The organism is Sphaerotilus mobilis, assembly GCF_004216565.1.
Taxonomy (GTDB): Bacteria; Pseudomonadota; Gammaproteobacteria; order Burkholderiales; family Burkholderiaceae_C; genus Sphaerotilus; species Sphaerotilus mobilis.
On record NZ_SGWV01000011.1, the window covers coordinates 112030 to 225832 of the forward strand.

Annotated in this window: 100 protein-coding genes and 3 tRNA genes (1 of these 103 cut by a window edge); 57 read left to right on the forward strand and 46 right to left on the reverse strand. The window is 69.1% G+C overall.

Translation table 11 applies throughout. The annotated features are described in order from the left end of the window. Positions 1-8 precede the first annotated feature (8 nt). Complete coding sequence (locus EV685_RS15755; RefSeq protein WP_130483008.1) at positions 9-725, reverse strand: pirin family protein; 717 nt, start codon at positions 723-725, stop codon at positions 9-11. A 189-nt stretch (positions 726-914) separates the two neighbouring features. Between EV685_RS15755 and EV685_RS15760 the strand changes: the two genes are divergently transcribed. The 4 genes from EV685_RS15760 to katG all read left to right on the forward strand — a co-directional run bounded on the left by EV685_RS15760 (position 915) and on the right by katG (position 5697). Next, positions 915-1892: a LysR family transcriptional regulator gene (locus EV685_RS15760; protein ID WP_242615650.1), complete on the forward strand. Its 978-nt coding sequence runs from the start codon at positions 915-917 to the stop codon at positions 1890-1892. 2 nt (positions 1893-1894) lie between these two features. Beyond that, positions 1895-2803 carry a tRNA glutamyl-Q(34) synthetase GluQRS gene (gene gluQRS, locus EV685_RS15765; protein WP_130483370.1) on the forward strand — a complete coding sequence of 303 codons (909 nt, stop codon included), beginning with the start codon at positions 1895-1897 and terminating at the stop codon, positions 2801-2803. Positions 2804-2894: 91 nt separating this feature from the next. Next, complete coding sequence (locus tag EV685_RS15770; RefSeq protein ID WP_130483010.1) at positions 2895-3251, forward strand: FKBP-type peptidyl-prolyl cis-trans isomerase; 357 nt, start codon at positions 2895-2897, stop codon at positions 3249-3251. 229 nt (positions 3252-3480) lie between these two features. Beyond that, positions 3481-5697 (forward strand): catalase/peroxidase HPI, encoded by a 2217-nt coding sequence (gene katG, locus EV685_RS15775; protein WP_130483011.1) that lies wholly within the window; start codon positions 3481-3483, stop codon positions 5695-5697. Between the two features lie 133 nt (positions 5698-5830). Here the strand turns inward: katG and EV685_RS15780 are convergent. From EV685_RS15780 to EV685_RS15795, 4 genes are all read right to left on the reverse strand, one after another. Further along, positions 5831-5921, reverse strand: a tRNA-Ser gene (locus tag EV685_RS15780). Positions 5922-6049: 128 nt separating this feature from the next. Beyond that, positions 6050-7348, reverse strand: a complete 1299-nt coding sequence (serS, locus tag EV685_RS15785; protein WP_130483012.1) for a serine--tRNA ligase — start codon at positions 7346-7348, stop codon at positions 6050-6052. 112 nt (positions 7349-7460) lie between these two features. Continuing rightward, on the reverse strand, positions 7461-8465 hold the full coding sequence (gene ispH / locus EV685_RS15790) for a 4-hydroxy-3-methylbut-2-enyl diphosphate reductase (protein ID WP_130483013.1): 1005 nt from the start codon (positions 8463-8465) through the stop codon (positions 7461-7463). Beyond that, a complete protein-coding gene (locus EV685_RS15795) occupies positions 8465-8917 on the reverse strand; it encodes an FKBP-type peptidyl-prolyl cis-trans isomerase (protein ID WP_130483014.1) in 453 nt (150 codons plus the stop codon). The genes ispH and EV685_RS15795 overlap by 1 nt, the downstream gene beginning before the upstream one ends. A 74-nt stretch (positions 8918-8991) precedes the next feature. Here EV685_RS15795 and radC point away from each other — a divergent pair, with 74 nt between their 5' ends. Together radC and EV685_RS15805 are read left to right on the forward strand one after the other, a co-directional pair. Beyond that, positions 8992-9660 carry a RadC family protein gene (radC, locus tag EV685_RS15800; protein ID WP_130483015.1) on the forward strand — a complete coding sequence of 223 codons (669 nt, stop codon included), beginning with the start codon at positions 8992-8994 and terminating at the stop codon, positions 9658-9660. Between the two features lie 50 nt (positions 9661-9710). Then, positions 9711-10388: a Smr/MutS family protein gene (locus EV685_RS15805; RefSeq protein ID WP_130483016.1), complete on the forward strand. Its 678-nt coding sequence runs from the start codon at positions 9711-9713 to the stop codon at positions 10386-10388. A gap of 59 nt (positions 10389-10447) precedes the next feature. On the opposite strand, the gene EV685_RS15810 is transcribed toward EV685_RS15805, so the two are convergent. From EV685_RS15810 to EV685_RS15820, 3 genes are read right to left on the reverse strand one after another with little or no spacing between them, the layout of a single operon-like run. Continuing rightward, positions 10448-10909: a group II truncated hemoglobin gene (locus EV685_RS15810; RefSeq protein ID WP_130483017.1), complete on the reverse strand. Its 462-nt coding sequence runs from the start codon at positions 10907-10909 to the stop codon at positions 10448-10450. 12 nt (positions 10910-10921) lie between these two features. Further along, positions 10922-11764, reverse strand: coding sequence for a MinD/ParA family protein (locus tag EV685_RS15815; protein WP_130483018.1), 843 nt, complete (start codon positions 11762-11764; stop codon positions 10922-10924). Beyond that, a complete protein-coding gene (locus EV685_RS15820; protein WP_242615625.1) occupies positions 11761-12639 on the reverse strand; it encodes a GGDEF domain-containing protein in 879 nt (292 codons plus the stop codon). Before EV685_RS15820 ends, EV685_RS15815 begins: the two co-directional genes overlap by 4 nt. A 282-nt stretch (positions 12640-12921) precedes the next feature. Between EV685_RS15820 and EV685_RS15825 the strand changes: the two genes are divergently transcribed. The 3 genes from EV685_RS15825 to EV685_RS15835 all read left to right on the forward strand — a co-directional run bounded on the left by EV685_RS15825 (position 12922) and on the right by EV685_RS15835 (position 15692). Then, complete coding sequence (locus tag EV685_RS15825) at positions 12922-13797, forward strand: CheR family methyltransferase (RefSeq protein ID WP_130483019.1); 876 nt, start codon at positions 12922-12924, stop codon at positions 13795-13797. A gap of 68 nt (positions 13798-13865) precedes the next feature. Further along, the gene (gene cheD, locus EV685_RS15830; protein WP_207224848.1) at positions 13866-14528 is read left to right on the forward strand and encodes a chemoreceptor glutamine deamidase CheD; all 663 of its coding nucleotides are present in this window, start codon (positions 13866-13868) and stop codon (positions 14526-14528) included. Between the two features lie 45 nt (positions 14529-14573). Beyond that, entirely contained in the window at positions 14574-15692 is a 1119-nt protein-coding gene (locus EV685_RS15835; protein ID WP_130483021.1) for a protein-glutamate methylesterase/protein-glutamine glutaminase, read from the forward strand. Positions 15693-15716: 24 nt separating this feature from the next. On the opposite strand, the gene hemW is transcribed toward EV685_RS15835, so the two are convergent. From hemW to EV685_RS15860, 5 genes are all read right to left on the reverse strand, one after another. Then, positions 15717-17006: a radical SAM family heme chaperone HemW gene (hemW, locus tag EV685_RS15840; protein ID WP_130483022.1), complete on the reverse strand. Its 1290-nt coding sequence runs from the start codon at positions 17004-17006 to the stop codon at positions 15717-15719. A gap of 2 nt (positions 17007-17008) precedes the next feature. Further along, positions 17009-17680, reverse strand: a complete 672-nt coding sequence (gene rdgB / locus EV685_RS15845) for an RdgB/HAM1 family non-canonical purine NTP pyrophosphatase (RefSeq protein WP_130483372.1) — start codon at positions 17678-17680, stop codon at positions 17009-17011. 5 nt (positions 17681-17685) lie between these two features. Further along, the gene (rph, locus tag EV685_RS15850) at positions 17686-18411 is read right to left on the reverse strand and encodes a ribonuclease PH (RefSeq protein WP_130483023.1); all 726 of its coding nucleotides are present in this window, start codon (positions 18409-18411) and stop codon (positions 17686-17688) included. A 61-nt stretch (positions 18412-18472) separates the two neighbouring features. Next, positions 18473-19387, reverse strand: coding sequence for a PP2C family protein-serine/threonine phosphatase (locus EV685_RS15855; RefSeq protein ID WP_130483024.1), 915 nt, complete (start codon positions 19385-19387; stop codon positions 18473-18475). A 55-nt stretch (positions 19388-19442) separates the two neighbouring features. Beyond that, on the reverse strand, positions 19443-20411 hold the full coding sequence (locus EV685_RS15860) for a serine/threonine protein kinase (protein ID WP_130483025.1): 969 nt from the start codon (positions 20409-20411) through the stop codon (positions 19443-19445). A 28-nt stretch (positions 20412-20439) separates the two neighbouring features. Between EV685_RS15860 and EV685_RS15865 the strand changes: the two genes are divergently transcribed. The 4 genes from EV685_RS15865 (at position 20440) to EV685_RS15880 (ending at position 24750) form a co-directional block, all read left to right on the forward strand. Further along, complete coding sequence (locus EV685_RS15865) at positions 20440-21363, forward strand: YicC/YloC family endoribonuclease (RefSeq protein ID WP_130483026.1); 924 nt, start codon at positions 20440-20442, stop codon at positions 21361-21363. A gap of 14 nt (positions 21364-21377) precedes the next feature. Continuing rightward, on the forward strand, positions 21378-21998 hold the full coding sequence (gene gmk, locus EV685_RS15870; RefSeq protein ID WP_130483373.1) for a guanylate kinase: 621 nt from the start codon (positions 21378-21380) through the stop codon (positions 21996-21998). A 58-nt stretch (positions 21999-22056) separates the two neighbouring features. Then, positions 22057-22260: a DNA-directed RNA polymerase subunit omega gene (rpoZ, locus tag EV685_RS15875; RefSeq protein ID WP_130483027.1), complete on the forward strand. Its 204-nt coding sequence runs from the start codon at positions 22057-22059 to the stop codon at positions 22258-22260. Between the two features lie 153 nt (positions 22261-22413). Continuing rightward, a complete protein-coding gene (locus EV685_RS15880) occupies positions 22414-24750 on the forward strand; it encodes a RelA/SpoT family protein (protein WP_130483028.1) in 2337 nt (778 codons plus the stop codon). Here the strand turns inward: EV685_RS15880 and greB are convergent. Continuing rightward, entirely contained in the window at positions 24740-25318 is a 579-nt protein-coding gene (greB, locus tag EV685_RS15885; RefSeq protein ID WP_130483029.1) for a transcription elongation factor GreB, read from the reverse strand. The two genes, EV685_RS15880 and greB, sit on opposite strands and share 11 nt — an antisense overlap. Positions 25319-25569: 251 nt before the next feature. On the opposite strand from greB, the gene EV685_RS15890 reads away from it, so the two are divergent. Together EV685_RS15890 and EV685_RS15895 are read left to right on the forward strand one after the other, a co-directional pair. Continuing rightward, positions 25570-26217, forward strand: a complete 648-nt coding sequence (locus EV685_RS15890; RefSeq protein WP_130483030.1) for an excisionase family DNA-binding protein — start codon at positions 25570-25572, stop codon at positions 26215-26217. A gap of 145 nt (positions 26218-26362) precedes the next feature. Beyond that, positions 26363-26746: a response regulator transcription factor gene (locus EV685_RS15895; protein ID WP_130483031.1), complete on the forward strand. Its 384-nt coding sequence runs from the start codon at positions 26363-26365 to the stop codon at positions 26744-26746. A 33-nt stretch (positions 26747-26779) separates the two neighbouring features. Here EV685_RS15895 and EV685_RS15900 read toward each other — a convergent pair whose 3' ends face one another. After that, the gene (locus EV685_RS15900) at positions 26780-27241 is read right to left on the reverse strand and encodes a DUF3717 domain-containing protein (RefSeq protein ID WP_130483032.1); all 462 of its coding nucleotides are present in this window, start codon (positions 27239-27241) and stop codon (positions 26780-26782) included. Positions 27242-27278: 37 nt separating this feature from the next. Continuing rightward, complete coding sequence (locus tag EV685_RS15905; RefSeq protein ID WP_130483374.1) at positions 27279-28628, reverse strand: tryptophan--tRNA ligase; 1350 nt, start codon at positions 28626-28628, stop codon at positions 27279-27281. Between the two features lie 172 nt (positions 28629-28800). Between EV685_RS15905 and purN the strand changes: the two genes are divergently transcribed. The 3 genes from purN (at position 28801) to EV685_RS15920 (ending at position 32142) form a co-directional block, all read left to right on the forward strand. Beyond that, positions 28801-29457 (forward strand): phosphoribosylglycinamide formyltransferase, encoded by a 657-nt coding sequence (gene purN, locus EV685_RS15910; RefSeq protein WP_130483033.1) that lies wholly within the window; start codon positions 28801-28803, stop codon positions 29455-29457. Continuing rightward, complete coding sequence (locus EV685_RS15915; RefSeq protein ID WP_130483034.1) at positions 29454-30710, forward strand: RsmB/NOP family class I SAM-dependent RNA methyltransferase; 1257 nt, start codon at positions 29454-29456, stop codon at positions 30708-30710. The genes purN and EV685_RS15915 overlap by 4 nt, the downstream gene beginning before the upstream one ends. 208 nt (positions 30711-30918) lie before the next feature. Next, positions 30919-32142: a DesA family fatty acid desaturase gene (locus EV685_RS15920; protein WP_130483035.1), complete on the forward strand. Its 1224-nt coding sequence runs from the start codon at positions 30919-30921 to the stop codon at positions 32140-32142. A 123-nt stretch (positions 32143-32265) separates the two neighbouring features. Here the strand turns inward: EV685_RS15920 and EV685_RS15925 are convergent, their stop codons facing one another. Next, positions 32266-32595 carry a hypothetical protein gene (locus tag EV685_RS15925; protein WP_130483036.1) on the reverse strand — a complete coding sequence of 110 codons (330 nt, stop codon included), beginning with the start codon at positions 32593-32595 and terminating at the stop codon, positions 32266-32268. 18 nt (positions 32596-32613) lie between these two features. Between EV685_RS15925 and EV685_RS15930 the strand changes: the two genes are divergently transcribed. The 3 genes from EV685_RS15930 (at position 32614) to argJ (ending at position 37858) form a co-directional block, all read left to right on the forward strand. Beyond that, positions 32614-33633 carry a M23 family metallopeptidase gene (locus EV685_RS15930; RefSeq protein ID WP_130483037.1) on the forward strand — a complete coding sequence of 340 codons (1020 nt, stop codon included), beginning with the start codon at positions 32614-32616 and terminating at the stop codon, positions 33631-33633. 193 nt (positions 33634-33826) lie between these two features. Then, positions 33827-36580, forward strand: coding sequence for a preprotein translocase subunit SecA (gene secA, locus EV685_RS15935; protein WP_130483038.1), 2754 nt, complete (start codon positions 33827-33829; stop codon positions 36578-36580). A gap of 48 nt (positions 36581-36628) precedes the next feature. Then, the gene (gene argJ, locus EV685_RS15940; RefSeq protein WP_130483039.1) at positions 36629-37858 is read left to right on the forward strand and encodes a bifunctional glutamate N-acetyltransferase/amino-acid acetyltransferase ArgJ; all 1230 of its coding nucleotides are present in this window, start codon (positions 36629-36631) and stop codon (positions 37856-37858) included. A 51-nt stretch (positions 37859-37909) separates the two neighbouring features. Here argJ and EV685_RS15945 read toward each other — a convergent pair whose 3' ends face one another. From EV685_RS15945 to ugpB, 6 genes are all read right to left on the reverse strand, one after another. Then, positions 37910-38959: a CaiB/BaiF CoA transferase family protein gene (locus EV685_RS15945; RefSeq protein ID WP_130483040.1), complete on the reverse strand. Its 1050-nt coding sequence runs from the start codon at positions 38957-38959 to the stop codon at positions 37910-37912. Next, positions 38956-39750: a glycerophosphodiester phosphodiesterase gene (ugpQ, locus tag EV685_RS15950; protein WP_130483041.1), complete on the reverse strand. Its 795-nt coding sequence runs from the start codon at positions 39748-39750 to the stop codon at positions 38956-38958. Before ugpQ ends, EV685_RS15945 begins: the two co-directional genes overlap by 4 nt. Positions 39751-39813: 63 nt before the next feature. Next, the gene (ugpC, locus tag EV685_RS15955; RefSeq protein WP_130483042.1) at positions 39814-40941 is read right to left on the reverse strand and encodes a sn-glycerol-3-phosphate ABC transporter ATP-binding protein UgpC; all 1128 of its coding nucleotides are present in this window, start codon (positions 40939-40941) and stop codon (positions 39814-39816) included. A gap of 19 nt (positions 40942-40960) precedes the next feature. Continuing rightward, positions 40961-41812: a sn-glycerol-3-phosphate ABC transporter permease UgpE gene (ugpE, locus tag EV685_RS15960; protein ID WP_130483043.1), complete on the reverse strand. Its 852-nt coding sequence runs from the start codon at positions 41810-41812 to the stop codon at positions 40961-40963. A 28-nt stretch (positions 41813-41840) separates the two neighbouring features. Next, positions 41841-42728 carry a sn-glycerol-3-phosphate ABC transporter permease UgpA gene (gene ugpA / locus EV685_RS15965; RefSeq protein ID WP_130483044.1) on the reverse strand — a complete coding sequence of 296 codons (888 nt, stop codon included), beginning with the start codon at positions 42726-42728 and terminating at the stop codon, positions 41841-41843. Between the two features lie 33 nt (positions 42729-42761). After that, on the reverse strand, positions 42762-44072 hold the full coding sequence (ugpB, locus tag EV685_RS15970; RefSeq protein WP_130483045.1) for a sn-glycerol-3-phosphate ABC transporter substrate-binding protein UgpB: 1311 nt from the start codon (positions 44070-44072) through the stop codon (positions 42762-42764). 357 nt (positions 44073-44429) lie between these two features. Here ugpB and EV685_RS15975 point away from each other — a divergent pair, with 357 nt between their 5' ends. Further along, entirely contained in the window at positions 44430-48374 is a 3945-nt protein-coding gene (locus EV685_RS15975) for a DUF3683 domain-containing protein (protein ID WP_130483046.1), read from the forward strand. On the opposite strand, the gene EV685_RS15980 is transcribed toward EV685_RS15975, so the two are convergent. The 4 genes from EV685_RS15980 to trxB form a co-directional block, all read right to left on the reverse strand. After that, on the reverse strand, positions 48326-49870 hold the full coding sequence (locus tag EV685_RS15980) for a hypothetical protein (RefSeq protein ID WP_130483047.1): 1545 nt from the start codon (positions 49868-49870) through the stop codon (positions 48326-48328). The two genes, EV685_RS15975 and EV685_RS15980, sit on opposite strands and share 49 nt — an antisense overlap. A 217-nt stretch (positions 49871-50087) precedes the next feature. Then, positions 50088-50258: a 50S ribosomal protein L33 gene (gene rpmG / locus EV685_RS15985; protein WP_130483048.1), complete on the reverse strand. Its 171-nt coding sequence runs from the start codon at positions 50256-50258 to the stop codon at positions 50088-50090. A gap of 18 nt (positions 50259-50276) precedes the next feature. After that, a complete protein-coding gene (gene rpmB / locus EV685_RS15990) occupies positions 50277-50510 on the reverse strand; it encodes a 50S ribosomal protein L28 (RefSeq protein ID WP_130483049.1) in 234 nt (77 codons plus the stop codon). A gap of 245 nt (positions 50511-50755) precedes the next feature. Then, a complete protein-coding gene (trxB, locus tag EV685_RS15995) occupies positions 50756-51718 on the reverse strand; it encodes a thioredoxin-disulfide reductase (RefSeq protein WP_130483050.1) in 963 nt (320 codons plus the stop codon). Positions 51719-52000: 282 nt separating this feature from the next. Between trxB and EV685_RS16000 the strand changes: the two genes are divergently transcribed. The 8 genes from EV685_RS16000 (at position 52001) to EV685_RS16035 (ending at position 60984) form a co-directional block, all read left to right on the forward strand. After that, entirely contained in the window at positions 52001-52669 is a 669-nt protein-coding gene (locus EV685_RS16000) for a Crp/Fnr family transcriptional regulator (RefSeq protein WP_130483051.1), read from the forward strand. A gap of 73 nt (positions 52670-52742) precedes the next feature. Beyond that, complete coding sequence (locus tag EV685_RS16005; RefSeq protein ID WP_130483052.1) at positions 52743-55103, forward strand: DNA translocase FtsK; 2361 nt, start codon at positions 52743-52745, stop codon at positions 55101-55103. 37 nt (positions 55104-55140) lie between these two features. After that, on the forward strand, positions 55141-55785 hold the full coding sequence (gene lolA / locus EV685_RS16010; RefSeq protein ID WP_420820835.1) for an outer membrane lipoprotein periplasmic chaperone LolA: 645 nt from the start codon (positions 55141-55143) through the stop codon (positions 55783-55785). Between the two features lie 76 nt (positions 55786-55861). Then, entirely contained in the window at positions 55862-57175 is a 1314-nt protein-coding gene (locus EV685_RS16015) for a replication-associated recombination protein A (protein ID WP_420820837.1), read from the forward strand. 238 nt (positions 57176-57413) lie between these two features. Continuing rightward, the gene (locus EV685_RS16020; protein ID WP_130483053.1) at positions 57414-58349 is read left to right on the forward strand and encodes a branched-chain amino acid ABC transporter permease; all 936 of its coding nucleotides are present in this window, start codon (positions 57414-57416) and stop codon (positions 58347-58349) included. A gap of 16 nt (positions 58350-58365) precedes the next feature. Then, positions 58366-59451 (forward strand): ABC transporter permease subunit, encoded by a 1086-nt coding sequence (locus EV685_RS16025; protein ID WP_130483054.1) that lies wholly within the window; start codon positions 58366-58368, stop codon positions 59449-59451. 11 nt (positions 59452-59462) lie between these two features. Continuing rightward, the gene (locus EV685_RS16030; RefSeq protein WP_130483055.1) at positions 59463-60239 is read left to right on the forward strand and encodes an ABC transporter ATP-binding protein; all 777 of its coding nucleotides are present in this window, start codon (positions 59463-59465) and stop codon (positions 60237-60239) included. Between the two features lie 19 nt (positions 60240-60258). Beyond that, entirely contained in the window at positions 60259-60984 is a 726-nt protein-coding gene (locus tag EV685_RS16035; RefSeq protein ID WP_130483056.1) for an ABC transporter ATP-binding protein, read from the forward strand. Between the two features lie 100 nt (positions 60985-61084). On the opposite strand, the gene ppc is transcribed toward EV685_RS16035, so the two are convergent. Next, positions 61085-63973, reverse strand: a complete 2889-nt coding sequence (ppc, locus tag EV685_RS16040) for a phosphoenolpyruvate carboxylase (protein ID WP_130483057.1) — start codon at positions 63971-63973, stop codon at positions 61085-61087. A gap of 174 nt (positions 63974-64147) precedes the next feature. On the opposite strand from ppc, the gene hemC reads away from it, so the two are divergent. The 5 genes from hemC to EV685_RS16065 all read left to right on the forward strand — a co-directional run bounded on the left by hemC (position 64148) and on the right by EV685_RS16065 (position 68662). After that, positions 64148-65110, forward strand: a complete 963-nt coding sequence (gene hemC / locus EV685_RS16045; RefSeq protein ID WP_207224849.1) for a hydroxymethylbilane synthase — start codon at positions 64148-64150, stop codon at positions 65108-65110. Between the two features lie 20 nt (positions 65111-65130). Further along, complete coding sequence (locus EV685_RS16050) at positions 65131-65949, forward strand: uroporphyrinogen-III synthase (protein WP_130483058.1); 819 nt, start codon at positions 65131-65133, stop codon at positions 65947-65949. Positions 65950-66017: 68 nt separating this feature from the next. Beyond that, positions 66018-67271 carry a uroporphyrinogen-III C-methyltransferase gene (locus tag EV685_RS16055; protein ID WP_242615626.1) on the forward strand — a complete coding sequence of 418 codons (1254 nt, stop codon included), beginning with the start codon at positions 66018-66020 and terminating at the stop codon, positions 67269-67271. 12 nt (positions 67272-67283) lie between these two features. Continuing rightward, positions 67284-68531: a heme biosynthesis HemY N-terminal domain-containing protein gene (locus EV685_RS16060; protein ID WP_130483060.1), complete on the forward strand. Its 1248-nt coding sequence runs from the start codon at positions 67284-67286 to the stop codon at positions 68529-68531. Between the two features lie 54 nt (positions 68532-68585). Beyond that, positions 68586-68662: transfer RNA gene (locus EV685_RS16065), tRNA-Arg, on the forward strand. A gap of 149 nt (positions 68663-68811) precedes the next feature. On the opposite strand, the gene EV685_RS16070 is transcribed toward EV685_RS16065, so the two are convergent. Continuing rightward, on the reverse strand, positions 68812-70008 hold the full coding sequence (locus EV685_RS16070) for an amino acid aminotransferase (protein WP_130483061.1): 1197 nt from the start codon (positions 70006-70008) through the stop codon (positions 68812-68814). 91 nt (positions 70009-70099) lie between these two features. Between EV685_RS16070 and uvrB the strand changes: the two genes are divergently transcribed. The 12 genes from uvrB (at position 70100) to EV685_RS16130 (ending at position 80677) form a co-directional block, all read left to right on the forward strand. Beyond that, a complete protein-coding gene (gene uvrB, locus EV685_RS16075; RefSeq protein ID WP_130483062.1) occupies positions 70100-72289 on the forward strand; it encodes an excinuclease ABC subunit UvrB in 2190 nt (729 codons plus the stop codon). Positions 72290-72366: 77 nt separating this feature from the next. Further along, a complete protein-coding gene (locus EV685_RS16080) occupies positions 72367-72843 on the forward strand; it encodes a low molecular weight protein-tyrosine-phosphatase (protein WP_130483378.1) in 477 nt (158 codons plus the stop codon). A 184-nt stretch (positions 72844-73027) separates the two neighbouring features. Then, positions 73028-73561, forward strand: a complete 534-nt coding sequence (locus EV685_RS16085; protein WP_130483063.1) for an Rrf2 family transcriptional regulator — start codon at positions 73028-73030, stop codon at positions 73559-73561. A gap of 104 nt (positions 73562-73665) precedes the next feature. Then, positions 73666-74886 carry an IscS subfamily cysteine desulfurase gene (locus EV685_RS16090; RefSeq protein WP_130483064.1) on the forward strand — a complete coding sequence of 407 codons (1221 nt, stop codon included), beginning with the start codon at positions 73666-73668 and terminating at the stop codon, positions 74884-74886. A 107-nt stretch (positions 74887-74993) separates the two neighbouring features. Continuing rightward, positions 74994-75386: a Fe-S cluster assembly scaffold IscU gene (gene iscU, locus EV685_RS16095; RefSeq protein WP_130483065.1), complete on the forward strand. Its 393-nt coding sequence runs from the start codon at positions 74994-74996 to the stop codon at positions 75384-75386. 28 nt (positions 75387-75414) lie between these two features. Continuing rightward, the gene (iscA, locus tag EV685_RS16100) at positions 75415-75738 is read left to right on the forward strand and encodes an iron-sulfur cluster assembly protein IscA (RefSeq protein WP_130483066.1); all 324 of its coding nucleotides are present in this window, start codon (positions 75415-75417) and stop codon (positions 75736-75738) included. 73 nt (positions 75739-75811) lie between these two features. Then, on the forward strand, positions 75812-76330 hold the full coding sequence (gene hscB, locus EV685_RS16105) for a Fe-S protein assembly co-chaperone HscB (protein ID WP_130483067.1): 519 nt from the start codon (positions 75812-75814) through the stop codon (positions 76328-76330). Positions 76331-76396: 66 nt separating this feature from the next. Continuing rightward, complete coding sequence (gene hscA, locus EV685_RS16110; RefSeq protein WP_130483068.1) at positions 76397-78268, forward strand: Fe-S protein assembly chaperone HscA; 1872 nt, start codon at positions 76397-76399, stop codon at positions 78266-78268. Between the two features lie 10 nt (positions 78269-78278). Next, the gene (fdx, locus tag EV685_RS16115; RefSeq protein WP_130483069.1) at positions 78279-78617 is read left to right on the forward strand and encodes an ISC system 2Fe-2S type ferredoxin; all 339 of its coding nucleotides are present in this window, start codon (positions 78279-78281) and stop codon (positions 78615-78617) included. 23 nt (positions 78618-78640) lie between these two features. Continuing rightward, positions 78641-79402, forward strand: a complete 762-nt coding sequence (gene dnaQ, locus EV685_RS16120) for a DNA polymerase III subunit epsilon (protein ID WP_130483070.1) — start codon at positions 78641-78643, stop codon at positions 79400-79402. A gap of 125 nt (positions 79403-79527) precedes the next feature. Then, positions 79528-79602 (forward strand) — tRNA-Val (locus EV685_RS16125). Positions 79603-79909: 307 nt separating this feature from the next. Continuing rightward, the gene (locus tag EV685_RS16130; RefSeq protein WP_130483071.1) at positions 79910-80677 is read left to right on the forward strand and encodes a ParA family protein; all 768 of its coding nucleotides are present in this window, start codon (positions 79910-79912) and stop codon (positions 80675-80677) included. A gap of 27 nt (positions 80678-80704) precedes the next feature. Here the strand turns inward: EV685_RS16130 and EV685_RS16135 are convergent, their stop codons facing one another. The 4 genes from EV685_RS16135 to polA are packed head-to-tail and all read right to left on the reverse strand — an operon-like array spanning position 80705 to position 86148. Further along, complete coding sequence (locus EV685_RS16135) at positions 80705-81661, reverse strand: NAD-dependent epimerase/dehydratase family protein (RefSeq protein ID WP_130483072.1); 957 nt, start codon at positions 81659-81661, stop codon at positions 80705-80707. Positions 81662-81695: 34 nt separating this feature from the next. Further along, on the reverse strand, positions 81696-82694 hold the full coding sequence (locus EV685_RS16140; RefSeq protein WP_130483073.1) for a Gfo/Idh/MocA family protein: 999 nt from the start codon (positions 82692-82694) through the stop codon (positions 81696-81698). A 38-nt stretch (positions 82695-82732) separates the two neighbouring features. Further along, positions 82733-83275, reverse strand: coding sequence for a pyridoxamine 5'-phosphate oxidase family protein (locus EV685_RS16145; RefSeq protein ID WP_130483074.1), 543 nt, complete (start codon positions 83273-83275; stop codon positions 82733-82735). Positions 83276-83304: 29 nt separating this feature from the next. Continuing rightward, the gene (gene polA, locus EV685_RS16150) at positions 83305-86148 is read right to left on the reverse strand and encodes a DNA polymerase I (protein ID WP_130483075.1); all 2844 of its coding nucleotides are present in this window, start codon (positions 86146-86148) and stop codon (positions 83305-83307) included. 81 nt (positions 86149-86229) lie between these two features. Between polA and EV685_RS16155 the strand changes: the two genes are divergently transcribed. From EV685_RS16155 to EV685_RS16165, 3 genes are read left to right on the forward strand one after another with little or no spacing between them, the layout of a single operon-like run. Continuing rightward, on the forward strand, positions 86230-86568 hold the full coding sequence (locus EV685_RS16155) for a hypothetical protein (RefSeq protein WP_130483076.1): 339 nt from the start codon (positions 86230-86232) through the stop codon (positions 86566-86568). A 7-nt stretch (positions 86569-86575) separates the two neighbouring features. Further along, positions 86576-87580 carry a homoserine kinase gene (locus tag EV685_RS16160; RefSeq protein ID WP_130483077.1) on the forward strand — a complete coding sequence of 335 codons (1005 nt, stop codon included), beginning with the start codon at positions 86576-86578 and terminating at the stop codon, positions 87578-87580. 29 nt (positions 87581-87609) lie between these two features. Further along, positions 87610-88410 (forward strand): BPSS1780 family membrane protein, encoded by an 801-nt coding sequence (locus tag EV685_RS16165; protein WP_130483078.1) that lies wholly within the window; start codon positions 87610-87612, stop codon positions 88408-88410. A 10-nt stretch (positions 88411-88420) separates the two neighbouring features. On the opposite strand, the gene rpiA is transcribed toward EV685_RS16165, so the two are convergent. Next, positions 88421-89083: a ribose-5-phosphate isomerase RpiA gene (rpiA, locus tag EV685_RS16170; protein WP_207224864.1), complete on the reverse strand. Its 663-nt coding sequence runs from the start codon at positions 89081-89083 to the stop codon at positions 88421-88423. A gap of 85 nt (positions 89084-89168) precedes the next feature. Between rpiA and EV685_RS16175 the strand changes: the two genes are divergently transcribed. The 5 genes from EV685_RS16175 to EV685_RS16195 all read left to right on the forward strand — a co-directional run bounded on the left by EV685_RS16175 (position 89169) and on the right by EV685_RS16195 (position 97329). Further along, positions 89169-90206: a quinone-dependent dihydroorotate dehydrogenase gene (locus tag EV685_RS16175; RefSeq protein WP_130483080.1), complete on the forward strand. Its 1038-nt coding sequence runs from the start codon at positions 89169-89171 to the stop codon at positions 90204-90206. Positions 90207-90324: 118 nt separating this feature from the next. Further along, positions 90325-92082: an HDOD domain-containing protein gene (locus EV685_RS16180; RefSeq protein WP_130483081.1), complete on the forward strand. Its 1758-nt coding sequence runs from the start codon at positions 90325-90327 to the stop codon at positions 92080-92082. A 111-nt stretch (positions 92083-92193) separates the two neighbouring features. Continuing rightward, entirely contained in the window at positions 92194-92505 is a 312-nt protein-coding gene (locus tag EV685_RS16185; protein WP_130483082.1) for a hypothetical protein, read from the forward strand. A 124-nt stretch (positions 92506-92629) separates the two neighbouring features. Beyond that, positions 92630-93619 carry an acrylyl-CoA reductase (NADPH) gene (gene acuI, locus EV685_RS16190; protein WP_130483083.1) on the forward strand — a complete coding sequence of 330 codons (990 nt, stop codon included), beginning with the start codon at positions 92630-92632 and terminating at the stop codon, positions 93617-93619. Further along, positions 93616-97329, forward strand: coding sequence for a hydantoinase B/oxoprolinase family protein (locus EV685_RS16195; protein ID WP_130483084.1), 3714 nt, complete (start codon positions 93616-93618; stop codon positions 97327-97329). Before acuI ends, EV685_RS16195 begins: the two co-directional genes overlap by 4 nt. Here the strand turns inward: EV685_RS16195 and EV685_RS16200 are convergent. After that, positions 97304-100114 carry a S8 family serine peptidase gene (locus EV685_RS16200; protein ID WP_165396827.1) on the reverse strand — a complete coding sequence of 937 codons (2811 nt, stop codon included), beginning with the start codon at positions 100112-100114 and terminating at the stop codon, positions 97304-97306. The genes EV685_RS16195 and EV685_RS16200 overlap by 26 nt on opposite strands. A gap of 262 nt (positions 100115-100376) precedes the next feature. Between EV685_RS16200 and EV685_RS16205 the strand changes: the two genes are divergently transcribed. Beyond that, on the forward strand, positions 100377-101183 hold the full coding sequence (locus EV685_RS16205; protein ID WP_130483086.1) for an alpha/beta fold hydrolase: 807 nt from the start codon (positions 100377-100379) through the stop codon (positions 101181-101183). Then, positions 101176-104034 carry an EAL domain-containing protein gene (locus EV685_RS16210; protein ID WP_130483087.1) on the forward strand — a complete coding sequence of 953 codons (2859 nt, stop codon included), beginning with the start codon at positions 101176-101178 and terminating at the stop codon, positions 104032-104034. The genes EV685_RS16205 and EV685_RS16210 overlap by 8 nt, the downstream gene beginning before the upstream one ends. A gap of 95 nt (positions 104035-104129) precedes the next feature. Here EV685_RS16210 and EV685_RS16215 read toward each other — a convergent pair whose 3' ends face one another. From EV685_RS16215 to EV685_RS16260, 11 genes are all read right to left on the reverse strand, one after another. Continuing rightward, complete coding sequence (locus EV685_RS16215; protein WP_130483088.1) at positions 104130-105389, reverse strand: MFS transporter; 1260 nt, start codon at positions 105387-105389, stop codon at positions 104130-104132. Beyond that, positions 105386-106168: an urease accessory protein UreF gene (locus EV685_RS16220; protein ID WP_130483089.1), complete on the reverse strand. Its 783-nt coding sequence runs from the start codon at positions 106166-106168 to the stop codon at positions 105386-105388. Before EV685_RS16220 ends, EV685_RS16215 begins: the two co-directional genes overlap by 4 nt. Continuing rightward, positions 106165-106917 (reverse strand): urease accessory protein UreE, encoded by a 753-nt coding sequence (ureE, locus tag EV685_RS16225; protein ID WP_130483090.1) that lies wholly within the window; start codon positions 106915-106917, stop codon positions 106165-106167. Before ureE ends, EV685_RS16220 begins: the two co-directional genes overlap by 4 nt. An 81-nt stretch (positions 106918-106998) precedes the next feature. Next, a complete protein-coding gene (locus EV685_RS16230) occupies positions 106999-107520 on the reverse strand; it encodes a TPM domain-containing protein (protein ID WP_130483091.1) in 522 nt (173 codons plus the stop codon). Continuing rightward, positions 107520-108455 carry a TPM domain-containing protein gene (locus EV685_RS16235; protein WP_242615627.1) on the reverse strand — a complete coding sequence of 312 codons (936 nt, stop codon included), beginning with the start codon at positions 108453-108455 and terminating at the stop codon, positions 107520-107522. Before EV685_RS16235 ends, EV685_RS16230 begins: the two co-directional genes overlap by 1 nt. Then, positions 108452-109063 (reverse strand): LemA family protein, encoded by a 612-nt coding sequence (locus EV685_RS16240; protein WP_130483092.1) that lies wholly within the window; start codon positions 109061-109063, stop codon positions 108452-108454. The genes EV685_RS16235 and EV685_RS16240 overlap by 4 nt, the downstream gene beginning before the upstream one ends. 1131 nt (positions 109064-110194) lie before the next feature. Further along, the gene (ureC, locus tag EV685_RS16245) at positions 110195-111922 is read right to left on the reverse strand and encodes an urease subunit alpha (RefSeq protein ID WP_130483093.1); all 1728 of its coding nucleotides are present in this window, start codon (positions 111920-111922) and stop codon (positions 110195-110197) included. Between the two features lie 52 nt (positions 111923-111974). Beyond that, on the reverse strand, positions 111975-112283 hold the full coding sequence (locus EV685_RS16250) for an urease subunit beta (protein WP_130483094.1): 309 nt from the start codon (positions 112281-112283) through the stop codon (positions 111975-111977). 22 nt (positions 112284-112305) lie between these two features. Continuing rightward, positions 112306-112482, reverse strand: coding sequence for a hypothetical protein (locus EV685_RS20660; RefSeq protein WP_165396828.1), 177 nt, complete (start codon positions 112480-112482; stop codon positions 112306-112308). A 105-nt stretch (positions 112483-112587) separates the two neighbouring features. Then, positions 112588-112890 (reverse strand): urease subunit gamma, encoded by a 303-nt coding sequence (gene ureA, locus EV685_RS16255; RefSeq protein ID WP_130483095.1) that lies wholly within the window; start codon positions 112888-112890, stop codon positions 112588-112590. Between the two features lie 90 nt (positions 112891-112980). After that, positions 112981-113803 carry the 3' portion of a hypothetical protein gene (locus EV685_RS16260; RefSeq protein WP_130483096.1) on the reverse strand. 275 nt of this gene lie beyond the right edge of the window, so the window shows 823 of its 1098 coding nt (coding positions 276-1098); its start codon lies beyond the right edge, outside the window — the gene reads right to left on this strand; its stop codon occupies positions 112981-112983.

The window sequence follows — 113803 nt, forward strand, 5'->3', positions numbered from 1 at the left end:
TGTCGCGCTCAGGGCGCGAGGTCGAACACGAGCACTTCCGCGTCATGGCCGCCGGAGAGTTGCAGCGCGGTTTCACCATCGATCGCCAGCGCATCGCCCGCGCGCAGCGAGTGGCCGCTCACCTCGATCTCGCCGCGTGCCAGGAAGACGTAGCCCTTGCGGGCCGGATCGAGCGCAAGTTCGGCCGTCTCGTCACCGTCGAACAGGCCGATCCACAGCCGCGCATCGGCGTGCAGGCTGATGACGCCGTCGCCGGCCGCGTCGGCACTGTCAGCCGGCGCGGCAGCCAGGCGCAGGTGGCCGCGTCGCTGCTCGACTGGGAAGTCGCGTTGCTCGTAGCCCGGCGCATGGTTGGGCCGGTCCGGCAGCAGCCAGATCTGCAGGAAGTGCGTGCACGCCTGATGCGCGTGGTTGAACTCGCTGTGGCGCACTCCCGTGCCAGCGGTCATGCGCTGGACCTCGCCCGGGCGGATCGAGGCGCCGTTGCCCATGCTGTCCTTGTGCGCCAGCTCGCCCGACAGCACGTAGCTGACGATCTCCATGTCCCGGTGGCCGTGGGTGCCGAAGCCGGTGCCCGGGGCGATGCGGTCCTCGTTGATGACGCGCAGGTTGCCCCAGCCCATGCGGGCCGGGTCGAAGTAGTCGGCAAACGAGAAGCTGTGCTGGCTGCGCAGCCAGCCGTGGTCGGCCAGGCCACGTTGTTCGGATCGATGCAGGGCGAACATGGGGCTCTCCAGTGAGGCGTCGATCATGACAAGGCGGGCCGCGCTCAGGTCTGAACGGGCGTGATGGCATCATTCAAGCGGCTTGAAGGGAGCCCCTTCAGCACCCGTCCTTCCGCCCGACCAGACCCCAACGCCATCACCGTGACCGCGCCCCAACGCCGCTTGGCCCTGACGCCCGAAGCCCTCGAGATGATGGACACCATCGCGCGCACCGGCAGCTTTGCCGCCGCCGCCCGGGAACTCGGCAAGGTGCCGTCGGCACTGACCTACAGCGTGCGCCAGCTCGAAGAAGCGCTCGACGCGCTGCTGTTCGATCGCCGCTCGCGCCAGGCCCAGCTCACCCCCGCCGGCCACGAGCTGCTGCGCGAAGGCCGCCGCCTGCTGCAGCAGATCGACGCGGTCGCCAACCGGGTTCAGCGCGTGGCCACCGGCTGGGAGGCCGAGCTGGCCATCGCGGTCGACAACATCATCGCGCCGGCCGCACTGTTCGACCTGATCGACGCCTTCTACGCCCAGACCATCGAGCCGATCCGCGATGCCGTGCCCGAACGTGTGGGCACGCAGGCCGGCGCCGGCGCCTCGCCGCTGTCGACCTGTCCACCCACCCGCATGAAGCTGCGCAGCGAGGTGCTGGCCGGGACCTGGGAGGCGCTGGTGACCGGCCAGGTCGACCTCGCCATCGGCGTCGCGCCCAAGGCCACGGCGCTGGACGACATCCAGACCGCCTCGCTCGGGGATCTGCACATGGTGCTGGCCGTCGCGCCGCATCACCCGCTGGCGCGCGAGACGCAGCCGATCAGCTCCGAAACCATCGCCCGCCACCGCATCGTCGCCATCGCCGACACCGCCCAGCGCTTCGAGCCGGTCACCGTCGGTGTGCAGGCCGGGCAGGACGTGCTGACCGTGCCTTCGCTGGCCGCCAAGGTCGAGGCCCAGCTGCGCGGCCTGGGTTGTGGCCGCCTGCCCGAGAACCTCGTGCGCCGCCATGCCGAGGCCGGCCGGCTGGTCGTGCTGCAGACCGAGGAGAGCACCCGCGAGATCCAGCTGCACTACGCCTGGCGGCGCAGCGCCGCCCAGGGCCGCGGCCTGTCCTGGTGGCTGGCCCAGCTCGAACGACCGGCGACGCGCAAGGCGCTGCTCGAACAGCACGCCGGCCTGGTCCTGTGAGCCTGGCGGGTCAGGTGCGCGGCCGTTTTGCGCCGTCGCCGACCGGGCCCCTGCACGCCGGCTCGCTGGTCGCCGCGCTGGCTTCCTGGTTGGACGTTCGCACTCGCGGCGGCGTCTGGCTGGTCCGCATCGAGGACGTCGACCTGCCACGCTGCAGCCCCGCAGCGGCCGACGAGATCCTGCGCCAGCTGGCCAGCTGTGGCCTGGTCAGCGACGAGCCGCCCTGGTGGCAATCGCGGCGCGACCTGGCCTATGCAGCAGCCCTGGAGCGCCTCGTCGACAACGGTCTTGCCTATCCCTGCGCCTGCACCCGCAAGGACATCGAACAGGCGGCTGCGCAGGCCGGCTGGGTTCATGCTCGACACGGCGATCGTCCCTATCCCGGCACCTGCCGGCCGGAACGCGGCGGTCTGGCGGGGCGTCCGGAGCGAGCCTGGCGTCTGCACACCGGCCGGGCCGCTGGCGCCGAGGCGGTCGACTGGACCGACCGCCGGCTCGGCCCGCAACGGCAGGATGTCCAGGCCACCGTGGGCGACGTCGTGCTGCGCCGTGCCGACGGGCTGTGGGCCTACCAGCTGGCGGTCGTGGTCGACGACGCCGAGCAGGGCATCACCGACGTCGTGCGGGGCGAGGATCTGGCCGACAACACCGCCCGCCAGATCCTGCTGCAGCGTGCGTTGGGCCTGGCCACGCCGCGCTACCTGCACACGCCGCTGGTGCTGGCGGCCGACGGCGCCAAGCTGTCCAAGCAGAACGGCGCGGCCGCGCTGGATCTTGCCGACCCTGCGCAGGCATTGCGCGCTGCGGCGGGCGTGCTGGGCCTTCAACTGGACCTCGCGCCATCGGCGAGCCTGGGCGACACGCTCGCCGCTGCGTGCGCGGCTTGGCGTGCCCGGCGCTGGCCCGACTGAAACTTGCGCATCCGATGTCGTCCGGCGGCGAGTTACAGCCGGGCACGGTGGCATCATCGCGCCCTCTTTTTTCAGCGATGAAGGGCGCCCCATGATCACCACCGCCAGTGGCCTGCAGTACGAAGACACCGTCGTCGGCAGCGGCAGCACCGCGACCGCCGGTCAGCAAGTGACCGTGCACTACACCGGCTGGCTGCACGACCCGACCAAGGCCGACGGCCGTGGCCGCAAGTTCGACTCCAGCAAGGACCGCGGCCAGCCCTTCCGCTTCAACCTCGGCGCCGGCATGGTGATCCGTGGCTGGGACGAAGGCGTCGCCGGCATGCAGGTGGGCGGCACCCGTGTGCTGCAGATCCCCGCCGAGCTGGGCTATGGCGCCCGTGGCGCCGGTGGCGTGATCCCGCCGAACGCCACGCTGGTGTTCGAGGTCGAGTACCTGGGCGGCTGATCGCTGCGGGCTGCGGCCCGCCAGCCGGGTCGGCCCCTGATCCCGACCCGCCGCATGTTTGAAGGCCCGATGGCGACACCGCCATCGGGCCTTTTTGTTGGCGGCACGCTGAGCGGTGGTCGGCGGCAAAGGCGTCGCTTCTATAGTCTCGATCAATTATGAGAATGACTTGATAGCCGAGATCGAACTAAGCTGGTCGCCTGATGTCACCACCGCCCAGGAGTTCGCCATGACCGACGCTTCCAAATGCCCCTTTGCCGCCGCGCACGGCGCCCGCACCAGCGCCGGTGCCCAGTCCAATCGCGATTGGTGGCCGCAAGGCCTGAACCTGAGGATCCTGCGCCAGCACCCGACCTCGGCCAATCCAATGGACGCCGGCTTCGACTACGCCGCAGCCTTCCGCACGCTCGACCTCGCCGCCGTCAAGCGTGACCTGACCGCCCTGATGACCGACTCGCAGGACTGGTGGCCGGCCGACTGGGGCCACTACGGCGGCCTGTTCATCCGCATGGCCTGGCACAGCGCCGGCACCTACCGCATCAGCGACGGCCGTGGCGGCGCCGGCAATGGCAGCCAGCGCTTCGCGCCGCTCAACAGCTGGCCCGACAACGGCAACCTCGACAAGGCACGCCGGCTGCTCTGGCCGATCAAGCAGAAGTACGGCAACAAGCTCTCCTGGGCCGACCTGATGATCTTGGCCGGCAACGTCGCGCTCGAATCGATGGGTTTCAAGACCTTCGGCTTCGCCGGTGGCCGGCCCGACATCTGGGCGCCCGAGGAAGACATCTACTGGGGCCGCGAGGCCGAATGGATGGGCGACCAGCGCCACAGCGGCGAGCGCCAGCTCGAAAACCCGTTGGGCGCCGTCCAGATGGGCCTGATCTACGTGAACCCGGAAGGCCCGAACGGCCGGCCTGACCCGCTCGCATCCGGCCGCGATGTGCGCGAGACCTTCGCCCGCATGGCGATGAACGACGAAGAAACCGTTGCGCTGGTGGCCGGCGGCCACACCTTTGGCAAGGCCCACGGCGCGGGCGACGCCAAGCTGGTCGGCCCTGAGCCCGAAGGCGCGCCGATCGAGGAAATGGGCCTCGGCTGGAGGAACGCCTACGGCACCGGCAAGGGCCTGCACACCACCACCAGCGGCATCGAGGGCGCCTGGAAGCCCAACCCGACGCGCTGGGATTCGGGTTATTTCGACATGCTGTTCGGCTATGAGTGGGAACTGGTGAAGAGCCCCGCCGGCGCCTGGCAATGGCTGGCCAAGGACGTGCGCGAGGAACACCTGATCCGCGATGCCCATGACCCCTCGCTCCGGCACCGTCCGATGATGACCACGGCCGACCTGTCGCTGCGCTTCGACCCGGTCTACGAGCCGATCTCGCGCCGCTTCCACCAGGACCCGCAGGCCTTCGCCGATGCTTTCGCCCGCGCCTGGTTCAAGCTCACCCACCGCGACATGGGCCCGCGCGCCCGCTACCTCGGCCCGGACGTGCCGGCCGAGGTGCTGATCTGGCAGGACCCGGTGCCGCCGGTCGACCATGCACAGGTCGATGCCGCCGACGTCGAGGCCCTCAAGCGCGACATCCTGGCGACCGGCCTGGGCGTGTCGGCGCTGGTGCGCGCGGCGTGGGCCAGTGCCTCGACCTTCCGCGGATCGGACAAGCGCGGCGGGGCGAACGGCGCGCGCATCCGGCTGGCGCCGCAGAAGGACTGGGCCGTCAACGACCCGGTTGAACTCGCGCAGGTGCTGACGCACCTTGGCCAGGTCAAGGCCACGTTCGACGGCGCTGCGAGCGGCGGCAAGCGGGTCTCTCTGGCCGATCTGATCGTGCTGGGCGGCGCCGCAGCCATCGAGGACGCCGCACGCCGCGCCGGTCACGCCGTGACGGTTCCCTTCACGCCGGGCCGCACCGACGCCACGCCCGAGCAGACCGACGCCGCCTCCTTCGCCGTGCTGGAACCGCAGGCCGACGGCTTCCGCAACCACGCCAGTGCCGACCTCGCCGCCGTCGCCGAACACCACCTGCTCGACCGCGCCCAGCTGCTGACGCTGAGCGCACCCGAGATGACCGTGCTGGTCGGCGGCCTGCGTGCGCTCGACGCCAACACCGGCGCCTCCCGCCACGGCGTGCTGACGACCCGGCCGGGCACCTTGACCAACGACTTCTTCGTCCACCTGCTCGACCCCGCCACCGCCTGGCGCCCGACGGCCGAGGTCGGCCTCTACGAAGGCGTGGACCGCAGCAGCGGCACCCCGCGCTGGACGGCGACCCGCGTCGACCTGGTCTTCGGCTCGAATTCGGAGCTGCGCGCCCTGGCCGAGGTCTACGCCAGTGACGACAACCACACCAAGTTCGTCAGCGACTTCGTGGCGGCCTGGGGGAAGGTCATGGCGCTGGATCGGTTTGATCTGGGGTTAGGGCAAGGGTCTGCCGTTGATTGAACGGCCACCCGCAGCGTCGACCAGGGAACGGTGACCGCCGGACCCGGCACGGCCGTGCCAGCCAGCTGGAGGAGTGCCCAAGAACAACGCCCAAGAAAAAAGCCCAAGTGAATCAATCACTTGGGCTTCATCTTGGCGGAGAAGGAGGGATTCGAACCCTCGATACGGGGGTACCGTATACCGGATTTCGAGTCCGGCGCATTCGACCACTCTGCCACCTCTCCTGGTGTCTGCGCCGATCGTTGTCCTGCGGGGCAGGGCTTCGATCGTCCCCTTGCGGCGGGTCTCTACCGCAAAGAGGCCGGAGTATAGACGACGAATTCGGCGTCGATCAACCGCTCCGGCGCCGGGTTCAGGCGGCGGCGAGGCGCTCCAGGCCGCCGAGGTAGGGGCGCAGGGCGGCCGGGATGGTGATGCTGCCGTCGGCGTTCTGGTGGTTCTCCAGCACGGCCACGAGGGCGCGGCCGACCGCCAGGCCCGAGCCATTGAGGGTGTGCACGAACTCGTTCTTGCCCTGCGCGTTCTTGTAGCGGGTCTGCATGCGGCGGGCCTGGAAGGCCTCGCAGTTGCTGCACGAACTGATCTCGCGGTAGGTGTCCTGGGCCGGCAGCCAGACCTCGAGGTCGTAGGTGCGGGCCGCGCCGAAGCCCATGTCGCCGGTCGACAGCAGCATGACGCGGTAGGGCAGCTCCAGCGCCTGCAGGATGGCCTCGGCGTGGCCGACCATCTCTTCGAGCGCGGCGTCGCTCTGTTCGGCGGTGGTGATCTGGACCATCTCGACCTTGTCGAACTGGTGCTGGCGGATCATGCCGCGGGTGTCGCGGCCGGCCGAGCCGGCTTCCGAGCGGAAGCAGGGGCTGTGGGCGGTCAGCTTGATCGGCAACATGTCGGCCGCCAGGACCTGCTCGCGCACGCTGTTGGTCAGCGAGATCTCCGAGGTCGAGATCAGGTACTGCTCGGGCTGGCTTTCGTCACCGCCGCGCGAGACCCAGAACATGTCTTCCTTGAACTTGGGCAGCTGGCCGGTGCCTTCGAGCACCTCGCGGTTGACGATGTAGGGCGTGTAGCACTCGGTGTAGCCGTGTCGGCCCGATTGCACGTCCAGCATGAACTGCGCGAGCGCGCGGTGCAGCCGCGCGACCGGGCCTTTGAGGAACGAGAAGCGCGAGCCGGCCAGCTTGGTGCCGGTCTCGAAGTCCAGGCCCAGTGGCGCGCCCAGGTCGACGTGGTCCTTGACCGCGAAGTCGAAGGCGCGCGGCGTGCCGATGCGTCGAACCTCCTGGTTGGCGGCCTCGTCATGACCGATCGGCACGCCGGCTTGCGGCAGGTTGGGCACGTGCATCAGCATGTCCGACAGCTCGGCCTGGATCTGGTCAAGCCGCTCGGCGCCGGTCTTGAGCTCGTCGGCCAGGCCGCCGACCTCGGCCATCAGCGCGCTGGCGTCGCCGCCCTTGCCCTTGAGGGCACCGATCTGCTTGCTCAGCGCGTTGCGGCGGGCCTGTAGCTCCTCGGTGCGGGTCTGGATGGTCTTGCGTTCGCCCTCGAGCGCGCGGAAGCGCTCGGCGTCTAGGAAAGGTTGCGGGTTCTTGCGCGTGGCCAGGCGTTCGAGCACGGCGTCGAGGTCGCGGCGCAGCAGGGTGATGTCGAGCATGGGAGGTCTTTCTGGATCGGCACGGCACGCGCGCCGTCGTGGCGTCGCGTGCCGTCGTGTCGGGGATCGGCCGTTGCGGCCGCAGGCGAGGACAGGCGGGTGCGGTGCAGCGTCAGGATCGGGACGATGCGGCAGCGGCGGCCTCGGCCATCGACCGGTCGCCCAGGCCCAGCGGCAGCGGGAACTCGATCGTCTCCTCGACGCCGGGCATGGTGCGCACGCTGGTGGCACCGAGCGCGCGCAGGCGCTCGATCACCTGCTGCACCAGCAGCTCGGGCGCCGAGGCACCGGCGGTCAGGCCGACGCGCTGGCGGCCCTCGAACCATTCAGCCTTGAGCTCGCTGGCGTTGTCGACCATGTAGGCGGCGGTCTCGCGCCGCTCGGCGACCTCGCGCAGGCGGTTGCTGTTCGAACTGGTCGGGCTGCCGACGACGATCAGCACGTCGACCTCGGAGGTCATCAGCTTGACCGCGTCCTGCCGGTTCTGGGTGGCGTAGCAGATGTCCTGCTTCTTGGGCTCGCGCACCAGCGGGAAGCGGGCCTTGACGGCGGCCAGGATGCTGGAGGCGTCGTCCACGCTCAGCGTGGTTTGTGTCACCACCGCCAGCCGTTCGGGCTGTCGCACCTGGACACGCGCGACGTCCTCGACGTCCTCGACCAGGTAGATGCCGTCGTCGAGCTGGCCCATCGTGCCTTCGACCTCGGGGTGGCCCTTGTGGCCGATCATGATGAATTCGTAGCCCTCGCGGCGCAGCTTGGCGACCTCGACGTGGACTTTGGTCACCAGCGGGCAGGTGGCGTCGAAGATCTGGAAGCCGCGTTGCGCCGCTTCCTGCCGCACGGCCTGGCTGACGCCATGGGCGCTGAAGACCAGCGTGGCGCCGGCCGGCACATCGGCCAGATCCTCGATGAAGATGGCGCCCTTGGCCTTCAGGTCGGCGACGACGTAGGTGTTGTGCACGATCTCGTGGCGCACGTAGATCGGCGCGCCGAAGCGGGTCAGGGCGCGCTCGACGATCTCGATGGCACGGTCGACGCCGGCACAGAAGCCGCGCGGCTGCGCCAGCACGACCTCCTGCAGCGCGACGGTCTGGACGGGCGAGGCCGGCGCGGTCATCACAGCACCCCGATCAGCCGGACCTCGAAGGTCACGGCCTGGCCGGCCAGCGGATGGTTGAAGTCGAACAGGGCCCAGTCGTCCTCGGGCGGGCTGACCTCGCGCACCACGCCGGCGTAACTGCCTTGACCATCCGGCGTGGGGAACTGGACGACGTCGCCGACGTGGTACTCGGCGTCCGGGTCACCCAGCTCGCGCAGCATGGCCAGCTTGACCCGCTGCAGCAGCTCGGGGTTGCGCTGGCCGAAGGCGATGCCCGGGGCCAGCGTCAGCGTGGTGTGGGTGCCTTCTTCCAGACCGAGGAGCTGGGCCTCGATGGCGGGCGCCAGCTCGCCGGTGCCGAGCGACAGCGTCGCGGGCTTTTCGTCGAAGGTGTTGACGATGTCGGCGCCGTCGGGGCCGGCCAGACGGTAATGCAGGGTCAGGAAAGAACCCGGTTGGACCTGAGGCACGCGTGTGTTCCTGTGTTCGGTAGACTGACCGTGATTTTAGGTGCGCCGCCCGCGCCGACGGACTGGAAGCCCCGATGAAAGACCTGCCCGCCGCGCTGCGACCGCGCGAAAAGCTCCTGGCCTTCGGCCCCGCTGCTCTGGGCGACACGGAGTTGCTGGCCCTGCTGCTGCGCACCGGCCTGCCGGGCAAGGGCGTGCTGGAGTGGTCCCACGAGCTGATGACACGGTTCGGCGGACTGGCCGGCCTGCTGGGCACCGACAGCGTGGCGCTCAAGGGCGTCAAGGGCCTGGGCCCGGCCAAGCGGGCGGAGCTGCAGGCGGTGCTGGAGCTTGCGCGTCGGGCCATGCGTGCCGACCTGGTCAGCGAACCGGTGTTCGACAGTCCTGACAAGGTCCGTGACTTCCTGCGCCTGCATCTGGGCCACCTCGACCATGAGGTCTTCGGCGTGATGTTCCTCGACATCGGCCATCGCCTGCTGGCCTATGAGCCGATGTTCCGCGGCAGCGTCTCGCAGGCCAGCGTCTATCCGCGCGAGGTGGCCCGGCGCTCGCTCGCACTGAACGCGTCGGCGGTGATCCTGGCGCACAACCACCCGTCCGGTCGCTGCGAGCCCTCGACGGCCGACGAGGTGCTGACGCGCCGTCTGATCGATGCGCTGGCGCTGGTCGACGTGCGCGTGCTGGACCACCTGATCGTCGGTGGCCGACAGGTCACGAGCTTCGCCGAGCGGGGCTTGCTGTGAGCCGTCAGGGGGGCCGGGGCTGGTGCGATCTGGCCGACCTGAAGGCCCTGATGAAAGAGGCCCAGGCGCGCCGCGAGGCCGAAGAGCGCGCCGCCGAACTCGCCCGCCAGCAAGAGGAAGCCCGCCGCCGCGAGCAGGCGCTGTTCCTGCACACGCTGCGCGAGACGCTGGGCACGGTCACACCCATGCCGCCGACCGGGCTGGCGGACCTGGCGCGGCCGCGCCCGGCACCCGAGCCACTGCAGCGCGAGCGCGACGACCGGCTGGTGCTGAAGGCCTCGCTGTCCGACGAGTTCGACCCCGAGACGCTGATGGAGACCGACGACCAGCTGTCGTTCCGACGTCTGGAGCTCGGGCCGGACGTGCTCAAGAAGCTGCGGCTGGGCCGCTGGACGGTGCAGGGCCAGATCGACCTGCATGGCCTGACGCGCGACCACGCCCGCGAGGCGCTGGCGCAGTTCCTGGCCGACGCCGGCAAGCGCGGCTGGCGCTGCGTTCGCGTGGTCCATGGCAAGGGACTGGGCTCACCGGGGCGCGAGCCGGTGCTCAAGGGCAAGGTGCGCAGCTGGCTGGTGCAGCGCCAGGAGGTGCTGGCCTTCACGCAGGCCCGTGGACCGGACGGCGGGGCCGGCGCGTTGATCGTGCTGCTGGCCGGATCGCTGGGGCGCGCCCAGCGCCAGCAGCGGCGGCGGGCCGAGGCGGCGCGGGGTGAGCGGGCGTCCGGTTGACGCGGCGGCAGGCGTTCTCTTCCCAGGCGCCCTCTTCCCAGGCGTCCACGTCCCCGGCTTCAGCCGCCCTTGTTCCGCATCCAGTCCGCCGTGTTGAAGAAGCTCTCGTCCAGCCGGGCGATCAGGGTCGGGTCCAGGGCCGTCTCGGTCATCGCCTGGTGCATGCAGGCCAGCCACTGGTCGCGTTCACGGATGCCGATGGGGAAGGGCAGGTGGCGGGCCCGCAGGCGCGGGTGGCCGTAACGTTCGACGTAGTGTTGCGGGCCACCCAGCCAGCCGCACAGGAACATGAACAGCTTGTCGCGCGCGACGTCCAGCGTGCTGCCGTGCACCGCGCGCAGTTCGCGGTAGCCGGGCTCCAGGTCCATCAGGTCGTAGAAGCGGTCGACCAGGGCGCGAACCTGGGCCTCGCCGCCGACCCATTCGAAGGCGGTGGCGGGCTTGGACTTGTCGGTGCTCGTGTCCGTCGTGTCCGTGTTGGTGTTGGGGTTGGGGTTGGGGTTCGTGTCGTCGTCGTTCATCGGTGCGGAGGTTCAGCGCGTCGCGAGGGCCGGCAGTTTGCCCGCAAGCTGGGCGATCGCGAGCGCCGCCGGGCAACCCGGGTAGTTCATGACCATCAGCTGGCGGCGCTGGACCGACTGGCGCACCGAGTTGTCCGACGGGATCTCGCCGACGTAGTTCAGCCGCACCGCATGGCCCTCGGGCCGCTGCACGAAGCGGTCGATCACGCTCTGCAGCTGCTGGGCGACGTTGCGGCCTTCGCCCAGGCGCTGGGTCTGGTTGACGACCAGCTGGATCGCCTCGCGCCCCTGCTGGATCGCCAGCACCTTGATCGTGGCGTAGGCATCGGCCATCGCGGTCGGCTCGGGGGTGGCGATGACCAGCACCTCGTCGGCCAGCGAGACCGCGAACAGCACCACGTCCGAGATGCCCGCGCCGGTGTCGAGCAGGACCCGGTCGTAGCGCGGCCTGACCTTGGCCAGCACAGCCACCAGCTGCTCGCGCACCTCCGGCGTCAGGTGTGAATATTCGACCAGGCCGGAGCCGGCCAGCAGCACATGGAAGCCGCCGGGCGCCTCGACCAGCGCGGCTTCGAGCGCGACCTTGCCGGTGAAGACATCGTGCAGCGTCGCGCGCGGTTGCAGGTTGAGCACCACGTCCAGGTTGGCCAGGCCCAGGTCGGCGTCGATGACGAGCACCCGTTCGCCACGGCGTGCCAGGGCGGCGGCCAGGTTGGCCGAGACCATCGTCTTGCCGACGCCGCCCTTGCCGCTGGTGACGGCGGTGATGCGCGCCTGCGTGCGGCTGGCGGCGTTGGCGGAGGCGGCTGCGGCGGCCAGCGGCGAGGGTGTCGAGGTCGGGATCGGGGCGGTCATGGCGCGGAAGTCTCGGATTCGGGCGGGTAGGTTGACGGCGACGCGCCCAGCAACATGCCGCGTTCGGCTGCGCTCACATCGGTCTGCATGGGGGTTTCCAGACAGGTCCGGTTGCGGCCCTCGTCCTTGGCCCGGTAGAGCTGCTGGTCGGCCCGTTCGAGCCAGATCGTGCGCGACGAGCGCACCCATTGCGGTGCGTAGGCACCTCCCACGCTGACGGTGACCTGCACGTGACGGCCCTGGCCGATCGGGATGGCCATGGCCTCGATGTTGCGGCGCACCCGCTCGGCGACCATGTGGCCGAAGGCCGGCGGGCAGTTGGGCAGCACGGCGCCGAATTCCTCGCCGCCGAGCCGGGCCACGCTGTCCATCGGCCGCACGCTGTCCTGCAGGCCATGCGCGATGGCCTGGATCACCAGGTCGCCCACGGCATGGCCCCAGGTGTCGTTGATGCGCTTGAAGTGGTCGATGTCGAACAGCAGCAGCACGGCAGGCTCGCCGGAACGGGCGACGCGGTCGACCTGCTGCTCCAGCGCGGACTCGAACTCGCGCCGGTTGGGCAGGCCGGTCAGCGGGTCGCGGCTGGAGAGGTTGCACAGCCCGTCGACCAGGCTCTGCATCCAGGTTGGCGAACCCACCTTCGCGTCGACTGGGAAGCGATGACCGCTGCGTTCGAGCAGGCGCAGCGCGAGGTCGAGCTGCAGCGTGCCGCTCGCCACCGCGATCGGCGGCGTGGACAGCGGGCTGGTGTGGGCGTCGAAGTCGCCGTAGCCGGTCGGGTAGTCGAAGGCGCCGACGACGCTGTCGCCGCCGCCGCCTTCGAAGGCGGGGCCTCGGCTGTCGAGGTATCCGGGGGACGTGTTCTTGGCGTTCACGTGGACGTCGGCTGGAGGGCGGGTGATGCGTGGCGGGCGGCTGTTGGGGTCCTGCCTCGCACCTGCATTGCTTGGGTTCAGTCTACGACAGGCCCATTTCGCACCCGAACTGGAAATGGGCACGTTTCACGCCTCAACTCCGGCCGTGGTGCGCCGGTCACGGCCGACACACTGGTTGCGTGGCGATGCGGCCATGGCGCCAGCTGCCGCTGCCCGTCTGCCGTTTGTCGCCTGCCGTATGCCGTCTGCCTTCCTCCACGCCTGCCAGCCCGCCCGCCGTCCATGTCCATCTCCGATCTGACCGCCGCTCCGGACCTGTCGCTCGACGCCCAGGCGCGTGAGTTCACCTTTGACAGCCGGGATTTCCAGCGCGTGCGCGAACTGATCCACCAGCGCGCCGGCATCAGCCTGCACGAGCACAAGCAGGCGATGGTCTACAGCCGCCTGTCGCGCCGCTTGCGCGAGACCGGCCACCGCAGCTTCTCGTCCTACCTGCAATGGCTCGAAGCTGCGGCGGGCGACAGCGGTGACCGCGAATGGCAGCAGTTCGTCAACTGCCTGACCACCAACCTGACGTCCTTCTTCCGCGAGGAACACCATTTCCCGGTGCTGACCGAGGTGCTGCGCAACCTGGCTGGCCCGGGCGGGCGCACGCCGATCCGCATCTGGTGCAGTGCGGCCTCGACCGGCGAGGAGCCCTATTCGATCGCGATGTGCGTGCTGGAGGCGCTGGGCAACAACCCGGCGGTCAGCATCATGGCCAGCGACATCGACACCCAGGTGCTGACGACGGCGCAGCGTGGCGTCTACGCCCACGACGCACGTGGCCTGAGTCCGGAGCGCCTCAAGCGCCACTTCATGCGCGGCACCGGCAACAACGCCGGCTACATCCGCGTGCGACCCGAGTTGAACAAGCTGATCGACTTCCGCCCCTTCAACCTGATGAGCCCGAACTGGGCGCTGGGCGAGCCCTACGACATCGTGTTCTGCCGCAACGTGATGATCTATTTCGACGCCCCGACCCAGCGCCGCGTGCTTGAACGCATGCATGCGGTGATGAAGCCACGCGGCCACCTGTTTGTCGGCCATTCCGAGAACTTCACCGACTCGCGCGACCTGTTCCAGCTGCGCGGCAAGACGGTCTATCAGAGGGCCTGAGCACCATGGCTTCACTCGCCGGCGCCTCGTTCGCCACACCCCATCCTCCTTTTGTCGCAGGGCCTTCGATGAGCAACTTTTCCGCCCCGGCTCGCCCCTCGCCGCCCCGCAGCAGCCGCATCGAGCAGCTGCGCCACCAGTCTCGCAAGCCAGGCGAGGCGTCGTTCTTCTTCTACGACGCCTTCTTCAAGGCTGACGCGGTCAAGGTCTTGCCGGGCGAATACTTCGTGCACGACGAGGACCTGCTGATCCTGACCACGCTCGGCTCGTGCATCGCCGCCTGCCTGTGGGACCGCAACGCGCGGGTCGGTGGCATGAACCACTTCATGCTGCCCGATGCCGGCCAGGGCGCGACCGACGGCGGGCGCTACGGCTCCTATGCGATGGAACTGCTGATCAACGAACTGCTCAAGCGCGGTGCCACGCGCGGCACGCTGGAGGCCAAGGTGTTCGGTGGCGGCGCGGTGATGAGCGGCATGACCAGCCTCAACGTTGGCGAGCGCAACACCGCCTTCGTGCTCGACTATCTGGCCACCGAGCGCATCCCGGTGGTCTCCAAGGACGTCCTCGACATCTACCCGCGCAAGGTCTGCTTCTTTCCGGCCAGCGGCAAGGCGATGGTCAAGCGGCTGGCGCCGACCAGCGTCGACGCCGTCGTGGCGACCGAACGCGACGCGGCCCAGAAGGCCCGCTCGGCGACCACGGTGGGCGGCAGCGTGGACCTGTTCTGAACCGGCCCGACGACCCCTCGAACAACGAACGACAAAGGAGTGGCCATGCCCAAGACGCGCGTGGTGGTGGTCGACGATTCGGCCCTGGTCCGCAGCATCCTGACGGAGATCATCAACCGCCAGCCCGACATGAGCTGTGTCGGTGCCGCTGCCGACCCCTATGCGGCGCGCGAGATGATCCGCAACCTGGATCCGGACGTGATCACGCTGGACATCGAGATGCCCCGCATGGACGGCCTGGACTTCCTCTCCAAGCTGATGCGACTGCGGCCCATGCCGGTGGTGATGGTCTCGACCCTGACCGAGCGCGGCGCCGAGGTCACGCTGCGGGCGCTGGAACTCGGTGCGGTCGACTTCGTCGCCAAGCCCAAGATCGGCATCAGTGACGGCATACGCCAGCTGGCCCAGGAGATCACCGACAAGATCCGCATCGCCGCCAAGGCCCGTGTGGCGCGCCACCTCAGCGCGCCGCCCAGCGCCTTGCCGAACCCCGATGGCAACGCGACAAACGCCAGCGAAGGCTTTGCGACGCCACCTGCCCCGGTGAGCGCGCTGGGGCGCTTGTCGACCGAAAAACTGATCTTCATCGGCGCCTCCACCGGCGGCACCGAGGCCACCCGCGAGGTGCTGATGGCCATGCCGGCCGACGCGCCGGCGGTGCTGATCACCCAGCACATGCCGCCGGGCTTCACCAAGAGCTATGCGGCCCGGCTGGACAGCCTGTGCCGCATCGCGGTCAAGGAAGCGGTCGACGGCGAACGGGTCTTGCCCGGCCACGCCTACCTCGCGCCGGGCGGCTTTCACCTGTCCATCGAGCGTTCGGGCGCGAACTACATCGCCCGCGTCACCAGCGAGGAGCCGGTCAACCGCCACCGGCCCAGCGTCGAGGTGCTGTTCCTGTCGGCCGCCCGTGTGGCTGGGCGCAACGCCATCGGCGTCATGTTGACCGGCATGGGGGCGGACGGCGCCCGCGCGATGAAGGTCATGCGCGATGCCGGCGCCTACAACGTCGCCCAGGACGAGGCCAGCTGCGTCGTCTTCGGCATGCCGCGCGAGGCCATCGCGGCCGGCGCCTGCCACGAGGTGCTGCCGCTCAAGCGCATCGGCACCCACCTGATCGAGCACCTGCGCTCGACCTCGGGCGTGGCGCTGTCGCGGGTCTGAGGCCCAGGCGGCGGGCCACCGCGATCAGGCCAGGAACATCTCCTGCAGATCGCTCAGGAAGTCGAAGCCGCGGGCGGTCGGCGTGACGCTTGACCAGTCCCGCGTGATCAGGCCGTGCTGCTCGGCCTTGGCCAGGCCGGCTTCGATCGCCGACATCGGCAAGCCCGTGCGTTCGGCCAGCAGCGACAGTGGGAAGCCGTCGCGCAGGCGCAGCACGTTGAGCATGAACTCGAAGGGCAGGTCGGCGCGTGCGACCTCGTGCTCGTTGGACGTCGCCGTGCCGCGCAGCGCCTCGTCCATGTAGCGGGCGGGCTCGCGCCATTTCACCTGTCGCAGCACCCGGTGCGGGAAGCTCAGCTTGCCGTGCGCGCCCGCGCCGATGCCCAGGTAGTCGCCGAAGGACCAGTAGTTCAGGTTGTGGGCGCAGCGGTGACCGGCCTTCGCATAGGCCGAGACCTCGTAGCGCTGCAGCCCGGCTGCGCCGGTCATCGCGGCGATCTGGTCGAGCATCTCGGCGGCCAGGTCGTCGTCGGGCACGCTCGGAGGCGCGATCGCGAAGCGCGTGTTCGGCTCGATCGTCAGGTGATAGACCGACAGGTGCGGCGGCTGCAACGCCAGCGCGGTCGCCAGGTCCTCGGCCTGCTCGGCCAGCGTCTGACCGGGCAGGGCATACATCAGGTCGAGGTTGAAGGTCTCGAAGGAAGCAGCGGCTTCTTCGGCCGCCGCCAGCGCCTGGGCCCGGTCATGGACCCGGCCCAGCGCCTGCAGGTGGCGGTCATTGAAGCTCTGCACGCCGATCGACAGCCGGGTCACGCCGGCGGCCCGGTAGGCGCGGAAGCGTTCGCGCTCGAAGGTGCCGGGGTTGGCCTCCAGCGTGATCTCGGCATCCGGGATCAGCGGCAGGCGGGCGCGGATGTCGCTGACCAGTCGGCCCACGGCGTCGGGCGAGAACAGACTGGGCGTGCCCCCGCCAATGAAGACCGAGACGACCGGCCGGCCCCAGACCAGTGGCAGCGCGGCCTCCAGGTCGGCCACCAGCGCGTCGAGGTAGCGCTGTTCGGGCAGGCCGGCGCCAGCGGCCAGCTCATGCGAGTTGAAGTCGCAGTAGGGGCACTTCTGCAGGCACCAGGGCAGGTGCACATAGAGCGCCAGGGGCGGCTGCGCCGTCAAGTTGAGCGTGCCCGCGCGCAGGAAGTGGTCGGCGACGGCGGCATTCAGGGCGGCCGGACCGGTGGACCCGGTGGACCCGGTGATGTCCTGCGGCGCGGCAACCAGCGGCGGCAAGGCCGCGCGCGGGCGGTCGGGATCGGCCATGGTCAGCCCCGTGGATGCAGCAGGTGGGACCAGGCCGCATCGAGCTGACGCAGCATCTCGGCGGCGGCCAGCGCGCGGTGGCTGTGGGCGTTCTTGACGGCGCTGTCGAGTTCGGCCGCACTGGCACCGAGCGCCGGGATCCACATCAGCGGGTCGTAGCCAAAGCCCCCCGCGCCGCGCGCACCGGTCAGGATCTGGCCGGGCCAGCGGCCGAAGGCGACCAGCGGCTCCGGGTCGTCGGCGCTGCGGACCGCGACCAGCGTGCAGACAAAACGGGCGCTGCGCGCGGCGGGCTCGTGGCGGTCCGCCAGCGCGGTCAGCAGCTTGGCGTTGTTGGCGGCGTCCTGACGGGCGCGCAGGGCTTCGCGATCGTCGACGGCGACGACGTTCGCCAGGTCGGCCGCCAGTTCTGCGTAGTGCGCCGAATAGACGCCGGGCGCGCCGCCCAGCGCGTCCACGCACAGCCCCGAGTCGTCGGCCAACGCCGGCAGGCCGCTGGCGGCGGCCGCGTGACGGGCCTTGGCCAGGGCGTTTTCCAGGAAGGTGTGGTGCGGCTCTTCGGCCTCGGCGATGCCCAGCGAGCCCTGCGTCACCAGTTCGACGCCGGCCGGCGCCAGCAGCGCGCCCAGTTCCTTGAGCTTCTTGGCGTTGTTGGACGCCAGCACGACCTTCAGCCTCATCAGAGCCCCAGCGCGCGCTTCTGCGCCTGCACCAGGTCGACGATGCCTTGGCGCGCCAGCTCGACCAGCGTGTCCATCTGCTCGCGGGTGAAGGGCGCCCCTTCGGCGGTGCCCTGCAGCTCGACGAAGCCGCCGGCCCCGGTCATCACGACGTTCATGTCGGTGTCGCAGGCCGAGTCCTCGACGTATTCCAGGTCCAGCAGCGCGACGCCGTCCAGCAGGCCCACCGAGATCGCCGCGACGTGTTCGCGGATGGGGCTGGCGCTCAGCTTGCCGGCGGCCAGCAGGCTCTCGACCGCATCGTGCGCCGCAACGAAGGCGCCGGTGATGGCTGCCGTGCGCGTGCCGCCGTCGGCCTGCAGCACGTCGCAGTCCAGCGTGATCGTGCGTTCGCCCAGGGCGGCGAGGTCGAACACCGCGCGCAGCGAGCGACCGATCAGGCGCTGGATCTCCTGCGTGCGGCCGGTCTGCTTGCCCTTGGCCGCCTCGCGCTGGCTGCGGGTGTGGGTGGCGCGCGGCAACATGCCGTATTCGGCTGTGACCCAGCCTTCGCCGCTGCCCTTCTTGTGCGGCGGCACCCGCTCCTCGACGCTGGCGGTGCACAGCACGCGGGTGTCGCCGAACTCGATCAGCACCGAGCCCTCGGCGTGTTTCGTGTAGCCACGGGTGATGCGCACCGGGCGTAGCGCGTCGGCCGCGCGGCCGTTCGGACGGGTGGAGGTCATGTCGTGATTCTCGGGAGTGAGCAGCCCAGCGGCCGCTGAAGGGAACAGCGCGCCGCTGCGGTCAACCGCGTTTCTGGGCGCTGCGCTTGATGGCTTCGTTGATCTCGCGGATCGAGCGCTCGATCTCGGCCTCGTCCAGCAGATCGTCCGGGTTGCCAGGTCCGACGCTGGCCTGGATGGTCGACGCAAAGACGTCGCTGCCGAGGTCGTCGGTCTCGATGCCAGAGGGCGTTTCTTCGTCTTCGGCCGACTCCCACTCGACCGCGATCACGGTGACGTTGTCGCTCTTCTCGCCGGCCACCCGCAACGCCAGCTCGACCAGGTCGGGCACGGCATCGGTGATCGGGCTGCGGGTCAGGTGGTCGGTGATGGTGTCGTCGTCGATGGCGCCCCACAGGCCGTCCGAGCACAGCAGGATCTTGTCGCCCGGCTGCAGCGTCAGCGGGCCGATCAGGTCGATCACCGGCTTGCCCGGGCTGCCCAGGCAGGTGAACAGCACGTTGCGGTTGACCCGCTCGCCGATCGGCACGACGCCGGCCAGCGTCTCCTGCAATTCGGAGTAGGAATGGTCACGGGTGCGGGCCTGCAGCTTGCCGCCGCGCACCAGGTAGAGCCGCGAATCGCCGCAGTGGGCCCAATAGGCCTCGCGGCCCTGCAGGATGGCCGCGACGATGGTCGTGCGCGGGGTGTCCAGCAGCGCACGCTCGGTCGCATAGCGGATCAGCTGGTGGTGGCCAGCCAGGATGCCTTCGGTCAGGAAGCGGCGCGGGTCCTTCAGGGTCGGCTTGGCATCGCGCTGGAACATCACCGCCAGCGTCTGCAGCGACAGCTGCGAGGCGACCTCGCCCTCGGGATGCCCCCCCATGCCGTCAGCCAGGGCGAACAGGCCCGACTCGCGGGTGTAGCAATAGCCCATGCGGTCTTCGTTCTTCTCGCGGCCGCCGCGGCGGCTGATCTGGTAAACCGAGAAACGCATGGGGAGAGGGCAGCGGGGCGCTGAAGGAAGTGGAAGGCCGTGACGGACGGGCGGGTCAGGCCTTGGCGCCGCTCTTGATGTTCTCGAGCTGGAGCTTCAGGCGCTCGCTGAAGCTCAGCTTGGTGTAGCGCCGCTCGGTCTCGCGCGCCAGTTCCTTCTGCAGCGCGAACACGCTCTGCGGCCGCGCCAGCGGGTCCAGCGACATGCACCACTCGGTCACCTCGATGAGGTTGTCCGAGTAGACATTGCGCAGCCGCGACAGGGACAGGCTGAGGCGGTCCTTCTCGATGCGCTGCGGCGCGTCGTTGGGCGGATAGCCCTGCATGCAGGCGTAGATGCAGGCACCGATCGCGTAGATGTCCGTCCAGGGGCCCAGCGTGCCGTCGCGCCGGTACATCTCCGGCGCAGCGAAGCCGGGCGTGTACATCGGGCGGATGAAGTTGCCTTCCTTGGACAGCACCTCGCGGGCCGCGCCGAAATCGAGCATCACCGCCTTGTTGTCGTTGGTGATGAAGATGTTGGCTGGCTTGATGTCCAGGTGCAGCATCTTGTGCTGATGCACGATGCGCAAGCCACGCAGGATCTCGTCGAACAGCGATCGGATCGTGCTCTCGCGGAACACCTTGTCGCGCTTGAGGTCTCGCGCGGTGACGATGAAGTCCTGCAGCGTGTCGCCCTGCAGGTAGTTCATCACCATGTAGACGGTCTCGTTCTCGCGGAAAAAATTCAGCACTGAGACGACGCTCGGGTGCGAAATCTGGGCGAGTGAGCGGCCTTCCTCGAAAAAACTCTTGAGGCCGAGCCGGTAGAGCGGTTGCTTCTCGGCCTTGACGATCGGGATCAGCTCGCCGACGGCCCGTTCGGCCAGCGACGAAGGCAGGTATTCCTTGAGGGCCACCAATCGTCGCTCGGCGTCTTCCGCGAGGTAAACCACGCCGAAACCCCCTGCCGCCAGTTTGCGAACGATTTGATAGCCGCCTACCACTGTGCCAGCGGGCAACGGGGCAGGTTTTAGCTTTGACATAATCGTGTTTTGGTTAGCGGTATCCGCCATGGCAGTTTACAGCATGACCGGCTTTGCAAGCGTTGCAGCCGGCCTGTCGGCACAGGCGCCACAGTCGGGGGGGCAGACGGCCGGAACGTCCGTATCCATCGGGGTGGAGCTGCGTTCGGTGAACAGCCGCTTCCTCGATCTGGCGCTGCGTCTGCCCGACGAATGGCGCGGCCTTGAACCTCAGTTGCGCGAACGTGTCGGGGCCGCCTTCAAGCGCGGCAAGATCGAGTTGCGCTTGAGCAGCGAGCGTCAGTCCGAAGGCATCGCGCCGATGCCCAGGCGCGAGCAACTCGAGCAACTGGCCCAGGTCGACCGCTTCGTTCGTGACCAGTTGCCGCAGGCCGCTGCGCTGTCGGTGCAAGAGGTCCTGCACTGGTGTCGTGGCCAAGTCGATGCGGCGCCCGACGACGCCGAGGTACTGGCGGCGGCCCAGACCTGCATCGAACTCTTGCGCGAGGCCCGTGCCCGTGAAGGCGAGCGGCTGGTCAAGATCATGGCCGAGCGCATCGACACATTGCGCCGTCTGGCGACCCAGGCCGTGCCGCTGGTGCCGCAGGTCGTGGCGCGACAGCAGCAGCGCTTCATCGACCGCTGGAACGAAGCCTTGCAAGCCGCCGGCACGGCCGCCAACTTGCCGACCCAGACGCTGGCCGAGCGGGCGCTGGCCGAAGCCACCGCCTACGCGCTTCGCATCGACGTCGCCGAGGAGCTCTCGCGCCTGGGCGCTCATCTCGATGAGATCGAACGCCTGCTCAAGGCAGGTGGCGAGGTCGGTAAGCGGCTCGACTTCCTGATCCAGGAACTGCACCGCGAGGCCAACACACTGGGCTCAAAGTCGGCGGCGCTGGAGCTGACCCAGATCTCGGTGGAGATGAAGGTCGCGATCGAGCAACTGCGCGAGCAGGTGCAGAACGTGGAGTGAGCGTGAACATGGAAATGGACTACCCCGGCAACCTCTACGTCGTCGCCGCTCCCTCAGGTGCCGGCAAGTCCAGCCTGGTCAAGGCGCTGCTGGAGCTGGACTCGCGGCTGATGGTGTCGGTCTCCCACACCACCCGCGCACCGCGTGGCCAGGAGCGACACGGGCGCGAGTACTGGTTCATCGGCCAGGACGAGTTCCGCGCCATGATCGATCGCGGCGACTTCTTCGAGTGGGCCGAGGTGCACGGCAACCTCTATGGCACCTCGCGGGCAGCGATGGAGGCCCGGCTGAGCCAGGGCGAGGACGTTGTGCTGGAGATCGACTACCAGGGCGCGCTGCAGATCAAGCAGATCTTCCCGACGGCGGTGCTCATCTTCATCCTGCCGCCGTCTTGGGACGAACTGCGCCAGCGCCTGCTGCGTCGCGGCGAGGATGCCGGCGAGGTGATCGAGCAGCGCATGGTCAACGCCCGTCACGAGGTCGCGCAGGCGCGGCACTTCGACTACGTGGTGGTCAATGCCCTGTTCGAGACCGCCCTCTTCGACCTCAAGGCGATCGTCCACGCACAGCGGCTAAAATGGGCGGCTCAGCGTCGCAGCCGGTCGGCTGTGTTTGACGCCCTTCAACTGAACTGACGCCGCCACAGGAGGCAGCCTACCCGGGCTGGCTCCTCATGCCGCTGGATGGAAACACATGGCCCGCATCACCGTCGAAGACTGCCTGAACAAGATCCCGAACCGCTTCCAGCTGGTGCTTGCCGCGACCTACCGCGCCCGCATGCTGAGCCAGGGTCATGCGCCCAAGGTCGAGACCAAGAACAAGCCCGGCGTGACCGCGCTGCGCGAGATCGCCGCCGGTGAAGTCGGCCTCGAGATGCTGCGCAAGGTGCCTGGCTGATCGGCTCCTTCCCTCCGATCCCCTGAAAGATCCGGCCTCGCGCCGGATTTTTCGTTGGCGGCGTCGCCGATGCGCCGCATGCACACGCACCCAGGCGGTGCAGGCAAGCCCGACTGCCTGCCAGTTTCCGGACAAGCAGGGTAGAGTGACAGCATGGTGTCTCGTGCTGCCGATGTCCTGCGACGTGTGTTCTTCACCCCCTGGGTCGGACGTGGGGCGGCGCGGCTTGCGCCCGACGACGGCGGCGACACCGCCTTGGCCGCTCCTGTGCGCGGGCCGACGCCCGGCGCGCATGGGGTCAGTGCCTCGTCGTTTGCGACCCTGACCGAGAAGCTCGACTACCTCGACGCTGCCGACCTCAAGCGCGTTCGCGAGGCCTACCGCTTTGCCGACGAAGCCCACCTTGGCCAGTTTCGCGCCAGCGGCGAGCCCTACATCACGCACCCCATCGCGGTGGCCGGCCTGTGTGCCGACTGGCGTCTCGATGCGCAGGCCATCATGGCCGCGCTCATGCACGATGCGATGGAGGACTGTGGCATCACCAAGACCGAGCTGGTCGAGCGCTTCGGCGCCCAGACCGCCGAATTGGTCGATGGTCTGACCAAGCTCGACAAGCTGCAGTTCTCGACCCGCGAGGAGTCGCAGGCCGAGTCCTTCCGCAAGATGCTGCTGGCGATGGCGCGTGACCTGCGCGTCATCCTCATCAAGCTCGCCGACCGCTTGCACAACATGCGGACGATGGACTCCATGGCCTCGTCCAAGCGTGGCCGCATCGCCCGCGAGACCCTTGAGATCTACGCCCCCATCGCCCATCGTCTGGGTCTGAACCAGACCTACCGCGAGTTGCAGGAACTGTCCTTCCAGTACCTGCGGCCGTGGCGTCACGGCGTGCTGTCCAAGGCGGTGGGCAAGGCCCGCGGCAACCGACGCGATGTGGTCGACCGGGTGCGCCAGGAGGTCGAGGACGCGATGGCGCAGGCGACCGTGCCGGCGCAGGTCTATGGGCGCGAGAAGACGATCCACTCGATCTACTCGAAGATGCAGGAGAAGCACCTGAGCTTCGCCCAGGTCAGCGACATCTTCGGCTTCCGCATCGTCGTGGCGACCCTGCCCGAGTGCTACCTTGCGCTGGGTGTGCTGCACCAGCTCTACAAGCCGGTGCCAGGTCGCTTCAAGGACTACATCGCCATCCCCAAGGCGAACGGCTACAAGAGCCTGCACACGACGGTGGTCAGCCCGGTCGGTACGGCGGTCGAGTTCCAGATCCGCACCGAAACCATGCACGCCGTGGCCGAGGCCGGCGTCGCGGCGCACTGGATCTACAAGGTCAAGTCGGGCACCGACATGCCCGAGGCGGAGAACCTCGGCACGATGTGGCTGCAGTCGCTGATCGACATCCAGAGCGAGACGCGCGACTCGGCCGAGTTCCTCGAACACGTCAAGATCGACCTCTTCCCCGAGTCGGTCTACATCTTCACGCCCAAGAGCAAGATCCTGGCGCTGCCGCGTGGCGCGACCGCGATCGACTTCGCCTACGCGATCCATTCCCGGGTGGGCGACCACTGCGTCGCGGCCAAGGTCAACGGTGAGGCGGTGGCCTTGCGCACCGAGCTGCGGTCGGGCGACGTGGTCGAGATCGTCACCGCCGCATCGGCGCGGCCCAACCCGGCCTGGCTGAACTTCGTGCGCACCGGCAAGGCGCGCTCGAAGATCCGGCATTTCCTGAAGAACATGGAGGCGGACGAGTCCTACGAGCTCGGCCACAAGCTGCTGGCCCAGGCGCTGCGCGCCGAAGGCCTGCAGATGCCCGCCCATGGCGACGACGCGGCCGAGGCCGATGGCGCGCTGTGGCAGTCGCTGGTGCGCTGGAGCGGCAACCGGCACCGCCGCGAGCTGCTGGTCGACATCGGTCTGGGCCGCAAGATCGCCACCATCGTCGCCAAGCGGCTGGCCAGCCAGATGGCCGAGGCCGGTCGCCGGCCCGATGCCGTCACGCTCAGCCTGGGTCGCTATTCGAGCGACAGCGACGCGCCCTCGCAGGGCACCGTCGTGATCGACGGCAGCGAGAACGCCACGGTGCAGCTGGGCGCCTGCTGTCACCCGATCCCTGGCGACGACATCGTCGGCTACCTGGGCCGCGGGGAGGGCCTGACGGTGCACACGGCCGACTGCGCCGTGGGCCGCAAGCTGTTCGAGCGCGACCCGGAGCGCTGGCTCGCGGTCGAGTGGTCCGAGCAGCCCAAACGCCTGTTCCAGAGCGCGGTGGCCGTGCTGGTCAACAACGGCAAGGGCGTGCTGGCCGAAGTGGCGCAGGCGGTCAGCCGGGCCGAGGCCGACATCGCCCACATCGAGATGGACCCGGCCCAGTCGGGCGAGACTTCCGAACTGCGCCTGCTGCTCGCGGTGCGCGATCGCCAGCACCTGGCCGACGTGCTGCGCGTCGTGCGGCGCGCGCCGGCGGTCGAGCGGGTCGCCCGCATCAAGGGCTGAGCGGCTCCTCGCCCGGTGCGGGGTAGCGCACCTCCAACACGTCCAGCTTCGTCAGGCCGCCCGGGGTCATCAACGTGACCTCGTCGCCCTCGCGTGACTTGATCAGCGCGCGGGCGATGGGCGAGACCCAGCTGACGTCGCCGGCCAGGTTGTCGGCTTCGTCGACGCCCTTGATCGTGATCGTGCGTTCGCTGCCATCTGCGGCGGCGTAGGTCACGGTCGCGCCGAAGTAGACCTGGTCGCTGCCGTGGTGGGCCGACGGGTCGACCACCTCGGCGATGTCCAGCCGCTTGGTCAGGAAGCGGATGCGGCGGTCGATCTCGCGCAGCCGCTTTTTCCCGTAGAGGTAGTCGCCGTTCTCCGAGCGATCGCCGTTCTTCGCCGCCCATGACACGACCTCGACGACCCGCGGTCGCTCGACATCGATCAGGCCCAACAGTTCATCGCGCAGGCGTCGATATCCCTGCGGTGTCAGGTAGTTGCGTGTCCCCGCTGGCAACGGCGGCAGACCACCGGCCTGCTCCTCATCGTCGGCATCGTCGTTCTCTTTCGTGAAGGCCTTGCTCATCGGGTTGTTCCGTCAGCAGTCAGCGGTCAGCCTGCAGCAGGCCGGCACCGTTGGAGGAGAGGCGGTAACCGGGCGCTGAACTGCAGATTTCGTGCTCAGGTTGTGGCGAATGTCACATTTTGTAAACTCGGCACTTCAGTTCCGGGACCAGGCGGCCGAAGACACAAGAACCCGCACTTCTGATCAAGCACCGGAGTCACGCGATCTTGAACGTCCTGAGCTTGCCCGCCACCTCTTTGAGGACCCCCGCCATGTCCCGTCCGCATTTTGCGCCCGACCCCCTCGACCCCTTGCTGACGACCCGTGAGGCGGCCATGCGCCTGGGCGTGTCCCTGCGCACTGTCCAGCTCTGGGTCGAAGCCGGAACCCTGCCAGCCGGGCGTACGCCCGGCGGCCACCGCCGCATCCGCCTGTCGGCCGTCGAGGCCCTGGCACAGCGCAGCGGCCTGCGCGCCGCCGTCCAGACCACGCAGATGTTGCAGCCGGCGATGACGCCGCTGGACGTCCTGCTGGTGGCCGCCAGCGTCGACCAACTGCAGGTCTGGCAGGAGGCGCTGCAGCCGCTCTACGGCAGCATCACGCTGCGCGGGGCTAACAATGGTTACACCGGGTTACTTCAGCTCGGACGAAAAACGCCAGACCTGCTGATCACCGACCTGTCGATGCCCGACATCGACGGCTACGCGATGCTGCTGACGCTGGCCGGCCTGCACGACTACGCCAGCCTGCGCGTGCTCGCCATCACGGCCCAGACGCCGCAGCAGATCGCCGAGCGCGGCGGCCTGCCTGACCGGGTTCGCGTGATGCACCAGCCGGTGCCGGGCATGGCCGTGCGCACCTGGGCCGAGAGCGAGCTGGCTCGCCTGGGTCGGTCGCCCCACCGGGACCTGCAGGCCTGAGTGGACCTTGGTCGGGCATTGCTCGCGGCGGATGACCGGCAAGCCGGCTGCCGTTACAGTGCCTCCAGGCATATCCCAAGCGTCACCCCGCGTGACACCCGCGTGTCGATGCGCCGCGCCCCTACCCGAACAGGTCAGACTCGCCATGACCCACCGCATCCTCATCGTTGAAGACCAGGCGGACATCCGCAAGCTGATCCGCATGACGCTGGAATTCAGCGACTTCGAGCTGCATGAAGCCGCCGACGGCGAGACCGGCCTTGAGCAGGCCCGCACGGTGCGTCCGCACCTGATGCTGCTCGACGTCATGATGCCGGGCCGTCTGGACGGCTTCCAGGTCTGCCGGTCCATCAAGGCCGATCCCGACATGCGCTCGACGCTGGTGGTCATGCTGACCGCCCGCGGCCAGAGCAGCGATGTCAGCGCGGGCGAACAGTCCGGCGCCGACGCCTACCTCGTCAAGCCCTTCAGCCCGCTGGAGCTGATCGACCGGGTTGAGGCCATGGTCGCCCAGATTCCGTCCGACTGAGCTCAGCCAGCGGCGCTGGACGCCGCGTCCGATTCAGGCCGCCGCCGGTTCGTCCGGGGCGGCCTTGTTGTTGCCCGATCCGAAACCGCTGCTGCCCCGCGCACGCTCGGCATAGCGGTTGAAGCGCCAAGCCGTTCCTTCTGCGGTGATGCGGTGCCAGACCTCGCGCTTGGCGGCGGGGCTCATCTCCGGCCAGTGCCGCACCTCGGCCCAGGTCCGGCCGCAGCCCTTGCACACCGCGTCACCTTGTGTGGTCGAGCAGATCGCGATGCAAGGAGCGTCCGGCGTGGTGGCGTACCAGGCCAGCCAGGCCTCGCGGGCGGCGGCGGGCAGGGTGGCCTCGTCGCAGAGCCGCTCGCGGTGGTAGACCATCAATGCATAGACCTCGGCCAGCGCGGTCAGCTCGGCGCACAGCGGTTCGCCGTCGGGCGTCGGCCGGCGTTCACGCCACCAGTTGATGGCGGCTTCGAGGTCGATCAGGTGCAGCGCGGGCACGGTCGATGGTGTCGTTTGGATGGTGTCGAGTGGCTGGTCAGCCCTTGCTGGAGGCTTCAGCGGCCTGTGCCGCAGCCTGTTCGGCGATGGCTTGGATCGCTGCCAGCGCGGCGGCGCGGTCATAGCCCGAAGCGGCGCCGCGTTCGATCGGCGCGGCGTCCAGCGCGGTGGCGTCACCGGCCTTGAGCTGCTGGACCCAGCGGCCGGCCTCGCGGCCTTCGGCCAGGCCGGCACTCTGGATCAGCACCTGACCATCGGCGCCGACGAGCTTGAAGTGGAAACGGCCATCGGCTTCGCGGTACTGCTTGAACTGGGCCAGCGCGGCGCTCGTCTTGGCACCGGCCTTGACCTCGACGGCGGCGACCGGATGGGCCTGCATGCGGCGCAGGCCGACGGCATGGCGCAGTTCATCGAGCAGCGGTCGAGCGATCGCGCGGGCCTTGGCGGCGCCGGCCTGCAAGGTGGCTTCGATGCGATCGGGGTGGGCGATCAGCGCCTCATAGCGCTCGCGCATCGGTGCGACGCTGCGTTCGATCTGCTCGACCAGGCGCTGCTTGGCCTCGCCCCAGCCCAGGCCGTTGACCAGCGCGGTGCGGAAGGCGGCCCGCTCGGTGGCATCGGCGAAGGCGTCGAAGATCGTCACCAGCGCCGTGCCTTCTGGCTCCTTGGGCTCGCCGGGCAGACGCGAGTCGGTGACGATGCGGGCGACTGCCTCGCGCAGCGCCTTGGCGCCGCCGTCGAACAGCGGGATGGTGTTGTCGTAGCTCTTGGACATCTTGCGGCCGTCCAGGCCCGGCAAGGTGGCGACGTCTTCCTCGACCTCGGCCTGCGGCAGCACGAACAGCTCGCGGCCGGCGCCGAACAGGTGGTTGAAGCGCTGCGCGACGTCGCGCGCCATCTCGATGTGCTGGATCTGGTCGCGGCCGACCGGCACGCGGTGGGCGTTGAACATCAGGATGTCGGCGGCCATCAGGATGGGGTAGCTGTACAGGCCCATCGTGATGCCGGCGTCCACATCCTCGCCGGCCGCGACATTGGCGTCGGCCGCGGCCTTGTAGGCGTGCGCCCGGTTCATCTGGCCCTTGGCGGTGACGCAGGTGAGCAGCCAGGTCAGCTCGGGGATTTCGGGCACGTCGCTCTGGCGATAGAAGGTGACACGTTCGACGTCCAGCCCGGCGGCCAGCCAGGCGGCGGCGATCTCCAGGCGCGAGCGCTCGATGCGGGCCGGGTCGTCGCACTTGATCAACGCGTGATAGTCGGCCAGGAAAAAGAAGCTCTCGACGCCGGTTTCGCGGCTGGCGGCGATGGCCGGCCGGATCGCGCCGACGTAGTTGCCCAGGTGCGGGGTGCCGGTGGTGGTGATGCCGGTGAGGACGCGGGTGGACAGATGGGCCATGGTGGCGGGGTCGTTTCCAGGGAGGGTGTCGGGGCGGCGGCGGACGCTGCGTGCGGGCCACGAGGCCCGTGCTGATCGGGCCTGTCGCGAAGAGGGCAGATTGTAGGCAGCCGACCTGTGGCAGCCAGTCGCCGGGGTGGCCCTCGCTACACTCGCCCCCCTCATGAAACGCATCGTCGTCCTGATTTCCGGCACCGGCTCCAACCTGCAGGCGATCCACCACGCCTGCCAGGCTGAAGGCTGGCCGGCCCGGATCGTCGCGGTGCTGAGCAACAAGCCCGACGCGGACGGTCTGGACTGGGCCCGTGCGCAAGGCATCGAGGCGGTCGGCCTGGATCACCGCGTCCATGCCGACCGGGCGGCCTTCGACGCCGCCTTGTCCGCCGAGATCGACCGCCAGCAGCCCGACCTGGTCGTGCTGGCGGGCTTCATGCGCATCCTCACGCCGGCCTTCGTGGCGCGCTACGAGGGCCGCATGATCAACATCCACCCGTCGCTGCTGCCGGCCTTCTCCGGCCTGCACACGCACCAGCGCGCGATCAACGCGGGCTGTCGCGTGGCCGGCGCGACGGTCCACTTCGTCACTGCCGAACTCGACCACGGACCGATCGTCGCCCAGGCGGTCGTGCCGGTGCTCGACAGCGATGACGCGCCGACCCTGGCCCGCCGCGTGCTCGCCCAGGAGCACCGGCTCTACCCGATGGCGGTGCGCTGGTTCGTGTTCGACGAACTGGCGCTCGACGGCCTGCGCGTGCGCCACACCGGCGCCGCCGCTCAACACCTGCTGGCCGATGCGGCTGGCAGCAAGGACACGACATGAATCCCAAAGCCCTGTTTGCCCTCTGCGACGAACTGCTGCACGAGGTGCTGCGCTTCAGCCAGCCGGCCGACTCGGTCGTCTCGTCCTTCTTCCGGCGCGAGAAGTCGCTCGGCATGCGTGAACGCCATGCGCTGGCCGAGACGGTCTATGCGGTGCTGCGCGACAAGATCCGCCTGCAGTACCTGGCCAAGTCGGGCAAGGGCTCGCTCGAACGCCGCCTGAGCCTGCTGGCCTGGCAGGGCACCGAGGCCTTCTTGCGCGCGGCTGCGACGCCCGAGGAGCTCAAGTGGCTGACGACGGCGCGCCTGCTGAGCCTGGACAAGCAGCCCGACAACCTGCGCCACAACCTGCCGGAGTGGCTGGCCGAGCCGCTCAAGGCCCAGGTGGGCGACGGCTTCTGGCCGCTGGTCGAGAGCCTGCGCCAGCCCGCCGGTCTGGACCTGCGCGTCAACCTGCTGAAGTCCAAGCGCGAACTCGCCCAGGCTGCGCTGGCCGAAGAAAACATCCACACCACGCCGACGCCCTGGTCGCCCTGGGGCCTGCGCGCGCTGGGCAAGCCGCCGCTGAACCGCAGCAATGCCTTCCTGCGCGGCGACATGGAGGTGCAGGACGAGGGCAGCCAGCTGCTCGCCCTGCTGACCGAGTCCAAGCGTGGCGAGATGGTGGTCGACTTCTGCGCCGGCGCCGGCGGCAAGACGCTGGCGCTCGGCGCCATGATGCGCAACACCGGCCGGCTCTATGCCTTCGACGTCTCGGCCCACCGGCTGGCCGCGCTCAAGCCGCGCCTGGCGCGCAGTGGTCTGTCCAACGTCTACCCGGCTGGCATCGCCCATGAGCGTGATGAGCGCGTCAAGCGTCTGGCCGGCAAGATCGACCGGGTGCTGGTCGACGCGCCGTGTTCGGGTCTCGGCACGCTGCGCCGCAACCCCGACCTGAAGTGGCGCCAAGGCCCCGAGGCCATCGCCGAGATGACCGTCAAGCAGGGCGCGATCCTGGCCAGCGCGTCGCGGCTGGTGAAGTCTGGCGGCCGGCTGGTCTATGCCACCTGCAGCCTGCTGCGGGCCGAGAACGAGGAGATCGCCGACGCCTTCAGCGCCGCGCACCCGGACTTCGTCCAGGTCGACGTGACCGAGGTGCTGGCCCGCCAGGGCGTGGCCAACGCGGCCGAGCTGGTCGACGCCGGCAACCTGCGCCTGTGGCCCTACCGGCACGGCACCGATGGTTTCTTCGCGGCGGTCTGGCAGCGACGCTGAAGGTTCATCGCCGCGCGCTGGCTTGATCTGGCGCAGTCAGGCGAGGCAAAGGCGTCGTGTTGGCTTCGGGGTATCCCTTGAATGGGGATGGCCCGGGAACGGCCAAGCGAGGGGCGACTCATACAATCTCCCGCTGCCCGAGCGTCATGCCCGGGCCCGCCTGTCGCCGGGCCAGCGTCCTTGCCGCTGGCGACCCTGAAGGATCCCGATGTTTGATGTTTCCCTGTTGCCGAGCGCCTTGCTCGACCTCTTTTCCGATGGCCTGCTGGACGCCAGTGGTTGGCAGATCCTGGCGTTCACGCTGATCGCCACCCACATCACGATCGCCGCCGTCACGATCTTCTTGCACCGCAGCCAGGCGCACCGGTCGCTCGACCTGCACGCGATTCCTTCGCACTTTTTCCGTTTCTGGCTCTGGATGACCACTGGCATGGTCACCAAGGAATGGGTCGCCATCCACCGCAAGCACCACGCCAAGTGCGAGACGGTCGACGACCCGCACAGCCCGGTCACCCGCGGCATCCGCACCGTGCTGCTGACCGGCTCGGAGCTGTACCGCAGCGAAGCCAAGAACCTCGACACGGTGCGCAAGTACGGCCACAACACGCCGGACGACTGGATCGAGCGCCACATCTACACCCGTCACAGCGCGCTGGGCGTCAGTCTGATGCTGGTGATCGACCTGCTGCTGTTCGGCGCCATCGGCGCGACGGTCTGGGCGGTCCAGATGTTGTGGATCCCGATCACCGCCGCCGGCATCATCAACGGCATCGGCCACTGGTGGGGCTACCGAAATTTCGAGGCGGTCGACGCGTCAACCAATGTGTCGCCGTGGGGCATCCTGATCGGCGGCGAAGAGCTGCACAACAACCACCACACCTACCCCACGTCGGCCAAGCTGTCGGTCAAGCCTTACGAGTTCGACATCGCCTGGGGCTACATCCGCGCGATGGAGCTGGTCGGTCTGGCCAAGGTCCGCAAAACGCCGCCGCAACTCAAGCTCGGCACCGTCAAGCCGGTGGCCGACAACCAGACGCTTGAAGCGCTGATCGCCAACCGCTACGAGGTCATGGCGCGCTACGCCGGGGGCCTGCGCAGCGTGGTCGCCGAAGAGCTGGACCGCCTGCGTGCCCAGGGCAAGCAGGGCACCGAGGCCTGGAAACGCATGCGACTGGCCTCTCGCTGGCTGCATCGCGACGCCGACAAGATCCCGGCCGAGCTGGCGGGCGACGTCGCGCTGGCCTGTCGCGAAAGTGCCGCACTGGCCAAGCTGGTGGCCATGCGAGAGGAACTGCGCGCACTCTGGACCCGCACCAACGTCTCGGCCGACCAGCTCGTCGGCGAGCTGCAAGCCTGGTGTCGCCGAGCCGAAGAAAGCGGCATCGCCGCCCTGCAGGACGTCGCGCGCACCTTGCGGGCCGCGAAAGCCTGACTACACCTGTTCACACCTGGATCGGGGCTCGCGTGGTCGAAGTCACGATCGGTGAAACAGGCCTGAATCGCAGCTGTCCGGAGGCCTCGCGCAGGCCCCTGCGGGCAGGGGATGGCCCCTCGTTCAAGCCCTGCGGGTCGATTGAACGCGTATGCGGATTGGGCTAGCCTGCAGGCCTCGATCTTGCAAAGCCGCCTCGAAGCGCGGCAGCAACTGCCGCAACTTGGCCGCCACACCAGGATTGGCGGCCAGCAGGGTCCAACCCGAGCCGTCGGCTTCGGACGGGCCCGACGACACGGACACCCACATACCGGAGGGGAGCAGGGGACGGATGACCTTCATGCGCGCATCGGCTTCGGCCAGGCGGCGCTGAAGGTTCAACAGGGGCTCGCAGCGCGCGAGCGCCTGGCCCATGACCAGTGCGTCGGGAACGGCGGGCGGGTTGTGTTTCACATCTGGAGTTTAGTGACGATGGACATTCTGATCACCCACGGCGGCCTGGCTCGCACGCGCTCGTTTCACGTGAGCCCCGCTACTCTGGTGACCGCCATCGTCGCCCTGCTGTTGGCGCTGATGCTGCTGTCGGGCGCGATCTACCACCTGGTGGTGCTCAAGGCGGTTCGTGCGGGCTGGCCCATCCTGGGTGACATCGCCGGGCTGGTCGTGCCCGAGGACACCGAGCAGCGAGACCGTTTCCTGCGCGAGAACCTCGACGCCATGGCGCAGAAGGTCGGGGAGATGCAGGCCAAGGTCGTGCGCCTGGAAGCCATGGGCGAGCGCATCGCCGGTCTGGCGGGCATCAAGCCCGAGGAGATCCGCGCCGCCGAAGCTGCCGACACCCGCCATCTGCCGGTGCCCAAGGGGGCGGCCGGTGGTCCCTACATCCCGATGTCCGCATCGGGCGAAACGCCTTCGCTGGCCCATCTCAATGAGCTGGTCGACACGCTGGACGATCAGGCCGCCCGCAGCGGCGACGTCTTCACGCTGATCGAGTCGCGCCTGCTGGAGCGCCGTCTGGAAATGCTGATGGTGCCAAGCGCGCCGCCGGTGCTGGGGCCGGTCGGATCGGGCTTCGGCTTCCGCATCGATCCCTTCACCAGCCGACCGGCCTTGCACACGGGGCTTGATTTCGCTGGGCCGTCGGGCACGCCAATCCGTTCGGCCGCCGGTGGCGTGGTGCTGAGCGCGGAAGGCGCAGGTGCCTACGGCCAGATGGTCGAGGTCGACCATGGCAACGGCCTGGTCACGCGCTACGCCCACACCTCGCGCATGCTGGTCCGTCCGGGTGAACTGGTGCGGCGTGGACAGGTCATCGCGCACATGGGCAGCACCGGCCGCTCGACCGGTTCGCACCTGCACTTCGAGGTGTTGCTCAATGGCGTGCCGCAGAACCCGGCACGTTTTCTCGCCCGCGGCGAAAGCCTGTCCCTGAAGGCCGATCGGCAAGAGGCCAGGGCTGGCGTCGAGCCCGGAGCCCGCAGGGCCCGGTGATAGACTCACGCGATTTTTCTGCGTCGACCCGCACCGTCGGCGGCACGGGGTAAGGTCTCTGCGAAGGCTCTTGCAAGCACGCCTTCCGGCCTGATCTGCACACATCCCCGTCGCCCGACACGTCGACGACGAAGCCCATCACACCGGCCCTGGCGGGTGCCCTCGCGCCAGGGCCGTCACGTTTGTCCCGTCCATGTTGCCCAAGCTCCTCACGTCCATTTTTGGCAGTCGCAACGAGCGCCTGCTCAAGCAATACCGACGCGTGGTCGAGCGCATCAATGCGCTTGAGCCTCAGTTCGAGAAGCTCACCGACGACGAGCTGCGCGGCAAGACCGCCGAGTTCCGCCAGCGACTGGCTCAGGGAACGAGCCTCGACGACCTGCTGCCCGAAGCCTTCGCCACCGTGCGCGAGGGCAGCAAGCGGGTGCTGAAGATGCGCCACTTCGACGTCCAGCTGATCGGCGGGATGGTCCTGCACGACGGCAAGATCGCCGAGATGCGCACCGGCGAAGGCAAGACGCTGATGGCGACCTTGCCGGTCTACCTCAATGCACTGCCGGGCAAGGGCGTGCACGTCGTGACGGTCAACGACTACCTCGCCCGCCGCGACGCCGAGTGGATGGGGCGGCTCTACGCCTTCCTCGGGATGCAGACCGGCATCAACCTGCCCAACATGCCGCGCGAGCAGAAGCAAGCCGCCTACGCCGCCGACATCACCTACGGCACCAACAACGAATACGGCTTCGACTACCTGCGCGACAACATGGTCTACGAGGTGGTCGACCGCGTGCAACGGCCGCTGCAGTACGCCATCGTCGACGAGGTCGACTCGATCCTGATCGACGAGGCCCGCACGCCGCTGATCATCAGCGGTCAGGCCGAGGACCAGACCTCGATGTACCTGGCGATCAATGCCGTGGTGCCGCACATGAAGAAGCAGATCGGCGAGGCCGATCCGCGCACCGGCGAAGGCGTCATCGAGCCGGGGGACTTCACCGCCGACGAGAAGTCGCACCAGGTCTTCCTGACCGAGGACGGCCATGAGAAGGCCGAGGCGCTGCTGGCCCAGGCCGGCTTGCTGGCCGAGGGCGCGTCGCTCTACGACGCCGCCAACATCACCTTGGTCCACCACCTCTACGCCTCGCTGCGCGCGCACCACCTGTTTCACCGCGACCAGCATTACGTGGTGCAGAACGGCGAGGTCACGATCGTTGACGAGTTCACCGGCCGCCTGATGACCGGCCGGCGTTGGAGCGACGGCCTGCACCAGGCCGTCGAGGCCAAGGAAGGCGTGCAGATCCAGGCCGAGAACCAGACGCTCGCCTCGATCACCTTCCAGAACTACTTCCGGATGTACGGCAAGCTCGGCGGCATGACCGGCACGGCCGACACCGAGGCCTACGAGTTCCAGGAGATCTACGGCCTCGAGACCGTGGTGATCCCGCCGAACCGGCCGACCATTCGCAAGGACGAGCTGGATCTGGTCTACAAGACCGACCGCGAGAAGTACGACGCGGTGGTCGCCGACATCCGCGAGTGCCACGAGCGTGGTCAGCCGGTGCTGGTGGGCACGACCTCGATCGAGAACTCCGAGCGTGTCTCGCAGCTGCTGGAGGTCGCCGGCCTGCCACACCAGGTGCTCAACGCCAAGCAGCATGCCCGCGAGGCCGAGATCATTGCCCAGGCCGGTCGGCCCGGGATGGTCACCATCGCCACCAACATGGCCGGTCGTGGCACCGACATCGTGCTGGGTGGCAACGTCGAGAAGCAGGTCCAGTTCGTCGAGGCCGACGAATCGCTGGCCGAGGACGAGAAGGCCCGCCGCATCGCCCAGCTCAAGGGCGAATGGCAGGGCCTGCATGAGCAGGTCAAGTCGCTGGGCGGCTTGCGCATCATCGCCACCGAGCGCCACGAGAGCCGTCGCATCGACAACCAGCTGCGCGGCCGTGCCGGTCGCCAGGGCGACCCGGGCAGCTCGCGTTTCTATCTGTCGCTGGAAGACTCGCTGATGCGCATCTTCGCGGGCGACCGCGTCAAGGCGATCATGGAGCGCCTGAAGATGCCCGATGGCGAGGCCATCGAAGCGGGGATCGTCACCCGCAGCATCGAGAGTGCGCAGCGCAAGGTCGAGGCCCGCAACTTCGACATGCGCAAGCAGCTGCTGGAGTACGACGACGTCTCCAACGACCAGCGCAAGGTCATCTACGCGCAGCGCAACGAGCTGCTCGAACAGACCGACATCCACGCCCAGATCGCCCACCTGCGCCGCGGCGCGATGACCGACATCGCCCGCCTGCACGTGCCGCCCGAGACGGTCGAGGAGCAGTGGGAGCTGGCCGCGCTCGAACAGGTCCTGAAGGACGAATGGCACATCGACGTGGCGCTGCGCGCGATGGTCGAGAAGAGCGATGCGGTCACCGACGAGGAGATCGTCGAGGCCGTCGTCCAGGCCGCCGACGCGGCCTTTGATGCCAAGGTCGAGCAAGTCGGCCGTGAGCAGTTCGCCGGCTTCGAGCGCATGGTGCTGCTGCAGCACATCGACTCGCACTGGCGCGAGCACCTGGCCGCGCTGGACTACCTGCGCCAGGGCATCCACCTGCGCGGCTACGCGCAGAAGAACCCGAAGCAGGAGTACAAGCGCGAGGCCTTCGAGCTGTTCAGCCAGCTGCTGGACCGCACCAAGCTGGAGGTCACGCGTGTGCTGATGACCGTGCGCATCCAGACCCGCGAGGAGGCCGAGCAGGCCGCCGAGGCGATCGAGGCGCGCGCCGAGCACATCGAGAACGTCACTTACACGCACCCGAACGAGGATGGCAGCGTCTCGCAGGACGCTGCGCCGGCCGGCGACGGCCAGCCGCTCGCGATGGCCATGCGTGCTGGCCGCAACGACCCGTGCCCGTGTGGCAGCGGCAAGAAGTTCAAGCAGTGCCACGGCAAGCTGAGCTGAGCAGCGCCCGTTCCCCACACACCGACCGATCCGCCGAGAGCCCTTGCCATGCCCGTGAACCTGCGTGCCCCTCTGCCCGAAGAACTCCATCCGGTCGCCGGCGTCGAGCTGGGCGTGGCCATGGCCGGTGTTCGCAAGGCCAACCGACGTGACCTGACCGTCGTCACGCTGGTGCCGGGCAGCAGCGTGGCCGGGGTCTTCACCAGCAACCGCTTCTGTGCCGCGCCGGTGCAGATCTGCCGCGAGCACCTGGCCTGCGGTCCGGCGCGTCGCGCCATCGTGATCAACACCGGCAACGCCAACGCCGGCACTGGCGCCGACGGCCTGGTGCGGGCCCGTGCGGTCTGCATCGCGCTGGCCCAGGCGCTGGATCTGGCGCCCGAGGACATCCTGCCGTTCTCGACCGGCGTGATCATGGAGACACTGCCCAACGACCGCATCCAGGCCGGTCTGCCGGCGGCGCTGGCCGACCGCAAGGCCGACAACTGGGCGGCGGCGGCCGAGGCCATCATGACCACCGACACGCTGCCCAAGGCCGCCTCGCGGCAGGTGCAGATCGGCGGGCGCACGGTGACGGTCACCGGCATCAGCAAGGGCGCCGGCATGATCCGCCCCAACATGGCGACGATGCTGGGCTTCGTGGCGACCGATGCGGTCATCGCGCCGCACCTGATGCAGGAACTGGTGCGCGAGGCCGCCGACCGCAGTTTCAACCGCATCACGATCGATGGCGACACCTCGACCAACGACAGCTTCCTGCTGATCGCCACGCATCAGGCCGGCCACGCCCAGATCACGCAGCTGGAATCGCCCGACGGCGCGGTGCTGCGCCAGGCGGTGATCGAGGTCTCGCAGCAATTGGCCCAGGCCATCGTGCGTGACGGCGAAGGCGCGACCAAGTTCATCACGGTGCGCGTTGACGGCGGCCAGACGAAGGAAGAGTGCCGCCAGGTGGCCTATGCCATCGCGCACTCACCGTTGGTCAAGACGGCCTTCTTCGCCAGCGACCCCAACCTCGGCCGCATCTTGGCGGCGGTGGGCTATGCCGGCATTGCCGACCTGGATCAGTCGCTGATCGACCTGCACCTTGACGATGTGCACGTCGCTCGCCAGGGCGGCCGCCATCCCGACTACCGTGAGGAAGACGGAGCCAGGGTCATGAAGCAGGCCGAAATCACCGTGAGGGTGGACCTGAACCGTGGCAACAGCCACGCCACCGTCTGGACCTGCGACCTGTCCTACGACTACGTGAAGATCAACGCCGACTACCGCTCCTGATCGACCCCTTGCCTCGCGCCACAACGCCCCGTCCAGCGGGGCGTTGTCACGTCAGAGCGGCGCAAACCGGGGCGCGACGGCCGCGTGGATCTGGCCGGTGGCCACATCAACCCGCAGCGTGCCGCGCGCAGTGTTGTGGGGGTGGGCGGCGGCTTCGGCCAGCGACAGCACCGGCGCGTAGCAGGCGTCGCTGCCTTCGAGCAGGGCGTCCCAGTGCGCACGTGGCTGGCTGGCGAACAGGCCGGCGAGGCGGGCCTTCAGCGCGGGCCAGGTTCGCACGTCGTATTGGCTGTCGGGGGCGATGTCATCCAGCCCGAGCCGCTGCAGTGCAAGCGCCCAGAAGGCGGGTTCGAGCGCACCCAGGCTGAGGCAGCCGCCGTCGGCGCAGCGGTAGACCTCGTAGAAGGGCGAGTCGTGGAAGGGGCTGTCCGCGCGCGGCCCGGCCAGTTGGCCGCCGCCGTGGATCCAAAGGGCCAGCGTGCCGAGCATGGCGACCACGTCAACGATGGCCGCATCGACCACGCAGCCGCGCCCACCCGGCTGGCGCGCCGCCAGCACGCCGCTGACAAGGCCCAGCGCCAGCGCCAGCGCACCGCCGGCATCGCCCAGCACGGTCGGCGGCACGATCGGTGGCTCGCCGCCGCGCCGCGCGCCCAAGGACAACATGCCGCTCAAGGCGACGTAGTTCAGGTCATGCCCGGCGGCCTGCGCCAGGGGGCCGGTCTGGCCCCAGCCGGTCATGCGGCCGTAGACCAGCTTCGAGTTCAGCGTCGCCACGTCGTTCGGGCCCAGGCCCAGCCGTTCCATCACGCCCGGCCGGTTGCCCTCGATCAGCGCATCGTGCGTGGCGATCAGCTCGCGCGCGTCTGCCAGGCCGGCCTTGCTTTTGAGGTCCAGCACGACATGGGCCTTGCCGTCGACCAGGCGCGTGCCGTGTGGCCCGCCCAACTGCTCGGCCATCGGGTTGCCGCCCGGGCGACGCACCAGCGTGACCTGGGCGCCCAGCCCGGCCAGCATCCAGCCGGCCAGCGGACCAGGCCCCAGGCCTTCGAACTCGACGATCTTCAGCGTCGCCAGCGGGCCCTGCGCCGCCGCCGTCATCCCTTGATCTCCGCCAGCGGGCCGACCGCCTCGCGGATGCCGTCGACCGCATCGCTGATGACGCCGTCCAGCCCCCAATCGAACAGCTGGCGCGCACGTGCCGGGTCGTTGACGGTGTAGACCAGCACCCGCAAGCCGTTGGCCTGACGTTGTGCGATCAGCTCGGGGCCGTCGATCAGGCGGTGGTCCAGCACGACGGCGACGCAGTCCAGCTCATCGGCGCGTTGCCAGCTGTCGGCCTTCAGGGATGCGAGCAGCAGCGCCCGCGGCAGCTCGGGCGCCGCGACCCGGGCGGCGGCCAGCGCGTCGGGCTGGAAGCTGCTCAGCAGGGGCCAGGGACTGCGACCAGCCTCGACCGCGTCGCGCCAGAGTTCGTGCGCCGCCCGTGCCACCGCGCGGCCGGTCGGCGCGTCGGTGCCGGTCGTCGGCTTGATCTCGATGTTGAGCGTGTGGCCGTGTGCCAGGCAGTGGCGGGCGATGGCTTCCAGGCGAGGCAGCGGCTCGCCGGCCCAGGCGCTGCCGAGCCAGCTGCCGGCGTCCAGCCGCGACAAGGCCGGCCAGTCCTGCAACCCGGCCACGCCGTGGCCGTTGCTGGTGCGCTGCAGGGTGTCGTCGTGCAGCAGGAACAACTCGCCGTCGGCACTCAGCTTGACGTCGCACTCATAGCTGGTCCAGCCCAGCGCGGCGCCGTGGCGGAAGGCGGCGAGCGTGTTTTCGGGCGCGCGCTTGCCGGCGCCACGGTGCGCGATCCAGCGCGGGTAGGGCCAGGGGCTCAGGCGGGGAGCGGTCATCGGGGTTCCGGGTGGTTCGGTGGGGGGCAGGCCGCACGGCCATGCTCAGGGGTGCACCGATTTTCAGGCCCGGGGCAGACGCTTCTGGGTCGTCGGGTCGTAGCCGTGCAGCTGCTCGGCAGTACTTTGCAGCGTCAGCCGGGCGCCGATGGCCGGCGCCGGCAGGCTGGCATCGATGCGGGCGGTCAGCAGGGGCGAGGCCGGCGGCCCGGGCGCCGCCAGGCGGGCGTGCACCAGCCGTTCGGCGCCCAGCATCTCGACCATCTCGACGACGGCCGGCCAGCCGCTGTTGGCGTCGGCCGGACCCAGGCTCAGGTGTTCTGGCCGCACACCCAGCAGCAGCGGCGCGCCGGGTTCGGGACAGGCGAAGGGCAGATCACCCGGCAGGGCCAGCGCCAGGCCGGCACAGCGCGCGAGACGACCGGCTTCGACGCGGGTGTCGACGAGGTTCATCGGCGGCGAGCCGATGAAGGTGGCGACAAAGGGCGTGGCCGGCTCGGCATAGACCGCCTCGGGCGTGCCGATCTGCTCGATGCGACCGGCGTTCATCACGACCATGCGCTGGGCCAGCGTCATCGCCTCGACCTGGTCGTGCGTGACAAACAGCGAAGTGATGCCCAGCTCGGCATGCAGCCGGCGGATCTCCAGCCGGGTCTGCGCCCGCAGCTTGGCATCGAGGTTGGACAGCGGCTCGTCGAACAGGAAGACCTGTGGCTGGCGCACGATGGCCCGGCCCATCGCAACCCGCTGGCGCTGGCCGCCGGACAGCTGGCGCGGCCGGCGCTCCAGCAGCGTGCCGAGTTCGAGGATGGCGGCGGCCTTGTCGACCCGGCGGCGGATCTCGGCCTTGTCCAGACCGGCGATCTTCAGGCCGTAGGCCATGTTGTCGAACACGCTCATGTGCGGGTAGAGCGCGTAGTTCTGGAAGACCATCGCGATGTCGCGCTCGGCTGGTTCGAGGTTGTTGACGATGCGTTCGCCCGACGCGTTGCGGAAGGCGATCTGGCCGGCGCTGATCTCCTCCAGCCCCGCGACCATGCGCAGCAGCGTGCTCTTGCCGCAGCCCGAAGGGCCGACGATGACGATGAACTCGCCGTCCGCGATCTCGGCATCGACGCCGTGCACGACCTGCTGCGCGAACTTGCCGTGGCCATATCGCTTGACCACGCCGCGCAAGGAGAGAGCTGCCACGTTGGGTGTGTCCTCGAACTTATTTTTCGGTGTCGACCAGGCCCTTGACGAACCACTTCTGCATCGCGATCACGACCAGCGCGGGCGGCAACATCGCCAGGATCGCGGTGGCCATGACGATGTTCCATTCGTTCTGCGCGTCGCCGCCGGCGATCATCCGCTTGATGCCGATGACGACGGGGTACATGCGCTCGTCGGTGGTCACCAGCAGCGGCCAGAGGTACTGGTTCCAGCCGTAGATGAACTGGATGACGAAGAGCGCGGCGATGCTGGTGGCCGACAGCGGCAGCAGCACGTCCTTGAAGAAGCGCATCGGCCCGGCACCGTCGATGCGGGCGGCTTCGGCGAGTTCGTCGGGCACGCTCAGGAAGAACTGCCGGAACAGGAAGGTCGCGGTGGCCGAGGCGATCAGCGGGATGGTCAGACCGGCATAGCTGTTGAGCATGCCGAGGTCGGCGACCACCTTGTAGGTCGGCGCGATGCGGACCTCCACCGGCAGCATCAGCGTGACGAAGATCGCCCAGAAGCACAGCCGGCGCAGCGGGAAGCGGAAGTAGACGATGGCAAAGGCCGACAGCAGCGAGATCGCGATCTTGCCCAGCGCGATGCCCAGCGCCATCACGAGGCTGACCAGCATCATGTGGCCGACAGCGGCCTTGGAGCCGTTGCCCTCGCGGGTGCCCATCAAGGCGGTCAGGTAGTTGTCGACCAGGTGGGCGCCGGGCAGCAGCGGCATCGGTGCCTGCACGATGTCCTGCGCGGTGTGGGTCGATGCCACGAAGGTCACATAGACCGGGAAGGCCACCACCAGCACACCCAGCAGCAGCACGGCATGGGCCAGCAGGTCCAGCCAGGGGCGGCGTTCGACCATCACGGCGCGGGCCTGTTCGTCATCGACATCAGTAGGTCACCTTCTTCTCGACGAAGCGGAACTGCAGCACCGTCAGGCCGACCACGATCACCATCAGCACGACCGACTGCGCGGCCGAGCCGCCCAGGTCCAGGGCCTTGAAGCCGTCGTGGTAGACCTTGTAGACCAGGATCGAGGTGTCCTTGCCGGGTCCGCCCTGCGTGGCCGCGTCGACGATGGCGAAGGTGTCGAAGAAGGCGTAGACGATGTTGACGACCAGCAGGAAAAAGGTCGTCGGCGACAGCAGCGGCAACTGGATCGTCCAGAAGCGCCGCCAGGGCCGCGCACCGTCGATCGCGGCGGCCTCGATCAGCGAGGCCGGGATGGACTGCAGCCCGGCGACGAAGAACAGCACGTTGTAGGAGATCTGCTTCCAGACCGCCGCGATGACGATCAGCGTCATCGCGTGGTCACCGCGCAGCAGGTGGTTCCAGTTGACGCCCAGGGCCTGCAGCGCATGCGAGACCACCCCCATGCCGGGCGAGAACAGGAAGAGCCACAGCACGCCGGCGATGGCCGGCGCCACGGCATAGGGCCAGATCAGCAAGGTGCGGTAGAAGGTCGCGCCGCGCACGACCCGGTCGGCGAACACGGCCAGCAGCAGCGACAGGCCGATGCCCAGCCCCGCCACCAGCACCGAGAACACCGCCGTGGTCTGGAAGGACGCCAGGTAGAGCGGGTCGCCCCAGAGGTTGCGGAAGTTCTCCAGCCCGACCCACTCGACCGAGGTGCCGAAGGCATCGCTTTGCTGCAGCGACTGCAACAGCGCCTGCGCCGCCGGCCAGAAAAAGAACGCCCCGATCACCGCCAGCTGCGGCGCCAGCAGCAGCCAGGGCAGCCAGCGGGATCGGAAGACGACGCGCTTGTCGGCGGACACGTGACGGATCGGGCGTGTGGCGTCAGGCGGGGCTCAGCGGTTGGCCTTCTCGAAGCGTTCGAGCAGCTCGTTGCCGCGCTGCACGGCGCTGTCCAGCGCTTCCTTGGCGGTCTTCTTGCCGGCCCAGACCTGTTCGAGTTCCTCGTCCTCAATGGTGCGGATCTGCAGGTAGTTGCCCAGACGGATGCCGCGCGACTTGTCGGTCACCTTGCGGATCATCTGGTTGACGGCGATGTCGGTGCCCGGGTTCTGCTTGTAGAAGCCCGACTGGTCGGTCAGCTTGAAGGACTCCAGCGTGATCGGCAGGTAGCCGGTGCGCTGGTGGCTGGCCGCCTGCACCTTGGCATCGGACAGGAAGTTGAAGAAGGCCGCGACGCCCTTGTACTCGGCGGCCTTCTTGCCCGACATGACCCACAGGCTGGCGCCGCCGATGACGGTGTTCTGCGGCGCGCCGGCCACGTCGTTGTAGTGCGGCAGGGGGGCCATGCCAAAGGCGAACTTGGCGTTCTTCTTGACGTTGCCGTAGAAGGCCGAGGAGGTCGGCATCATGGCGCACTCACCCGAGATGAACGAGGCTTCCGGCACGTTGCCGCGGCCCTTGTAGACGAAGGTGCCGTCCTTGGCCATCTTGGCCAGGTTGTCGATGTGGCGCACGTGCAGCGGCGAGTTGAAGGTCAGCCGCGCGTCCAGGCCACCGAAACCGTTGCCCTTGCTGGCGAACTCCGTGTTGTGCCAGGCCGAGAAGCTCTCGAGCTGGGTCCAACCTTGCCAGGCCGTCGACAGCGGGCACTTGTGACCAGCGGCCTTGAGCTTGTTCGCGGCATTGGCGACGTCGGCCCAGGTCGTCGGCAGCTTCTCGGGGTCGAGGCCGGCGGCCTTGAAGGCGTCCTTGTTGACGTAGAAGACCGTCGTCGAGCTGTTGAACGGGAAGCTCAGCATCTGGCCGCTCGGAGCGGTGTAGTAGCCCGCCACTGCCGGCACGTAGACGCCCGGGTCGAACTTGTAGCCCGCATCGGTCATGACCTGACCGACCGGCACGATGGCGCCCTTGCTGGCCATCATCGTCGCGGTCCCGACCTCGAAGACCTGCAGCACGTGCGGCGCGTTGCCAGCACGGAAGGCGGCGATCGCGGCGGTCATCGACTCGTCGTAGCTGCCCTTGTAGGTCGGGATGATCTTGAACTCGGACTGGCTGGCGTTGAACTGCGTGGCCAGGTCGCTGACCCACTCGCCGTTGACGGCGGTCATCGAGTGCCACCACTGGATCTCGGTCTGAGCGTGGCTGGCGAAGCTGGCGGCGAGGCTGGCCAGGGCCAGGCTCAGGCGGACGACGGACGGTTTCATCGGGTGGGCTCTCCGGGTGATCAGGGGATGGGCCGCCAGCTTCGGTCAGGCGTGTGACCGCTTCATGGCACCGTGACGGACGTCATGGTTTTGTCACGAAGCCCGGGCTCGGGCAATCGGGCAAGTCTGCTTGCGGGCGGAGCCGGTCAGTGACACCGCGCGGGCGCCGTCGTGCGGTCGTTCGGCAGCGCGTCCCCCGTGGTCCGGCAAGGGCCTGCCCCCCAGGGAAAATACGCCCCTGCGCTACCATCTGCGATCGCGCTTGAGCCTGCCCGCCCGGGCCTCTCAGGCCCCGTTTCCAGCGGCGGGAAACCCGCCTGCCGCGCCTTCCTCGCGCGCTGCCTGCGCCGCGGCCTCATGAACGCTCCGCTCCCCCTGACGCCCGTCGACCTGCCGGCCGGCGATGACCTGTCGGCCGATGCCCATGTGTCCGGCGACACCCCGCGCCTGCGCGAGATTCCCTACAACTACACCTCGCTGTCCGACCGCGAGATCGTCCAGCGCCTGCTGGGTCAGCATGCCTGGAGCCTGCTCGAACGCCTGCGCGCCGAACGCCGCACCGGCCGCTCCGCGCGGATGCTCTACGAGGTCCTCGGCGACATCTGGGTGGTTCAGCGCAATCCCTATCTCGAAGACGATCTGATCGACAACCCGAAGCGGCGCCAGCTGCTGGTCGATGCCTTGAACCATCGCCTGCACGAGATCGAGAAGCGTCGTCGCCCGTCCGAGGACGGCGAGCGCGACGCGGCGGTCGGCGAGCTGCTGGCGGCGGCGCGCGTGGCGGTCGAGCAGTTCTCCGCCCGCTTCCGCACCGTTCACGACCTGCGCGCACGGACCCGCAAGGTGCTGGGTCGCCACACCGAGCGCGACAACATCAAGTTCGACGGCTTGTCGCGGGTCTCGCACGTCACCGACGCGACCGACTGGCGGGTCGAGTACCCCTTCGTTGTGCTGACCCCCGACACCGAGGCCGAGATGGCCGCGCTGGTGGCCGGTTGCGTCGAACTGGGCCTGACCATCATCCCGCGCGGCGGCGGCACCGGCTACACCGGCGGCGCCGTGCCGCTGACCTGGCGCAGTGCGGTCATCAACACCGAGAAGCTCGAACAGATGACCGAGGTCGAGCACGTCTCCTTGCCCGGCCTGTCCTCGCCGGTGGCGACGATCTGGACCGGAGCCGGCGTGGTCACGCAGCGCGTGGCCGATGCGGCCGAGCGTGCCGGCTTCGTCTTCGCGGTCGACCCGACCTCGGCCGAGGCCAGCTGCATCGGCGGCAACATCGCGATGAACGCGGGTGGCAAGAAGGCCGTGCTGTGGGGCACCGCGCTGGACAACCTCGCCAGCTGGCGCATGGTCACGCCCGAGGCCAAATGGCTGGAGGTGGTCCGCATCGGTCACAACCTGGGCAAGATCCATGACGTCGAGACCGCCAGCTTCGAGCTGCGCTACTTCGACGCGAGCGGCAAGACATTGGAGCGCACCGAACGCCTGGACATTCCCGGCCGCGTGTTCCGCAAGGAAGGCCTGGGCAAGGATGTCACCGACAAGTTCCTCGCCGGCCTGCCGGGCATCCAGAAGGAAGGCTGCGACGGCCTGATCACCAGCGCCCGCTGGGTCGTGCACCGCATGCCCAAGCACGTGCGCACGGTCTGCCTGGAGTTCTTCGGCAATCCGAAGGACTGCGTGCCGTCCATCGTCGACATCAAGGACTTCATGTTCGACGAGATGAAGCGCCCCGGCGGCGCCATCCTGGCGGGCCTGGAGCATCTGGATGACCGCTACCTCAAGGCCGTCGGCTACACGACCAAGAGCAAGCGAGGCGGCCTGCCCAAGATGGTGCTGGTCGGCGACATCGTCGGTGATGACGAGAACGCCGTGGCGCGCGCCACCAGCGAGGTCATCCGGCTGGCCAACGGCCGATCGGGCGAAGGCTTCGTGGCCGTCAGCGCCGATGCGCGCAAGACCTTCTGGCTCGACCGCAAGCGCACCGCGGCGATCAGCCGTCACACCAACGCCTTCAAGGTCAACGAGGACGTGGTGATCCCGCTCGAACGCATGGGCGAGTACACGCTCGGCATCGAGCGCATCAACATCGAGCTGTCGCTGCGCAACAAGCTCGAACTGGTCGACCAGCTCGAAGCCTTCTTCAGCACCGGCTCGCTGCCGCTGGGCAAGACCGACGACGCCAGCGAGATCCCGAGCGCCGAACTGCTCGGCGACCGCGTCCAGCAGGCCCTCGCGCTGCTGGCCGAGGTGCGCGCCTTGTGGCAAGGCTGGAAGGACGGCCTGGACGTGGCCCAGCACGACGAGCTGAGCGCCGGCCGGACCTTCTTCGAACAGTTGCAGGACCACAGCCTGCGGGCCTCGTGGCGCGCGCAGATCCTCAAGCCCTTCCAGCAGCAGATCCTTGCGGGTGCGGCCTTTGAGCCCATCGTCGAGGCCTGCCGCAAGATCCACCAGACGGTGCTGCGCGGGCGCGTCTGGGTGGCCCTGCACATGCATGCCGGCGACGGCAATGTCCACACCAACATCCCCGTCAACAGCGACAACTACGCGATGCTGCAGACCGCGCACGAGGCGGTCGCCCGCATCATGACGCTGGCACGCAGCCTCGACGGCGTGATCTCCGGCGAACACGGCATCGGCATCACCAAGCTCGAGTTCCTGACCGACGAGGAGATCGGCGGCTTCGCGGCCTACAAGGCCCGCATCGACCCCGAAGGCCGCTTCAACAAGGGCAAGCTGCTGCGGACCAAGGACCGCACCGCCGCGCTGGGTGACGAGACCCGCGCCGCCGACCTGAGCGAGGCCTACACGCCCAGCTTCGGGCTGATGGGCCACGAGTCGCTGATCATGCAGCGCAGCGACATTGGCGACATCAGCGCGTCGATCAAGGACTGCCTTCGTTGCGGCAAGTGCAAGCCGGTCTGCGCCACCCACGTGCCGCGTGCCAACCTGCTCTATTCGCCGCGCAACAAGATCCTCGCCACGTCGCTGCTGATCGAGGCCTTCCTCTATGAGGAGCAGACCCGGCGCGGCGTCAGCATCAAGCACTGGGAGGAGTTCGAGGACGTGGCCGACCACTGCACGGTCTGCCACAAGTGCCTGAGCCCCTGCCCGGTCAAGATCGACTTCGGTGACGTCTCCATGGCCATGCGCAACCTGCTGCGCAAGATGGGCCAGAAGAGCTTCCGCCCGGCCGGTTCGGCGGCGATGTTCATGCTCAATGCCACCAACCCCGAGACCATCAAGCTGGTCCGCGGCGCGATGGTCGGCGTGGGCATGAGGATGCAGCGCGTCGCCAATGACCTGCTCAAGGTCGTGGCCCGCAAGCAGACCAGCGCACCACCGGCCTCGGTCGGCGCGGCGCCGATCAAGGAACAGGTCATCCACTTCATCAACAAGAAGCTCCCGGGTGGCCTGCCCAAGAAGACGGCGCGGGCGCTGCTGGACATCGAGGACAAGAACTACGTCCCGATCATCCGCAACCCGAAGGCGACCACGGTCGACAGCGAGGCAGTGTTCTATTTTCCGGGCTGCGGCTCGGAGCGCCTGTTCAGCCAGGTCGGCCTGGCCACCCAGGCCATGCTCTGGCATGCCGGCGTGCAGACCGTGCTGCCGCCGGGCTATCTGTGCTGCGGCTACCCGCAGCGTGGCAGCGGCCAGTTCGACAAGGCCGAGAAGATGATCACCGACAACCGGGTGCTCTTCCACCGCGTCGCCAACACGTTGAACTACCTTGACATCAAGACCGTCGTGGTCAGCTGCGGCACCTGCTACGACCAATTGCAGGGCTACCAGTTCGACAAGATCTTCCCGGGCTGCCGGATCATCGACATCCACGAGTTCCTGCTGGAGAAGGGCATCACGCTGTCCGGCCAGGGTGGCTTCCTGTACCACGACCCCTGCCACACGCCGATGAAGCTGCAGGACCCGATGAAGACGGTCAAGGCGCTGCTCGGCGACGGTGTGGTCAAGAGCGATCGCTGCTGCGGCGAGGCCGGCACGCTGGCGCTGAACCGCCCCGACATCTCGACCCAGATCCGCTTCCGCAAGGAAGAGGAGATCCGCAAGGGCGAGGCCCAGCTGCGAGCATCGGGCCACCAGGGCGACATGAAGATCCTGACCTCCTGCCCGGCCTGCCTCCAGGGCCTGAGCCGCTACCAGGACGACCTGAGCAACGGCCTGCTCGAAGCCGACTACATCGTCGTCGAGATGGCCCGCCAGATCCTGGGCGAGAACTGGATGCCCGACTACGTGCAGCAGGCCAACACCGGCGGCATCGAGCGCGTGCTGGTCTGATCGCTGCGGCCCAGCGCCGCATGCCAGGCCAGCGCGGTCTGGAAGTCCCGCCAGCCCAGCCGCCGGTCGGCGCCGTCGGCCAACAGCGCGCCGGCCAGGCGCTGGCGCGTATCGGCGTCCGAGCGGCCGGCCAGCATGGGCCAGGCTGCAAGCAGGTCGCGCCGCGCGCCGTCCGGGTCGAACTCGTCGACCAGCACGCAGGTCGCCAGAGGCGGCAGGTCGATCGCGTACAAGCTGTTCAGCATGTGGGCGATCGGGGTCTGTGATGCCGGCTGGTCCAGCCGTCGGTAGATGTCCAGCAGGCGCAGCAGCAGGCCGGGTGGTGGTTCGTCTTCGCCTTGCAAGGCCGCTTCCAGGAGCGCTGCAGCAGGTCCGAGGTGGCCGGTGCCACGCAGCTTGTCGACCTCGTCGTGCAAGGCCTGATGGCGGGATTCATCCAGCGTGGCGCGCGCGCGGGTTGAGGACGCGGTGGCAACAGCGCGCGGCACGGTCAGTTCGACGACGCTGGGTGTGTCGAACGCGGCAGACGGCCCGACGCGTGCGTCGTCCTCGACCGAACTTGGCTCGGGGTAGCTCGCTGCCGTGAGGCCTTCTGTGAGGAAGCGCCGCAGTCGCCGCTCCCGCCAGGCCCGTGTGGCCATCCACAGCGCCGTCGCACCAGCGCCGGCCGCCAACAGGCCGCCAAGGGCGTCGCGTCGCAGGTCTTCCTGGGCGCTCAGGCGCTGTTCCTGCGCCGCGACCTGTCGCCGCAGCGGTTGCAACTCGTCCTTCAGCTGGCGCAGGTCCTGTTGCCAGACCTGCATGAAGGCGTCGGTCAGCGGGCTGGCGGAAACGGAAGCTGCAAGGTGGGCTGACGGTGCCGCGATCTGCGACGGCGGGGCATCTGCCAGGCGCTGGACCGGCGGGGCTGGCGGGACTGGTCCGGCTGGCGGGGGCGGGCGTGTCGGCCGGGGGCTGGGCGTGCGAACCGGCACCGGCACCGGCACCGGGCTGGGCAGGGACGCCAGCGGGGTCGATGCTTCGGCCGCAACGACAGGCGCAACGACAGCCGCGACGACAGGCACGACGCTGTCCTCATCCAACTCGGCCTGCAATCGCTGCACACGCGTGTAGGACGGGCCACAGTGCAACGTCGTCCTCAACAACATGCGCAGCAGCCGCAGCGGCGCAGGGTGCGTCAGCGTGACCCAGGTGCTGCCGTCGGCGTTGCGTTCGGCGTCCTGCCAGTCCAGCGTCACGGCCACACCGTCGCGCGGGTCGAGGGGCTGCAGGCTGGCGCTCAGGCAGCGCTGCGGCAGCAGGCCGGCGGGCTCCTGGCCGTCGGACAACCTGACCCGCAGGCTCAGCAACGGCGGCTCGCCCAGGCGCAGGTGGTGGTCACCGGGGATCAAAGTCTGGGCCGATGAGGGCGCCGTTGTGAGCGCCAGCCAGACCATGGCCAACGGCAAGGCCCGGATCAAGCCGCAGGCATGGCGGCACAAGGGGCAGTGGGGCATCGAGACCTCCGTCGACGGGCGCGTGGGGATCGGGCCAATCTAGGCGGCGAGGCGATGCCCGGCCATCGTGACGACGGGTGCCTACCTTCGGGGGGCAGGGGGGTGACGAGGGGGATGCACCAAAAACAAAACCCGCCGGGACGGATCCGGGCGGGCTGGGGATCGCCAGTCTGGCGATCTGGAGATGGGCCGGTCGGTCAGACCGACGGGCCAGGGCTCACTTGAGCTTCACTTCCTTGTACAGCACGTGCTTGCGTGCCTTCGGGTCGAACTTCATGAATTCGAGCTTTTCGGGCGTCGTCTTCTTGTTCTTGGCCGTGGTGTAGAAGTGGCCGGTACCCGCAGTGGATTCCAGCTTGATCTTTTCGCGTCCGCCTTTGGATGCCATGGTGTCTTACCTCGCGGTTCAGAGTTCGCCGCGGGCACGCAGGTCAGCGACGACCTGTTCGATGCCCACCTTGTCGATCAGACGCAGCGCTGCGTTGCTGATGCGCAGGCGCACCCAACGGTTTTCGGTTTCGAGCCAGAAGCGGCGGTACTGCAGGTTCGGCAGGAAGCGACGCTTGGTTTTGTTGTTGGCGTGGGACACGTTGTTCCCCACCATCGGGCGCTTGCCCGTGACTTGACAGACGCGTGCCATGACGCTTCTCCAGACTGTGTTTCAACACGGCAAACAGCGCAAGCCAGCCGCTGGGCCGAACGACCGGGTGCGGACACACCGGGCGGCGGCTCTGGAGGCTCGGGCGGCTCGCGGATCGCTGTAACGACCTGCCAGCTCGGCGCCGGGCCCCGGCTTGATGTTTGCCCCTCCGGCCTCTTGAAGGCCGGGTCTCATGACGGCAAAACGAAGATTATAGACAAACCTGAGGGGTGCCCGCCAGAGCCTCAGTGCGCGCCGCCTTGCTCAAGGAAGCGCTGGGCGTCCAGCGCTGCCATGCAGCCGGTGCCGGCGCTGGTGATGGCCTGGCGATAGACGTGGTCCTGCACGTCGCCGGCGGCAAACACGCCGGGCACGCTGGTCATCGTCGCGAAGCCGTTCAGGCCGGTGCGGGTGACGATGTACCCGTCCTTCATCTCCAACTGGCCCTGGAAGATGTCGGTGTTCGGGTGATGGCCGATGGCGATGAAGCAGCCGCGCACGGCCAGATCACGCGTGCTGTCGTCGGTGGTGCTGCGCAGGCGCACGCCGGTCACGCCTGAGGCATCGCCGAGCACCTCGTCAAGGGTCTGGAACACATGCAGTTCCATCTTGCCGGCGGCGACCTTCTCGTGCAGCTTGTCGACCATGATGGCCTCGGCGCGGAACTTGTCTCGGCGGTGGATGAGGTGGACCTTGCTGGCAATGTTCGACAGGTAGAGCGCTTCCTCGACCGCGGTGTTGCCGCCGCCGACCACGCAGACCTCGTCGCCACGGTAGAAGAAACCGTCGCAGGTGGCGCAGCCGCTGACGCCGCGGCCCATGAAGGCCTGTTCGGACGGCAGTCCCAGGTATTTCGCGCTGGCGCCGGTGGCGATGATCAATGTGTCGCAGGTGTAAGTGCCTGCATCACCGGTGAGTTTCAGTGGCCGCTGCGTGAAGTCGACCTTGTTGATGTGGTCGAACACCATCTGGGTATTGAAGCGCTCGGCATGCTGCTGGAAACGCTGCATCAGATCCGGCCCGAGCACGCCCGCCACGTCTGCCGGCCAGTTGTCGACTTCGGTCGTCGTCATCAGCTGGCCGCCCTGGGCCATGCCGGTGATCAGGACGGGCTTGAGGTTGGCTCGCGCGGCGTAAATGGCGGCGGTATAGCCGGCGGGGCCCGAACCGAGGATCAGGACTTGGGCGTGCAAGATGGGTGTGCTCATGGGTTTCTGACGTGGCGTCGAAGGGTTGACGTTCAAGGGCCGCAGCTGCAACCGGTTATCAATTCGGGGTGCCCGCGCTGTTCAATCCGTCAACGCATGGGTTAGAGTGAGAGAGGCGTCACACATGCGTGAATTAACTGGCCATCGGCGAGCCCTGCTTTGCCCGATGACGCCGGTCCCGGACGTCGCAGGAGGATCGAGGGATTGTATGAACGACCTGCTGTGGCGCGCCGGTGGGCCGACTCTGAACACGATAGAACCAACTCAAGCAGGAGTGCCTCGATGGCCATGCTCTCGAATCTCGATCTGATCCGGCGCGTCCCCCTTTTCTCGATGCTCACCAATGAACAGGCCCAGACGGTGGCCGACGGGGTGATCAAGCGTCGTTACCGCCGTGGCGAGATCATCGTCGAGCAAGGCCGCAAGTCCGATGCGCTGTTCATCCTGCTGAGCGGCCGGGCGCGGGTCGTGACCTCCGACTCTCGCGGACGGGAGGTCATCCTCGCGGTGCTGGAGCCGGGCGACTACCTCGGCGAGATGAGCCTGATCGACAACGAGCCCCATTCGGCCACCGTGCGTGCCGAGGTCCAGACCGACGTGCTGGTGTTGGGCCGTGGCGAGTTTGCTGCCTGTCTGCCGGAGAACTCGAGCCTGTCCTACGCCATCCTGCGCGGCCTGGTCGGCCGCCTGCGCAACGCCGATCGCCAGATCGAGTCGCTCGCGTTGCTGGACGTCTATGGCCGCGTCGCGCGTGCCTTGCTCGACATGGCCACCGACGAGGATGGCCAGCGCATGATCCGCAGCAAGGTGTCGCGTCAGGATCTGGCCAAGGTCGTCGGCGCCTCGCGCGAGATGGTCAGCCGGGTCATGAAGGACCTGGAAGAGCGCGGCCTGATCGAGACCCAGGAAAACGGCTGGGTCGTGCTGACCGACCGCCTGACGACGCAGTGACGCAGTGATGCGGCACGCCGCGCGGCCGGCCGGCCGTGCGGCTTTCACGGGCTGATCGCCGACAATCCGGCGCATGTCGTATCCGCTCGGTTCGTTGCGCGCGTCGTCCTCCGGCGACGCGGCTTCCTCCTCCCCCACGTCTGCCCAGATCGGGCGTGCCGCATCCTCGTGGCGCCTGCAGGCGGCCATTGCGCTCGGCGCGATCGTGCTGCTGCTGTGGCTGCTGGCGCTGCTGAGCCAGCATCCGGGCGACCATGCCTTCTCGACCTCCGGTGACGGCGCGGCGACCCGCAACTGGGTCGGTGCCTTCGGCGCCTGGTGGGCCGATCTGTCACTGGTGACGTTCGGTCTGTCGGTGTGGTGGTGCCTGCTGTTCCTCGCGCGTGGCTGGCTGTCGCTGGTGGCCAGTGCCTTGCGCACCGATGTGGATGGACGTGGCGGCGCCGACGCCGTGCCCTGGCGTCCGAAGTGGCTCGCCTGGGTCGGGCTGCTGCTGCTTCTCGCCGCGAGTTGCTCGCTCGAATGGACCCGTCTCTACCGACATGAAGATGCCCTGGCTGGCGCGCAGGCCGGCGGCATGCTGGGCGCGACGCTCGGGCCTCTGAGCATGCGCCTGCTGGGCTTCGCCGGCAGTGGCGTGGCATGGATCGTGGTGATGCTGGTGGGCCTGTCCTGGGCCTTCCGTTTCTCGTGGAGCGTGCTGGCCGAGCGCATCGGCGCGGCGGCCGAAGGCCTGCGCGAGCGCCGCGAAGAACGCCGCGAACGCGCCGAGGACGAGCGCATCGGCCAGCGCGCCCAGCGTGAGCGCGAGCACCTCGTCGAGGTCGAGCGCCAGATCGAGGAGGTCCAGCCGCCGCTGGTGATCGAGGTCCCGCCGCCGGCCGTGCCGCCGTCCGAGCGGGTCGTCAAGGAACGCCAGCAGCCGCTCTTCCAGGAGCTGGACAACGGCAACCTGCCGCAGGTCGACCTGCTCGATGCCGCCCCGTCGACCCGCGTCGAGACCGTCACGCCCGAGACGCTGGAGATGACCAGCCGGCTGATCGAGAAGAAGCTCAAGGACTTCGGCGTCGAGGTCCGTGTCGTGGCCGCGCAGCCGGGCCCCGTCATCACCCGCTACGAGATCGAGCCGGCCACCGGCGTCAAGGGCTCGCAGGTCGTCAACCTGGCCAAGGACCTGGCTCGCTCACTGAGCCTGGTCTCGATCCGCGTGGTCGAGACCATCCCTGGCAAGACCTACATGGCGCTGGAGTTGCCCAATGCGCGGCGCCTGACGATCCGGCTGGCCGAGATCCTCGGCTCGCAGGTCTACAACGGCGCGGCCTCGCAGCTGACCATCGGCCTGGGCATGGACATCATCGGCACGCCGGTCGTCGCCGACCTGGCCAAGATGCCCCACGTGCTGGTCGCGGGCACCACCGGCTCGGGCAAGTCGGTGGGCATCAACGCGATGATCCTGAGCCTGCTCTACAAGGCCGAGGCGCGCGATGTGCGGCTCATCCTGATCGACCCGAAGATGCTCGAGATGAGCGTCTACGAGGGCATCCCGCACCTGCTCGCCCCGGTCGTCACCGACATGAAGCAGGCCGGCAACGCGCTCAACTGGTGCGTGGCCGAGATGGAGCGCCGCTACAAGGTGCTCAGCAAGATGGGCGTGCGCAACCTGGCGGGCTACAACAAGAAGATCAACGAGGCGACCGAGCGCGGCGAGCTGATCCCCAACCCCTTCAGCCTGACGCCCGATGCGCCCGAGCCACTCGCCCGCTTGCCGCACATCGTCGTGGTGATCGATGAACTGGCCGACCTGATGATGGTGGTGGGCAAGAAGATCGAGGAGCTGATCGCCCGTCTGGCGCAGAAGGCACGGGCCTCGGGCATCCACCTGATCCTCGCCACGCAACGGCCCAGCGTGGACGTCATCACCGGCCTGATCAAGGCCAACATCCCGACCCGCATCGCCTTCCAGGTCTCCAGCAAGATCGACAGCCGCACCATCCTCGACCAGATGGGCGCCGAGGCCCTGCTGGGTCAGGGTGACATGCTCTATCTGACGCCCGGCGGTGGCTTGCCGGTACGGGTGCACGGCGCCTTCGTCAGCGACGACGAGGTGCACCGCGTGGTCAGCTACCTCAAGACCCAGGGCGAGCCGGACTACATCGAAGGCATCCTCGAAGGTGGCGTGCTGGACGGCGAAGGCGGCGAGCCCGGCGATCCGGCTGGCGGTGCCACCGGCGAAGCCGATCCGATGTACGACCAGGCCGTCGCCATCGTGCTGCAGCACCGCCGCGCCTCGATCTCGCTGGTGCAGCGCCACCTGCGCATCGGCTACAACCGCGCGGCCCGCCTGCTCGAACAGATGGAGCAGTCCGGCGTGGTCTCCAGCATGGCGACCAACGGCAACCGCGACATCCTGGTGCCACCGCGCCAGGTTGACTGAAACCTCTCCCCGACCGGCCTCCGGGCGCATCGAATCCATGTCTCAGACCTGCTCCAAGTTCCGCCGTCGCTGGCTCGCCACGCTGGCCCTGTCGATGCTGCTGCCACTCTGGCCGATCGCCGCGAAGGCCGATGCCATCGGGGCTCTGCGCGATTTCGTGCGTGAGGTCCAGTCCGGCCGCGCCAGCTTCACCCAGGTCGTGACCGGCAACGACGGCGCGCGCAAGAAGCCGTCGACCGGCACCTTCGAGTTCCTGCGCCCGAACCGCTTCCGCTTCGACTACGTCAAGCCCTACGAGCAGCTGATCGTGTCGGACGGCACCAAGGTCTGGCTGCACGACCAGGACCTCAACCAGGTCACCGTTCGACCTTACGACCAGGCCCTGGGCAGCACGCCGGCGGCACTGCTGGCGGGAGGATCGATCGAGCGCGACTTCACGCTCGCCAATCAGCCTGACGAGGCCGGCCTGCAATGGGTGCTGGCCGAGCCGAAGAACGCCGAGGGCAGCATCCGCAAGGTGCGGGTGGCGTTCAAGGGCAAGGAACTCGCCGCCTTCGAGATCACCGACGCCTTCGGTCAGCGCTCGCGCCTGGACTTCAGCCGCGTCGAGGCCAACCCGGCCATCCCAGCGACCCGTTTCCGCTTCGTGCCACCGGCCGGCGCGGACGTGCTGCAACAGTGATGCTGCAGCCGTGACGCGGCACCACTGAGTCAACAGCCTCGTGAGCGACCTGTTCGACGGCGCCGAGCCGCAGCCCATCGTGCCGCCGCGCACCGAACGGTCGGCGGCGCCCGGCTCGATCCCGCTGGCTGAGCGCCTGCGCCCGCGCACGCTCGACGAGGTCATCGGCCAGCATGACCTGCTCGATGCCGGCAAGCCCTTGCGTGTGGCCTTCGAGTCGGGGCAGCCCCATTCGATGATCCTGTGGGGGCCACCGGGGGTGGGCAAGACCACGCTGGCGCGGCTGATGGCCGATGCCTTCGAGGCGGTCTTCGTGCAGATCTCGGCCGTGCTCGGTGGCGTCAAGGAGATCCGCGAGGCGGTCGAGCAGGCCCGCGTCGCACAGGCCCAGGGGAGGCGCTGCATCGTCTTCGTCGACGAGGTGCACCGCTTCAACAAGTCCCAGCAGGACGCCTTCCTGCCGCACGTCGAATCGGGCCTGTTCACCTTCATCGGCGCGACCACCGAGAACCCGTCCTTCGAGGTCAACTCGGCGTTGCTCTCGCGTGCCACCGTGCATGTGCTCAAGCCCATCCATGAGGCCGACCAGCAGGCCCTGCTGACACGCGCCTGCGAGGCCCTTGGTGCCGTCGCGCCGGAGCCGTCTGCCGCGACCCGTCTGATCGCCTATGCCGATGGCGACGCGCGTCGGCTGCTCAACACCTTCGAGAACGTCGTGCGCATGGTGGGCGTGCAGACCGTCATCGACGAGGCCGTGCTCGAACGCTGCCTGGGCGCGCAGCTGCGTCGCTACGACAAGGGCGGCGACCAGTTCTACGACACCATCTCGGCGTTGCACAAATCGGTGCGCGGCAGCAACCCCGATGCCGCCCTGTATTGGTTCGTGCGCATGCTCGACGGCGGGGTTGATGCACGCTACATCGCACGCCGGCTGATCCGCATGGCCAGCGAGGACATCGGCCTGGCCGACCCGCGGGCCTTGCGCCTGTGCCTCGATGCCAGCGAGACCTACGAGCGGCTCGGCTCGCCCGAGGGCGAGCTGGCGCTGGCCAATGCGGTGATCTACCTCGCCGTGGCGGCCAAGTCCAACGCCGTCTACACCGCCTACAAGGCGGCCAAGGCCTTCGTGCAGCAAGACGGCACACGGCCGGTGCCGCTGCACCTGCGCAATGCGCCGACCGCGCTGATGAAGAAGCTCGACTTCGGCCGCGACTACCGCTACGCCCATGACGAAGCCGATGGCTACGCGGCCGGCGAGCACTACTTCCCCGAGGCCCTCGATCCGCCACCGGCCTTCTACCAGCCGGTCGCACGCGGACTCGAAGGCAAGATCGCCGAGAAACTGGCTCGATTGCGCGAGCTGGACGAGCAGGCGAAGAAAGCTCGCTGAAGCCCCGTCAACACCGCATCCAAGGCGGTGAGGTCTGCGGAAAACACGAATCTTTCGCGGGATGGCCCAGCCATACAATCCGCGCCGCTTGACGCCGACCAGGCCCCGGTTCGAAGCCTTCGAACGGGCCAGCCCGATACACCGGGCACGGTCGTTGCGTGAACGAGCGGCAGGCCATGAACCCGCCGCATCAAGAACGACAAGCGGGCTAAGGGCACCGCATCCAGGAGACTTTTCGATGGACACCTTCGTACAGCAGATCATCAACGGTCTGGTGCTGGGCAGCATGTATGCGCTCGTGGCACTGGGCTACACGATGGTCTACGGCATCATCAGCCTCATCAACTTCGCCCACGGCGAGGTCCTGATGGTTGGCGCCATGGTCAGCTGGACCGTGGCGTCGGCCTTCCAGTCCGCCGGCATCATGTGGCCGGGCTGGGTCATCTTGCTGATCTCGATGGTGGCCGCCATCGTCGTCTGCTCGCTGCTGAACTACTCGATCGAGAAGATCGCCTACCGGCCGCTGCGCAACGCGCCACGGCTGGCGCCGCTGATCACCGCCATGGGCATGAGCCTGCTGCTGCAGACGCTGGCGATGATCATCTGGAAGCCCAACCCCAAGCCCTACCCGCAACTGATTCCCGCCGAGGTCTACTTCCTGTGGGAGGACGGCCCGGTGATCACGCTGACCCAGATCCTGATCCTGATCGTGACTGGCGTGGTGCTCAGCCTGCTGCTGTGGCTGGTCAACAAGACCAAGCTTGGCCGCGCGATGCGTGCCACCGCAGAGAACCCGCGTGTGGCCGGCCTGATGGGCGTGCGCCCCGACCACATCATCAGCGCCACCTTCATCATCGGCGCGGCCCTGGCGGCCATCGCCGGGATCATGTGGGCGGCGAACTACGGCACCCTGCAGCACAGCATGGGCTTCATGCCCGGCCTGAAGGCCTTCACCGCTGCGGTGTTCGGGGGTATCGGCAACCTCACCGGCGCGATGGTCGGTGGCGTGCTGCTGGGCCTGATCGAGGCGATCGGTGCGGGCTACCTGGGTGACCTGACCGGCGGCGTCTTCGGCAGTCACTACGTCGAGATCTTCGCCTTCCTGGTGCTGATCCTGGTCCTCACGCTGCGACCGAGCGGCCTGATGGGCGAACGCGTGGCCGACCGCGCCTGAACCCGGAGACCTCGTGATGAATCCGAAGAACCGACTCCTCGTCATCCTGATCGCGGCCATCGCCTTGCTGGCGATGCCGCTGATCGCCGCGCAGTTCGGCCAAGGCTGGGTGCGCATCATGGCGCTCGCGCTGCTGTACGTGCTGCTCGCGCTGGGCCTGAACATCGTGGTGGGCTATGCCGGCCTGCTGGATCTGGGCTATGTGGCCTTCTATGCGATCGGGGCCTACCTGTTCGCGCTGGTGGCGTCGCCGCACCTGTCGATGAACTTCGCGGCGTTCAAGGCCGCATTTCCGACTGGGCTGCACTTCCCGATCTGGATGGTGATCCCGATCGCGGCCATCGTTGCGGCGCTGGCCGGCATGTTGCTGGGCGCGCCCACGCTCAAGCTGCGCGGCGACTACCTCGCCATCGTCACGCTGGGCTTCGGCGAAATCATCCGGGTGTTCATGAACAACCTGGAGCATCCGCTCAACATCACCAACGGTCCGCGTGGCATCAGCCAGATCGACCCGATGACCTTCTTCGGCTTCAGCTTCGGCAAGCCGCTGGTGATCGGGACCTATTCGATCCCGTCGGTCGCGCTGTACTACTACCTGTTCCTTGCCCTGGTGGTGGGCAGCGTGGTGATCTGCCACCGGCTTGAAACCTCCCGCATCGGCCGCGCCTGGATGGCCATCCGCGAGGACGAGATCGCCGCCAAGGCGATGGGCCTGAACACCCGCAACCTCAAGCTGCTCGCCTTCGGCATGGGCGCCACCTTCGGCGGCGTCTCGGGCGCGATGTTCGCGGCCTTCCAGGGCTTCATCTCGCCCGAGTCCTTCACGCTGATGGAGTCGGTCATGATCGTCGCGATGGTCGTGCTGGGCGGCATTGGTCACATCCCTGGCGTGATCCTGGGTGCGGTGATGCTCTCGGCGCTGCCGGAGGTGCTGCGCTACGTCGCCGGTGACGTGCAGTCCATGACGGGTGGGCGCATCGACGCGGCCATCCTGCGCCAGCTGCTGATCGCGCTGGCGATGATCGCGGTGATGCTGTTGCGTCCGCGTGGCCTGTGGCCCGCGCCGGAACATGGCAAGGCGGCTCCGGCCGTCGTGAAGTGAGGAGCACGCACATGAATGACACCGTTCTCGAGGTCAAGGGCGTCTCCAAGCGCTTCGGCGGCCTGCAGGCCCTCAGCGATGTGGGCATCACCATCCGCAAGGGCCAGGTCTATGGCTTGATCGGCCCCAACGGCGCCGGCAAGACCACCTTCTTCAACGTCATCACCGGGCTCTACACGCCCGACGGCGGCACCTTCGAGCTGGGCGGGGCGACCTACACGCCGCAGGCCGTGCACCAGGTGGCGGCGGCCGGCATCGCCCGCACCTTCCAGAATATTCGTCTCTTCCCCGAGATGACGGCGCTGGAGAACGTCATGGTCGGACGCCATGTGCGCACCGGCTCCGGGCTGTTTGGCGCGATCTTTCGCACCGCCAGCTTCAAGGCCGAAGAAGCGGCGATCGCCCAGCGCGCTCAGGAGCTGCTGGACTATGTCGGCATCGGCAAGTACGCCGAGTTCAAGGCCCGTACGCTGAGCTACGGCGACCAGCGTCGTCTGGAGATCGCCCGCGCGCTGGCGACCGAGCCCAAGCTGATCGCGCTGGACGAACCGGCCGCCGGCATGAACGCGACCGAGAAGGTCGTGCTGCGCGAGCTGATCGACCGCATCCGCAACGACGGCCGGACCATCCTGCTGATCGAGCACGACGTGAAGCTGGTGATGGGCCTGTGCGACCGCGTCACCGTGCTCGACTACGGCAAGCAGATCGCCGAAGGCACGCCGCACGACGTGCAGCGCAACGAGAAGGTGATCGAGGCCTACCTGGGCGCCGGTCACAAGGCACATTGAGCGAGCGGAGCACAGCCACATGACGCAAGACAACAAGCAGGTGCTGCTCGAAGTGCGCGGCCTCAAGGTCGCCTACGGCGGCATCCAGGCCGTCAAGGGCGCGACCATCGAGGTCCGCGAGGGCGAGCTGGTCAGCCTGATCGGTGCCAACGGCGCGGGCAAGACGACCACGCTCAAGGCGGTCACCGGCATCCAGCCGATCGCCGACGGCGAGGTGCACTACCTGGGCCGCAGCATCCGTGGCCAGGGCGCCTGGGACCTGGCCAAGCAGGGCCTGGTGATGATCCCGGAAGGGCGCGGCACCTTCACGCGCATGACCATCACCGAGAACCTCCAGATGGGCGCCTACACGCGCAACGACAAGGAGATCGACGCCGACATCGAGAAGGTCTTCGGCATCTTCCCGCGCCTGAAGGAACGCCGCGACCAACTCGCCGGCACGATGTCAGGCGGTGAGCAGCAGATGCTCGCGATGGGCCGCGCGCTGATGGCGCGTCCCAAGGTGCTGTTGCTCGACGAACCGTCGATGGGTCTGTCGCCGATCATGGTCGACAAGATCTTCGAGGTCGTTGGCGACATCCACAAGCAGGGCGTCACGATGCTGCTGGTCGAACAGAACGCCAGCCGCGCGCTGGCCATCGCTGACCGCGGCTACGTGATGGAGTCGGGCGAGGTCACGATGAGCGGCAACGGACGCGATCTGCTGGACGATCCCAAGGTCCGCGCCGCCTATCTGGGCGAGTGACGAACGCCTGATGCGACCGTGTTGATCGGCCTTCCGGGCCGGTCCACAAGAAAGAACGCCGGCTTGCGAGCCGGCGTTTTTCATGCGGCGTCGAACACCATCAGCCGGTGTTGCGCAAGCCGGCAGCGACACCGTTGATCGAGATGTGGATGCCACGCTGCAGACGCGCGTTGGCGGCATCGCCGTCCTTGCGGTTGCGGTAGCGTCGCATCAACTCGACCTGCAGGTGGTTGAGCGGATCGAGGTAGGGGAAGCGGTGCTCGATCGAACGCGCCAGCGTCGGGTTGCTGGCCAGGCGCTGCTGTTCGCCGGTGATGGCGGTGAGCGCCTGCTGCGTGCGGGTCCACTCGGCCTCGATGGCCGCGAAGATGCGCTTGCCCAGCTTCTTGTCCTCGACCAGGTCGACGTAGCGCGCGGCAATGGCCAAGTCGGTCTTGGCCAGCACCATGTCCAGGTTGGACATCAGCGTGCGGAAGAAGGGCCACTGCTTGAACATGCGCTGCAGCAGCAGCAGGCGGGTCTTGCGCTTGTCCTCGCCCTGGGCGTTCAGGAAGGTCTCGACGGCCGAGCCGAAGCCGCACCAGCCCGGCAGCGCAACGCGGCACTGGCCCCAGCTGAAGCCCCAGGGGATGGCGCGCAGGTCCTCGATCGCACGGGTGGCCTTGCGCGACGCCGGGCGTGAGCCGATGTTCAGCTCGGCGATCTCGCGGATCGGCGTGGCGCTGAAGAAGTAGTCGGTGAAGCCGTCGGTCTCGTAGACCAGCTTGCGATAGGCCGCCATGCTGGCGTTGGACAGTTCTGCAGCTGCATCGAGGAAGCTGCGTGGCGCGCTCTGCGTCGGGTGCAGCAGCGTTGCCTCCAGCGTCGCGGCGACCAGGGTCTCGAGGTTGCGCAGGCCGATCTCCGGGTGCGCGTACTTCGAGGCGATCACCTCGCCCTGTTCGGTCAGGCGGATCTGGCCGTTCACGGTGCCGGGGGGCTGCGCCAGGATCGCCTGGTAGCTCGGGCCGCCGCCACGACCGACGGTGCCGCCGCGGCCGTGGAACAGCCGCAGCTTGATGCCGTGCTCGCGGCCGAGCTGCTCGAACAGGTCGACCAGCGCCAGCTCGGCGTCGTAGAGCTCCCAGTTGCTGGTGAAGAAGCCACCGTCCTTGTTGCTGTCGCTGTAGCCCAGCATGATGTCCTGCTCGCCCGGGCCTTCCAGGCCGGAGCGCACGACCATGCCGGTGATGCCGGGCAGCGCGTAGAAGGCCCGCATGATCGGCGCGGCATTGCGCAGGTCGCCAATGGTCTCGAACAGCGGCACGACGATCAGCGCGTTGGTGGCGTCCTCGTCCAGCGTGCCACGCAGCAGACCGGTTTCCTTCTGCAGCAGCAGGACTTCGAGCAGGTCGCTGACGTCCTCGGTGTGCGAAATGATGTAGTGGCGGATCGCGTTGCGGCCGTAGCGGCCGAGCATCTCGCGGGCGGTCTCGAAGATCGCCAGCTCGCTGCTCGCATGCTCCGAATAGCCGTGGCCGGTGACACGCAGCGGCCGGGTCTCGTTGAGCAGACCGACCAGCAGCTCGCGCCGGGCGGCTTCGTCCAGCGCGCTGTAGTCGGCCTCGACGCGGGCGACTTGAAGCAGCTCGGCGACCACCGCCTCGTGCTTGTCCGAACTCTGGCGCAGGTCGACCGTGGCGAGGTGGAAGCCGAAGACCTGCACCGCTCGCATCAGCGGGGCCAGACGCGGGGCGATCAGCGCCTGGGCGTGGTGGTGGCGCAGTGAGGCCTCGATCACCTGCAGATCGGCCATGAACTGGCTGGCGTCGGTGTAGGCGTTCTGCGGCGGCACGGCGTGGCGCAGCGCCTCGGTGCCGGTGAACTCGTGCAGCGTCGCGGCCAGGCGGGCGTACATGCCGATCAGGGCGCGGCGATAGGGCTCGTCTTCGCGATGCGCGCTCTGGTCGGGCGAACGTGCGGCGAGTGCCTGCATGCCTTCCGTCACCGGCGCGAGCAGGTTGGACATCGACAGCTCGCCGCCGAGCGCGTGCACCTCGGTCAGGTAGTGGCGCAGCACCGTCTCGCTCTGGCGCGACAGGGCGCGGCGCAGGGTCTCGGCGGTCACGAAGGGGTTGCCGTCGCGGTCACCGCCGATCCAGTTGCCCATGCGGAAGAAGCTGGCGATGTCGTGGCCCGGCAGGGCCTGCTCGACCGCGCGGTACATGCGCGGGATCTGGCGCAGGAAGGTGCTGTGGTAGTAGCTGAGCGCGTTCTCGATCTCGTCGGCCACGGTCAGCTTGGTGTAGCGCAGCATGCGCGTTTGCCAGAGCTGGGTGACGCGGGCGCGCAGCAGCGCCTCGTTCTCGGCGCGCTGGTGGTCGGTGTGCAGGTCGTCACGGGCGCCGATCAGCTCGGCCACGGCGCGCTCGGCGTCCAGGATGCTCTTGCGCTGGACCTCGGTCGGGTGAGCGGTCAACACCGGCGAGATGTAGGCCTGCTGCAGCGTGCGGGCGATCTGGTCGGCGCGGATGTCGGCATCGGCCAGGCGGTCGAAGGTCATCGCCAGCGAACCTTCCTGAAGGTGGCCGGCGCGTTCATGGACCTCGCGGCGACGCACGTGGTGGCGGTCCTCGGCGATGTTGGCCAGGTGCGAGAAGTAGCTGAAGGCGCGGATCACGCTGACGGTCTGATCCACCGTCAGGTTCTTCAGCAGCCGGTCCAGTGCCTTGCCGGCGGTCGCGTCCTGTTTCAAGCGGAAGGCCACCGAAAGCTGGCGCACACGCTCGATCAGGTCGAAGGCATCCTGACCTTCCTGCTCGCGGATCGTGTCGCCGAGGATGCGGCCCAGCAGGCGGATGTCCTCGACCAGCGGCCGGTTCTTCTCGGCGGCATCGGCGGCGTCGACGACCTTCGGTCGCGTCGAACGGGTGCCGGCGCTGGCCGTGGCGGCCTTCTTCGACGTACGGGCGGCTCGGGCGGGGCGGGAGTTTGCGGCGTCGCGCGGCATTGAAACCTCGGTGTTCAAAAAGTGGTAACAAAGTTACAAGACGATGGTATCACCGGCCTTCATGCGGCCGGACGCAAGAACGGGGCCAAATCGTTTGCGCCCTGTTGCGGTGCGGCGCCGGAACGACGGACGAGCGACAAGAAATGAGCCCCTCGCTTGGTCGACAATCCGCGCATGACCGCCACGCTGACCACCCCCTGCATCATCGCCACGCGCGAAAGCCGGCTCGCCCTCTGGCAGGCCGAACATGTCCGAGACCTGCTGAGCCATCGACATGGCCTGGCCGTCGAACTGCTCGGCATGACGACCCGAGGCGACCAGATCCTTGACCGCGCGCTGTCCAAGGTCGGCGGCAAGGGGCTGTTCGTCAAGGAGCTGGAAGTCGCGCTCGAAGAGGGCCGTGCCCATCTCGCGGTGCACTCGCTCAAGGACGTCCCGATGGTCCTGCCCGAAGGCTTCGTGCTGGCCGCCGTGCTCGAACGCGAGGACCCGCGCGACGCCTGGGTGTCGCCGCACCACGCCGACATCCATGCACTGCCGCAGGGCGCGCGGGTGGGGACGTCCAGCCTGCGCCGGGTGGTGCAGCTGAAGGCGCTGCGACCCGACCTCGACATCCAGCCGCTGCGCGGCAACCTCGACACCCGCCTGCGCAAGCTCGACGAAGGCCAGTACGACGGCATCGTGCTGGCGGCGGCGGGCCTCAAGCGGCTGGGCCTGGCCGAGCGCATCCGGGCCGTCATCGACCCGACGGTGATGCTGCCGGCAGCCGGACAAGGCGCGCTGGGCATCGAGGTCCGCGAGGACGCCACCGCGCTGCGCGCCTTGCTGGCCGACCACATCGACGTGGCGACGTGGCTGGCGGTGCATGCCGAACGCGCGGTCTCGCGCGCCCTGGGCGGCAGCTGCAGCATGCCGTTGGCTGCCTACGCCCAGTGGCAAGGCGACCACCTGGTGATCGAGGCGCGCCTGGGCCATCCCCTGGACGCCGACCAGCCTCTGGTCTGCGCGCGGGCGCAAGCTGACTTGCCGCGCACGCTCGACGCGACCACCGCCGCCGAGGCGCTGGGCCTGCAGGTTGTCGCCCAGTTGCGCGACAACGGCGGCGAAGCGCTGTTGGCGGCGCTGGCCGAGGTCTGACCGGACCGGGCGCGGCGCCCATGTCCTTCACCTGGCCGACCCTGGTGGTCACCCGTCCGCAGCCGCAGGCGGATGCATGGGTTGAACGCTTGGTGGCGCTGGGCTGTCCGGCCGTCGCCTTGCCGCTGCTGGTGATCGAGCCACAAGCGGCGTTTGTGCCCGCCGTGTCGCAGGCCTGGTTGTCCTTGGCCGAGCACCGGTTGGTCATGTTCGTGAGCCCGAACGCCGCGTTGCAGTTCTTCGCCCAGGCGCCGTCCGGCCAGCGTTGGCCGATGACCACCTGGGCAGCGGCCACCGGCCCTGGCACCGTCGCCGCGTTGCGGGAGCAGGGCCTGGACGCGGCGCAGATCCTGAGCCCGTCGCCCGACGCGGACCAGTTCGATGCCGAGACGCTCTGGCAGCAGCGGCTGGCCGACCGCGACTGGCGCGGCCAGAAGGTCCTGATCGTGCGTGGCGAAGACGGGCGCGACTGGCTGGCGTCGACGCTGCGGGAGGCCGGCGCCCAGGTCGACCTGCTGGCGGCCTACCGTCGCGTCGGTCCGGCCTGGGACGCTACCAGCCTCTCGCTGCTGTCGCGCATCGAGGCGGCACCGGCACAACACGCCTGGCAGTTCAGCAGCTCGGAGGCCGTTCGCCACCTCGCGGCCTGGATCGCCGCGCAGCCGATGCCGCATCCCGGCTTGCTCCAAGCGCCTGCGCTGGCCACGCACCCCCGCATCGCCGAGACCGCCCGGGCCTGTGGCTGGACCCGGGTGCTCGACGTGACGCCTGACGCGTCGCAGATGCTGGCCTGCCTGCGCGCGTGGGTGGAAGGCCCGCGCGCGTCGTCCCCTGCTTGAACCCCGTCGCCGGAGGTCCGGTCGATACAATGGTTTCGACCCTTCTTCCCGGTGCGCAACGCCTCATCGTGTCTTCAGCATTACCCCCCGAGCGCGGCGCCGATCCGGCTGCCACCCCTCCCGCTGATGCGGCCCTGCCTCCCGAGGTCGCCGCGTCACCGACGCCCCCCGAACCCTTGCCGGAGATCGGCCTGCTCGACGCGCCCCAAGAGGCCGTCGCTGACCGGCCGTCGCCGCTGGCCGGCTCGCGCATCGGCGTGACGCTGGGGCTGGTCGGCGTGGCGCTGGCGCTGGTCGCCGGCACCCTGGCCTGGAACACCCGAGGCCAGCTGGCTGACCTGGAGCGTGAGCTGGTGCGCCGCCAGCAAACGAGCGCCGACCAAGCGGCCGAAGCCCGCGTGCTGGCCACCGAGGCGCGCGATGTCTCGCGCGATACCGCCGCCAAGACCGCGCTGCTCGACGCCAAGCTCGCCGAGGTCGCGATGCAACGCGGCCAGCTGGATGACCTGCTGCAGTCGCTGTCCCGCTCGCGCGACGAGAACGCCATCGCCGACATCGATGCCGCCATCCGCGTTGCCCTGCAGCAAAGCACCCTGACCGGCAGTGCCGAGCCGCTGGTGCTGGCCCTGCGCTCGGCCGATGAACGGCTGGCGCGCATCAACCAGCCGCGCCTGGAGCGACTGCGCCGGGCCATCGCGCGTGACCTCGATCGCGTTCGGGCCGTCAGCGTGCCCGACATCGGGGCGCTGCTGATCAAGCTCGACGAGACCGTCCGTCTGGCCGACGAGATGCCGCTGACCGCCGAAGCGGCCCGTCCGGCCGGTGCGGCGGACAAGGCCGCGACCGCGGCGCGTGTCGCCTCTGGCGCCGCAGCGGGTGCATCGGCCGCCCCGACGCCTGCGAGTGCCGCGTCCGGCGTGGCTGAAGGTGTGGGCGCCACCGTGCTGCCGCGCCTGAAACTGGCGTGGGCCTCATCGGTCGGTCTGGTGGCCGAGGAACTGCGCAGCCTGGTGCGCGTCACCCGGATCGATCAGCCCGAGGCCATGCTGTTGTCGCCGGAACAGGGCGTGCTGCTGCGCGAGAACCTCAAGCTGCGGCTGCTCAATGCGCGGCTGTCGGTGCTGTCGCGTCAGCTCGAATCGGCCGGTTCGGACCTGCAAGGCTCCGAGCAAGCGATCCGACGCTACTTCGACCTGCAGTCGCGCAAGACGCAGCTGGCCCTGGACCTGCTCCGGCAGGTCGGCCAGCAAAGCCGCCTGATCGGCGTGCCGCGTCCGGACGAGACCCTTGCCGCCACGGCTGCCGCCGTGGCCGGTCGCTGACGGACGGCTGGCATGCGCTGGGTCATCTGGCTGGTCATCCTCTTCGTCGTTGCCGCGCTGGCCGCCGGCACGCTGGGCAACAACGACGGTGTCGTCTCGATTTACTGGTCGCCGTGGCGGGTCGACCTGTCGCTCAACCTGTTTCTGCTCGCCATCGTCGTCACCGGGGCCTTGTCCTATGTCGCGGTCGGCACGCTGAACCGCCTGATCGGCCTGCCCGAGCGGGCCCGCGCGTGGCGCCTGCAGCGCCGCGAGCGCACCGCGCAGGGCGCCCTGCGCGAGGCCATCGGCCTGCTGTATGCCGGCCGTTACAGCCGGGCCCACAAGGCGGCACAACGGGCGCTGGAGATCCAGGCCCTGACGCCCGAGCTGACGGCCGACGGCGAGTTCGCGACGCTGGCCCACCTGCTGGCGGCCAGCAGCCTGCATCGGCTTCAGGACCGCGGCCGGCGGGACGATCAGCTGGCTCGGGCCTTGACGGCGCTGGGCCCGAAGTCGGCGCACCTGCCGGTGGCTGAAGGCGCTCGCCTGCTGGCTGCCGAATGGGCCATTGACGACCGCGAGGCTGATCGTGCACTGGAACAGCTCGCGCAGCTGCCCGCCGGTGTGGCCCGCCGCACCCAGGCGCTGCGGCTGCGCCTGCAGGCGGCGCGTTTGGCTCGTCAACCGCTGGAAGCGCTGCGCACCGCGCGTCTGCTGGCCAAGCACCAGGGCATCGCGCCGGTGGCGGCGCACGGCATCCTGCGTTCGCTGGCCATCGAGGTGCTCGATACCGCCCGTGATGCCGATCAGCTGCGCCGGATCTGGCTGCAGCTCGAAGCGGCCGATCGGCGTGATCCGGTCGTCACCGCGCGCGCTGCCAGCCGCTCGGTCGAACTCGACTGCATCGCCGACGGTCGCGGCTGGCTGCGTCCACATCTAGCCGAGCTGTCCAAGCTGGGCGAGCGCGAACGCTCTTCCGTGCTGAAAGCTTTCATCGACGTGCTGCCCGGCTTGCCCGTCGACTGGCTGCCTTTGCTGGAAGACTCGGTCGCAGCCCAGCCGGGCGACATGCCGCTGGCCCATGCCGTCGGCCGCGCCATGGCCGAACGCCAGCTCTGGGGCCGCGCGCGCCGGCTGCTCGAATCAGTGGCACAAAGTGCCAGTGCCGAACCGGCCCAGCGCCAGGATGCTTGGCGCTGGCTGGGTCGCATTGCCGACCGCGAGGGCGACGAGGCACAAGCCCAGCGCTGCTACCGTGAAGCCGCACAAATTTCCTGAGGAAGCTTGACGCCTGGGAATTCGAGTTGTTATAGTAGCGGTCTTGATTGCAGTGCGGCTGTAGCTCAGTTGGATAGAGTACTTGGCTACGAACCAAGGGGTCGTGGGTTCGAATCCTGCCAGCCGCACCACCCGTGACGGGGCCTACCGAAAGGTAGGCCCCGTTTCCGTTTGGGCGGCCCACTCTGGGGTGTCCGGATGCGGTGTGACGCGGCGGACAAAAAGAAGCCCGGCGGTGCCGGGCTTTCTGGGGAGAGGGAGGGCAGGGCCGTTCAGCCGATCACAGCACCTTGGCGATCGAGTCGACCACGTAGCCGAGGTTCTTGTCGTTCAGCGCCGCCACGCAGATGCGGCCGGAATCGACGCCGTAGACGCCGAACTCGTCGCGCAGGCGGACCATCTGGTCCTTGTTCAGGCCCGAGTAGCTGAACATGCCCTTCTGCTGGGCGATGAAGCCGAAGTCGCGCGACACGCCCGCAGCCTTCAGGCGCTCCACCAGCGCGCTGCGCATCAGGCGGATGCGACTGCGCATGCCGGCCAGTTCGCTCTCCCACATCTGGCGCAGTTCCGGCGTCGTCAGCACGGTGGCGACGACCTGTGCGCCGTGGGTCGGCGGGTTGGAGTAGTTGGTGCGGATGACGATCTTCAGCTGCGACAGCACACGGGCCGTGTCTTGCTGGCTGTCACAGACCACGCTGAGGGCGCCGACGCGCTCGCCATAGAGCGAGAAACTCTTCGAGAACGAGGTCGAGACGAAGAACTCGATGCCGGCGGCCAGGAACTTCTGGACCGCGGCGCCGTCCTCGGTGATGCCGTCGCCAAAGCCTTGGTAGGCCATGTCCAGGAAGGCGACCAGGCCTTGCCCCTTGACCGCCTCGACGACCTCGTCCCACTGCGCCGGGGTGATGTCGTAGCCGGTCGGGTTGTGGCAGCAAGCGTGCAGCACGACCACGGTGCCAGGAGCGGCGGCGCGCAAGGCGCGGATCATGGCGTCGAAGTTCACGCCCTTTGCCGCCGCGTCGTAGTACGGGTAGGTGCCGACGTTGAAGCCCGCGTTGGTGAACAGCGCGCGGTGGTTCTCCCAGCTCGGGTCGGAGATCAGCACCGTGGCGCCCGGGTTGACGCGCTTGAGGAAGTCCGCGCCGATCTTCAGGCCGCCGGTACCGCCGATGGCCTGCACCGTGGCGACGCGCCCGCCCTTGACCACCTCGCTGTCGGCGCCAAACACGAGGCCCTGCACGGCCTTGTCGTAGGCGGCGATGCCGTCGATCGGCAGGTAGCCGCGCGCCTTGGGCGCTTCCATCATCTGGCGCTCGGCCGCGATGACGCACTGGAGCAGCGGCAGCTTGCCGTTCTCGTCGAAGTAGACGCCCACGCCCAGGTTGACCTTGGCGGGGTTGGTGTCGGCACCGAATTGCTCGTTCAACCCGAGGATCGGGTCACGCGGCGCCATCTCGACGGAGGTGAAGAGGGACATGTTCTGGCCTGTCGGCTGGTGATGGAGTGGGAAACCGCCCTGAGTTACCCTGAGCGGTTGCACAAATTTTAGCGGTGAGGACAGGGTCAGCATGAGTGAACGCCAGCGTACAGGCCTGCCGGAAGCGGTTCGTGCCGAGCTTGCCAACAGCGCCGGAGCGCCCGCCGCCACGGCCACCGATGCCACCGACGCGCCGCCGGGGCAGGGCACCTGGCTGACCTTCGAGGGCTCTCCCTTCGAGCTCTACCAGCCCTATCCGCCGGCCGGCGACCAGCCTGCCGCGATCGACGCGCTGTGCGAGGGCATCCAGGACGGCCTGACCTTCCAGACACTGCTGGGCGTGACCGGCTCGGGCAAGACCTTCACGATGGCCAACACCATCGCCCGCATGGGTCGTCCGGCCATCGTGTTCGCGCCCAACAAGACGCTGGCCGCGCAGCTCTACGCCGAGTTCCGCGAGTTCTTCCCGCGCAACGCGATCGAGTACTTCGTCAGCTACTACGACTACTACCAGCCCGAGGCCTACGTGCCTCAGCGCGACCTGTTCATCGAAAAGGACAGCTCGATCAACGAGCACATCGAGCAGATGCGCCTGTCGGCCACCAAGAGCGTGCTGGAGCGCCGCGACACGGTCATCGTCGCCACCGTCAGCGCCATCTACGGCATCGGCAAGCCCGAGGACTACACCCAGATGCGCTTCATCGTGCGCGTGGGCGACCGCATTGGCCAGCGCGACGCCATCGCGCAGCTGATCCGCATGCAGTACACGCGCAACGACACCGACTTCTCGCGCGGCTCCTTCCGCGTGCGCGGCGACACCATCGACATCTTCCCGGCCGAACACTCCGAGCTGGCCGTGCGCATCGAGATGTTCGACGACGAGGTCGAGGGCCTGCAGCTGTTCGACCCGCTGACCGGCAAGATCCGCCAGAAGGTGCCGCGCTTCACCGTCTACCCCTCCAGCCACTACGTGACGCCCCGCGAGCGCGTGCTGGCCGCGATCGACGGCATCAAGATCGAGCTGCGCGAGCGCCTGGCCGAGTTCGTCGCCGCCGGCAAGCTGGTCGAGGCCCAGCGCATCGAGCAGCGCACCCGCTTCGACCTGGAGATGCTCCAGGAGGTCGGCCACTGCAAGGGCATCGAGAACTACAGCCGACACCTGTCGGGCGCCAAGCCGGGCGATCCGCCGCCGACGCTGGTCGACTACATGCCGCCTGACGCGCTGATGTTCCTCGACGAGAGCCATGTGCTGATCGGCCAGCTTGGCGGCATGTACAACGGCGACCGGGCCCGCAAGACCACGCTGGTCGAATACGGCTTCCGGCTGCCCAGCGCGATGGACAACCGGCCGCTGCGCTTCGAGGAGTTCGAACGCAAGATGCGCCAGGCCGTGTTCGTCTCGGCCACGCCGGCCGATTACGAGAACCGCCATGCCGGCCAGGTGGTCGAACAGGTGGTGCGGCCGACGGGCCTGGTCGACCCGACCGTTGAGGTCCGCCCGGCCACGCACCAGGTCGACGACGTGCTGCAGGAGATCCACCTGCGTGTGGCCGTCCACGAGCGGGTGCTGATCACCACGCTGACCAAGCGCATGGCCGAGCAGCTGACCGACTATCTGTCCGAGAACGGCGTCAAGGTGCGTTACCTGCACTCGGACATCGACACCGTCGAGCGGGTCGAGATCCTGCGTGACCTGCGCCTGGGCACCTTCGATGTGCTGGTGGGCATCAACCTGCTTCGAGAGGGGCTGGACATCCCCGAGGTCTCGCTGGTGGCCATCCTCGATGCCGACAAGGAAGGCTTCCTGCGTGCCGAGCGCAGCCTGATCCAGACCATTGGCCGGGCCGCGCGCAACGTCAACGGCCGGGCCATCCTCTATGCGGACCGTGTCACCGAGTCGATGCGCAAGGCCATCGGCGAGACCGAGCGTCGACGGGCCCGCCAGATCGCCTTCAATGCCGAGCACGGCATCACGCCGCGCGGCATCCGCAAGCAGATCAAGGAGCTGATCGACGGCGTGTATGGCGAAAAATCTGGCCGTGACGCCATCCAGGTCGAGCGCCAGACCGCCGAGGTCGAGGCGCTGTCCGAGAAGGACCTGGGCAAGCGCATCAAGCAGCTCGAGAAACAGATGCTCGAACACGCCCGCAACCTTGAATTCGAGCAGGCCGCCCGCCTGCGTGACCAGCTCGCCCACCTGCGTGAACAGGCCTTCGGCGCTGCCGTGGCCGATCACCCCGTGGTGCCGCCGAGCGCCGCGTCTGGCAAGGGGGCGGCATGAAGCGCCCGATGCCCGACCCGCTGGCCGACGACTCGACCTTGCCTGCCGTGGAACCCGGCCTGCCGCTGCGCGTGCTGATGGTCTGCATGGGCAATGTGTGCCGGTCGCCGACCGCCGAGGCGGTCTTGCGCCACCAGGCCGACATGGCCGGGCTGTCGAGCCGGCTGGTGGTCGACTCCGCCGGCACACATGCCCACCCAAACGATCGGCGGCCGTCCGACCCGCGCTCGATCGCCCACGCCGCCCGACGGGGCTATGACGTGTCGAGCCTGCAATCGCGCAAGGTCCGCGAGGCCGATTTCGAGCGCTTCGACCTGATCCTGGCGATGGATGAGGACAACCTCGACAACCTGCGCAGCATCTGCCCGCCCGAGCGTGCGGGCCGCATCCGCCTGCTCATGAGCTTCGCGCCTGCGGGCGTCACCCGCGTCGTGCCCGACCCGTATTACGGCAGCGCGGCCAACTTCGAGTGGGTCCTCGATCTGGTCGAGGCCGCTTGCGCAGGCCTGGTTCAGCGCATGCAGAACGGTGGAACTGGAAGTGCCCCAGGGTGATCCCAGGGCTGGGCGGCCAGCTGGCACGTGACCCGGCGGTATCCGTACGCAAGCTGCGGACTTCCGTCGGCGCCTCTATAATCGAGTAAAACACTCGGGATAGAGGGCGAGGGTCAACCAGCTTGCAGCCCCGGGTGCGCCAACCCGGCGTTCCCGATGTCGCGAGTTCCAGGAGCACACCACCATGCGATTGACTACCAAAGGCCGTTTTGCAGTAACCGCCATGATTGATCTGGCGCTGCGTGAGCACACCGGGCCGGTGGCCCTGGCAGCCATCAGTTCGCGTCAGCAGATCTCGTTGTCTTACCTTGAGCAGCTGTTCGGCAAGCTGCGCCGTCACGAACTGGTCGAGAGCACCCGCGGTCCCGGCGGCGGTTATTCGCTGGGCCGCAAGGCCGAGGACATCACCGTCGCCGACATCATCGTCGCGGTCGATGAGGCGATCGACGCCACCGGCTGCGGCGGCGGCGAGAACTGCATGGGCGACGACACCGGGCGCTGCATGACGCACGACCTGTGGACCAGCCTGAACGCGAAGATGCTCGAGTACCTGCACTCGATCTCGCTGCGCAGCTTGGTCGAGGATCAGCTTGCCAAGGGCATCTCGGTCGAGGAAGCGCCGATCAAGCGCGCGATCTCGAGCGTGCCGGTGGTCAAGCCGATCAAGATCACCGCGCCGAATTCGGTCTTCGCCCTCGGCAACGCACTCTCCAAGTAAGCCCTTCGACGGACGTCGGACCGGGCCGGCCACCACAGGCCGGACCCGTCCGCTCGCCGCATGACGAACCCGTTTGCACCTTCGCCAGACTTCCGGCCCGCATCATGGACATGACCCCTCACTTCCCGATCTACATGGACTACGGCGCCACCACGCCGTGCGACCCGCGCGTGGTCGACGCGATGGTTCCGTGGCTGCGGGAGCACTTCGGCAACCCCGCGTCGCGCAGCCATGCGTGGGGCTGGGAAGCTGAAGAGGCCGTCGAGAAGGCCCGCGTCCAGGTCGCTGAGCTGATCGGCGCTGACCCGCGCGAGATCGTCTGGACCTCCGGCGCGACCGAGTCGAACAACCTCGCCATCAAGGGCGCGGCACAGTTCTACAAGACCCGCGGCAAGCACATCATCACCGTCAAGACGGAGCACAAGGCCGTGCTTGACACGGTGCGCGAACTCGAACGCCAGGGCTTCGACGCCACCTACCTCGACGTGCAGGAGAACGGCCTGCTCGATCTCGATCGGCTCAAGGACGCGATGCGCCCGGACACCATCCTGGTGTCGGTCATGGCCGTCAACAACGAGATCGGCGTCATCCAGGACCTCGTCACCATCGGCAACCTGTGCCGCGAACGTGGCATCGTCTTCCACGTCGACGCCGCCCAGGCCACCGGCAAGATGCCGCTGGACATGGCCACGCTGCCGGTCGACCTGCTGAGCTTGGCCTCGCACAAGACCTATGGCCCCAAGGGCATCGGCGCGCTCTATGTGCGTCGCAAGCCGCGCATCCGCCTCGAAGCACAGATGCACGGTGGTGGCCACGAGCGCGGCATGCGCTCAGGCACCTTGCCGACCCACCAGTGCGTCGGCATGGGCGAGGCCTTCCGCATCGCCCGCGTCGAGATGGCCGACGAACTCGAGCGCATCCGCAGCCTGCAGCATCGCCTGGTCAACGGCTTGAAGGACATCGAGCAGGTCTTCTTCAACGGCGACCTCGAACGCCGCGTGCCGCACAACATCAACGCGTCCTTCAATTTTGTCGAAGGCGAGTCGCTGATCATGGGCGTCAAGGGCATCGCGGTGTCGTCCGGCTCGGCCTGCACCTCGGCCAGCCTGGAGCCCAGCTATGTGCTGCGCGCCCTCGGCCGCAGCGACGAACTCGCGCATTCGAGCCTGCGCATGACCATCGGCCGCTTCACCACGGGCGAGGAGATCGACTACGCCGTCAGCACCCTGAAGGACCGGGTTGCCAAGCTGCGCGAGCTTTCGCCGCTGTGGGACATGTACAAGGACGGCATCGACATCAGCACCATCCAGTGGGCGGCTCATTGATGGAGCCCCCGGCTGCGGTGATCCGCAGCCACCCCCCGAGGGGTGCGGGGCCGCTGGGTGCGGCTCGGCGCTGACCCCCGGTGTAGGCAACGAAACAGGAGATAGCCATGGCATACAGCGACAAGGTCATCGACCACTACGAAAACCCCCGCAACGTCGGCGCCTTTGACAAGGGCGACGATGACGTCGGCACCGGCATGGTCGGCGCGCCGGCCTGCGGCGACGTCATGAAGCTGCAGATCAAGGTCGATCCGACCACCGGAAAGATCGAGGACGCGCGCTTCAAGACCTACGGCTGCGGCTCGGCCATCGCCTCCAGCTCGCTCGTGACCGAATGGGTCAAGGGCAAGACGCTCGATGAGGCGCTGACCATCAAGAACACCCACATCGCCGAGGAGCTGGCGCTGCCACCGGTCAAGATCCATTGCTCGATCCTGGCCGAGGACGCCATCAAGGCCGCCGTCGACGACTACAAGGCCCGTCACGGCCAGACCCAGTAAGCCGCAAGCCGCCCTCGAGCCCATCCCCATGTCCGTCACCCTCAGCGAAGCCGCCGCGCGGCACGTCACCCGATACCTGGCCCGTCGCGGCAAGGGCGTGGGCGTGCGCCTGGGCGTCAAGACCACCGGCTGTTCCGGCCTGGCCTACAAGCTCGAATACGCCGATGACATCGCCCCCGAGGACCATGTCTTCGAGGATCGCGGCGTCAAGGTCCTGATCGACCCCAAGAGCCTGCCCTACCTCGACGGCACCGAGCTGGACTTCGTTCGAGAAGGCCTCAACGAGGGCTTCAAGTTCCACAACCCGCGCGAGAAGGACCGCTGCGGCTGCGGCGAATCCTTCCGGGTCTGAACCTCGGCGGGCGTCGACCGGCGCCCGCGATGCCCACCAAGCGCGGCTCCGGCCGCGTTTGTTCATCTTGCGCATGAACCTCCACGACGACGACTTCACGCTGTTCGACCTGCCCCGCCGCCAGGCGCTGGATGTGGCCGCGCTCGACCAGCGCTGGAAGGCGCTGCAGGGCGAGGTGCATCCCGACCGCTTTGTCGCCCAGGGTGCTGCCGCGCTGCGCGTGGCGATGCAGTGGGCCGTGCGCGTCAACGAGGCCTACCGGCGCCTGAAGCAGCCGCTGAGCCGCGCGGCCTACCTGTGCGAGCTGCACGGCGCGCCGATCGAGGCCGAGAACAACACGGCCATGCCGGCCGACTTCCTGATGCGCCAGATGGCGTGGCGCGAGGCCCTCGATGAGGCCGTGACGCTGGCCGATGTCCAGACCCTGGCCGACGAGGTCGCCGCCGAGGACGCCCGCCTGCATGCCGACCTGGCCGAGCGCATCGACCTGCACGCCGACTGGCCTGGCGCCGCCGCGCGGGTCCGCGCCCTGATGTTCGTCGCGCGCTTTGCCGCCGACGTCGACCGGCGCCTCGACGCGCTGGAACCATGACGCCCCCGCGACACCCGGCGACATCCGCCGTCCCTCCTGCCGACCGCCCCCGACATCCGAGCTGACATGGCCCTCCTGCAGATTTCCGAACCCGGCCAGACCCCGGACCCGCACCAGCGCCGCATCGCGGTCGGCATCGACCTGGGCACCACCCATTCGCTGGTCGCCGCCATCCGCCACGGCGTGCCCGAGTGCCTGCCCGACAGCGCCGGCCGCGTCATCCTGCCTTCGGCCGTGCGCTACCTCGACGGCGGCCGCCGCGCCATCGGTGCGGCCGCGCTGGCCGCTCAGGCGGAGGACCCGCTCAACACGCTGGTGTCGGTCAAGCGCTTCATCGGCCGCAGCCTGGCCGACCTGGCCGGAGCCGCCGAGCTGCCCTATCGCTTCATTGACCAGCCCGGCATGGTCGCCATCGAGACCCGCGCGGGCATCAAATCGCCGGTCGAGGTCTCCGCCGAGATCCTCGCCACGCTGCGCCAGCGTGCCGAGGACAGCTTCGACACCGACGAGTTGCACGGCGCCGTCATCACCGTGCCGGCCTACTTCGACGACGCTCAGCGCCAGGCCACCAAGGACGCCGCCGAGCTGGCCGGCCTGCAGGTGCTGCGCCTGCTCAACGAGCCGACCGCCGCTGCCATCGCCTACGGTCTGGACAATGCCGTCGAAGGCCTCTACGCCGTCTACGACCTGGGCGGCGGGACCTTCGACATCTCGCTGCTGCGCCTGTCCAAGGGCGTCTTCGAGGTCGTCGCCGTGGGCGGTGATTCGGCCCTGGGTGGTGACGACTACGACGCCCGCCTCGCCAACCTGCTGCTCGAACGCGCCGGCCATGCCGGCGGCCTCCAGTCGCTCGCCGGCCAGCCGCAGCGGGCCGTGCTGGTCCAGGCCCGCCGCGTCAAGGAACTGCTGTCCAGCGCCAACGTGGCCGACGTCACCGTGCCGCTGCCTTCGGGTGACGTCGCCCTGTCGGTCAGCCGCGCCGACTTCGAGGCCGCCACCGCCGAACTGACCGCCCGCACCATCACGCTGATGAAGCGCGTGCTGCGCGACGCCAAGGTCAAGGCCGACGAGGTGCAGGGCACCGTCATGGTCGGCGGCTCGACCCGCATGCCGGCCGTGCGTGCGGCGGTGGCCGCATTCAGCGGGCGCGAGCCGCTGGTCAACCTCAACCCCGACGAGGTCGTGGCCCTCGGTGCCGCCGTGCAGGCCCATGCGCTGGCCGGCAACGCCCGCGACGGCGACATGCTGCTGCTCGACGTCACGCCGCTCTCGCTCGGCATCGAGACCATGGGCGGACTGGTCGAACGTGTCATCGAGCGCAACTCGACCCTGCCGGTGGCCAAGGCGCAGGACTTCACCACCTACAAGGACGGCCAGACCGCCATGGCCATCCACGTGGTGCAGGGCGAGCGCGAACTGGTCGCCGACTGCCGCTCGCTGGCCCGCTTCGAGCTGCGTGGCCTGCCGCCGCTGGTCGCCGGAGCGGCGCGCATCCGCGTCACCTTCCAGGTCGACGCCGACGGGCTGCTCTCGGTCAGCGCCCGCGAGCTGACCTCCGGCGTCGAGGCCGCCATCACCGTCAAGCCCAGCTATGGCCTGAGCGACGACCAGGTCGCCAACATGCTCAAGGAAGGCTTCACCGAGGCCGAGGCCGACATCGCCCGCCGCGCGCTGCACGAGGCCCGCGCCGAAGGCGAGCGCCTCGCGCTGGCCACCGACAGCGCCCTGGCCGCCGACGCCGACCTGCTGAGCGCCGCCGAACGGGTCGCCATCGAGGCGCTGGTGGCCGGTGTTCGCCACGCCAGCCGGGGCGAGGACAGCGCCGCCATCGAGGCCGCCACCCGCGCCCTCACCGAAGGCACCGAGGCCTTCGCCGCGGCCCGCATGAACCGCGGCATCCGGCAAGCCCTGACCGGCCGCCGCATCGAAGACGTCTGAGCCACACACGATGCCCACCATCAAGATCCTGCCCCACGCCGCCCTCTGCCCCGCAGGCAAGACCATCGACGCCGCGCCCGGTACCTCGGTCTGCGAGGCCTTGCTCGAAAACGGCATCGAGATCGAACACGCCTGCGACATGAGTGCCGCCTGCACCACCTGCCACGTCATCGTGCGCCAGGGCTTCGGCTCGCTCAACGAGATGGACGAGACCGAGGAAGACCTGCTCGACCGCGCGTGGGGTCTCGAAGCCGACTCGCGCCTGAGCTGCCAGGCCATCGTCGCCCGCGCCGATCTGGTCGTGGAGATCCCGCGCTACACCATCAACCACGCCCGCGAGAATCACTGACCGACGACTGCCGGAGAGCCTCGATGCGCCAGATCTTCCTCGACACCGAAACCACCGGCCTGAACCCCGAGACCGGCGACCGCATCGTCGAGATCGGCTGCGTCGAGATGGTCAACCGCCGCCTGACCGGCCGCCACTTCCACGAATACCTCAACCCCGAACGGCCGGGCAATGAGGAAGCCATCAAGATCCACGGCTTGACCGACGCCTTCTTGGCCGACAAGCCCGTCTTCCGGGCCGTCTCGCAAGCCTTCGTCGACTACGTGCGCGGGGCCGAGGTCATCATCCACAACGCGGCCTTCGACATCGGCTTCCTCAATGCCGAACTGAAGCGCATCGGCCTGCCGCCGATGTCCACGCTCGTCAGCGGTGTCGTCGACACCTTGTTGATGGCGCGCGAGCAGTACCCCGGCAAGGCCAACTCGCTGGATGCGCTGTGCAAGCGCCTGGAGGTCGACAACACCCACCGCACGCTGCACGGCGCGCTGATGGATGCCGAACTGCTGGCGGAGGTCTACATCCGCCTGACCCGTGGCCAGAACGCGCTGGGCATCGACGCTGGCGGCGAGGACGGCGCCTCCGACGGCCACGGCGTCGACGAGGCGCTGATGCAGGTCGACCTCTCCACCTTCGCGCTTCCCGTCATCCGCGCCAGCGAGTCCGAAGCCAGCGCTCACGCCAGCGTCCTCACCGAACTCGACAAGGCCAGCGGCGGCAAGACGGTCTGGCGCACCCACCCCGACCTCAACCCAGCCACGGCTCCGGCAACCGAAGCCACCGCCTGAGGCAAAAAAGTCACGCCGAGGGCTGGCGCACCCAGTCTCTTCATTGGCATAATTGCGGTCTTCGCGGCAGCCATGCCAAGAAAACCCGAAAACGGCCAGCCGGCCACCCCGGCGCCCCCAGTTTCGGGCGGTTAGCTCAGCGGTAGAGCACTGCCTTCACACGGCAGGGGTCGCAGGTTCGAACCCTGCACCGCCCACCAGGATAAGCCCCGTAAGTCATTGATTTACGGGGCTTTTTCTCTTCTGGCGGTCCATTTCCCAGGCCTTGATGCGCCCTTCAGCGCCGAGAAGCCGCCCGCTGTGACCGCAACCGTGCCCAGCGGTGTCACAAGCCTGCCGTCGGTGCGTCCGCCAATCGCCGGTGCCCGATGTGTCAGGCGCATCCGGCGGGTCATCTGGTGATGTTGCACTGCACCATCCAAGGCACAATCCCCACCGGCCTTGCCGGCGCCTGCCTCGTCGCTGCCGGCTCGTTCACCCGATCTCCTTCCGACCGAAAGACCTCCGATGCGCCGTGTCGTGTTCAACCAGAAGGGTGGCGTGGGCAAGTCCACGATCACCAGCAACCTGGCCGCCATCAGCGCCAGCCAGGGCCTGCGCACCCTCGTGCTCGACCTGGACGCGCAGGGCAACACCACGCGCTACCTGCTGGGGGATGGGGCGGATGCGCTGGAGACCTCGGTGGCCGAGTTCTTCAACCAGACCCTGAGCTTCGCCTTCGACCCGAAGAAGTCGGCCGGCTACATCTACGAGACGCCGTTCGAGAACCTGCACCTGATGCCGTCCAGCCCCGCGCTGGAGGAACTGCACGGCAAGCTGGAGTCGCGCTACAAGATCTACAAGCTGCGCGACGCGCTGGATGCCTTGGCCGAAGACTACGACCGCATCTACATCGACACGCCGCCGGCGCTGAACTTCTACACGCGCAGTGCCTTGATCGCCGCGCAGCGTTGCCTGATCCCGTTCGACTGCGACGACTTCTCGCGCCGCGCGCTCTACGCGCTGCTCGACAACGTCAAGGAAATCCAGGCCGACCACAACCCTGGCCTGCAGGTCGAAGGCATCGTGGTCAACCAGTTCCAGCCGCGTGCCAGCCTGCCGCAGAAGGTCGTGCAGGAACTGATCGACGAAGGCTTGCCCGTCCTGCAGCCCTACCTGTCGGCCTCGGTCAAGATCAAGGAATCGCATGAGCTGTCGCGGCCCATGATCCACCTTGATGCGCGGCACAAGCTGACGCAGGAATACGTCGCGCTGCACGACGGCCTGAAGGGCTGAGGCCCCCCAGCGCCGCGCCGTCGGCCCTCAGGCCTGCCGGTGGTAGCCCTTCTTGCCGATGCGCTGCGCCAGCGGGCTGCGGATGTCGCCAGTGGCCTCCAGCCGGGCCAGCGCGGCGGCGATGTCGACCTTGGGTTGCCAGCCCAGCACCTCGCGTGCGGCGCGGTTGTCGTACACGCGGTCCAGCGTCTCGGGCGGCGTCCAGCCCTCTCGGGCATAGACGGCTTCCCAGCCGGGCAGACGCTGGTGCAACACGGTGACGGCATCGCGGCCCAGGGCGGCACAGTCCTCGCGCCGGAAGGGCGTTGTCGCGCTGACGATGAAGCGGCCGAAGCCGATGCGCGGCGCCTCGCGCAAGGCAACGCGGTGGGCCTCGACCACGTCCTCGATGTCGACACGCCGGTGCAGGAACTCGTTGGCCTGGAGGTTGTCCTGCGTGCGCCGCAGAAGCGCGGTCGGGTCGTCATCGTCCTCGGGGAAGAAGCGGCTGGTTCGCAGCACGAGCACCGGCAGGCGCGTCAGACGGTGCATCAGCTCGCACAGGTCTTCGGCAGCGATCTTGGTCGCACCGTAGATGTTGCGCACGACCGGCGCCAGCGTCTCGTCCACCCACACCGCCGGAGCGCCTGGCGGCGGGCGCAGGGCGGCACCGAAGGCGCTGGTCGTGCTGGTGAAGACGACGCCTGACACGCCCTCGGTGGCGGCGGCTTCCAGCAGGTTCAGCGTGCCGGTGACATTGGTGTCGATGAAGGCCTGGCGCGCATGGGTCTGGACATGCGGCTTGTGCAGCGTGGCGGTGTGCAGGACCTGCGTGACGCCGGCCATCGACTCACGCACGAAGGCCGCATCGGCGATGTCGCCGACGCGGTCGGTCCATGGCGAGGGCAGGCGGTCGATGCCGAGGACCGGCACGCCTTCGGCGCGCAGCGTGCGCATCAGCGCCTCGCCGAGGTGGCCTGCACTGCCCGTGACAAGGGTCGTCATGCGAGCAACGCTTGCGCCCGACGCTGCGGGTGGCTCACAGGCTGACCCAGCCGCCCTGGCGCTCGCTGGCGTAGAGCGCGTCGATGATGCGCATGTTCTGCACGGCATCCTCGACGCCATAGGGCAGCGGCCCGTCGCCACGCACCGCCGCCGAGAAGGCCTCGCCCTGCAGCTGGTACTGGTCGCTCTCCGCGACGGTCTGGGTGTTGATGCCGGCACCGTCCAGCGCCCGGCCATCGTCCAGCCGGATCTGGGTGCTCGCACCCTGCGGGGCGTTGAAGGGGATGACGATCTCGATGCGGCCGTGTTCGCCGACCAACTGGATGCGCTGGTAGGGCACCGTCTGCATCGCGACGCTGAAGTTCAGCTGGCGGCCGGCGCCGAAGTCCAGCATCGCGCTGAAGAGGCGGTCGGTGCCGAAGGCCGGGTCACGGTCGGCGAGCGCGACCACGCGCAGCGGTTCGCTCTCGAAGAACCAGCGGCCGGCGACGACCGGGTAGCAACCGATGTCGTAGAGCGCACCGCCGCCGATGTCGGCCTGGTTGCGGATGTTGCCCGGGTCGTTGTTGAAGTAGGAGAACCAGACCTGGATGCCGACCAGCCGGCCGATGCGGCCGCTGCGCACGAGGTCGCGGGCGCGGATCCACTGCGGGTGGAAGCGCACCATGAAGGCTTCCATGATGTGGACATGGCCGGCCACCTCGCGCAACTGCGCGGCCTCGTCGGCATTCAGCGCGATCGGCTTCTCGCACAGCACATGCTTGCCGGCGCGTGCAGCGGCCAACGTCATCGGCACGTGCAGGTGGTTGGGCAGCGGGTTGTAGACCGCCTCGATGGCCGGGTCGGCCAGCAGTTCCTCGTAGCTGCCGTAGGCCACCGGGATGCCGAGCTTGGCGGCCTCGGACTGGGCGGTCGCGAGATGGCGCGACGCCAAGGCGCGGATCTCCAGCTGGTCGCTTTTCTGCATGCCCGGCAGGACCTTGGTGGTGCCGATGCGGGCGGTGCTCAGCACGCCCCAGACGATCTTGCGCATGGTGTGGTCTCTCTCGTGGTGGATCGGGTTCGACGGGTTCAGGCCGCCGCGCGCAGCACACGCGCCAAGTCGGCCGGGTCGACCGAGAGGGCCGCGCCGAAGCCCGCGACATGCCGCACGGCGGTCGGCCGCAGCGCGACGAACTGGAAGTCGGGCAGCTGCGTCATCAGCTCGGACTGCGGGAAGCGCGCCAGGTAGCTCGCACGGGCCTGCGCATGGCCGACGGTGCCGGCGTCGAGGAACACGGCCGTCGCCGACAGGCTGACCCGCGGCAGCGCCTGTGGCGTGTCGGCCGCATCGTCACCGGCCACGACCAGCAGGGCGACCCGCGGCTCGCGACGCATCTGGCGGGTGTGGGCGGCGAGTTCGCTCACGTGCAGGACCAGGGCCACCTCACCGGCCGAATCACCGGTCGAATCGCCAGCCGAATCGCCGACAGCCTCGATCAGCACTGCAAACGGCACCATCGACAGCGCCGGCAGGCCGGCCTCGTCGAGCGTGCCGAGCGAGGCCACATGGCGTCCAACAAACAGGGCCAGCAGGTCGCGGTCGGACTTGGACAGGTGCAGATCGGCGCTCATCGTGGGGCTCCTGAATGCCGTGGATGTCTTCAGTGGGCTTCATCCCAGTTGTGGCCGACACCGACCTCGGCCACCAGCGGCACGCGCAGCGCGGCCACTCCGGCCATCAGGCGCGGCAAGGCCTCGCGGGCCCAGTCGAGTTCGTCTGGCGGCACTTCCAGCACGAGTTCGTCGTGCACCTGCATGATCATGCGGCTGGCGCGGCCTTCGCGGTCCAGGGTCTCCTGCACCGCCACCATCGCCAGCTTGATCAGGTCTGCCGCCGTGCCCTGCATCGGCGCGTTGATGGCCTGACGTTCGGCACCGGCCTTGCGCGGGCCGTTGCCGCCGTTGATCTCGGGCAGGTAGATGCGCCGGCCGAAGAGCGTCTCGACGTAGCCGAGCGCCTTGGCCGAGGCCTTGGTGTCGTCCATGTAGCGGCGCACGTCCGGGTAGCGGGCGAAGTAGCGGTCGATGTAGTCGCGCGCGGCCTTCTGTTCGATGCCCAGGCTCTGCGCCAGCCCGAAGGCGCCCATGCCGTAGATCAGGCCGAAGTTGATGGTCTTGGCATAACGCCGCTGCTCGGTCGTGACCTGCTCCAGCGCGATCCCGAAGACCTCGGCCGCCGTCGCGCGGTGCACGTCCAGGCCGTCGGCAAAGGCCTTGAGCAGGTTGGCATCGCCGCTGATGTGGGCCATCAGTCGCAGCTCGATCTGCGAATAGTCGGCGCTGACCATGGACCAGCCCTCGGGTGGCACGAAGGCCTCGCGCACGCGCCGGCCCTCGGTCGTGCGGATGGGGATGTTCTGCAGATTGGGGTCGTTGCTGGACAACCGCCCGGTGATCGCCACCGCCTGCGCGTAGTTCGTGTGCACGCGGCCGGTGGCCGGGTTGACCATCTGCGGCAGCTTGTCGGTGTAGGTGCCCTTGAGCTTGGCGAGGCTGCGGTGTTCGAGGATGCGCGCCGGCAGCGGGTAGTCGGCGGCGAGTTCCTGCAGCACGTCCTCGTCCGTGCTGGGCGCGCCGGTGGCGGTCTTCTTGCGCACCGGCAGGCCGAGCTTGACGAACAGGATCTCGCCGATCTGCTTGGGACTGCCCATGTTGAAGGGCTGGCCGGCGATGGCGTGGGCCTCCTGCTCCAGCGCCATCATGCGCTGGGCCAGTTGCTGGCTCTGGCGCGCCAGCACGCCGGCATCGATGCGCACGCCGATGCGCTCGATGCGCGCGAGCACCTCGCAGGCCGGCAGCTCGATGCGCTCGTAGAGCTCGCGCAAGCGGGGTTCGGCTTCGAGCTGCGGCCACAGCGTCGCGTGGACCTGCAGCGTCATCTCGCTGTCCTCGCCGGAATAGGTCGTCGCCTGGTCGACCGCGACGTGGCTGAAGGGGATCTGGTTGACGCCCTTGCCGCACAGGTCCTCGTAGGCGATGCCGCTGCGGCCGAGGTGGCGCTCGGCCAGGCTGGCCAGACCATGCGGCTTGTGGGCTTCGAGCACATAGCTCTGCAGCATCGTGTCGTGGACCAGGCCGCGCACCGTGATGCCGTGGTTGGCCAGCACGTGGCGGTCGTACTTGATGTTCTGGCCGACCTTGGCCGCGCCCGCGTCTTCCAGCCACGGCCGCAGCCGCGCCAGCACCTCCTCGAGTGGCAACTGTTCGGGCGCGCCGGGATAGTCGTGGCCGACGGGCACGTAGGCGGCTTCGTAGGGCTGGACCGCGAAGCTGATGCCGACGATGCGGGCGCGCATCGCGTCGAGCGAGTCGGTCTCGGTGTCGAGAGCCGACAGCGGCGCGGCGCACAAGCGGGCGATCCAGGCGTCGAGGGCCTCGAAGGTGGTGATGCAGTCGTAGCGCTGGTCGGGCGCGGGTGCGGCAGCCGGCGCCGTCGCATCCGATGCCATGCGTGGCACTGGCTCAGCGACTGAGCCACCTGCCGGAGCTGGCGCATTGGCCGCACCCATCTGCGCACCGATCTGCGCCCCTATCTGCGCCTCCAGGTCGCGTTTCCAGGTCCTGAAACCGTGGCGGGTGTAGAAGGCCAGGAGCGCCTCGCGGTCGGCCTCGCGCAGCGCCAGGGCTTCGAGCCCGGGCCAGCCGTCGACATGGTCGGCGAGGTCGCAGTCGCACCTGACGGTGACCAGCCGGCGGCCGGTCGGCAGCCAGTCCAGCGCGCGGCGCAGGTTCTCGCCAGCCACACCCTTGATCGACGCGGCATTGGCCACCACGCCGTCGAGCGAGCCGTGTTCTGCGATCCACTTGGCGGCGGTCTTCGGGCCGACCTTGTCGACGCCGGGCACGTTGTCGACGGTGTCGCCCATCAGGGTCAGGTAGTCGACGATGCGGTCCGGCGGCACGCCGAACTTGGCCATCACGCCGTCGACGTCCAGCGACTCGCGGCTCATGGTGTTGATCAGCGTGACGTGGGGCGTGACCAGCTGCGCCAGGTCCTTGTCGCCGGTGGAGATCAGCACCCGGTGGCCGCTGGCCTCGGCGACCCGCGCGAGGGTGCCGATGGCGTCGTCGGCCTCAATCCCGGGCACCTCCAGCACGGGCCAGCCGAGCAGGCGCACGACCTCGTGGATGGGCTCGATCTGGGCGCGCAGATCCTCGGGCATCGGCGCACGCTGGGCCTTGTACTCGGGGTACCACTCGTCGCGGAAGGTCGGGCCCTTGGCATCGAAGACGCAGGCTGCGTGTTCGGCGGCGAACTGGCCGCGCAGCTGGGTCAGCATGGCCACCAGGCCGTGAACCGCCCCGGTCGGCTGGCCCTCAGGGCCGCGCAGGTCGGGCATCGCGTGGTAGGCGCGGTAGAGGTAGCTGGAGCCGTCGACCAGCAGCAGCAGCGGGCGCTGCGCCGGGCTGGCGGCGGGGTTGTCGTGGTCCGGGGTCTCGCTCATCCGGGCATTGTGCTTCGGGAGCCCCGGTTCGCAGCCCGCCCGGGAGCGGCCCTTCGGCAGGCCCCGCCTAGAATCTCCGGCATGTCATCCCGCCCTGCCACCGCCCTCGCTGCCCTGGCGCTCTGCGCCTTGTTGCAGCCGGTCGCCGCCCAGACTGCCGCCCTGCGTCCTGACGCTGGCGACGCCCCGGCCGCACGCCCCGAACCCCGCGTCGAGCGGGTGGTCATCGACGAGGGCGGCAACGCCACCCGGATCGAGGAAGAGCACGTCCGCGGCGAGGTCCGCAGCATCCATGTGCAACCGCGTGGCGTCGTCCGCAAGGGCTACGAGATCATGTCCGCCAACGGTGGCCGCAACCCCTCCGACACGCTCACGCGTGGTGTGGTCGGCCAGCGGCTGTGGTCGGTGCTGAGCTTCTGAGGCGGCGATGGCAGTCTTCACCGAGGTGACGGCCGACGAGGCCGGCCAGCTGAGCGCCCGCCTGGGCCTGGGCCATGTCGTCGCGCTGCGCGGCATCACGTCTGGCATCGAGAACACCAACTACTTCCTGACCACCGACAAGGGTGATGGCAACGGCGAGCAGCAGTGGGTGCTGACCTTGTTCGAGCGCCTGACGGCCGAGCAGCTGCCCTTCTATCTGCACCTGATGAAGCACCTGGCCGGGCACGGCATTCCCGTGCCGGACCCGCAGGCCGATGCCACGGGCGAGATCCTGCACGCGCTGTGCGGCAAGCCGGCGGCGGTGGTCGACAAGCTCTCGGGCGGTCACCAGCTCGCGCCCTCGGTCTGGCACTGCCAGCAGGTCGGCCAGATGCTGGCGCGCATGCACCTGGCGGGCCGCGACTTCGACCGGCACCAGCCCAACCTGCGCGGCCTGCCGTGGTGGCAGGAGACGGTGCCGGTGGTGCTGCCCTTCATGACCGCGCCGCAGCGTGCGCTGATCGAGCAGGAACTGGCCTTCCAGACCGACCTGGCCCACAGCGCCGCCTATGCCGCGCTGCCCCGCGGGCCGGTCCATGCCGACCTGTTCCGCGACAACGTCATGTTCGACGGCCTGCCCGGCCACGAGAAGCTGACCGGCTTCTTCGATTTCTATTTCGCTGGTGTCGACACCTGGCTGTTCGACCTCGCGGTCTGCCTCAACGACTGGTGCATCGCGCTGGACACCGGCCGGCTCGACGAGGAACGTGCGCAGGCCTTCGTCACCGCCTACGACCGCGAACGTGCGCTCGGCCACGACGAGATCCGCTTGTTGCCTGCCCTGCTGCGAGCCGGCGCGCTGCGCTTCTGGACCTCGCGCCTGTGGGACTACCACCTGCCGCGCGAGGCCTCGATGCTCAAGCCGCACGACCCCGCCCACTTCGAGCGTGTGCTGCGTGAACGGGTCGACAACCCGTGGCACTGGCTGCGCGACGACGGTCGCCCCGACTGAACCTGCCCCGCGCCAGAGACCCCCACCCCATGAAACTGCGCAACGCCCGCGCCCGCGACGGGCTGGCCTGGACCCTGGACGGCCTGCGCTGCTTGCGCCGCCAGCCCTTGCACCTGACGGGTCTGTTCGGCGTGATGCTGTTCAGCCTCGCGCTGCTGTCGCGCCTGCCGGTGATCGGCGCGGTGCTGGTCACGACGCTGCTGCCGGCCATGACCGCCGGCTGGGTCCATGCCATCGAGCAGATGCGTCGCCACGACACCAAGGCCACGCCCGGCCTGCTGTTCGCGCCGCTGCTGCAGGCTGGCCCCAACCGCATCACGCTGCTCAAGGTCGGCCTGGCCCACGGCCTGTGCGTGCTGGTGCTGCTGGCGCTGGTCGACCTGCTCGATCCATCCTTCGGACAGGCCTGGAACGACATGGGCGATGCCTCGAACGAGGAAGCGCAGGCCCGCGCGATGCAGTCGCTGCAGGTCGGCATGTTGTGGCGTCAGGTCATCGTCGTGCCGATCTCGATGATCTTCTGGCACGCGCCGGTGCTGGTGCACCGCGACGGCATGGGCCTGGGCAAGGCCATCTTCGCCAGCGCCCTGGCCTCGCTGCGCAATGCCAGCGCCTTTGTGGTCTACGGCGCCTCGTGGCTGGCGATTTCCGCCTTGATGGTCGGCGTGCTGCTCTTGCTGGGCAATCCGCAACTCGTGCTGCTGATCGCTGTGCCGCTGGCCATGCTGATGTCGGCAGCCTTCTACGCCTCGCTGCACGCGACGGTGCATGGGTGCATCGATTTCGGCGACGTCAAGACACCGGACGACACGGCGGAAGACGCGCGCTGAACCAGCAGGTTCAGAACGTCAACGTCTTCACGCCTTCGGCTGTCCCCAGCAGGCAGACCGCCGCCTTGTGGCGCGCGAAGATGCCCACGCAGACGACGCCGGGCCACTGGTTGACCTCGGTCTCCATGGCCAGCGGGTCGGTGATCTTCAGGCCGCGCACATCGAGGATCGGGTTGCCGTTGTCGGTCGTCACGCCGGCCCGGACCGTGGCCTGCACGCCCGGCATGGCGTTGAAGCGGCGGGCGACCTGGGCGGCGGCCATCGGGATGACCTCCACCGGCAGCGGGAAGGTGCCCATCACGTCGACCAGCTTGCTCGCGTCGGCGATGCAGACGAAGCGTTCGGCCAGGTCGGCGACGATCTTCTCGCGTGTCAGCGCGGCACCGCCGCCCTTGATCATGTGGCCGCCGTGGTCGATCTCGTCGGCACCGTCGATGTAGACGGGGATGCGGTCAACGTCGGCCGCATCGAAGACCTCGATGCCCAGCGCCTGCAGCCGCTCGGTGCTGCGGATCGAACTGGAGACCGCGCCGCGGATGTGGTCGCGCATGGTGCCCAGGGCGTCGATGAAGCAGTTCACCGTCGAACCGGTCCCCACGCCGACGATGGCGCCCTCGGGCACGTAGGCCAACGCGGCCTGGCCAACAACGGCCTTGAGTTGGTCTTGCGTCATCGGGGCGGCGGGCGAGGTCGTCATGGCAGCGGGTTCAGGAGCGTTGCAAAAGTCGCCGAAAGGGCTTCGGGGACAATCCGAAATTATGGCCTTGGTCCCCTACGCACTCACCCGTCCCTTCCTGTTCGGACTCGATCCGGAAGCGGCCCATGAACTCACGCTCGACGGCATCGCCCGGCTGCAGAACACGCCGCTGCAATGCCTTTGGGCCCAGGCCCGTGTGGCCGATCCGGTGACGATCGCCGGCTTGCGTTTCCCCAACCGCATCGGCCTGGCGGCCGGTCTCGACAAGAACGGCCGCTGCATCGACGGCCTCGGCGCCATGGGCTTCGGCTTCATCGAGGTCGGCACCGTGACCCCGCTGGGCCAGCCCGGCAATCCGAAGCCGCGCATGTTCCGCCTGCCGGCGAAGAACGCGCTGATCAACCGCCTGGGCTTCAACAACGAAGGCCTCGCCAGCTTCCTGGCCAACGTGCAGCGCGCCACGTCCTTCCGCCGCGCCGGCGGGGTGCTCGGCTTGAACATCGGCAAGAACGCCGCCACGCCGATCGAGCGTGCGGCAGACGACTACCTGGCCGCGCTGGCCGGCGTCTACCCGCATGCCGACTACGTGACGGTCAACATCTCCAGCCCCAACACCCAGAACCTGCGCGCGCTGCAAAGCGACGCGGCGCTCGACGCCTTGCTCGGCGCGCTGCAGGCGCGGCGCCAGCAACTGGCCGCCGAACACGGCCGTCATGTGCCCATGTTCGTCAAGATCGCGCCCGACCTCGACGAGGCCCAGGTCGGCGTGATCGCCGCGACGCTGCGCGCCAACGGCATCGACGGTGTCATCGCCACCAACACCACGCTGGCCCGCGATGCCGTCGCCGGCCTGCCCCATGCCGACGAGACCGGCGGCCTCTCGGGCGCCCCGGTCTTCGCGGCCAGCAACCGCGTCATCGCCCAGCTGCGCGCCGCCCTCGGCAGCGCCTATCCCATCATCGGCGTGGGCGGCGTGCTGTCCGGCGCCGACGCCCGCGCCAAGCGGGCGGCCGGCGCGGACCTGGTGCAGGTCTACACCGGCCTGATCTACCGCGGTCCGGCGCTGGTGCCGGAATGTGCGAGGGCGATGAAGGGGTGAGGGCTGAGGGCTGACCCCAGTCCCGCTCAGGACGGCCTGAGCCAGCCCCCGGACTGGCCCGGCTTCACGCCGCTATTCCGGACCTCGCGGCGCAGCGCTGTTCCCAGAATCAGCCGCCATGACCGCCCTTGCTGCTCCTCAGCCACCGTCCGACCCACCTCTGGCACCGCCCGACGGTGTCGACGGCGTGGCCGAGGCGCCGCCGGTGGATCCGGCCGTGGCGGCGGCGGCGCTGGAAGCGGCTGAGCGGGAGGCGCAGCTGGCGCGGCTGATGCAGCGCATGCAGAAGACGGCCGACTTCCCGGCGCTGAAGGACTCGATCCGCGGCATCCAGAAGATCTCGCGCTCGGACACCGCCCATCTGCGCGCGCTCAGCGACGAGGTGCTGGGCGATGTCGGGCTGACCAACAAGCTGCTGCGTCTGATCAACACGGCCTTCTACAGCTCGGTCGGCGGCGGCGGCATCACCAGCATCAAGCGGGCAATTGCGCTGATGGGCTTCCAGTCCATCGGCATGCTGGCGGCCTCGCTGGCGCTGTTCGAGAAGCTGCCCAAGGGCCCCGATGGCGAACGGGTGCGGGCCGAGTTCCGGCGCGCGTTGCTGGCCGGCATGCTGGCCAGCGAGATGTGTCCAGGCTTCAAGCACCAGGAGCTGGCCTATCTGAGCGCGCTGTTCCAGAACCTCGGCACGATGCTGGGCTGGATGCACTTCAAGGACGAGGCGGCCGAGATCGAGGCCAAGCTGGTCGACCTGCGCGCGGCCGCTGCCGCCGAGGAGGCCGAAGCCGGCGCGACCGCTGCCCAGGAGGACGCCCACCCCGATCCGCACCACAGCACCGTGCAGCAGACCGCCCGCGAGGTGCTGGGCATCGGCTTCGAAGACCTGGGCGTCGAGGTGGCGCGCCAATGGGGCTGGCCCGAAGACCTGCAGCTGGCGCTGCGCCGCCTTCATCCGCGTGACCCTGAACAACCCGCCAGCAGCGACGAGCGCCTGCGGGTGGCCTGCACGGCCGCCAACCTGCTGGCGGCCAGGCTGGAGAACCTGCACGACCCGGAGCAGATCGAAGCCTGTCTGGCCGACTTCCTGCCCGCCTGGGCCGTGCCGCTGGGCATCACCGACGAGATGCTCGCCGGCATGGTCGAACGGGCGCGGGGCGAATGGATCGAGATGGCGACGCTGCTGGGTCTGCCGGTGCCGCCGGGCGTTGCTGGCAAGGGTGGCAAGAGCGGCAAGGCAGTGCCTGCCAAGGTGGCATCCAGTGCGGGCAACGGCCCCGAACTGATCAAGCCGAAGACGGCGGCGACCGGTGCCGGCGCGGCGCGTCCAGCCCCGCCCCCGGTGGTCGTGCCGGCTGCCGTGGGCCAGGCGCTGGGCCGGGCGCTGGAGGCCGTCAGCGAACTGGCCATGTCCGACGCCCCGCTGGGCGCCGTGCTGCAGGCGCTGATGACGCAGATCCAGCAAGCCCTGCAGCTGCAGCGCATCGTGGTCTGCCTGCGCGAGCCGGCCAGCGGCGACCTGGTCGGGCGCATCGGCCTGGGCGACCGGGCCAGCACACTGGCGCCGCAGTTCCGCATCGCGCTGAACCCGCCGAGCTGTCTGTTCGGGCTGCTGTGCGCCAAGAACGCCGACACCTTGATCTCTGACGCCGCTGATCCGGTCATCGCCCAGCGCCTGCCGGCCTGGTATGCGCGGCAGGTGCAGGCGCCCACCTTCTTGCTGCTGCCGCTCAAGCTCGGCGACAAGCCACTCGGCCTGATCTATGGCGACCGCACGCGGGCCCACTCGCTGCAGGTCGGTGATGCGGAATTGACGCAGCTCAAGGCCATGCGCAACCAGCTGATCATGGCCATGCGCATGCGTGGCGCCGCCGGTTGAGCGCGACCTGAACCCGAAACCGATCCGGGCAACACGCCGACGCGGTCGTGACATCCGCATGACTTGAAACCGGCCGAATTGCGCTAATCTGGATTCATCCACGGATTCACCATGTTCACCTCCATGCGCATCCTGTTCCGACTTGTCCTGGTCCTGGCGGCCACCGTCTTCATGGCCAGCCTGGCCGTCGCCGGGGCGATCCTGGCGCTGGGCTATGCGCTGTGGTGCCTGGTGCAGGGCCGTCGCCCGCAGTGGCCGACGATCTTCATGGGCCCGCTGCGCCACATGCGCCGCCACGGCACCGGCTTCCCCGGCAACCGGCCGGGCTCGCGCGCCAGCGCATCCAGCCCGATGCCGGGCTGGCGCCGCAGCGGCCATCCGGCCGATGCCGGCGTGATCGAGGGCAATGCCCGCGAGCTGTGAGCGGCCCGGGCAGCTGGTTTGACGGCCTGACTGCCTGACCTCGCCCCACCGTCCCGCAGGTGGCTGCAGCCCTGAGCCAGGGCCCTTAGCATCGTTGCTCCGACGAACCGAGGAGACCCCAACGATGTTCCGCGCCATCCTGCTGCAACGAGCCGAAGACAAGTCCACGCTGGCCAGCCTTGACACGCTGGACGAGGCCCAGCTGCCCGACCGCGATGTGAGCATCGCCGTCGAGTGGTCCACCCTGAACTTCAAGGACGGCCTGGCCCTGACCGGCCGAGGCGCCGTCGTGCGGCAATGGCCGCTGGTACCCGGCATCGATCTGGCCGGCACCGTGACCGCCAGCCGCGACCCGCGTTGGCAGCCTGGACAGCGGGTCGTCGTGACCGGTTGGGGACTGGGCGAGTCCTACTGGGGCGGCCTGTCCGAACAGGCCCGTGTCGACGCCGGATGGGCGCTCGAACTGCCGGCCTCGATGAGCACCCGCGACGCGATGTCGCTCGGCACCGCCGGCTTCACCGCCGCGCTGTGCGTCATGGCGCTGCGCGACAAGCACGGCCTCAAGCCCGGTGATGGCGAGGTGCTGGTGACCGGCTCGGCCGGTGGCGTCGGCTCGATCGCCATCGCGCTGCTGGGCAGCCTGGGCTACCGCGTCATCGCCTCGACCGGCCGGCCGCAGGAACGCGACTACCTGGTCGAACTCGGCGCCGCCGACATCCTCGACAGGAACACGCTGAGCGCCGCCGGCAAGCCGCTGCAGGCCGAGCGCTGGGCCGCTGTGGTCGACACCGTGGGCAGCCACACGCTGGCCAATGCCTGCGCGCAGACCCGCTTCCACGGCGCCGTCGCGGCCTGCGGCCTGGCTCAGGGCGGCGACTTCCCGTCGACCGTCATGCCCTTCATCCTGCGCGGCGTGACGCTCTACGGCATCAACAGCGTGCTGACCCCCAACGACGAGCGCCAGCGCGCCTGGCAACTGCTGGCCGACCACGTCTCGCGCGACCAGCTCGCCCGCATGACCCAGGAGATCGCGCTGAGCGAGGCCATCGCCTTCGCGCCCAACGTGATCGACGGCAAGGTGCGTGGGCGGACGGTGGTGGATGTGCAGCGGTGAGCCCCCGCTGGCAGTTCTGGATCGACCGCGGCGGCACCTTCACGGATGTGGTGGGGCGGGCGCCGGACGGGCGGTTGCATACCGCCAAGCTGTTGTCCGAGGCGCCGGGGCAGTACGCCGATGCGGCGGTCGAAGGCATGCGCCGTTTGCTGGGGTTGGGGCCGGATGAGGCCATCACGCCGGCACGGGTGGCCGTCGTCAAGATGGGCACGACGGTGGCGACCAATGCGCTGCTGGAGCGCCGGGGCGAGCCGACGCTGCTGGTGACGACTGCCGGCTTTCGCGATGCCTTGCGCATCGGCACGCAGCACCGGCCGAAGCTGTTTGCGCGTCAGATCGTGCGGACCGGGCCGCTGGCGGCGGCGGTGGTCGAGGCCCACGAGCGCATCGGCGCCGACGGCCGTGTCGTCATGCCCCTGGACGAAGCCGCCCTGCGCGCCGACCTGGCGCAGCAACATGCGGCCGGGCTGCGGGCTTGCGCCATCGTCTTCGTGCATGGCTGGCGCCATCCGCAGCACGAGGCCCGCGCGGCCGAGATCGCCGCCGCGCAGGGCTACACGCAGGTGTCGGTCTCGCACCGCGTCAGCCCGCTGATGAAGCTGATCCCGCGTGGCGACACCAGCGTGGTCGACGCCTACCTGTCGCCGGTGCTGCGTCGTTACGTTGACCAGCTGGCCGCGCAGCTGCACGGCGTGCCGTTGCTGTTCATGCAGTCCTCCGGCGGCTTGACCGAGGCCAGCCATTTCGCCGGCAAGGACGCCGTGCTGTCCGGGCCGGCCGGCGGCATCGTCGGCATGGTGCGCACGGCCCAGGCCGGCGGCCATGAACGGGTGATCGGCTTTGACATGGGCGGCACGTCGACCGACGTGTCGCACTTCGCCGGTGAACACGAACGGGCCTTCGACACCGAGGTGGCCGGCGTTCGCCTGCGCGCGCCGATGCTGAGCATCCACACGGTCGCGGCCGGTGGCGGCTCGGTCATCGGCTACGACGGCGCCCGGCTGCGCGTCGGTCCGGCCTCGGCTGGCGCCGATCCAGGGCCGGCCAGCTACGGCCGGGGCGGGCCGCTGGCCGTGACCGATGCCAACGTGCTGCTCGGCCGGCTTCAGCCCGAGCACCTGCCAGCTGTGTTCGGCCATGACGGCCGACAGTGGCTCGACCGCGCCGTCGTGCAAGACCGTTTTGAAGCGCTGGCCGCCGACGTGAGCGCCTCGACCGGCCAGCCCGCCACGGCCGAGTCCATCGCCGAAGGCTGTCTGGCGATAGCCGTGGCGCACATGGCCCATGCGGTCAAGAAGATTTCGGTCGCCCGTGGCCACGATGTCAGCGGCTACACGCTGCAATGTTTCGGCGGTGCCGGCGGCCAGCACGCCTGCGCGGTGGCCGATGCGCTGGGCATGTCCACCGTGCTGATCCACCCACTGGCCGGCGTGTTGTCGGCCTACGGCATGGGCCTGGCCGATCAGACCGCCACGCGGCAGGCGGCGCTGGAAGCGCGGCTGGACGCGGCCGGCCTGGCCGCCGCACGCGAGCTGGCCGAGCGCTTGACCGGCCTGGCCCGCGACGAGCTCATCGCCCAGCATGTCGATCCCGCCGCCATCGGCCATGCCGCACAACTTCACCTGCGCTACGACGGCACCGACACGACGCTGGCCGTGCCACTGGCCGACCTGGGCGCGGTCGAATCCGCCTTCGATGCCGCCTACCGGCAGCGCTACGCCTTCCTGATGCCGGGCCGGGCGCGCGTGATCGAGTCGGTCTCGGTCGAAGCCACCGCCCGCGCCGAGCCGGTCGACGAGCCTTGCTTGCCCGCGACACCACACCGCCCCGCGCCCGCCGCGCCGATCCGCCTGCATGCCCAAGGTCGCTGGCAGGACGCCGGCCTGCACCGCCGGGAGGACCTTCAGCGCGGTGCCCGCATCGACGGTCCGGCCGTCATCGCCGAACGCAACGCGACCACGGTGGTCGAGCCCGGCTGGCAGGCCGAGCTGGACGGGCGTGCCCACCTGCTGCTGCGGCGCGTCGCGGCCCTGCCTCGCGAGAAGGCCGATGAACACGGGAAGAACGCCACATCGGTCGACCCGGTGCAGCTGGAGATCTTCAACCAGCGCTTCATGGCCATTGCCGAACAGATGGGGCTGCGGCTGCAGAACACAGCGACCTCCGTGAACATCAAGGAGCGGCTGGACTTTTCCTGCGCCCTGTTCGACGGCAACGGCGCGCTGATCGCCAATGCGCCGCACATCCCCGTGCATCTCGGTGCGATGAGCGATGCGGTGCGCCACGTCATCGCGCGCAACCCCGACCTGCGTCCTGGCGAGGTCGTCATGCTCAACGACCCTTACCACGGCGGCACCCACCTGCCCGACGTGACGGTGGTGACGCCCGTGTTCGCGCAAGGGGCCGACGCCGAGCGCCTGAGCACCGCCGATGCGCTGTTCTTCGTTGCCTCGCGCGGGCACCACGCCGACATCGGCGGGATCACGCCGGGCTCGATGCCGCCGTTCTCGCGCCGCATCGACGAGGAGGGCGTGCGCATCGACAACTTCCGCCTTGTCTCGCGGGGCGAGCTGCGCGAAGACGCCCTGCGTGCCGCGCTGGCCAGCGGCCCGCACCCGGCCCGCAACCCGGCGCAGAACCTGGCCGATCTGCGGGCCCAGATGGCGGCCAACGAACGTGGCGTGCAGGAACTGCATGCCCTGGTGCGGCAGGTCGGACTGGCCACCGTGCGCGCCTACATGGGCCATGTGCAGGACCATGCCGAGGCCTGCGTGCGGCAGGCCATCCGCCGGCTCGATCCGGCCCTGGCGCCCGAAGGCGGGCGCTTCGCGGTCACGCTGGACAACGGCGCGGTGGTGGCCGTGGCCATCACGCTGGACCGCGTCGCCGGCAGTGCCCGCATCGACTTCAGCGGCACCTCGCCGCAGCAGGACCACAACTTCAACGCGCCGCGTTCGGTGACGCTGTCGGCGCTGCTCTACGTCTTTCGCACCCTGGTGGACGACGACATCCCGCTCAATGCCGGCTGCCTCCAGCCGCTGGAGCTCGTCATGCCCGCAGGCTGCCTGCTGGACCCGCAGCCGCCGGCCGCCGTGGTGGCCGGCAACGTCGAGACCTCGACCGCCGTGACCCATGCGCTTTACGGCGCCCTGGGACTGCAGGCCAGCGCCCAGCCGACGATGAACAACATCACCTTCGGCAATGCCCAGGTCCAGTACTACGAGACCGTCGCGGGCGGCTCGGGCGCGGGCATCCGGCTCGGCGCCGGTCCGGCACCGTGGCCGGACGACGCCGGATTCGACGGCTGCGACGTCGTCCAGACCCACATGACCAACTCGCGCCTGACCGACCCGGAGGTGCTGGAGTGGCGCTACCCGGTGCGCCTCGAACGCTTCGAGATCCGCACGGGCTCGGGCGGCGCCGGCCGCTGGCACGGTGGCAACGGCGCCACCCGCGTGATTCGCTTCGACGCGCCGATGACGCTGTCGGTGCTTGCCAACGGCCGCGTCCATCCGGCCTTCGGCCTGCAAGGTGGCTCAGCCGGTGAGCCTGGGCGCAACCACGTCGTGCGCGCCGATGGCCGCATCGAGGTGCTCGGCCACATCGGCCAGGTTGAGGTCGCGCCGGGCGACCGGCTGGTGCTGGAGACGCCCGGCGGTGGCGGCTACGGCGCGACGGCGCCCCTCACCGCGTCCCGAACGCCTGCTTGAGCGGCACGGCGGGCTGCAGCGACCAGCCGCCACGCGGACCGGCCTTGCCGCCGGCACTGGCGGCCTGGATCGCGATGCCCGACAGCGGCGCCACCTGCAGGTCCAGGTCGCTGCGATCGCCGTTCAACGTGATCACCGCGAGATCGGCGTTGGCCGACAACAGCGGGTAGGCGCCACAGGCTTCGCCGCGCTGGCAGATGAAGTCGTCGTTGTCGAGATCGCTGCCCGCCACGACCGAAACCGTCTTGCCGGCGTAGCCAGCATGGCGCCAACTCAGCGTGCCGTCGCTGGCTCGGTTGGCCAGCGTGAAGGCGACGGTGTTGCCGCTGTCCGGGTCGATCAGCAGCACGTAGATCGGACCGAGGTCGCCGTTGACGCTGGCCCCGGCGGCGAGCTTGCGCACCGACACCGGCACGACCAGCGTGCGGGACGAGGACGGCGGGCCGGCCGTCGACACGGTGAAGCTCAGGTTTGCATAGAAGGTGCCGACGGCCAGTGCGGCGCGGTTGACCTGCACGGTGTAACGACCGAGCCCGGCCGTCGACGATGTGGGCGCCACGGCCGTGATCGCCGGGTTGTCGCTGGTCACCGAGACGACCCGCTCGGAGGTGGTGGCCGTCACGCCCAGGTCGAGCGTGGCGAGCGTGGCGATGCTGCCGAGATCGAGCCGCGAGGGGGTCGCGATCACGCGGCCTTCTGGCGCGGGTGCGCCACCGGCCAGCGCCAGCGCGGCATCCACCGCCTTGCGGGCGTTGACCCGGCCGTGGCCGTAGGTGGTGTCGTGACCGGTGGCGCCAAGGTCGTCACCGAGTGAGCCGTTGACCAGCAACGCGTCGATCTGGTCGACCGTCAGGCCCGGGTGCACATAGCGCATCAAGGCCAGCACGCCGGCCACGTGCGGCGCGGCCATCGAGGTGCCCTGCATGCCGCCGAAGGCCGGCTGGCGCACACCATTGGCGTCGAAGGTGGCGATGTCGCTGTAGACCGCGTCGGCGACACCGGTGCCGGTGGTCGAGCGGCGCGTGTCACCGCCGGGCGCGGCCAGGGCGATCTGTTCGCCAACATTGGAATACGGCGCCTTCTGCGCCTGGGCATCGAGCGCGCTGACCGCGATCGCACCGGCGCAGTTGGCCGGCGAGCCGACCGGCGCGGCCGAGTTGCCCGCCGCCACCACCACCGCCACGCCGGCCGCACGCACCGCCGCGATGGCATCGCGGAAGGCCGGCTCACAGGCGCCGTCGCTGCCCAGGCTCATGTTGATGACGTCGGCCTTGCGCGCCGGCAGCAGGCCGGTGTTGTTGCTCAGGCCAGCGGCATAACGCATCGCGTTGACGATGTCGTTCGTGGTCGCCCCGCCGGACGCCGGAAACACCCGCAGCGGCAGGATCAAGGCCATCGGTGCCACCCCCGCGCCGCCGATGCCGTCGAAGGTCGACGCAGCCACCGTGCCGGCGACATGGGTGCCGTGGAAGACGGGCTGGTCGGCCGGCCCGGCGGTGTTGTCGCCGCTGGCCAGGTTGCCATCTCCGGACCTCACGTTGGAGAGAAAGGCCCGGCCGCTGGACGCCAGCTGCGGCGCCAGATCCGGGTGGTTGAGCATCACCCCGTCATCGATCACCGCGACGATCGGCCGCAGCGTCGGCTGGGTCGGCAAGCCGGCGATGCGCTCCATCGCGGCGGGCAGCTGGATCTGCTCGTAGTGCCAGCGCTGGTAGACGTAGCTGCGGTCATTGGGCGGGTAGGTGCCCACCAGTTGGCGCACCTGCAGGCGCTGGTGGATGTGGTTGGGCTGCACGTAGTCGTAGGCGCCCGTGGCCTGCAGGGCCTTGGCGAGCTTGAGGGTGTCGGTCAGCGCACGCGCCGGGCTGTCGGCCTGGACGGCCGCAGTGACCTGGGCGGTGGTGGATGTGGCGGACTTGCTGGATGAAACGGCGGCGTTCGTCCCCCGCAAGACCTGTTGCGCCTGTGCACGACCTGCCGGCGAGGCGGGCAGGCGCAGCAGATGCGGTCGGCCCGCATCGCCCGATGCCGGCAGACCCAGGATGCCGCTGGTCGCCAGCCGCGCGTCCAGGTTGGCGCGTGCGGACGTCGCCAGCGTGCCCACAGGCCCGGTGGAACGAGGCTGCGCGACCAGTTGCCCCGGCACCGTCGCCACCGCAGCGGTCGATGCGGGGCAGGCCGACGCCGTGTCCGGTGCGCCGATGCGCAGGTTGTAGATCGCCGCGCCCGAGAAGGCGTAGACGTTGACGCGGTAGGTGCCACCGGTCGTCACCCGTACACATTCATGGCGGGTGTCGACGCCGATCGAGCTGCCCTGCTCCGGTCCGGTCGCCGACAAGACATAGAGATCCAGGTCGGCATCGAGCGGATCGGCCGCCGATTCCAGCTCGACCACCTGACCGGCCACCAAGTCGACCTGAAACCAGTCGTCCGCATCGCCCGGCTCGAAGTTGTTGCCGGCCGGGCCAGTGCCCACCACGTTGACGGTGCCGACCAGCAACAGCGGCGCTGTCACGGGCTGTGCCTGATCTGGAAGGTCATTGACGGTGTAGGCGCGCTGCGTCAGCTGGCCAACGTCGTTGAGGTCCGAATCAACCGCCGCGTTCGCCGCCACGCTGATCCGGCCGGACAGGTCGTGCGTGCTCTTGCCCGAACCGCCGCAAGCACCCAGCGCCAGCGTGAGTCCGAGGGCGACGCCGAGGGCTATCCACCCAGGCCCGGAACGGCGGCGGCCCTCCGTTGGTGAATCAGGCGAGGGCGGCGCTGTGAGACGGTTGGGCGACATGTTCGGACGGCTCCCTGAGGCTGTTGGCCCGATCGTAGCCAGCCCAGGTGGCACCTTGAAGGCATCACCCGCCCATCGACCCGAGCGATGCATCGCGTTGTCGATTCTTTGTCGACTGCACCGGCCGCAGTCGCCCTGCGGCGACGCGGCAACGCGGCGATGCCAGCGAATGGCAATCCTCTGCGCGTGGAAATTGCACGGCGCCGCCGCGCGGGCCTGGACTACGCTCTGCACTTCTGCCCCGATGTGGAACAGGCCGACGATGCTGCGAGAACTGAATGTCCACATCCTGCCCGCCGAGGGCTCCGGGCCGGCGCAGACCGTGTTGTTGGCGCATGGCTATGGCTGCGACCAGTCGCTGTGGCGTGAGGTCGCGCAGGCCTTGCCGCAGGCGCGCCGGGTGCTGTTTGACTGGCCGGGCGCTGGCGGGTCCGATCCGGATGCCTACGACGCCGGCCGTCATGCCAGCCTGGACGGCTATGCCGACGACCTGCTGGCGCTGATGGCGGCGCTGGACCTGCACGATGCCGTCGTGGTGGGCCATTCGGTGGCCGGGACCATCGCGGCGATCGCAGCGGCGCGTGAGCCGGGGCGCTTCGGGCAACTGGTGATGGTGGCGCCGTCGCCGTGTTTCATCAACGATCCGCCCGGCTACGAAGGCGGTTTCGACCGCCCGCAGCTGGAAGCGCTGATCGACGCGCTGGCCGACGGTCAGGCCGCCTGGTCGCGCGCCGTGGCGCCGGTCGTGATGGGCAACCCGGACCGCCCAGAGCTGTCGGACCAGCTGGCCGACAGCTTCTGTGCGATGGACCCGGCGATCGCCCTGCGCTGGGCCCGGGCCACCTTCCTGACCGACATCCGCGCCCTCGTGCCGCGCGTGAACGTGCCTTGCTTGGTGCTGCAGTGCCAGTCCGACGCGCTGGCACCGATGGCGGTCGGGGACTGGTTGGCCGCCCACCTGCCGGTGAGCCGGCAGGTCAGCCTGCAGGCCACCGGCCATTGCCCGCATGTCAGCGCACCGGCCGAGGTCGCGCACGTGTTGAGCCACTGGATGGGCTGGCGTGGCTGACACCGGTCGCATCGCGACCGTCGACGCGCCCGATCTGGCCCCGCTGGCGCGGCATTGGTTGAGGCTCGATGCCAACGGCCATGTCCTGGCGCTGTCGCCGGCGCTGGCTGCCGACGCGGCCAGCGTGGCGCCGGTGATCGGCCAGCCCTTCGCGGCAGCCCTGGTACCGGCCTCGCAACTGATCTGGGCCGTCCAGCAATGGCCGACCCTGAAGCGCCAGGGCGTCCTGCAGGAAACCCTGCTGGAGCTGGCCGGTGCCGGACCGGACCGATCGCCGTGGCCGGTGACCTCGACCTGGTGCGTCGAGCCGGGACGCACGCCGCCGTCCTTCATCGGCCTGTTGACGCCCGGCCACGAGCGCCAGCGCCTGATGGCCGACCTCAAGCGTGCGCGCAGCAGCCTGGATGCCATTCCCGGGGCGCTGCTGCAGATCGAGCTGCAGCCCGACCGCTCGCTGAGGTTTCCCTATGCCAGCAGCACCCTGCTCGAACTGTTCGGCGTCACGCCGACGCAGGTGGCGTCGAACTCGCAGCTGATGTTCAAGGTCTTCACGCCCGACAGCCAAGGCCGGCTGGTCGAGGCGCTGCTGGAAGCGACCACGGCCGGCGCGTCGACCTGGAAGGTGATCCTGACGCTGCAGCGCCAGCCTCGGCGGCGGCTCGAACTGGTCGCACGTCGTTCACCCGCCGACCTGGTCTGGCATGGCCTGGTCACCGACGTGAGCGAGCGCGAGCAGCTGCAGACCGAACTGCGCGAGCAGGCCGAGACCGATCCGCTGACCCGGCTGGCGAACCGGCCCGCGCTGATGGCCCTGATGCGCAGCCGGCTGCAAGCCGGTCAGCCCTTCGCGGTGCTGTTCATGGACTGCGACCGCTTCAAGCAGGTCAACGACAGCCTCGGCCACGACGCCGGTGACGACCTGCTGCGCCAGATGGCGCGGCGGCTGCGGCAAGGCCTGCGACCGATCGACGACCTGGCCAAGCTGGCCAACCCGGCCGTTGCCGCAGGCACCTCCGGCTCGGAAGCCGGCCCCGTCGCCAACCCGCCGGGCGCCGTCGCCGCGCGCCTGGGCGGCGACGAGTTCGTGGTGCTGGCCGACGGCATCGCCAGCACCCAGGCCGTGGCGGCGCTGGCCGACCGGCTGGTGCAGCTGATGGCCAAGCCGTACAAGCTGCGCGAGATGGAGCTGGTCGCCACCGTCAGCGTGGGCGTCGTGCTGGCTCAGCCCGGCAACACGGCCGAAGACCTGCTGCGCAATGCCGACACGGCGATGTACGAGGCCAAGGGACGTGCGCGCGGGCATTGGGTGATGTTCGAGCCCGCCATGCATGCCCGCGCGGTTGCGGCACTGGCGCTGGAAAGCGATCTGCGCACCGCCCTGCGCACGCGCCAGCTGCGGGTGGCCTACCAGCCGATCGTCGAGATCGCGACCGGCCGCGTGGTGGGCATGGAGGCCCTGGCGCGCTGGCGCCATCCGCTCAAGGGCGAGATCTCGCCCGCCACCTTCATCCCGGTGGCCGAGTCGACCGGGCTGATCGCTGAGCTGGGCGAGTTCATCCTCGTCACCGCCTGCCAGCAGTTTGCCGACTGGCAACGCCACGGCTTGGCCGTGCCGCCTCGCCTGTCGGTCAACCTGAGCAGCGCACAGCTGGCCGACCTTGGCCTGCCCGAGCGCATCCGGCAGATGCTCGAGGACATCGAGCTGCCGGGCAGCGCCCTGCAGCTGGAGATCACCGAGAGCCTGGCGACCAGCGGCCCGACCGTCGAGCGCTCGCTGGCGATGCTGCGCGCGCAGGGCATCCGGCTGGCGCTGGACGACTTCGGGACCGGCCATTCCTCGCTGGCGTCGCTGCAGCAACTGCCGGTGCAGCAGGTCAAGATCGACCGGGCCTTCGTCAGCGACATCGAACACAGCGCCTACCACCGCGCGCTGGTGCAGGCGGTCGTCAAGGTGGCTCATTCACTGAGCCTGGACGTGGTCGCCGAAGGCGTCGAAACCCTGGGCCAGGCCCGCATGCTGGCCGAGCTGGGTTGCCCGCGCGCGCAGGGCTGGCTCTACGCCCGGGCGCTTGAAGCCGACGCCGTCCCCGCGCTGCTGAGCGCGGCGGGGCTGCGGGTGCTCAATCCGCCGTCCTCGGACCAGGACGTTCCGGTGGTTGCCCACCGCGGCTTCCAGGTCGTCGTGACCGACCCGCAGGGGCTGACGGTGCACGTCAACACCGCTTTCAGCATCAACACCGGCTACACGCTGAGCGAGATGCTCGGACGCACGCCGGGATCGGTGCTGCAGCGTGCCGATGCGGACACGGCGTCCGTGCGCCGACTGCGCGACGCGCTGCGCACGGGCGCGGGCTGCATCGGCGTCGAGATCGTCAACTACCGCAAGGACGGCACGGCCTTCGACACGCTGATCGACATCGAGCCGGTGCGCGATGCCGACGGCCGCATCGTGCAGTTCGTGAGCGTGCAGACCGAGGTCAGCGAACTGCGTCGCCAACAGCGCGAACTGAGCGATCTGCGCCAGCGTTTGCAGGACGTCCGTTCACTCGGCCAGATCGGCTTCGTCGAACGCGACGCCATCACCGGCACCGGCCTGGGCGACGCCAACGCCCTGTCCCTGTTCGGCCTGGGCACCGACCAGGCGACACCGGACTGGCGGGACCTGCGAACGCGGGTCCAACCCGACACACTCGCCGACTTCGACCGCTACGTCGACGACGTGCGCGGCGGCATCGAACGCGGCACCTGCCGCTTCCGGGTCGGCAGCCGGCTCATCCAGCTGCAGTGGACACGGCGCGGGCAGAGGCTGCTGGAGACGCTCGTGGATGTGGGCCAGAGCGGGCGAGGGTGAGTGCCGGCCGAGCGCGGCAAGGGCCAGCCGCGCCAGCGCTGCGCGTTCAGCGTGAAGGTGAGCCGGCGGGAGGGAAGGGGAGGTCGCCGAGCGGCCTATGCAGCCCGCCGCTCCAGCGCCCCCCGCCGCCACAGCGCCGGAAACAGCCGGGTCCACAGCCCCGCCACCGCCAGCACGCCGACGCCGCCCAGCAGCACCGAGCCGACCGGGCCGAGGGCGGCGGCGGTGGCGCCGGATTCGAACTCGCCGAGCTGGTTGCTCGCGCCGATGAAGACCGAGTTGACCGCGCTGACGCGGCCGCGCATGGCGTCCGGGGTTTCGAGTTGCACCAGCGTCTGGCGCACCACCACGCTGATCATGTCGGCGGCGCCGGACAGGGCCAGCACCAGCATCGACAGCCACAGCCAGGTCGACAGCGCGAAGCCGACCATGCACAGGCCGTAGAAGGCGACCGCGCCGAACAGCACCGGGCCGGCGTGCTGCAGGCTGGGGCGGCGGGCCAGCCAGATCGACATGGCCAGCGCGCCGACGGCCGGTGCGGCCCGCAGCAGGCCCAGGCCCCAGGGGCCGACGTGCAGGATGTCCTTGGCGAAGATCGGCAGCAGCGCCGTGGCGCCGCCCAGCAGCACCGCGAACAGGTCCAGCGAGATGGCGCCCAGCAGCACCGGCTGGCCGCGCAGGAAGTGCACGCCGGCCCAGACTGCTGACCAGCCCTTGTTGTCCGGATCGGGCTGCGGCCGGGCATGCACGACACCCAGGGCGCAGCCGAAGGCGATCACCAGCAGGCCGGTGCAGACACCGTGCACGACGGCCGGGCCGAACGCATAGAGCAGACCGCCGAGCGCCGGCCCGCCGATCACCGCGATCTGCATGCCGCTGGAACTCAGCGCCACCGCGCGAGCCAGCATGTCGGCGGGCACCAGCAGGGCCGGCAGGGCCTGCGTGGCCGGGGTCTGGAAGGCGCGCGCGACGCCCAGCAGCACCGACAACGCCAGCACCGCGTCGCGGTCCAGCCAGCCACCGAACCCGCCGAGCTGACCGCCGGCCAGGCTGCCCAACACCAGCGCCAGCGCGATCAAGGTCTGCATCACCGTGGTCGCCTGCAGGATGCGCGAGCGCCGGTGCCGATCGGCCATGGCACCGGCCGGCAAGGTGAAGACCAGCGCCGGCGCGAACTGCGCCAGACCGACCAGGCCGAGGTCCCAGGCGCTGTTGGTCAGCTCGTACATCTGCCAGCCCAGCGCCACCATCATCATCTGGCTGGCGGTCTGGGTGGTGACGCGGGTGAGCCAGAAACGGCGGTAGGCGCGGATGGCCCAGAGGCCGGCGAGGCCGCCCGGCGCCGCGTCGCTCACGACCTGAACAAGCGCGAGTACTGCGCTTCGTGGCGGGCCGACAGGATGGCCAGCATCGGTGTGTGAGCCTGCCGGGTCTGGTCGTCCAGCGTCATCGCGTGGTCGATGGCGGCGGGCAGGGCGTCCACCAGCGCGGCCAGGATGCGCTGGCCGGCGCTCTGGCCCAGTGGCACGGCCTTCAGCGCGGCCTGGACCATGTTCTCGGCCCAGCCAAAGCCGTGCGCCAGCAAGGCCTGCTGCAGCGGCGCGCCGCTGCGGGCCAGCGCCAGTGCGTGGGCGACGGGCCAGGTCGGCGCAGGCTTGAGGGCACCGAGCTGGGCGATGCGGGGGTCGGCGGGATGATCGTGTTCATCGGCCATCCCGGGCGCCCCGGCCTGCTGGATGCGCAGCCATTCATGCAGCGAGCGGCCCATCTGCTCGGTCTGCTGGCGCAGCTCCTGGGTCTCGCGGGTCGTCCGCACCCAGGTGTTGAGGGCTTCGATGCGGGTCAGGTCGGCATGGCCGTCTTGCGGCGACTCCCGGTTGTCGTTGCCGCCACGCCAGGCGCGGATCGCGTCGGCCACCACCGGCAGGTCTGATCGGGCCAGCCCGAGCCGCAACTGGTCGACCAGCCAGCGCCGGGCCGCTGCTTCGTCACGCACCAGGCCCGCGTCGACGGCCGCCTCCAGCCCTTCGGAGTAGCTGAAGCCACCGACGGGCAGCACCGGCGAGGCAAGCCAGATCAGCTTGAGCAGCGCCGTGGCATCGAGTGGCGCGGGAGACGCAGGAGATGCGGTCATGTGTGCTTGTGGCCGTGACCGTGCCCATGATCGTGCCCGTGGTCGTGGTCATGCCCATGGTCGTGCCCGTGATCATGGCCATGTGCCGGCCCATGATCGTGCCCGCAACCCGGGCCGTGCACATGCGGCACGGCCGCCGCCTGCACGGCGATGCCCAGTGGCTTGCCGCGCGACGGCGCGGCTGCGGGCGTGTGGGCGTGAGCGTGGCCGTGGTCATGCGGGTGGTCGTGCGCGTGGCCGTTCGCATGGTCGTGTGAATGGTCGTGTGCAGGGCCATGCGCATGGCCATGCCCTCCCGCCGCATACGCGCCGCCTTCGGGCTCGAAGGCGCTGGCCTCGCTGCTGACGATCAGGTGCATCTGCCGCAGCATGTCCGCCAGCACGTGGTCGGGTTCGAGCTTGAGGTGATCGGCTTGCAGCTCCAACTGCACATGGCGGTTGCCCAGGTGGTAGGCCGCACGCAGCAGGTCAAAGGGGCTGCCGTGTTCGGCGCAGGCGCGCACCACCAGCACGTCCTGCGGCGCGGCGATGACGCGCACCAGGCTGCCGTCCTCGACCACCAGCACGTCGCCGCCGCGCACCACCTGACCACGCGCGAGGAAGACGCCGATGTGGCGACCCGCGCTGTCATGGGCATCGAAGCGGCTTTTCTGGCGGGTGTCCCAGTCCAGCTCGACGCTGGCGGCACGCTTGAGCAGCACGTTGGCAAGGCCGCGGCCCTGGGGGATCAGCTTGTTGACGGTGAGCATGACGGCAGGCGGCGGGGCAGGTCGCCGCAGGTTCGGGAAAGGCGGAATTCTCCCGCAGGACGCATGCCCGTGCCGGCGGTCTCAGTGCAGCGCCGGTGCGTCGCCCAGCTCGTTGCGATCGGCCTGTCCGGCGATGCGCGGGCAGTGCGCCTGCAGCAGGTCGCCGACCCGGTCGATGGCGATGGCCAGGCCTTCCTCAAAGCGCCCGGCCGCCAAGGCCGGTCCCATCGCGTCGACGATGGCCTGCCACTGCGCCGGGCTGACGTGCGGGTTCAGGCCGCGGTCGGCCACGATCTCGATCGCGTGGTCGGCCAGCAGCAGGTAGACCAGCACGCCGCTGTTGGCCTCGGTGTCCCAGACGCGCAGCTTGCCGAACATCATCACCGCGCGTTCGCGGGCCGGTGCGCCGCGCCGCAGGTAGGACAGCGGCAGGCCAGCCTCGATGCACAGGCGCAGCTCGCCGGCATGGCGGGCCTCGCTGGCCTGCACACGCGCGGTCAGGCGTTCGAGCGCCCCGTCGCCCAAGGTGCGCGGGACTTGGCGCGGATCGGCCAGCAGGTGGCGCAGGACCCGCCAGGTGCGCTGCAACAGCGTCGTCGACATCACCAGTTCCCCGAGGCGCCACCGCCGCCGAAATCGCCGCCGCCACCGGCGCTGAAGCCACCCCCGCCGCCACCCCCGCCACCACCCCCGCCGCCCCAGCCACCGTGATGGCCACGGCCACGGCCACGGCCCGACGAGACGGCGTCGCGCAACAGGCCCAGCGCACCCATCGCGCCGATCACCAGCGCGACCACCAGACCCAGCCCGGCGGCGATGCCAGCGAAGGCCAGGCTGGCGCTGAAGTCCCAGACGATCCAGCCGGCCGCTGCCGCCGTCGCCAGCGCACCGAAGCCGCGCCCGGCGACCTGCGTCAGCACGCGGGCGATCAGGGGCACACCGACCAGCGCGATCATGCCCAGGCCGGTCCAGTCGGTGTCGCCGTTCGCATGGCCGGTGGCGCCTTCATCAGGCGTCGGCAGGCCTTCGCCCTTGACCAGCGCCTCGACCCGCGTGATCGCATCGGCCAGTCCTGCCGCCGGTTCACCGCGCCGGAAGGCCGGCGTGATCGCCTGGTCGATGATGCGTTTGGCGGCCAGGTCAGGGATGGCCCCTTCGAGCGCCTTGGCCACCTCGATGCGCAGCTTGCGGTCTTGCGTCGCGACCACCAGCAGCAGGCCGTCACCGACCTCGCGCCGGCCGATCTTCCAGCGCTCGCCGACCCGCTGCGCATAGGCGGCGATGTCCTCGGGCGCCGTCGTCGGCACGATCAGGATGACCATCTGTGTGCCCAGCCGCTGCTCCAGCCCGGCCAGTTGTGTCACCAGCGCATCGTGCTGATCGGCCGGCAGCCAGCCGGCCGCGTCGATCACCCGGTCGCTCAAGGCCGGCACGTCCTGCTGGGCCTGTGCCGGGCCGACCGCGCACAGCGCCAGCATCGGCATCAGCATCGCCAACAGCGCGACGCGCAGCCCGTGACCTAGCCGGGCGATGCTCATTTCGACGCGGCCGTGCCGCCGAAGTCCACCACCGGCGCGGTCGAGATCGCGGCCTCGTTGGCGACCGTGAAGCTCGGCTTGACGGCATAGCCCATCACCATCGCGGTGAGGTTGCTCGGGAAGCTGCGCGCCAGCACGTTGTAGTCGGTCACCGCCTTGATGTAGCGATTGCGCGCCACCGTGATCCGGTTCTCGGTGCCTTCAAGCTGCACGCGCAGGTCCTGGAAGCCCTGATTGGCCTTCAGGTTGGGGTAGTTCTCGGTCACCACCAGCAGCCGGCTCAAGGCGCCGGACAACTCACCTTGCGCGGCCTGGAACTTCTGCAGCGCCTCGGGGTTGTTGAGCAGCTCGGGCGTGACCTGGATGGCCGTGGCCCGCGAGCGCGCCTCGATCACCTTCGTCAGCGTCTCCTGCTCGAAGTTGGCCTCGCCTTTGACGGTGTTGACGATGTTCGGGATCAGATCGGCACGCCGCTGGTACTGGCTCAGCACCTCGGCCCAGCCGGCCTTGACCTGCTCGTCCAGGCGCTGGAACTCGTTGTAGCCACAACCGGTCAAGCCCAGCAGGGCCAGGGTGGCGGTCAGGGCGGCAAGCAGTCGGCGCAGCATCGGCGGTTTCCTCTCGGGTCAGGGCGTTTCAGGTGGAACGCGCGAGGTGTACCACGGTGTTGTGGCGCTTGGCGGCTGGGCGGTCAAGCCGGAGTCAGTCCGCATCTTTCACGTCAGAAGATCGGCGGGCTGCTGGCGTTGTACCCGTGCTGCCGCGGATCCTGGCGTTCCAACAGGCCGACGATCACACCAGTGTTGCAGGGCGGCGCGTGCTCATGGCCTGCGTCGTTGTCTGGCCTTGGCACGGAAAGCAGCCTTGTCAGCCGCGACGCCGTCGCCGCCCAGGCTAGCGATCAGCCCGGCACTTCTCCGCCCGACCGGGGGGCCTGACCGGATTGGTGACCAAGGCGGCGGAGACGACCGTGGCGAAGCGCCGGGCGCGTCCAGCATGGTTTTGGATCGGCGCGCGCCGGCGTGGGGGGTGTGTGAATACACGAAGGCCTTGGCCAACCGGTAGGTGGGACACCCCGTGTCCGACGGGCTGGTGCCGATGGGCCTCCGGACCGAATCGGTGGCAGAGGCGCCGGAGACGACGGTGGGCAAGCGATTGGAGCGTCCAACGCGGTTTTGGATCGGCGCGCGTCGGCATCAGCCCGTCGGACACGGGGTGTCCGACCTACCGGGGGGCGGACCCGATCGGTGGCTGAGGCGCCGGAGACGACGGTGGGCAAGCGATTGGAGCGTCCAACGCGGTTTTGGATCGGCGCGCATCGGCATCAGCCCGTCGGACACGGGGTGTCCGACCTACCGGGGGGCGGACTCGATCGGTGGCTGAGGCGCCGGAGACGACCGTGGGCAGGCGCCGGGTGCGTCCAACACGGTTTTGGATCGGCGCGCGCCGTCGTGGGCGGTGTGTGAAAACACGAAGGCCTTGGCCAACCGGTAGGTCGGACACCCCGTGTCCGACGGGCTGGTGCCGATGGGCCGCCATACCTTGACCGTGTTGGATGCGCCCGGGGGCACGTTCAAGACCGACATCGGCAGTGTCCTGATGCGGGTTCTGTGCGCTGGAACGGAACCCATCAAGCCACGGTCTCCCACAAGGGGTGTGGGCGTTTAACGCGTGTTGATCGATGACATCACGGATGGCTCATGTGATGAGCCATCCGTGATGAGCTTTCCATCAACCGGTCAGAACAGGAAATACCTCTGCGCCATCGGCAGCACCTTGGCCGGTTCGCAGGTCAGCAGCTGGCCGTCGGCGCGGACGGTGTAGGTCTGGGCGTCGATCTCCATCACCGGCGTGTAGCTGTTGTGGACCATGCCGGCCTTCTTGATGCTGCGGCAGCCGCGCACCGCCGACAGGTGCTTGTGCAGGCCGTAGCGGGTGGCCACGTTGTCGGCCAGGGCCGATTGGGACAGGAAGGTCAGCGAGGTCTTGGCAATGGCGCCGCCGAAGCTTCCGAACATCGGTCGGTAGTGGACCGGCTGCGGCGTCGGGATGCTGGCGTTGGGGTCGCCCATCGCGGCCAGGGCGATGAAGCCGCCCTTGAGGACCAGGCTGGGCTTGACGCCGAAGAAGGCCGGCTTCCAGAACACCAGATCGGCCCACTTGCCGACCTCGACCGAGCCGACCTCGTGGCTCACGCCGTGAGCCAGCGCCGGGTTGATGGTCAGCTTGGCGAGGTAGCGCTTGATGCGTTCGTTGTCGTGGCGGTCGCTGTCGCTCGGCAACTTGCCGCGCTGGACCTTCATCTTGTGGGCCGTCTGCCAGCAGCGGATCACCACCTCGCCGACCCGACCCATGGCCTGCGAGTCCGACGAGAACATGCTGATCGCGCCGAGGTCGTGCAGGATGTCCTCGGCGGCGATGGTCTCGCGCCGGATGCGGCTCTCGGCGAAGGCCAGGTCCTCGGCGATGCCCGCGTCCAGGTGATGGCAGACCATCAGCATGTCCAGGTGTTCGTCGAGCGTGTTGACCGTGTAGGGCCGCGTCGGGTTGGTCGAACTTGGCAGCACATTGGCCTCGCCGACCACCTTCATGATGTCGGGCGCATGGCCGCCACCCGCGCCTTCGGTGTGGAAGCTGTGGATGGTGCGGCCCTTGAAGGCGGCCACCGTGTCTTCCACGAAGCCGGACTCGTTGAGCGTGTCGGTGTGGATGGCGACCTGGATGTCGCTTTCCTCGGCCACGTTCAGGCAGTTGTCGATGGCCGCTGGCGTCGTGCCCCAGTCCTCGTGCAGCTTCAGGCCGATCGCGCCGGCCTCGACCTGCTGGCGCAGCGCCTCGGGACGGCTGGCGTTGCCCTTGCCCAGGAAGCCGAGGTTCATCGGGAAGGCATCGGCCGCCTGCAGCATGCGGGCGATGTTCTCCGGCCCCGGCGTGCAGGTGGTGGCAAAGGTGCCGGTGGCCGGGCCTGTACCGCCGCCGATCATGGTGGTGACGCCCGAGGCCAGCGCCTCGTCGATCTGCTGCGGGCAGATCCAGTGGATGTGGGTGTCGATCGCGCCGGCGGTGACGATCAGCCCTTCGGCCGCGATCACCTCGGTGCCCGGGCCGATGACGATGTCCACGCCCGGTTGCACGTCCGGGTTGCCGGCCTTGCCGATGGCGGCGATGCGGTTGCCCTTCAGGCCGATGTCGGCCTTGACGATGCCCCAGTGGTCCAGGATGACCGCGTTGGTGATGACGCAGTCGACCGCGTCACCGGGCCCCGGGCCGTTCGGCCGCTGGCTCTGGCCCATGCCGTCGCGGATGGTCTTGCCGCCGCCGAACTTCACTTCCTCGCCGTAGTGGCCGGCGCGCAGCGTCAGGTCGTGCTCGACCTCCAGGATCAGGTCGGTGTCGGCCAACCGCAGCCGGTCGCCGACGGTGGGGCCGAACATCTCGGCATAGGCTCTTCTCGGGACGGTTGCCATCAGGACTCCTGCGCCCCCTCGGGGGGCAGTGAACGAAGTGAACGTGGGGGTCTCAAGTCAGGGCTCCTTGCACGAGCCCCCTGAAGCCCCAGACCTGCCGGTCGCCGGCGTAGTCGACCAGCTCGACCGTGCGCTGCTGGCCGGGCTCAAAGCGCACGGCGGTGCCGCTGGCGATGTTCAGGCGCATGCCGTGTGCGGCGGCGCGGTCGAAGCTCAGGCCAGCGTTCGTCTCCGCGAAGTGGTAGTGCGAGCCGACCTGGATCGGCCGGTCGCTCGCGTTCTCGACCACCAGCGTGATCGTGCGGCGGCCGGTGTTGATCGGGTGGTCGGGACCGTCGGTGAAGAGTTCGCCGGGGATCATCGGTTTGCCTTGTGCGCTGCGTTCAACGGCCGCGACGGGCCAGCCACAGGCCGACGGCGATGGCTGCGCCGACCAGCCAGAGCGTCGTGTCGCCGGCATGCCAATGGCTCAGGCCGGGCATGCCGTGGCCGTCGTGGGCCTGGGCGTTGACGGCGCTCAGGGCGGTCAGGGCAATCAGGGCGGGGATCAGCGGCTTCATGCGCGGCTCCTGGGAAGGTGAAGAGGGGAAGTTCAAGAGGAGAAGGACGGGGTCGTGCCGCGCCGGCCGGTGCGTGGTGCACCAAGGCGGGTCGCGTGTGGCGGGTCATGCAATGGGCTGGTGCACCGTCACCAACTTGGTGCCGTCCGGAAAGGTGGCCTCGACCTGGATCTCCGGGATCATTTCGGCGACGCCGTCCATGACGTCCTGGCGCGACAGCACCAGCTTGCCGTCGCTCATCAGCTCGGCAACCGTCTTGCCGTCGCGCGCCCCTTCCATGATGGCCGCGCAGATCAGCGCGACAGACTCGGGGTAGTTGAGCTTGAGGCCACGCGCCTTGCGGCGTTCGGCCAGCAGGGCGGCGGTGAAGATCAGGAGCTTGTCCTTCTCGCGCGGGGTCAGTTCCATGTCGTGCTCGGGTCAGGTGGGCCGGGGAGGTCGGCCAGGGTCGCAGCCGCGCAAGGCGCGTGCCACCCGGGAATCACCCGAACACGCGCCTCAGAAGCGGGCCACCAGCCCGGCGCTGACCAGGCCGTAGCGGTGCGAGAACTGGCCCGTCGTCTGGGTGTTGTAGGCCAGCGGCAGCTCGGCCAGGAAGGCATGGTCCATGGCCTGCGCGCGCAGCAGGGCGGCCAGGCCCGGCGCGAGGTCGAGCTGCAGCTCGGCGATCAGCGACTGGCTGGCGCGCAGCGCGGTGCCGCCACGCGCGTCGATCAGCGCGTCGATGCGTTCGCGCCGCCAAGCCGTGCGCTCGTAGCCCATCGTGGCCGACCAGCCGGGCTGGTCCAGGCGCAGGGCCAGCGCGAGATGGCCCAGGCGGGCGCGGTAGTTGGTCTCGGGCTGGGCGGCCGAGGGCAGCAGGGTGTTGGGCACGGCGACGATCAGCGCGTTGCCGCAGCTGTCGGCCGGTGTGGCGACCAGACGTTCGGCGCCGAAGTCCAGCGTGTAGGGGCAGCCGGCGACGTCGGCCGTGCCTTGGACAGCTTGGTTGCCCACGCGGCTGCGGCCAGCGCCGAGGGCGGCATGCAGCGACCAGGCCGGCGTCAGCGCGCGACTCATCAGCAGGTCGAACTGGGTTTGTCGGTCACGCGGGCGTTCGAGGCTGAGCGTGCTCAGGCGGGAATCGAGCGTGCCGGCGACCAGCGCGGCGCGGGTCTGGCGCGTCAGCCGGCGGGCATCGCTGCCCCAGGCCGAGGCGCGCAAGGCCCACAGCGTGGCGGGCCGGGTCAGGCCGGCGTCCAGACGGTCGGGCCCGTTCAGCCGCCACTGGCCACCCAGCTTCCAGCTGCGCAGCGACTGGGTCAGCGCGCCGTCGTCGATG

What these genes read in the sequence shown, in the direction of transcription:
- lolA (WP_420820835.1), top strand. Translation starts at nt 55,141, where the DNA reads ATGTCTCAGACCTGCTCCAAGTTCCGCCGTCGCTGGCTCGCCACGCTG.
- trxB (WP_130483050.1), bottom strand. Translation starts at nt 51,718, where the DNA reads ATGAGCACACCCATCTTGCACGCCCAAGTCCTGATCCTCGGTTCGGGC.
- ureC (WP_130483093.1), bottom strand. Translation starts at nt 111,922, where the DNA reads ATGGCAACCGTCCCGAGAAGAGCCTATGCCGAGATGTTCGGCCCCACC.
- ispH (WP_130483013.1), bottom strand. Translation starts at nt 8,465, where the DNA reads ATGACCGCGCCGGCCTCGCCCGTCCAGACCGTCGCGCTGCAGGAGGTC.
- rpiA (WP_207224864.1), bottom strand. Translation starts at nt 89,083, where the DNA reads ATGACGCAAGACCAACTCAAGGCCGTTGTTGGCCAGGCCGCGTTGGCC.
- EV685_RS15755 (WP_130483008.1), bottom strand. Translation starts at nt 725, where the DNA reads ATGTTCGCCCTGCATCGATCCGAACAACGTGGCCTGGCCGACCACGGC.
- ugpQ (WP_130483041.1), bottom strand. Translation starts at nt 39,750, where the DNA reads ATGACCGCTCCCCGCCTGAGCCCCTGGCCCTACCCGCGCTGGATCGCG.
- polA (WP_130483075.1), bottom strand. Translation starts at nt 86,148, where the DNA reads ATGAGCGAGACCCCGGACCACGACAACCCCGCCGCCAGCCCGGCGCAG.
- EV685_RS16005 (WP_130483052.1), top strand. Translation starts at nt 52,743, where the DNA reads ATGTCGTATCCGCTCGGTTCGTTGCGCGCGTCGTCCTCCGGCGACGCG.
- EV685_RS16000 (WP_130483051.1), top strand. Translation starts at nt 52,001, where the DNA reads ATGGCCATGCTCTCGAATCTCGATCTGATCCGGCGCGTCCCCCTTTTC.
- EV685_RS15880 (WP_130483028.1), top strand. Translation starts at nt 22,414, where the DNA reads ATGGTGTCTCGTGCTGCCGATGTCCTGCGACGTGTGTTCTTCACCCCC.
- EV685_RS16135 (WP_130483072.1), bottom strand. Translation starts at nt 81,661, where the DNA reads ATGACGACCCTTGTCACGGGCAGTGCAGGCCACCTCGGCGAGGCGCTG.
- EV685_RS15930 (WP_130483037.1), top strand. Translation starts at nt 32,614, where the DNA reads ATGGACATTCTGATCACCCACGGCGGCCTGGCTCGCACGCGCTCGTTT.
- EV685_RS16250 (WP_130483094.1), bottom strand. Translation starts at nt 112,283, where the DNA reads ATGATCCCCGGCGAACTCTTCACCGACGGTCCCGACCACCCGATCAAC.
- radC (WP_130483015.1), top strand. Translation starts at nt 8,992, where the DNA reads ATGAAAGACCTGCCCGCCGCGCTGCGACCGCGCGAAAAGCTCCTGGCC.
- iscA (WP_130483066.1), top strand. Translation starts at nt 75,415, where the DNA reads ATGTCCGTCACCCTCAGCGAAGCCGCCGCGCGGCACGTCACCCGATAC.
- secA (WP_130483038.1), top strand. Translation starts at nt 33,827, where the DNA reads ATGTTGCCCAAGCTCCTCACGTCCATTTTTGGCAGTCGCAACGAGCGC.
- EV685_RS16130 (WP_130483071.1), top strand. Translation starts at nt 79,910, where the DNA reads ATGCGCCGTGTCGTGTTCAACCAGAAGGGTGGCGTGGGCAAGTCCACG.
- acuI (WP_130483083.1), top strand. Translation starts at nt 92,630, where the DNA reads ATGTTCCGCGCCATCCTGCTGCAACGAGCCGAAGACAAGTCCACGCTG.
- rpmB (WP_130483049.1), bottom strand. Translation starts at nt 50,510, where the DNA reads ATGGCACGCGTCTGTCAAGTCACGGGCAAGCGCCCGATGGTGGGGAAC.
- EV685_RS16180 (WP_130483081.1), top strand. Translation starts at nt 90,325, where the DNA reads ATGACCGCCCTTGCTGCTCCTCAGCCACCGTCCGACCCACCTCTGGCA.
- EV685_RS16080 (WP_130483378.1), top strand. Translation starts at nt 72,367, where the DNA reads ATGGTCTGCATGGGCAATGTGTGCCGGTCGCCGACCGCCGAGGCGGTC.
- EV685_RS16160 (WP_130483077.1), top strand. Translation starts at nt 86,576, where the DNA reads ATGGCAGTCTTCACCGAGGTGACGGCCGACGAGGCCGGCCAGCTGAGC.
- EV685_RS16140 (WP_130483073.1), bottom strand. Translation starts at nt 82,694, where the DNA reads ATGCGCAAGATCGTCTGGGGCGTGCTGAGCACCGCCCGCATCGGCACC.
- EV685_RS16025 (WP_130483054.1), top strand. Translation starts at nt 58,366, where the DNA reads ATGAATCCGAAGAACCGACTCCTCGTCATCCTGATCGCGGCCATCGCC.
- EV685_RS15760 (WP_242615650.1), top strand. Translation starts at nt 915, where the DNA reads ATGATGGACACCATCGCGCGCACCGGCAGCTTTGCCGCCGCCGCCCGG.
- EV685_RS16175 (WP_130483080.1), top strand. Translation starts at nt 89,169, where the DNA reads ATGGCCTTGGTCCCCTACGCACTCACCCGTCCCTTCCTGTTCGGACTC.
- EV685_RS20660 (WP_165396828.1), bottom strand. Translation starts at nt 112,482, where the DNA reads ATGAAGCCGCTGATCCCCGCCCTGATTGCCCTGACCGCCCTGAGCGCC.
- hscB (WP_130483067.1), top strand. Translation starts at nt 75,812, where the DNA reads ATGAACCTCCACGACGACGACTTCACGCTGTTCGACCTGCCCCGCCGC.
- argJ (WP_130483039.1), top strand. Translation starts at nt 36,629, where the DNA reads ATGCCCGTGAACCTGCGTGCCCCTCTGCCCGAAGAACTCCATCCGGTC.
- EV685_RS15945 (WP_130483040.1), bottom strand. Translation starts at nt 38,959, where the DNA reads ATGACGGCGGCGGCGCAGGGCCCGCTGGCGACGCTGAAGATCGTCGAG.
- rpmG (WP_130483048.1), bottom strand. Translation starts at nt 50,258, where the DNA reads ATGGCATCCAAAGGCGGACGCGAAAAGATCAAGCTGGAATCCACTGCG.
- rpoZ (WP_130483027.1), top strand. Translation starts at nt 22,057, where the DNA reads ATGGCCCGCATCACCGTCGAAGACTGCCTGAACAAGATCCCGAACCGC.
- EV685_RS15890 (WP_130483030.1), top strand. Translation starts at nt 25,570, where the DNA reads ATGTCCCGTCCGCATTTTGCGCCCGACCCCCTCGACCCCTTGCTGACG.
- EV685_RS15860 (WP_130483025.1), bottom strand. Translation starts at nt 20,411, where the DNA reads ATGTCAAAGCTAAAACCTGCCCCGTTGCCCGCTGGCACAGTGGTAGGC.
- EV685_RS15975 (WP_130483046.1), top strand. Translation starts at nt 44,430, where the DNA reads ATGAACGCTCCGCTCCCCCTGACGCCCGTCGACCTGCCGGCCGGCGAT.
- katG (WP_130483011.1), top strand. Translation starts at nt 3,481, where the DNA reads ATGACCGACGCTTCCAAATGCCCCTTTGCCGCCGCGCACGGCGCCCGC.
- greB (WP_130483029.1), bottom strand. Translation starts at nt 25,318, where the DNA reads ATGAGCAAGGCCTTCACGAAAGAGAACGACGATGCCGACGATGAGGAG.
- rph (WP_130483023.1), bottom strand. Translation starts at nt 18,411, where the DNA reads ATGACCTCCACCCGTCCGAACGGCCGCGCGGCCGACGCGCTACGCCCG.
- EV685_RS15895 (WP_130483031.1), top strand. Translation starts at nt 26,363, where the DNA reads ATGACCCACCGCATCCTCATCGTTGAAGACCAGGCGGACATCCGCAAG.
- EV685_RS16205 (WP_130483086.1), top strand. Translation starts at nt 100,377, where the DNA reads ATGCTGCGAGAACTGAATGTCCACATCCTGCCCGCCGAGGGCTCCGGG.
- ugpB (WP_130483045.1), bottom strand. Translation starts at nt 44,072, where the DNA reads ATGAAACCGTCCGTCGTCCGCCTGAGCCTGGCCCTGGCCAGCCTCGCC.
- EV685_RS16220 (WP_130483089.1), bottom strand. Translation starts at nt 106,168, where the DNA reads ATGACCGCATCTCCTGCGTCTCCCGCGCCACTCGATGCCACGGCGCTG.
- EV685_RS16185 (WP_130483082.1), top strand. Translation starts at nt 92,194, where the DNA reads ATGTTCACCTCCATGCGCATCCTGTTCCGACTTGTCCTGGTCCTGGCG.
- ureA (WP_130483095.1), bottom strand. Translation starts at nt 112,890, where the DNA reads ATGGAACTGACCCCGCGCGAGAAGGACAAGCTCCTGATCTTCACCGCC.
- iscU (WP_130483065.1), top strand. Translation starts at nt 74,994, where the DNA reads ATGGCATACAGCGACAAGGTCATCGACCACTACGAAAACCCCCGCAAC.
- EV685_RS15920 (WP_130483035.1), top strand. Translation starts at nt 30,919, where the DNA reads ATGTTTGATGTTTCCCTGTTGCCGAGCGCCTTGCTCGACCTCTTTTCC.
- gmk (WP_130483373.1), top strand. Translation starts at nt 21,378, where the DNA reads ATGGACTACCCCGGCAACCTCTACGTCGTCGCCGCTCCCTCAGGTGCC.
- EV685_RS16030 (WP_130483055.1), top strand. Translation starts at nt 59,463, where the DNA reads ATGAATGACACCGTTCTCGAGGTCAAGGGCGTCTCCAAGCGCTTCGGC.
- EV685_RS16230 (WP_130483091.1), bottom strand. Translation starts at nt 107,520, where the DNA reads ATGTCGACGACGCTGTTGCAGCGCACCTGGCGGGTCCTGCGCCACCTG.
- purN (WP_130483033.1), top strand. Translation starts at nt 28,801, where the DNA reads ATGAAACGCATCGTCGTCCTGATTTCCGGCACCGGCTCCAACCTGCAG.
- EV685_RS15980 (WP_130483047.1), bottom strand. Translation starts at nt 49,870, where the DNA reads ATGCCCCACTGCCCCTTGTGCCGCCATGCCTGCGGCTTGATCCGGGCC.
- uvrB (WP_130483062.1), top strand. Translation starts at nt 70,100, where the DNA reads ATGAGTGAACGCCAGCGTACAGGCCTGCCGGAAGCGGTTCGTGCCGAG.
- EV685_RS16060 (WP_130483060.1), top strand. Translation starts at nt 67,284, where the DNA reads ATGCGCTGGGTCATCTGGCTGGTCATCCTCTTCGTCGTTGCCGCGCTG.
- EV685_RS16050 (WP_130483058.1), top strand. Translation starts at nt 65,131, where the DNA reads ATGTCCTTCACCTGGCCGACCCTGGTGGTCACCCGTCCGCAGCCGCAG.
- serS (WP_130483012.1), bottom strand. Translation starts at nt 7,348, where the DNA reads ATGCTCGACATCACCCTGCTGCGCCGCGACCTCGACGCCGTGCTCGAA.
- EV685_RS16085 (WP_130483063.1), top strand. Translation starts at nt 73,028, where the DNA reads ATGCGATTGACTACCAAAGGCCGTTTTGCAGTAACCGCCATGATTGAT.
- dnaQ (WP_130483070.1), top strand. Translation starts at nt 78,641, where the DNA reads ATGCGCCAGATCTTCCTCGACACCGAAACCACCGGCCTGAACCCCGAG.
- EV685_RS15825 (WP_130483019.1), top strand. Translation starts at nt 12,922, where the DNA reads ATGTCCATCTCCGATCTGACCGCCGCTCCGGACCTGTCGCTCGACGCC.
- EV685_RS16235 (WP_242615627.1), bottom strand. Translation starts at nt 108,455, where the DNA reads ATGAGCATCGCCCGGCTAGGTCACGGGCTGCGCGTCGCGCTGTTGGCG.
- EV685_RS16090 (WP_130483064.1), top strand. Translation starts at nt 73,666, where the DNA reads ATGGACATGACCCCTCACTTCCCGATCTACATGGACTACGGCGCCACC.
- cheD (WP_207224848.1), top strand. Translation starts at nt 13,866, where the DNA reads ATGAGCAACTTTTCCGCCCCGGCTCGCCCCTCGCCGCCCCGCAGCAGC.
- EV685_RS15865 (WP_130483026.1), top strand. Translation starts at nt 20,440, where the DNA reads ATGGCAGTTTACAGCATGACCGGCTTTGCAAGCGTTGCAGCCGGCCTG.
- EV685_RS16240 (WP_130483092.1), bottom strand. Translation starts at nt 109,063, where the DNA reads ATGCTGCGCCGACTGCTTGCCGCCCTGACCGCCACCCTGGCCCTGCTG.
- hemC (WP_207224849.1), top strand. Translation starts at nt 64,148, where the DNA reads ATGACCGCCACGCTGACCACCCCCTGCATCATCGCCACGCGCGAAAGC.
- EV685_RS15915 (WP_130483034.1), top strand. Translation starts at nt 29,454, where the DNA reads ATGAATCCCAAAGCCCTGTTTGCCCTCTGCGACGAACTGCTGCACGAG.
- EV685_RS16155 (WP_130483076.1), top strand. Translation starts at nt 86,230, where the DNA reads ATGTCATCCCGCCCTGCCACCGCCCTCGCTGCCCTGGCGCTCTGCGCC.
- EV685_RS16035 (WP_130483056.1), top strand. Translation starts at nt 60,259, where the DNA reads ATGACGCAAGACAACAAGCAGGTGCTGCTCGAAGTGCGCGGCCTCAAG.
- EV685_RS15805 (WP_130483016.1), top strand. Translation starts at nt 9,711, where the DNA reads ATGAAAGAGGCCCAGGCGCGCCGCGAGGCCGAAGAGCGCGCCGCCGAA.
- ureE (WP_130483090.1), bottom strand. Translation starts at nt 106,917, where the DNA reads ATGCTCACCGTCAACAAGCTGATCCCCCAGGGCCGCGGCCTTGCCAAC.
- EV685_RS16070 (WP_130483061.1), bottom strand. Translation starts at nt 70,008, where the DNA reads ATGTCCCTCTTCACCTCCGTCGAGATGGCGCCGCGTGACCCGATCCTC.
- ugpE (WP_130483043.1), bottom strand. Translation starts at nt 41,812, where the DNA reads ATGGTCGAACGCCGCCCCTGGCTGGACCTGCTGGCCCATGCCGTGCTG.
- ppc (WP_130483057.1), bottom strand. Translation starts at nt 63,973, where the DNA reads ATGCCGCGCGACGCCGCAAACTCCCGCCCCGCCCGAGCCGCCCGTACG.
- EV685_RS15815 (WP_130483018.1), bottom strand. Translation starts at nt 11,764, where the DNA reads ATGACCGCCCCGATCCCGACCTCGACACCCTCGCCGCTGGCCGCCGCA.
- EV685_RS16145 (WP_130483074.1), bottom strand. Translation starts at nt 83,275, where the DNA reads ATGAGCGCCGATCTGCACCTGTCCAAGTCCGACCGCGACCTGCTGGCC.
- hscA (WP_130483068.1), top strand. Translation starts at nt 76,397, where the DNA reads ATGGCCCTCCTGCAGATTTCCGAACCCGGCCAGACCCCGGACCCGCAC.
- EV685_RS16165 (WP_130483078.1), top strand. Translation starts at nt 87,610, where the DNA reads ATGAAACTGCGCAACGCCCGCGCCCGCGACGGGCTGGCCTGGACCCTG.
- hemW (WP_130483022.1), bottom strand. Translation starts at nt 17,006, where the DNA reads ATGGCCGATCCCGACCGCCCGCGCGCGGCCTTGCCGCCGCTGGTTGCC.
- EV685_RS15770 (WP_130483010.1), top strand. Translation starts at nt 2,895, where the DNA reads ATGATCACCACCGCCAGTGGCCTGCAGTACGAAGACACCGTCGTCGGC.
- EV685_RS16020 (WP_130483053.1), top strand. Translation starts at nt 57,414, where the DNA reads ATGGACACCTTCGTACAGCAGATCATCAACGGTCTGGTGCTGGGCAGC.
- EV685_RS15835 (WP_130483021.1), top strand. Translation starts at nt 14,574, where the DNA reads ATGCCCAAGACGCGCGTGGTGGTGGTCGACGATTCGGCCCTGGTCCGC.
- EV685_RS15855 (WP_130483024.1), bottom strand. Translation starts at nt 19,387, where the DNA reads ATGCGTTTCTCGGTTTACCAGATCAGCCGCCGCGGCGGCCGCGAGAAG.
- fdx (WP_130483069.1), top strand. Translation starts at nt 78,279, where the DNA reads ATGCCCACCATCAAGATCCTGCCCCACGCCGCCCTCTGCCCCGCAGGC.
- EV685_RS16200 (WP_165396827.1), bottom strand. Translation starts at nt 100,114, where the DNA reads ATGTCGCCCAACCGTCTCACAGCGCCGCCCTCGCCTGATTCACCAACG.
- EV685_RS15810 (WP_130483017.1), bottom strand. Translation starts at nt 10,909, where the DNA reads ATGAACGACGACGACACGAACCCCAACCCCAACCCCAACACCAACACG.